This window comes from Streptomyces sp. V4I2 (genome assembly GCF_030817655.1).
GTDB classification, from domain to species: Bacteria; Actinomycetota; Actinomycetes; order Streptomycetales; family Streptomycetaceae; genus Streptomyces; species Streptomyces plumbiresistens.
Genome location: NZ_JAUSZM010000003.1, coordinates 4,003,896 through 4,118,312, shown reverse-complemented (window position 1 = coordinate 4,118,312; position 114,417 = coordinate 4,003,896). Strand labels below are relative to the sequence as shown.

Annotated in this window: 96 protein-coding genes, 1 tRNA gene and 4 pseudogenes (2 of these 101 running past the window's edge); 50 read left to right on the top strand and 51 right to left on the bottom strand. The window is 71.1% G+C overall.

What is annotated here, in order from left to right:
* Nucleotides 1-848, top strand: partial view of a DMT family transporter gene (locus QFZ76_RS19480; RefSeq protein ID WP_307674936.1) — the 3' portion only. The gene continues 175 nt to the left of window position 1, outside the view; only the last 848 of its 1,023 coding nucleotides appear in the window; the start codon falls outside the window, past its left edge; it ends in the stop codon at nucleotides 846-848.
* 23 nt (nucleotides 849-871) lie between these two features.
* The gene (locus QFZ76_RS19475; RefSeq protein ID WP_307674935.1) at nucleotides 872-1,246 is read left to right on the top strand and encodes a hypothetical protein; all 375 of its coding nucleotides are present in this window, start codon (nucleotides 872-874) and stop codon (nucleotides 1,244-1,246) included.
* On the opposite strand, the gene QFZ76_RS19470 is transcribed toward QFZ76_RS19475, so the two are convergent.
* Nucleotides 1,176-2,363: a sulfite oxidase gene (locus QFZ76_RS19470; RefSeq protein ID WP_307674934.1), complete on the bottom strand. Its 1,188-nt coding sequence runs from the start codon at nucleotides 2,361-2,363 to the stop codon at nucleotides 1,176-1,178. The two genes, QFZ76_RS19475 and QFZ76_RS19470, sit on opposite strands and share 71 nt — an antisense overlap.
* A gap of 181 nt (nucleotides 2,364-2,544) precedes the next feature.
* Here QFZ76_RS19470 and QFZ76_RS19465 point away from each other — a divergent pair, with 181 nt between their 5' ends.
* Complete coding sequence (locus QFZ76_RS19465; RefSeq protein WP_307674933.1) at nucleotides 2,545-2,952, top strand: pyridoxamine 5'-phosphate oxidase family protein; 408 nt, start codon at nucleotides 2,545-2,547, stop codon at nucleotides 2,950-2,952.
* A gap of 19 nt (nucleotides 2,953-2,971) precedes the next feature.
* On the opposite strand, the gene QFZ76_RS19460 is transcribed toward QFZ76_RS19465, so the two are convergent.
* The 4 genes from QFZ76_RS19460 to QFZ76_RS19445 all read right to left on the bottom strand — a co-directional run bounded on the left by QFZ76_RS19460 (nucleotide 2,972) and on the right by QFZ76_RS19445 (nucleotide 9,051).
* On the bottom strand, nucleotides 2,972-4,384 hold the full coding sequence (locus QFZ76_RS19460) for a Cys-Gln thioester bond-forming surface protein (protein ID WP_307674932.1): 1,413 nt from the start codon (nucleotides 4,382-4,384) through the stop codon (nucleotides 2,972-2,974).
* 271 nt (nucleotides 4,385-4,655) lie between these two features.
* Nucleotides 4,656-5,120, bottom strand: a complete 465-nt coding sequence (locus QFZ76_RS19455; RefSeq protein WP_307674931.1) for a single-stranded DNA-binding protein — start codon at nucleotides 5,118-5,120, stop codon at nucleotides 4,656-4,658.
* A 256-nt stretch (nucleotides 5,121-5,376) separates the two neighbouring features.
* Nucleotides 5,377-7,440 carry a YfjP family GTPase gene (locus QFZ76_RS19450; protein ID WP_307674930.1) on the bottom strand — a complete coding sequence of 688 codons (2,064 nt, stop codon included), beginning with the start codon at nucleotides 7,438-7,440 and terminating at the stop codon, nucleotides 5,377-5,379.
* Between the two features lie 3 nt (nucleotides 7,441-7,443).
* Complete coding sequence (locus QFZ76_RS19445) at nucleotides 7,444-9,051, bottom strand: dynamin family protein (RefSeq protein ID WP_307674929.1); 1,608 nt, start codon at nucleotides 9,049-9,051, stop codon at nucleotides 7,444-7,446.
* Nucleotides 9,052-9,375: 324 nt separating this feature from the next.
* On the opposite strand from QFZ76_RS19445, the gene QFZ76_RS19440 reads away from it, so the two are divergent.
* The 4 genes from QFZ76_RS19440 (at nucleotide 9,376) to QFZ76_RS19425 (ending at nucleotide 12,740) form a co-directional block, all read left to right on the top strand.
* Nucleotides 9,376-9,451 (top strand) — tRNA-Arg (locus QFZ76_RS19440).
* Between the two features lie 472 nt (nucleotides 9,452-9,923).
* Nucleotides 9,924-11,588, top strand: coding sequence for an energy-dependent translational throttle protein EttA (ettA, locus tag QFZ76_RS19435; protein WP_307674928.1), 1,665 nt, complete (start codon nucleotides 9,924-9,926; stop codon nucleotides 11,586-11,588).
* A gap of 4 nt (nucleotides 11,589-11,592) precedes the next feature.
* Entirely contained in the window at nucleotides 11,593-12,042 is a 450-nt protein-coding gene (locus QFZ76_RS19430; protein ID WP_307674927.1) for a thioesterase family protein, read from the top strand.
* Entirely contained in the window at nucleotides 12,039-12,740 is a 702-nt protein-coding gene (locus QFZ76_RS19425; protein ID WP_307674926.1) for a hypothetical protein, read from the top strand. Before QFZ76_RS19430 ends, QFZ76_RS19425 begins: the two co-directional genes overlap by 4 nt.
* 24 nt (nucleotides 12,741-12,764) lie before the next feature.
* Here QFZ76_RS19425 and QFZ76_RS19420 read toward each other — a convergent pair whose 3' ends face one another.
* From QFZ76_RS19420 to QFZ76_RS19375, 10 genes and pseudogenes are all read right to left on the bottom strand, one after another.
* Nucleotides 12,765-14,234 carry an SLC13 family permease gene (locus QFZ76_RS19420; RefSeq protein WP_307674925.1) on the bottom strand — a complete coding sequence of 490 codons (1,470 nt, stop codon included), beginning with the start codon at nucleotides 14,232-14,234 and terminating at the stop codon, nucleotides 12,765-12,767.
* Nucleotides 14,231-15,157, bottom strand: coding sequence for an NAD(P)-dependent oxidoreductase (locus tag QFZ76_RS19415; RefSeq protein ID WP_307674924.1), 927 nt, complete (start codon nucleotides 15,155-15,157; stop codon nucleotides 14,231-14,233). Before QFZ76_RS19415 ends, QFZ76_RS19420 begins: the two co-directional genes overlap by 4 nt.
* 149 nt (nucleotides 15,158-15,306) lie before the next feature.
* Nucleotides 15,307-16,245 carry a class II fructose-bisphosphate aldolase gene (locus QFZ76_RS19410; protein ID WP_307680070.1) on the bottom strand — a complete coding sequence of 313 codons (939 nt, stop codon included), beginning with the start codon at nucleotides 16,243-16,245 and terminating at the stop codon, nucleotides 15,307-15,309.
* Nucleotides 16,245-17,009, bottom strand: coding sequence for a nucleotide-binding domain containing protein (locus QFZ76_RS19405; RefSeq protein WP_307680069.1), 765 nt, complete (start codon nucleotides 17,007-17,009; stop codon nucleotides 16,245-16,247). The genes QFZ76_RS19410 and QFZ76_RS19405 overlap by 1 nt, the downstream gene beginning before the upstream one ends.
* A pseudogene (locus QFZ76_RS19400) lies at nucleotides 16,912-17,685 on the bottom strand (four-carbon acid sugar kinase family protein); the annotation flags it as partial. The gene QFZ76_RS19405 and the pseudogene QFZ76_RS19400, both read right to left, overlap by 98 nt.
* 150 nt (nucleotides 17,686-17,835) lie before the next feature.
* Nucleotides 17,836-18,531, bottom strand: coding sequence for a FadR/GntR family transcriptional regulator (locus QFZ76_RS19395; protein WP_307674923.1), 696 nt, complete (start codon nucleotides 18,529-18,531; stop codon nucleotides 17,836-17,838).
* A gap of 206 nt (nucleotides 18,532-18,737) precedes the next feature.
* A complete protein-coding gene (locus QFZ76_RS19390; RefSeq protein WP_307674922.1) occupies nucleotides 18,738-19,706 on the bottom strand; it encodes an ABC transporter ATP-binding protein in 969 nt (322 codons plus the stop codon).
* Nucleotides 19,707-20,008: 302 nt separating this feature from the next.
* Nucleotides 20,009-22,798: an ABC transporter permease gene (locus tag QFZ76_RS19385; RefSeq protein ID WP_307674921.1), complete on the bottom strand. Its 2,790-nt coding sequence runs from the start codon at nucleotides 22,796-22,798 to the stop codon at nucleotides 20,009-20,011.
* 13 nt (nucleotides 22,799-22,811) lie between these two features.
* A complete protein-coding gene (locus QFZ76_RS19380; protein WP_307674920.1) occupies nucleotides 22,812-26,060 on the bottom strand; it encodes an FtsX-like permease family protein in 3,249 nt (1,082 codons plus the stop codon).
* 192 nt (nucleotides 26,061-26,252) lie between these two features.
* A complete protein-coding gene (locus QFZ76_RS19375; RefSeq protein ID WP_266439440.1) occupies nucleotides 26,253-26,666 on the bottom strand; it encodes a globin in 414 nt (137 codons plus the stop codon).
* A 97-nt stretch (nucleotides 26,667-26,763) separates the two neighbouring features.
* Here QFZ76_RS19375 and QFZ76_RS19370 point away from each other — a divergent pair, with 97 nt between their 5' ends.
* A complete protein-coding gene (locus QFZ76_RS19370; RefSeq protein WP_307674919.1) occupies nucleotides 26,764-27,753 on the top strand; it encodes a methyltransferase domain-containing protein in 990 nt (329 codons plus the stop codon).
* Here the strand turns inward: QFZ76_RS19370 and QFZ76_RS19365 are convergent, their stop codons facing one another.
* The 14 genes from QFZ76_RS19365 to QFZ76_RS19300 form a co-directional block, all read right to left on the bottom strand.
* Nucleotides 27,754-29,358, bottom strand: coding sequence for an FHA domain-containing protein (locus QFZ76_RS19365; protein WP_307674918.1), 1,605 nt, complete (start codon nucleotides 29,356-29,358; stop codon nucleotides 27,754-27,756).
* Nucleotides 29,359-29,418: 60 nt separating this feature from the next.
* Complete coding sequence (locus QFZ76_RS19360; protein WP_266439445.1) at nucleotides 29,419-30,768, bottom strand: VWA domain-containing protein; 1,350 nt, start codon at nucleotides 30,766-30,768, stop codon at nucleotides 29,419-29,421.
* A gap of 100 nt (nucleotides 30,769-30,868) precedes the next feature.
* Complete coding sequence (locus QFZ76_RS19355; RefSeq protein ID WP_307674917.1) at nucleotides 30,869-32,170, bottom strand: PP2C family serine/threonine-protein phosphatase; 1,302 nt, start codon at nucleotides 32,168-32,170, stop codon at nucleotides 30,869-30,871.
* Nucleotides 32,171-34,747 carry a serine/threonine-protein kinase gene (locus tag QFZ76_RS19350; RefSeq protein ID WP_307674916.1) on the bottom strand — a complete coding sequence of 859 codons (2,577 nt, stop codon included), beginning with the start codon at nucleotides 34,745-34,747 and terminating at the stop codon, nucleotides 32,171-32,173.
* Between the two features lie 25 nt (nucleotides 34,748-34,772).
* Complete coding sequence (locus QFZ76_RS19345) at nucleotides 34,773-36,107, bottom strand: hypothetical protein (RefSeq protein WP_307674915.1); 1,335 nt, start codon at nucleotides 36,105-36,107, stop codon at nucleotides 34,773-34,775.
* A 67-nt stretch (nucleotides 36,108-36,174) separates the two neighbouring features.
* The gene (locus tag QFZ76_RS19340; protein ID WP_307674914.1) at nucleotides 36,175-37,236 is read right to left on the bottom strand and encodes a glutamate ABC transporter substrate-binding protein; all 1,062 of its coding nucleotides are present in this window, start codon (nucleotides 37,234-37,236) and stop codon (nucleotides 36,175-36,177) included.
* A 26-nt stretch (nucleotides 37,237-37,262) separates the two neighbouring features.
* Nucleotides 37,263-38,699, bottom strand: a complete 1,437-nt coding sequence (locus QFZ76_RS19335) for a hypothetical protein (protein WP_307674913.1) — start codon at nucleotides 38,697-38,699, stop codon at nucleotides 37,263-37,265.
* Between the two features lie 368 nt (nucleotides 38,700-39,067).
* Entirely contained in the window at nucleotides 39,068-40,039 is a 972-nt protein-coding gene (locus QFZ76_RS19330) for an N-acetylglucosamine kinase (protein WP_307674912.1), read from the bottom strand.
* Complete coding sequence (locus QFZ76_RS19325; RefSeq protein WP_307674911.1) at nucleotides 40,030-41,295, bottom strand: 6-phospho-beta-glucosidase; 1,266 nt, start codon at nucleotides 41,293-41,295, stop codon at nucleotides 40,030-40,032. The genes QFZ76_RS19330 and QFZ76_RS19325 overlap by 10 nt, the downstream gene beginning before the upstream one ends.
* Before the next feature lie 7 nt (nucleotides 41,296-41,302).
* On the bottom strand, nucleotides 41,303-42,196 hold the full coding sequence (locus QFZ76_RS19320; protein WP_307674910.1) for a carbohydrate ABC transporter permease: 894 nt from the start codon (nucleotides 42,194-42,196) through the stop codon (nucleotides 41,303-41,305).
* A 2-nt stretch (nucleotides 42,197-42,198) separates the two neighbouring features.
* Nucleotides 42,199-43,140, bottom strand: a complete 942-nt coding sequence (locus tag QFZ76_RS19315) for a carbohydrate ABC transporter permease (protein ID WP_307674909.1) — start codon at nucleotides 43,138-43,140, stop codon at nucleotides 42,199-42,201.
* Entirely contained in the window at nucleotides 43,140-44,471 is a 1,332-nt protein-coding gene (locus tag QFZ76_RS19310) for an ABC transporter substrate-binding protein (RefSeq protein WP_307674908.1), read from the bottom strand. Before QFZ76_RS19310 ends, QFZ76_RS19315 begins: the two co-directional genes overlap by 1 nt.
* 93 nt (nucleotides 44,472-44,564) lie before the next feature.
* Complete coding sequence (locus QFZ76_RS19305) at nucleotides 44,565-45,776, bottom strand: ROK family transcriptional regulator (RefSeq protein ID WP_307674907.1); 1,212 nt, start codon at nucleotides 45,774-45,776, stop codon at nucleotides 44,565-44,567.
* Between the two features lie 206 nt (nucleotides 45,777-45,982).
* Nucleotides 45,983-47,080, bottom strand: coding sequence for a mechanosensitive ion channel family protein (locus QFZ76_RS19300; protein WP_307674906.1), 1,098 nt, complete (start codon nucleotides 47,078-47,080; stop codon nucleotides 45,983-45,985).
* 351 nt (nucleotides 47,081-47,431) lie between these two features.
* Between QFZ76_RS19300 and QFZ76_RS19295 the strand changes: the two genes are divergently transcribed.
* A complete protein-coding gene (locus tag QFZ76_RS19295) occupies nucleotides 47,432-47,968 on the top strand; it encodes an HNH endonuclease (RefSeq protein ID WP_266439462.1) in 537 nt (178 codons plus the stop codon).
* Between the two features lie 110 nt (nucleotides 47,969-48,078).
* Here the strand turns inward: QFZ76_RS19295 and QFZ76_RS19290 are convergent, their stop codons facing one another.
* Genes QFZ76_RS19290 through QFZ76_RS19280 form a run of 3 tightly spaced genes read right to left on the bottom strand, consistent with a single transcriptional unit; the run spans nucleotide 48,079 to nucleotide 50,704 of the window.
* On the bottom strand, nucleotides 48,079-49,458 hold the full coding sequence (locus QFZ76_RS19290; RefSeq protein ID WP_307680067.1) for an FtsX-like permease family protein: 1,380 nt from the start codon (nucleotides 49,456-49,458) through the stop codon (nucleotides 48,079-48,081).
* A gap of 29 nt (nucleotides 49,459-49,487) precedes the next feature.
* Nucleotides 49,488-50,174 carry an ABC transporter ATP-binding protein gene (locus tag QFZ76_RS19285; RefSeq protein WP_307674905.1) on the bottom strand — a complete coding sequence of 229 codons (687 nt, stop codon included), beginning with the start codon at nucleotides 50,172-50,174 and terminating at the stop codon, nucleotides 49,488-49,490.
* Nucleotides 50,171-50,704, bottom strand: a complete 534-nt coding sequence (locus tag QFZ76_RS19280) for a PadR family transcriptional regulator (protein ID WP_307674904.1) — start codon at nucleotides 50,702-50,704, stop codon at nucleotides 50,171-50,173. Before QFZ76_RS19280 ends, QFZ76_RS19285 begins: the two co-directional genes overlap by 4 nt.
* A gap of 162 nt (nucleotides 50,705-50,866) precedes the next feature.
* Between QFZ76_RS19280 and QFZ76_RS19275 the strand changes: the two genes are divergently transcribed.
* The 3 genes from QFZ76_RS19275 to QFZ76_RS19265 all read left to right on the top strand — a co-directional run bounded on the left by QFZ76_RS19275 (nucleotide 50,867) and on the right by QFZ76_RS19265 (nucleotide 53,556).
* Entirely contained in the window at nucleotides 50,867-51,112 is a 246-nt protein-coding gene (locus QFZ76_RS19275; protein ID WP_307674903.1) for a hypothetical protein, read from the top strand.
* The gene (malQ, locus tag QFZ76_RS19270) at nucleotides 51,113-53,206 is read left to right on the top strand and encodes a 4-alpha-glucanotransferase (RefSeq protein WP_307674902.1); all 2,094 of its coding nucleotides are present in this window, start codon (nucleotides 51,113-51,115) and stop codon (nucleotides 53,204-53,206) included.
* Nucleotides 53,207-53,322: 116 nt separating this feature from the next.
* Nucleotides 53,323-53,556: a hypothetical protein gene (locus QFZ76_RS19265; protein ID WP_307680066.1), complete on the top strand. Its 234-nt coding sequence runs from the start codon at nucleotides 53,323-53,325 to the stop codon at nucleotides 53,554-53,556.
* Between the two features lie 37 nt (nucleotides 53,557-53,593).
* On the opposite strand, the gene QFZ76_RS19260 is transcribed toward QFZ76_RS19265, so the two are convergent.
* Nucleotides 53,594-54,100, bottom strand: coding sequence for a MarR family winged helix-turn-helix transcriptional regulator (locus QFZ76_RS19260; RefSeq protein ID WP_307674901.1), 507 nt, complete (start codon nucleotides 54,098-54,100; stop codon nucleotides 53,594-53,596).
* 110 nt (nucleotides 54,101-54,210) lie between these two features.
* On the opposite strand from QFZ76_RS19260, the gene QFZ76_RS19255 reads away from it, so the two are divergent.
* A complete protein-coding gene (locus QFZ76_RS19255; RefSeq protein WP_307674900.1) occupies nucleotides 54,211-55,140 on the top strand; it encodes an EamA family transporter in 930 nt (309 codons plus the stop codon).
* 69 nt (nucleotides 55,141-55,209) lie between these two features.
* Here QFZ76_RS19255 and pepN (QFZ76_RS19250) read toward each other — a convergent pair whose 3' ends face one another.
* Entirely contained in the window at nucleotides 55,210-57,789 is a 2,580-nt protein-coding gene (gene pepN / locus QFZ76_RS19250; RefSeq protein WP_307674899.1) for an aminopeptidase N, read from the bottom strand.
* A 111-nt stretch (nucleotides 57,790-57,900) separates the two neighbouring features.
* Here pepN (QFZ76_RS19250) and QFZ76_RS19245 point away from each other — a divergent pair, with 111 nt between their 5' ends.
* Together QFZ76_RS19245 and QFZ76_RS19240 are read left to right on the top strand one after the other, a co-directional pair.
* Complete coding sequence (locus QFZ76_RS19245; RefSeq protein WP_307674898.1) at nucleotides 57,901-58,401, top strand: DUF1203 domain-containing protein; 501 nt, start codon at nucleotides 57,901-57,903, stop codon at nucleotides 58,399-58,401.
* Nucleotides 58,402-58,550: 149 nt separating this feature from the next.
* A complete protein-coding gene (locus tag QFZ76_RS19240; RefSeq protein WP_307674897.1) occupies nucleotides 58,551-59,381 on the top strand; it encodes a hypothetical protein in 831 nt (276 codons plus the stop codon).
* 90 nt (nucleotides 59,382-59,471) lie between these two features.
* Here QFZ76_RS19240 and QFZ76_RS19235 read toward each other — a convergent pair whose 3' ends face one another.
* Entirely contained in the window at nucleotides 59,472-60,485 is a 1,014-nt protein-coding gene (locus tag QFZ76_RS19235) for an aspartate-semialdehyde dehydrogenase (RefSeq protein ID WP_307674896.1), read from the bottom strand.
* Nucleotides 60,486-60,800: 315 nt separating this feature from the next.
* On the opposite strand from QFZ76_RS19235, the gene QFZ76_RS19230 reads away from it, so the two are divergent.
* Both QFZ76_RS19230 and QFZ76_RS19225 read left to right on the top strand, forming a co-directional pair.
* Entirely contained in the window at nucleotides 60,801-61,334 is a 534-nt protein-coding gene (locus tag QFZ76_RS19230; RefSeq protein WP_307680065.1) for a sigma-70 family RNA polymerase sigma factor, read from the top strand.
* Nucleotide 61,335: 1 nt separating this feature from the next.
* Nucleotides 61,336-62,085, top strand: a complete 750-nt coding sequence (locus tag QFZ76_RS19225; RefSeq protein ID WP_307674895.1) for a hypothetical protein — start codon at nucleotides 61,336-61,338, stop codon at nucleotides 62,083-62,085.
* 78 nt (nucleotides 62,086-62,163) lie between these two features.
* On the opposite strand, the gene QFZ76_RS19220 is transcribed toward QFZ76_RS19225, so the two are convergent.
* Complete coding sequence (locus QFZ76_RS19220) at nucleotides 62,164-65,472, bottom strand: S8 family serine peptidase (protein ID WP_307674894.1); 3,309 nt, start codon at nucleotides 65,470-65,472, stop codon at nucleotides 62,164-62,166.
* 261 nt (nucleotides 65,473-65,733) lie between these two features.
* Between QFZ76_RS19220 and QFZ76_RS19215 the strand changes: the two genes are divergently transcribed.
* Nucleotides 65,734-66,216 (top strand): NUDIX hydrolase, encoded by a 483-nt coding sequence (locus QFZ76_RS19215; RefSeq protein WP_307674893.1) that lies wholly within the window; start codon nucleotides 65,734-65,736, stop codon nucleotides 66,214-66,216.
* Between the two features lie 210 nt (nucleotides 66,217-66,426).
* The gene (locus QFZ76_RS19210; RefSeq protein ID WP_307674892.1) at nucleotides 66,427-68,226 is read left to right on the top strand and encodes a TIGR03767 family metallophosphoesterase; all 1,800 of its coding nucleotides are present in this window, start codon (nucleotides 66,427-66,429) and stop codon (nucleotides 68,224-68,226) included.
* 109 nt (nucleotides 68,227-68,335) lie between these two features.
* On the opposite strand, the gene QFZ76_RS19205 is transcribed toward QFZ76_RS19210, so the two are convergent.
* Together QFZ76_RS19205 and pepN (QFZ76_RS19200) are read right to left on the bottom strand one after the other, a co-directional pair.
* On the bottom strand, nucleotides 68,336-69,394 hold the full coding sequence (locus QFZ76_RS19205; protein WP_307674891.1) for a hypothetical protein: 1,059 nt from the start codon (nucleotides 69,392-69,394) through the stop codon (nucleotides 68,336-68,338).
* Nucleotides 69,395-69,603: 209 nt separating this feature from the next.
* The gene (gene pepN / locus QFZ76_RS19200) at nucleotides 69,604-72,183 is read right to left on the bottom strand and encodes an aminopeptidase N (RefSeq protein WP_307674890.1); all 2,580 of its coding nucleotides are present in this window, start codon (nucleotides 72,181-72,183) and stop codon (nucleotides 69,604-69,606) included.
* 136 nt (nucleotides 72,184-72,319) lie between these two features.
* On the opposite strand from pepN (QFZ76_RS19200), the gene QFZ76_RS19195 reads away from it, so the two are divergent.
* Nucleotides 72,320-72,982 (top strand): DsbA family protein, encoded by a 663-nt coding sequence (locus QFZ76_RS19195; RefSeq protein ID WP_307674889.1) that lies wholly within the window; start codon nucleotides 72,320-72,322, stop codon nucleotides 72,980-72,982.
* 16 nt (nucleotides 72,983-72,998) lie between these two features.
* Here the strand turns inward: QFZ76_RS19195 and QFZ76_RS19190 are convergent, their stop codons facing one another.
* Nucleotides 72,999-73,232: a hypothetical protein gene (locus QFZ76_RS19190; protein ID WP_307674888.1), complete on the bottom strand. Its 234-nt coding sequence runs from the start codon at nucleotides 73,230-73,232 to the stop codon at nucleotides 72,999-73,001.
* A 143-nt stretch (nucleotides 73,233-73,375) separates the two neighbouring features.
* On the opposite strand from QFZ76_RS19190, the gene QFZ76_RS19185 reads away from it, so the two are divergent.
* Nucleotides 73,376-74,149, top strand: a complete 774-nt coding sequence (locus QFZ76_RS19185; protein WP_307674887.1) for an SAM-dependent methyltransferase — start codon at nucleotides 73,376-73,378, stop codon at nucleotides 74,147-74,149.
* Nucleotides 74,150-74,228: 79 nt separating this feature from the next.
* On the opposite strand, the pseudogene QFZ76_RS19180 reads toward QFZ76_RS19185, so the two are convergent.
* The 7 genes and pseudogenes from QFZ76_RS19180 to QFZ76_RS19150 all read right to left on the bottom strand — a co-directional run.
* A pseudogene (locus QFZ76_RS19180) lies at nucleotides 74,229-74,324 on the bottom strand (superoxide dismutase); the annotation flags it as partial.
* A 69-nt stretch (nucleotides 74,325-74,393) separates the two neighbouring features.
* Nucleotides 74,394-75,290, bottom strand: coding sequence for a TauD/TfdA family dioxygenase (locus QFZ76_RS19175; protein WP_307674886.1), 897 nt, complete (start codon nucleotides 75,288-75,290; stop codon nucleotides 74,394-74,396).
* Between the two features lie 15 nt (nucleotides 75,291-75,305).
* Nucleotides 75,306-76,649 (bottom strand): LLM class flavin-dependent oxidoreductase, encoded by a 1,344-nt coding sequence (locus QFZ76_RS19170; RefSeq protein ID WP_307674885.1) that lies wholly within the window; start codon nucleotides 76,647-76,649, stop codon nucleotides 75,306-75,308.
* A complete protein-coding gene (locus QFZ76_RS19165) occupies nucleotides 76,646-77,380 on the bottom strand; it encodes an ABC transporter ATP-binding protein (RefSeq protein ID WP_307674884.1) in 735 nt (244 codons plus the stop codon). The genes QFZ76_RS19170 and QFZ76_RS19165 overlap by 4 nt, the downstream gene beginning before the upstream one ends.
* Complete coding sequence (locus QFZ76_RS19160; RefSeq protein WP_373464322.1) at nucleotides 77,356-78,204, bottom strand: ABC transporter permease; 849 nt, start codon at nucleotides 78,202-78,204, stop codon at nucleotides 77,356-77,358. Before QFZ76_RS19160 ends, QFZ76_RS19165 begins: the two co-directional genes overlap by 25 nt.
* The gene (locus QFZ76_RS19155) at nucleotides 78,201-79,265 is read right to left on the bottom strand and encodes an ABC transporter substrate-binding protein (protein ID WP_307674882.1); all 1,065 of its coding nucleotides are present in this window, start codon (nucleotides 79,263-79,265) and stop codon (nucleotides 78,201-78,203) included. The genes QFZ76_RS19160 and QFZ76_RS19155 overlap by 4 nt, the downstream gene beginning before the upstream one ends.
* 222 nt (nucleotides 79,266-79,487) lie before the next feature.
* Nucleotides 79,488-80,711: an ROK family transcriptional regulator gene (locus tag QFZ76_RS19150; RefSeq protein ID WP_307674881.1), complete on the bottom strand. Its 1,224-nt coding sequence runs from the start codon at nucleotides 80,709-80,711 to the stop codon at nucleotides 79,488-79,490.
* Between the two features lie 478 nt (nucleotides 80,712-81,189).
* Here QFZ76_RS19150 and QFZ76_RS19145 point away from each other — a divergent pair, with 478 nt between their 5' ends.
* Nucleotides 81,190-81,768 carry a biotin transporter BioY gene (locus QFZ76_RS19145; protein ID WP_307674880.1) on the top strand — a complete coding sequence of 193 codons (579 nt, stop codon included), beginning with the start codon at nucleotides 81,190-81,192 and terminating at the stop codon, nucleotides 81,766-81,768.
* Here the strand turns inward: QFZ76_RS19145 and QFZ76_RS19140 are convergent.
* A complete protein-coding gene (locus QFZ76_RS19140) occupies nucleotides 81,758-83,098 on the bottom strand; it encodes an FAD-binding oxidoreductase (RefSeq protein ID WP_307674879.1) in 1,341 nt (446 codons plus the stop codon). The genes QFZ76_RS19145 and QFZ76_RS19140 overlap by 11 nt on opposite strands.
* A gap of 70 nt (nucleotides 83,099-83,168) precedes the next feature.
* Nucleotides 83,169-83,891 (bottom strand): LPXTG cell wall anchor domain-containing protein, encoded by a 723-nt coding sequence (locus QFZ76_RS19135; protein ID WP_307674878.1) that lies wholly within the window; start codon nucleotides 83,889-83,891, stop codon nucleotides 83,169-83,171.
* 293 nt (nucleotides 83,892-84,184) lie between these two features.
* Here QFZ76_RS19135 and QFZ76_RS19130 point away from each other — a divergent pair, with 293 nt between their 5' ends.
* Complete coding sequence (locus QFZ76_RS19130; RefSeq protein ID WP_307680064.1) at nucleotides 84,185-86,251, top strand: serine/threonine-protein kinase; 2,067 nt, start codon at nucleotides 84,185-84,187, stop codon at nucleotides 86,249-86,251.
* Nucleotides 86,252-86,311: 60 nt separating this feature from the next.
* Here QFZ76_RS19130 and QFZ76_RS19125 read toward each other — a convergent pair whose 3' ends face one another.
* Nucleotides 86,312-87,760, bottom strand: a complete 1,449-nt coding sequence (locus QFZ76_RS19125) for an amino acid permease (protein WP_307674877.1) — start codon at nucleotides 87,758-87,760, stop codon at nucleotides 86,312-86,314.
* A gap of 229 nt (nucleotides 87,761-87,989) precedes the next feature.
* On the opposite strand from QFZ76_RS19125, the gene QFZ76_RS19120 reads away from it, so the two are divergent.
* Both QFZ76_RS19120 and QFZ76_RS19115 read left to right on the top strand, forming a co-directional pair.
* Nucleotides 87,990-88,475: a ribose-5-phosphate isomerase gene (locus QFZ76_RS19120; RefSeq protein WP_307674876.1), complete on the top strand. Its 486-nt coding sequence runs from the start codon at nucleotides 87,990-87,992 to the stop codon at nucleotides 88,473-88,475.
* 124 nt (nucleotides 88,476-88,599) lie between these two features.
* Nucleotides 88,600-89,409 carry an Fpg/Nei family DNA glycosylase gene (locus QFZ76_RS19115; RefSeq protein ID WP_307674874.1) on the top strand — a complete coding sequence of 270 codons (810 nt, stop codon included), beginning with the start codon at nucleotides 88,600-88,602 and terminating at the stop codon, nucleotides 89,407-89,409.
* An 18-nt stretch (nucleotides 89,410-89,427) separates the two neighbouring features.
* Here QFZ76_RS19115 and QFZ76_RS19110 read toward each other — a convergent pair whose 3' ends face one another.
* Complete coding sequence (locus tag QFZ76_RS19110; RefSeq protein ID WP_307674873.1) at nucleotides 89,428-90,657, bottom strand: GNAT family N-acetyltransferase; 1,230 nt, start codon at nucleotides 90,655-90,657, stop codon at nucleotides 89,428-89,430.
* Nucleotides 90,658-90,819: 162 nt separating this feature from the next.
* On the opposite strand from QFZ76_RS19110, the gene QFZ76_RS19105 reads away from it, so the two are divergent.
* The 9 genes from QFZ76_RS19105 to QFZ76_RS19065 all read left to right on the top strand — a co-directional run bounded on the left by QFZ76_RS19105 (nucleotide 90,820) and on the right by QFZ76_RS19065 (nucleotide 98,633).
* Nucleotides 90,820-92,007 carry a PP2C family protein-serine/threonine phosphatase gene (locus QFZ76_RS19105; protein WP_307674872.1) on the top strand — a complete coding sequence of 396 codons (1,188 nt, stop codon included), beginning with the start codon at nucleotides 90,820-90,822 and terminating at the stop codon, nucleotides 92,005-92,007.
* Nucleotides 92,008-92,157: 150 nt separating this feature from the next.
* A complete protein-coding gene (locus QFZ76_RS19100; RefSeq protein WP_307674871.1) occupies nucleotides 92,158-92,484 on the top strand; it encodes a hypothetical protein in 327 nt (108 codons plus the stop codon).
* Between the two features lie 80 nt (nucleotides 92,485-92,564).
* A complete protein-coding gene (locus QFZ76_RS19095) occupies nucleotides 92,565-92,879 on the top strand; it encodes a pore-forming ESAT-6 family protein (RefSeq protein ID WP_266439510.1) in 315 nt (104 codons plus the stop codon).
* Nucleotides 92,880-92,920: 41 nt separating this feature from the next.
* Nucleotides 92,921-93,313: a DUF6507 family protein gene (locus tag QFZ76_RS19090; protein WP_307674870.1), complete on the top strand. Its 393-nt coding sequence runs from the start codon at nucleotides 92,921-92,923 to the stop codon at nucleotides 93,311-93,313.
* Nucleotides 93,310-95,832, top strand: coding sequence for a hypothetical protein (locus QFZ76_RS19085; RefSeq protein WP_307674869.1), 2,523 nt, complete (start codon nucleotides 93,310-93,312; stop codon nucleotides 95,830-95,832). Before QFZ76_RS19090 ends, QFZ76_RS19085 begins: the two co-directional genes overlap by 4 nt.
* A 19-nt stretch (nucleotides 95,833-95,851) precedes the next feature.
* Nucleotides 95,852-96,616: a hypothetical protein gene (locus QFZ76_RS19080; RefSeq protein ID WP_307674868.1), complete on the top strand. Its 765-nt coding sequence runs from the start codon at nucleotides 95,852-95,854 to the stop codon at nucleotides 96,614-96,616.
* Between the two features lie 856 nt (nucleotides 96,617-97,472).
* Nucleotides 97,473-97,760, top strand: a complete 288-nt coding sequence (locus QFZ76_RS19075; RefSeq protein WP_307674867.1) for a hypothetical protein — start codon at nucleotides 97,473-97,475, stop codon at nucleotides 97,758-97,760.
* Between the two features lie 20 nt (nucleotides 97,761-97,780).
* Nucleotides 97,781-98,143, top strand: coding sequence for a toxin-antitoxin system YwqK family antitoxin (locus tag QFZ76_RS19070; RefSeq protein WP_307674866.1), 363 nt, complete (start codon nucleotides 97,781-97,783; stop codon nucleotides 98,141-98,143).
* A gap of 106 nt (nucleotides 98,144-98,249) precedes the next feature.
* Nucleotides 98,250-98,633, top strand: a complete 384-nt coding sequence (locus QFZ76_RS19065; RefSeq protein WP_307674865.1) for a hypothetical protein — start codon at nucleotides 98,250-98,252, stop codon at nucleotides 98,631-98,633.
* Nucleotides 98,634-98,859: 226 nt separating this feature from the next.
* On the opposite strand, the pseudogene QFZ76_RS19060 reads toward QFZ76_RS19065, so the two are convergent.
* A pseudogene (locus QFZ76_RS19060) lies at nucleotides 98,860-99,155 on the bottom strand (ATP-binding protein); the annotation flags it as partial.
* On the opposite strand from QFZ76_RS19060, the pseudogene QFZ76_RS19055 reads away from it, so the two are divergent.
* The 16 genes and pseudogenes from QFZ76_RS19055 to eccCa form a co-directional block, all read left to right on the top strand.
* A pseudogene (locus QFZ76_RS19055) lies at nucleotides 99,144-99,323 on the top strand (transcriptional regulator); the annotation flags it as partial. The pseudogenes QFZ76_RS19060 and QFZ76_RS19055 sit on opposite strands and share 12 nt — an antisense overlap.
* An 8-nt stretch (nucleotides 99,324-99,331) precedes the next feature.
* Complete coding sequence (locus QFZ76_RS19050) at nucleotides 99,332-99,526, top strand: DUF397 domain-containing protein (protein ID WP_307674864.1); 195 nt, start codon at nucleotides 99,332-99,334, stop codon at nucleotides 99,524-99,526.
* A 108-nt stretch (nucleotides 99,527-99,634) separates the two neighbouring features.
* Nucleotides 99,635-99,988 carry a toxin-antitoxin system YwqK family antitoxin gene (locus QFZ76_RS19045; protein ID WP_307674863.1) on the top strand — a complete coding sequence of 118 codons (354 nt, stop codon included), beginning with the start codon at nucleotides 99,635-99,637 and terminating at the stop codon, nucleotides 99,986-99,988.
* Nucleotides 99,989-100,342: 354 nt separating this feature from the next.
* Complete coding sequence (locus QFZ76_RS19040) at nucleotides 100,343-102,727, top strand: hypothetical protein (RefSeq protein ID WP_307674862.1); 2,385 nt, start codon at nucleotides 100,343-100,345, stop codon at nucleotides 102,725-102,727.
* A 50-nt stretch (nucleotides 102,728-102,777) separates the two neighbouring features.
* Nucleotides 102,778-103,491, top strand: coding sequence for a hypothetical protein (locus QFZ76_RS19035; protein WP_307674861.1), 714 nt, complete (start codon nucleotides 102,778-102,780; stop codon nucleotides 103,489-103,491).
* 184 nt (nucleotides 103,492-103,675) lie between these two features.
* Nucleotides 103,676-104,002 (top strand): hypothetical protein, encoded by a 327-nt coding sequence (locus QFZ76_RS19030; RefSeq protein WP_307674860.1) that lies wholly within the window; start codon nucleotides 103,676-103,678, stop codon nucleotides 104,000-104,002.
* 82 nt (nucleotides 104,003-104,084) lie between these two features.
* Nucleotides 104,085-104,399: a pore-forming ESAT-6 family protein gene (locus QFZ76_RS19025; protein WP_266439510.1), complete on the top strand. Its 315-nt coding sequence runs from the start codon at nucleotides 104,085-104,087 to the stop codon at nucleotides 104,397-104,399.
* A 40-nt stretch (nucleotides 104,400-104,439) separates the two neighbouring features.
* Nucleotides 104,440-104,832 carry a DUF6507 family protein gene (locus tag QFZ76_RS19020; RefSeq protein ID WP_307674859.1) on the top strand — a complete coding sequence of 131 codons (393 nt, stop codon included), beginning with the start codon at nucleotides 104,440-104,442 and terminating at the stop codon, nucleotides 104,830-104,832.
* On the top strand, nucleotides 104,829-107,549 hold the full coding sequence (locus QFZ76_RS19015) for an ADP-ribosyltransferase (protein WP_307674858.1): 2,721 nt from the start codon (nucleotides 104,829-104,831) through the stop codon (nucleotides 107,547-107,549). Before QFZ76_RS19020 ends, QFZ76_RS19015 begins: the two co-directional genes overlap by 4 nt.
* Before the next feature lie 72 nt (nucleotides 107,550-107,621).
* Nucleotides 107,622-108,020 (top strand): hypothetical protein, encoded by a 399-nt coding sequence (locus tag QFZ76_RS19010; RefSeq protein WP_307674857.1) that lies wholly within the window; start codon nucleotides 107,622-107,624, stop codon nucleotides 108,018-108,020.
* Between the two features lie 86 nt (nucleotides 108,021-108,106).
* The gene (locus QFZ76_RS19005; protein ID WP_307674856.1) at nucleotides 108,107-109,282 is read left to right on the top strand and encodes a DUF6508 domain-containing protein; all 1,176 of its coding nucleotides are present in this window, start codon (nucleotides 108,107-108,109) and stop codon (nucleotides 109,280-109,282) included.
* A 97-nt stretch (nucleotides 109,283-109,379) separates the two neighbouring features.
* A complete protein-coding gene (locus QFZ76_RS19000) occupies nucleotides 109,380-109,823 on the top strand; it encodes a phosphohydrolase (protein WP_373464321.1) in 444 nt (147 codons plus the stop codon).
* 51 nt (nucleotides 109,824-109,874) lie between these two features.
* The gene (locus QFZ76_RS18995) at nucleotides 109,875-110,186 is read left to right on the top strand and encodes a hypothetical protein (protein ID WP_307674854.1); all 312 of its coding nucleotides are present in this window, start codon (nucleotides 109,875-109,877) and stop codon (nucleotides 110,184-110,186) included.
* A gap of 110 nt (nucleotides 110,187-110,296) precedes the next feature.
* On the top strand, nucleotides 110,297-111,652 hold the full coding sequence (gene eccD / locus QFZ76_RS18990; protein WP_307674853.1) for a type VII secretion integral membrane protein EccD: 1,356 nt from the start codon (nucleotides 110,297-110,299) through the stop codon (nucleotides 111,650-111,652).
* A 79-nt stretch (nucleotides 111,653-111,731) separates the two neighbouring features.
* A complete protein-coding gene (locus QFZ76_RS18985) occupies nucleotides 111,732-113,165 on the top strand; it encodes a hypothetical protein (protein WP_307674852.1) in 1,434 nt (477 codons plus the stop codon).
* Nucleotides 113,166-113,213: 48 nt separating this feature from the next.
* A protein-coding gene (eccCa, locus tag QFZ76_RS18980) for a type VII secretion protein EccCa (protein ID WP_307674851.1) crosses the window boundary here: on the top strand, nucleotides 113,214-114,417 show its 5' end (the start). The gene runs 2,771 nt beyond the window's last position; only the first 1,204 of its 3,975 coding nucleotides appear in the window; its start codon is at nucleotides 113,214-113,216; its stop codon lies off the right edge, out of view.

Sequence of the window (114,417 nt, the reverse complement as noted above, 5' to 3'; positions counted from 1 at the left end):
TGCACGTGGTCGCCCTGCGGTACGGGCCGCTGACCCTGGTGCAGCCGCTCGGTGCGCTGAGTCTCGTGGTGGCGGTGCCCCTGGGGGCGCTGATCGCCCGCCGCCAGACCTCGGGCACGCAGTGGCGCGGCATGGCCCTCACCCTCGCCGGGCTGATCACCCTGCTGACCGTCACCGCCTCCGGTGGCGCGCCGGACGACTCGCTGCGGACCGGCCAGGTTCTCGTGGTCGCGGTCGCCGCCGTCGGCGTCATCGCGGTGCTGGTCTCCTTCGCCACGGGCCGCACCGCCCGGGCCGGTCTCGCGTTCGCGGCGGCCTCCGGCATCGCCTCCGGGGCCGGGTCCACGCTGGCACAGAAGCTGGCGGTCGGGGCGACGCCGTCCTGGAGTGCGGCGCTGGTGGTGGTCCTGACCGCCGGGTTCGCCGTCGCCGGCGTGCTGCTCGCCCAGAAGGCGTACCGCAGCGGCCTCGGCGGCCCGCTCGCGCTGCTCACCCTCGTCAACCCCCTCACCGCGTCCGCCGTCGGCATCGGCCTGCTCGGCGAAGGTTTCCAGTACGGCGGGACCGGCATCCTGCTCGCTCTCGCCGGTGCCGCGGCGGCCGGCCGTGGCGTGATCCTGCTGAGCCGCCCCCAGTCCGGTCAGGACGCTCTTCCCGCCCACCTCAAGGGTGGCGTCGACCGGCCGCGCGCTCCTCGCCGGACGACAGTCCGGGCCGTCGCGCCTGGCCTGCGGCCCGCCCGCCTGTTCCGTTCCACGCTGCCGTCCGCGCTGCCGTCCGCGCTGGCGTCCCCCGGACGGATGGGCGCGGTCACCACCGACATCACCGGCATGAGCCGGGCACTCTGAGAAACGAGACGGAGACCATGACCATGACCACTGCGGCTGTGACCACTCTTGAAGGCGCCCTTCGGACGAGCGTGCGCGCGGCGGGACTGGTGGATGTGCCCGCCGTGGTGCGCCTGTTCGTCCCGCCCCCGCCCCCGCCTCTGCCCTCGGTCCCGGGCAACTCCGCGATGGACTGGGAGCAGGCGCAGCGTGCGATGCGGCTGATGCTGGCCCACTACGCGCTCGAAGAGGGCCAGGTGTGGGTGGCCGAGCGTGCGGACGGCCGGCTTCTCGCGGCCGGCATCTGGCTGCCGCCGGACACCGAGACCGAGCCCCCCGACACGCGGTTCAGCGGCCTTCTCTCCCGTGAGCTCGCCAACGGCCCGCAGGACCGCCCCGTCCTTCGCAGAGCACCGTGACGCGCTGGACCGCGTTGTTGCCGAAGCCGCCGCGGTTCCAGGGCTGGGTGACCGGCTGGGTGTCGCCCGCGGCATCCGTGGCGCGGGCGGTCAGGACGTGGGTGCCGGGGACGGCCGTCCAGGGCGTGCGCCAGTGGCGCCAGGACCAGGAGTGGCGGTCCGCCGGGGCGAGTTCCGCCTCGTGCCAGGTGTGGCCGTCGTCCGTGCTGACCTCGACCTTCGTCACGGGAGCGCGGCCCGACCAGGCGCGGCCCTCCAGATGCAGCGGGCCGGGGCGTACGACCCTGGTGCGGGACATGAAGTCCGGGAAGCCGGGCGGGATCATCAGCGCCCGGGGCGCGATCCGGGTGACCGGGGTGCCCATCTCGTCGGGGGACTGGCGGTAGCGGTACGCCACCGTCTGCTGGAAGCCGGTGAACGGCGTGTCGGTGAGGGTGATGTCGCGCAGCCACTTCACATGGGCCATGCCGTACCAACCGGGGACCACCAGACGCACGGGGTGCCCATGCTGCGGGGGGAGCGGGGCGCCGTTCATCTCGTACGCGACCAGTACTTCCGGGTCGGTGGCCATGGCGTCGGTGAGGGGCAGGCTGCGCTCGTAGTCCTGCTCCACGCCGCGCTCCACGCCGTGGTCGGCTCCCGTGAAGACCGCTTCTACAGCGTCCGTTTCCACGCCGGCCTCGGTGAGCAGGGTCCGCAGCGGTACGCCGGTCCAGTCGGCGGTGCCGACCGCCTCGACCAGCCAGGGCTGGCTCACGGGGCGCGGGGTGAGCCGGGCCCGGCCGTTGCCCGCGCACTCCATGGTCACCCGGTGGGTGACGGCCGGGAAGGAGCGGAGGGCCGCAAGGTCCAGGGCTAGGGGCACACGGATCCGGCCGCGTACGGTCAGCGTCCACGCGGAGGCGTCGAGGACCGGCATGTCGTAGTGGGTCAGGATGTAGTGCAGCCCGGGGGGTGTGACGTCGTAGCGCAGGGCCTCCAGGGGAAGGCCGTGGTTGCGGGCCGCGAGGGCGAGTTCCTCGTGGCTGATGCCCTCGTCGGGGTGGGCGACGCGCCCCGGCGTGCTGATGTCATCCAGTGATCGGGGTGGATCCACCTGCTCCGTGCGACTGTCCATGGCTCCATCGTGCTCCCGGCAGCCGACCAGGACACCCCCTCAGCCGCCGGGGCGGCTTGCCACATCGGCGCCGCACCTCAATGCGCACCTTTGCTCTCGCTTCATCGTCACCGTGTGCCGTGTGCCGTGTGCCGTGTGCCGTGATGACTGTGACAAGCCTGATTGGGCTCATGATGCGGGCATGACTGATCCCGAGCTCCTTCCGGAAGCCGCCGTCCTCGGCCGTCTGGGCCACGAGAAGAACGTCTGGCTGTGCACCGTCCGCCCGAACGGCTCTCCTCATGTGACGCCGGTCTGGTTCGTCTTTCTTCAGGGCAGCTGGTGGATCGGTGCGGACAGCGGTTCGATCAAGGTCCGTAACGTCGAGAAGTGTCCGCGGGTCTCCCTGGCGTTGGAGGACGGTCGATTTCCCGTCGTGGCCGAAGGAAACGCGGTGCTGCATCGTGGGCCGTACCCGGAGGAGATCACGGACGCCTTCGCCCTGAAGTACGACGGATGGGATGTCTCCGCCCCGCACAGGCCGGGCGGAGACCGTGTTCTCGTCGAGGTTGCCGTACAGCGCTGGCTGCTGACCGGTACGGCTCAGTGATCGTCGGTGCCCGACAGACCTAGTCCTGGGTCGGCTTCTTCCTGCCCACCAGCAGCAGGGCCGCACCGCCGATCACCACGAGGGCGATGGCTGTGCCGGCGATCATCGGGGTGGCGTTGGAGCTGCCGGTCTCGGCGAGGTTCACATCGCCGGCGGTGCCGCCGACCGTCGCCGGGCTCGGCTCGCTCAGGGTCTGGGTCGCGTCACCGCCGGCCTCGCTGCCCTCGGTCCGGCAGTCCAGGACGCCGTTGAAGCGCTGCGCGAGGCCGCCCGGGCCCGTGATCGTGAAGTCGTACGCCTGGTCCTCCTGGAGCGAGATCGTCACCGTCCGGGACTCGCCCGCCGGGATGCCGTGCTCGATGCCCATGAGCTCGAAGGTGAACGCCGCGTCGCCCACGTTGGCCGCGGTGATGTCCAGGCCGCCGCCCTCGGCGCAGTTCTTCGCCGAGGACAGTGCGGGTATGGCGCCCTGCTCCGCCCAATTCGTGCTCGCCGTCGCCGAGACCGTCGACTCGCTGGAGCCCGCCAGGATCTGTGTCTGGCTGCGGCTCTCGGAGGTGAAGGCGCTGCCGACGGGCACGGTGGTCGACGCCTGCACGGTCAGTTCGGCCGAGCCGTCCGCCGCGTCCTCGGGAACGTCGATGAACAGCTGGCTGCCGTTCACCGCGGAGTTGATGACCTTGCCGTCCTTGCCGACGATCCGCACCCCGCTGGTGGCGGCGTCCGCCGGTGGCGTCACCGTCACGCCGGCCGCGTTGGTGTGCACCGTGACCGGGCCGAGCAGCTCACCGGGGTGACCGGAGACCGCGGGCGGGTCGAGCGTCAGGGACGCCGCCGGCTCCGCCACGTTCCGGGCGCTCTTCTCCAGGTGGTCCGCGAGCCTCTCGGCCTGCGGGTCGACGGCGTCGACGGCAACGTCGTCCGAGTAGCGCCAGATGGCCACCTGGGTGCCGGCCGCCGCGTCCTCCTCGCTGAGGCCGCCTCGTACCCCTGCCGCCGCCGCGAGCGCCGCGAGGTCGTTGACCTGCGGATAGGAGTTCTGCAGGATCCAACGGATCTTGCCGGCGTTCTTGTTGGCGCCGAGTGAGGTGCCGCTCCACGGGGTCTCGTGGTACTTGGCGTCCCGCTGCGTGGGGTTGTGCAGGTCGACGCAGTAGGTCTGCAGGGTGCCGCCGCCCTCGACGGACATCTCGAACAGGCCCGCCGACACCGTCAGGTCCCCGGCGGCGTCGTGTATGACGGCGTCGCCGTACGTCTTCAGGCCACCTATGGTGGCGGTCGCCCCGCTCTGGTTCTGCGACGTCTCGTCGGCGGACGCCGGGCCCGCGCCGGTCAGCACACCGGCGGCGAGGAGCCCGGACACCAACGTGGCGGCGGCGAGGCGGGCCACGCCTCGCCCGCGCACCGACAGCGCGGAGAACGAAGAAAACACAGAATTCCCCTTCGAGCAGGACCCGTTGACGTGGGGGCGCGGTCCCACCAGCAGAAACAGAAACCCCGAGAGCTACGCTCGGCATCCTAGGTACCTGGCGCACCGCGCTTCCCGGGGATGCTGTCGGTCAATCGATCCGACTCGGAATCGTTATCGCCAAGACCTCTTCCGAGCAGGGCTTATCGACAAATCCACAGGGATCGTTCGGTGCGCATTCGCCGATAAGCCGCAGTTCGGTCAGACTTCGGCGGGTGACCGCGGATGGCTGACGTCACGTCACCGCGGCTGGTTCCGGCTGCCGTTGGGTGTCCGGCTCCGCGGGCGGTGTCTCCCAGCTGGGCTCGGGCTGCGCCGGGGCGCCGACGGCCCCCGTCTCCGGCTTGGACGTGCGCCGGAAGGCCGCGGTGCCGCGCGCGAGATCGTGGCCGATGGCCAGCGCGTCGATGTCGGCCGACGTCCAGCTCTGCCCCTCGCGTACGTCCGAGCGGACCTTCAGCCTGCCCTGCACGACGACGGGGTCGCCCACGTCGAGCGACGCCGTCACATTGGTGGCGAGCTGCCGGTTGGCCCACACCGTGAAGAAGTTGGTGTGGCCGTCGGTCCACACACTCTTCTCGCGGTCCCAGTACCGCGAGGTCACCGCCAGCCGGAAGCGCGCCGACGCCCCCGACGCCAGCTCCCGGAACACCGGCCGCGTCGCCACGTTGCCCACCGCGCAGATGACCGTCTCGTTCATCTCGAACCCCTCCCTCACCCGGCTGTTCACGCCGGTCGGATACGCCTACGGGCCCGTCCCGTACGGCTGCGTCTGCCGCGGCGACCGCGTCCGTCGCGATCGCCGTGCAGCCAGACTGCCTCTGTCGGGCCGAGCCCGCTGAGCGCTGTGGACCATCCTCAGGCTGTGGAAAACTCCGCCACCCGAACGAGGGACCCGCCGCCCGAGATGCCCCGGACACCCCGAACTCCCCCGGGATCAGGCACCCGAGCCGGGGTCACCGTGCCGCGGCCACCCCCATCACCCGCCCGTACTGCTCCCGAACCTCCCGGTACCGCAGCAGTTCCGCGGCCACCGGATCCAGCACCCGTGCCCGCCCGCACCCGGCGGACGCCTCTCTGAGCCGCCGCTCCGCCTCCAGGCCGTACCGCCGCGCGGGCCCCCGTGCCGCCATCCGGCAGCTCCACTCGACCAACGGGCCGCCGACGATGCCCGCCACCATCAGCAGCACCGGCACGCCCAGGTTCGGCGACATGAACCCGATGATCTGCCCCAACAGCCACAGCCCGCCGATGACCTGAAGGATCGTCATGGACGCCTGGGCGAACACGGCCGCCGGCCACCAGCCCGGCCGCGGCGGCCGCCCCGGCGGCAGTCCCGTCCGCGCCGCCAGCTCGTCCAGCGCCTCGGGCAGCCCCTGCGCACCGCGTACGGCGGCCTCGCGCACCGCCTGCCCCCAGGGCGCGGGCAGCCCGGCCGACGCCCGGTCGGCCAGCGTCCGTACGGCCTGCTCGACCCGCTGGCGGGCCGTGGCCTCCTCGTCGGCCTGGGCGAGCAACGGCAGCCGCCCCGTGGACGGTTCGAACCGGTCCTGGTACCACCGCCACAGCCGCAGCCAGGGCGTCCCGCACGCGCGGTTGGCGTTGCGCAGCCACGCGCGCTCGGCCGCCTCCCCCGCCGCGGTGGCGCCCACCGCCTCCGCGAGCCGGGCGGCGAACTCGTCGCGCGCCTGCTCGCTCAGCCCGGTCCGCCGTCCGGTCACGTAGACGGGCCGTAGGTGCCATCCGGCGGCGTCCACGTCGGCCGCGATGCGCCGGGCCGCGGCCCCCCGCTCCGTCACGAACTGACCGAGGGCCTCCCGCAGTTCACCGATGCCCTCCCCGGTGAGCGCGGACAGCGCGAGCACGGTCGCGCCGGGTTCGCCGTACTCGCCGAGCGCGATCCCGTCCTCGTCGAGCAGCCGCCGCAGATCGTCCAAGACCTGCTCGGTGGCCTCCCCGGGCAGCCGGTCGATCTGGTTGAGGACGACGAACATGACCTCCGCGTGCCCCGCCATGGGCCGCAGATAGCGCTCATGAAGGATGGCGTCGGCGTACTTCTCCGGATCGACGACCCAGATCACCGCGTCGACGAGCGCCAGCACCCGGTCCACCTGCTCGCGGTGCTGTACGGCGGCCGAGTCGTGATCGGGCAGGTCGACCAGGACGAGCCCGCGCAGCTGCGCCTCCGCCTCGGCGCTCTGCACCGGGCGCCGCCGCAGCCGTCCCGGGATGCCGAGCCGGTCGATGAGGGTGGCCGCGCCGTCGCTCCAACTGCACGCGATGGGCGAGGCGGTGGTGGGCCGCCGTACGCCCGTCTCCGAGATGGTCACTCCGGCGAGCGCGTTGAACAACTGCGACTTGCCGCTGCCGGTCGCGCCCGCGATGGCGACGACGGTGTGCTGCCCTGACAGCCGCCGCCGCGCGGCCGCCTCGTCGAGGACCCGGCCGGCCTCCGCGAGGGTTCTGCTGTCGAGCCGCGTGCGGGAGAGCCCGACCAGTTCACGCAGCGCTTCGAGCCGCGAGCGCAGCGCTCCGTCGTACGCCAGCTGGGGCACGGGCTGCGGAGTGGACGGCCGGGTCTCCACGACGGAGACGTACTGCGCGGCGGTCTCCTCGGTGACCCTTCGCGCGATGAGTCCGTCGTCCCAGGGCCTGTCGGAGTCCGTACGACCGGACGCGCCCGTACGGCTTGAGGAGTCGTCGTCGTCCTTCACGCGTGCGTGCCGGTCGCCGGAGGGGCCTCCCTCGGGCTCCTCGGGTTGGCTGGATTCCTCTGGCGCCGCTTGGTCGGCGGGCTCGTCCTCCGTGGCCCCGCCGTCCGAATCGGCCTCTTCAGGGCGTTCGTTCGCGGAGGCGCCCTCTTCGGAGACGGTATTTTCCGGACGCTCCTCCTGAGAACCCGCGCCGCCCGCGTCACCCGCATCGTCCGCATGCTCGGTGTGGTCAGCGTGATCCAAGTGGTTGGTGTGTTCTGTGTGCTCGGTGTGATCCGTGTGGTCCTGGTCTGTGACGGCGGTCACCGGTCACCTCTCCTTCTGCAGTACCGACAGCGCGGCGATGAGTTCGGCCTGCGGTTCGGGGTGGACGTCGAGGGCGTCGAGCGGGGCGAGGCGGCGCTCGCGTTCGGTGTGCATGATGCGGTCGAGGTGGTCGGTGAGCAGCCGGCCGCCGCGGTCGCGCAGCCGCAGCGCGCCGTGCGCGCCGATCCGCTCGGCGAGTCCCTCGCCCGCCGACCGTGCCCGGCGGCCGCCCAGCAGCACGGTGGCGACGAGGGCCGCGACGACCTCGGGGTCGGGCGCCACGCTCCGGTCGAGAGCGGTCACCTCCTCCTCGGCGTACTCCTCGAGCTCCCGCCGCCACCGCCGTACGGCCAGTCCGATGCGGTGCTTGGCGCTCTCCGAGGAAGGGCCACGGTCGGTCAGCTCCGGGGCCCCGGCGGCCGGTTCGCGCCGCCAGGCGTCGTCGACACGTTCGTCGGCGGCGGTGACGGCGCACAGCAGGAGGGCGCCCAGGCTCTCCACGAGGGCGTCGAGGAGCTCCTCGGCGGTGCAGTCGAGCGGGAAGGCCCGCCAGCGCTTCAGGGCGTCGCCGGCGAGCACGGCACCCGCCTGCAGCCGGCCTCGTACGCGCGCGTGCTCGCTGTCGTACGCCCCGTCGACGGCGGCGGTGAGCCGCAGTGCGGCCGCGTACTGCGCGGCGGCGGCGCTCGCCAGTTCGGGCATCCGGGCCTTGAGCGAGTCGAGGACGCCGTACGCGGTACGGGCCAGCGTGTGCTGCCGGGCGGCCTGGTCCTGCGCCTGATGCAGGAGCCAGGTCCGCAGCGGCGCCACGGCGGTGCCCGGCAGGAGCCCGCCGCCCCACGCCGACTCGGGCAGCTCCGGCACGGTGAAGCGGGGTACGTCGCCCAGTCCGGCCTTGGTGAGCAGCGCCCCGTACTGGCGCGAGACCTCGGAGACGACCTGGTGGGGCACCCGGTCGAGGACGGTGACCAGGGTGGCGTTGTACTCCTTGGCGGTGCGCAGCAGGTGCCAGGGCACGGCGTCGGCGTACCGGGCCGCCGTCGTGACCATGACCCAGATGTCGGCCGCGCAGATCAGTTCGGAGGCGAGGACGCGGTTGTCGGCGACGAGGGAGTCGACGTCGGGCGCGTCCAGGAGGGCGAGGCCGGGCGGGAGGGTGTCGGCGGTCTCGATGCGCAGCACGCGCGCGGGGTTCTCGCCGGGCAACAGGAGTTCGTCCGCCGGTTCCTGGTGGGGTACCCATACGCGCGTGAGGTCGGGCAGCACCCGCATCCCGCTGAACCAGTGATGATCCTCCGGATGGCAGACCAGCACGGGCGTCCGGGTGGTCGGCCGCAGGACGCCCGCCTCGCTGACCCGTCGCCCCACGAGCGAGTTGACGAGTGTCGACTTCCCGGCCCCCGTGGAGCCCCCGATGACGGCCAGCAGGGGTGCTTCGGGTTCCCTCAACCGGGGCACCAGATAGTCGTCGAGCTGGGCGAGCAGTTCGTCGCGGTTGGCACGCGCGCGTGGAGCCCCCGCCAGGGGCAGCGGGAAGCGTGCGGCGGCGACACGGTCGCGCAGGGCGGAGAGTGCGTCGAGCAGCTGAGGCCGTACGTCCAAGGTCACCACATGCGAAGAATGCCCAATTTTAGGGGAATTCTGAAGCATATGAGCATGTCTGCGCGCCGACAGAACACAAGGGATGGAAGGGACGACTGGGACGCGGTCACAGTCCAGGCATAACGAGTGCACAACACCCGATGCGCAAGTAGCCAAAAGCGATGCACGATTCGTACCTGCCTGCGATTATCAGGACCGCTTCACCGAACCTCCACATCGAGCCACGGAGGCGAAGCAACAGGGACGAGGACGCGGGAGCCCTATCCTTGTCCCCGGCAACGTCACGGCACGGCCCACACCCGGGCACACCCACGACAGAGGCCACCACACCCGGCCCCCGTAGCTCAGTGGATAGAGCAGGCGCCTTCTAAGCGCTTGGCCGCAGGTTCGAGTCCTGCCGGGGGCGCCAAGTGTTCGCCCTCCTTCGGGAGGGTATTTCTGTAGCTGCATTTCTGGGCCCCCTATGGCCCGATCCCTGCCGTGGAGTGGACGACGCTGGTCGGGACGGGACTTGGGGCTGTACTGGGACGGACGAAGATCATGCGAGTCCGCAGGCCAGGGCGGCCAAGATCCGGCAGCTGTTCCAGGCGTCGGGATGTGATGAGGCACGTGAACGGCTGATCCTCACGATGGAGACGCGACCCGGGCTGCCCGTGTGGTGCTTCGGCGAGAACTGAGCGCACTGGACGTGTGGCGTGGTGTCCCGCAGCGGCCGGTGACGACGACCAGTGACAGGCCGGCTACAGGCCGGCTACTCGTGCGGCCGGTGAACGTGCAGGTCACGGGTGCCCGACCGAACGCGTTTCCTTCGAGGGGTAGCCGTCAGGCAAGATGGGGTGTATCTGCCCACTGCCAGAATTCAAGCTGCCGGACGGTTTCTCTTGGCTGAGTACATCTACACCATGCGCAAGACGCGCAAGGCGCACGGCGACAAGGTGATCCTTGACGACGTGACGCTGAGCTTCCTGCCCGGCGCGAAGATCGGTGTGGTCGGTCCGAACGGTGCCGGTAAGTCCACCGTTCTCAAGATCATGGCCGGGCTGGAGCAGCCGTCCAACGGTGACGCGTTCCTGTCCCCCGGCTACTCCGTCGGCATGCTGCTCCAGGAGCCGCCGCTCGACGAGTCCAAGACGGTCCTGGAGAACGTGCAGGACGGCGCCGCCGAGATCATGGGCAAGCTCAAGCGCTTCAACGAGGTCGCCGAGCTCATGGCCACCGACTACTCGGACGCGCTCATGGAGGAGATGGGCAAGCTCCAGGACGACCTGGACCACGCCAACGCGTGGGACCTGGACGCCCAGCTGGAGCAGGCCATGGACGCGCTGGGCTGCCCGCCCGGCGACTGGCCGGTCACCAACCTCTCCGGTGGCGAGAAGCGCCGCGTCGCGCTCTGCAAGCTGCTGATCGAGGCTCCCGACCTGCTCCTCCTCGACGAGCCCACCAACCACCTGGACGCCGAGTCCGTGCAGTGGCTGGAGCAGCACCTCGCGAAGTACGCCGGCACCGTCGTCGCCGTGACCCACGACAGGTACTTCCTCGACAACGTCGCCGAGTGGATCCTCGAGCTGGACCGCGGCCGCGCCCACCCCTACGAGGGCAACTACTCCACGTACCTCGACAAGAAGGCCTCCCGCCTCAAGGTCGAGGGCCAGAAGGACGCCAAGCGCGCGAAGCGGCTCAAGGAAGAGCTCGAGTGGGTGCGGTCCAACGCCAAGGGGCGTCAGGCCAAGTCCAAGGCGCGACTGTCCCGTTACGAGGAGATGGCCGCCGAGGCGGACAAGATGCGGAAGCTGGACTTCGAGGAGATCCAGATCCCGCCGGGCCCGCGTCTGGGCAGTGTGGTCGTCGAGGTCAACAACCTCAGCAAGGCGTTCGGCGAGAAGGTCCTCATCGACGACCTCAGCTTTACGCTGCCGCGCAACGGGATCGTCGGGGTCATCGGTCCGAACGGCGCCGGCAAGACCACCCTCTTCAAGATGATCCAGGGTCTGGAGACGCCGGACTCCGGTTCGATCAAGGTCGGCGACACCGTCAAGATCTCGTACGTCGACCAGAGCCGCGAGAACATCGACCCGAAGAAGTCGCTGTGGGCCGTCGTCAGCGATGAGCTGGACTACATCAATGTGGGCCAGGTCGAGATGCCCTCGCGGGCGTACGTCTCCGCCTTCGGGTTCAAGGGTCCGGACCAGCAGAAGCCGGCCGGCGTCCTCTCCGGCGGTGAGCGCAACCGTCTCAACCTCGCGCTCACCCTCAAGCAGGGCGGCAACCTGCTGCTCCTCGACGAGCCGACCAACGACCTCGACGTGGAGACACTGGGCTCCCTCGAGAACGCGCTGCTCGAGTTCCCGGGCGCGGCCGTGGTCGTCTCCCACGACCGGTGGTTCCTGGACCGGGTGGCCACGCACATCCTCGCCTACGAGGGTGACTCCAAGTGGTTCTGGTTCGAGGGCAACTTCGAGTCGTACGAGAAGAACAAGATCGAGCGGCTCGGACCGGACGCGGCTCGTCCGCACCGCGCCACCTACAAGAAGCTGACCCGGGGCTGATCTCTTGCGGCACATCTACCGCTGCCCGCTGCGCTGGGCGGACATGGACGCGTACGGCCACGTCAACAACGTGGTCTTCCTTCGCTACCTGGAGGAAGCCCGTATCGACTTCCTGTTCCGCCCGGAGAAGGACTTCAAGCAGGGGTCCGTGGTGGCACGCCATGAGATCGACTACAAGCGGCAGCTGGTCCACCGGCACACACCGGTGGACATCGAGCTGTGGGTCACGGAGATAAGGGCGGCGTCCTTCACGATCATGTACGAGGTCAAGGACCCGGACCAGGTCTATGTCCGGGCCTCGACGGTGATCGTGCCGTTCGACTTCCAGGCGCAGCGGCCACGGCGGCTCACCGCGGAGGAACGGGAGTTCCTGGAGGAGTACCGGGACGACCGGGGCGACGCCTCCGAGGCCTCCGAGGAGGACGAGGACGAGGGGGAGGCCGTCGCCGCATGACGGTGCTCCACCTCGCCGACGAAAGGGAGGCGGCGGATCTCGCGGCCTTCCTCTCCCGGCTGCTCCACTACGACCGTGGAGCCGCGGTACGCCTCCAAGGAGCCGGCACCGCACTCGCCGTCTTCGGACGGCCACCGTCCTTCGAGGTGCTCGCGATCCGCGCGGTGCGGCTCGGCAAGCCGTACGAGGACGGACTCGACGTGACACTGGACGTGACCGTGTCCGCGGGTGAGCTCCTGGAGTCCATCGACGAGGCCGCGGTCACCGCGGGCGTTCCGGCGGCGGTGACCGGGCCGCCGTGGGCCGGGGTGCTGCCACCGCGCGGTGGCTGGCGGGTGGAGCCGGGGCTGCCGGCGCCGGACGCGTTGCGGGCCATGGTCGCCGCCGTGATCGCCGAATTCCGGTCCCGTACCGACGAGTTGGAGCCCGAGGCGCGTACGAGGGCCGAACTCGACCGGATCGGGCGGGAGATCTGGTCCCGGACGGTCGGGGACACCGGGTTGCCGGTGCGGGCCGTGCACGCGGCCCAGTCGCTGGGATTCCTGCGTCCGGCCGTGCCCGCCGCCGACCTGAGTGCGCCCGATGAGACGCCGCTGGGGCTGTTCTCGTCGGGCGCATGGCTCAGGCTGCGCACGCCGTACGGGTCGATCGCCGTACGCAGGGCGGGACTCGGGGCGCTGGACGTCAGCGTCCGCTGACCCCGGCCCCACCGGCGGCCACCACTACACCAGCGGCCACAGGGCGGCGGTCAGGCCGAAGCCGAGGACGCCCATGACGGTCGTCAGGACCGTCCACGTGCGCAGGCCCGAGGCCACGTCCAGGCCGGCCAGCTTGGTGAACATCCAGTAGCCCGCGTCGTTGATGTGCGAGACGGCGAGACCGCCCCCGCCCATCGCCAGGGCGATCAGGGAGAGTTGGCCGGTGGACAGGTCGGCGCGCTGCAGGAGCGGGGCGAGGATGCCCGCCGTGGTGATCAGCGCCACCGTGGCCGAGCCCTGGGCGGCACGCAGGACCAGCGCCGTCAGGAAGGCGAGGACGAGCGCGGGCAGGCCGCTGCGGTCCAGTACGTCGGCGATCGCGTCGCCGATACCGCTCGCCACCAGCACCTTGCCGAAGACCCCGCCCGCGCCCGCCACCAGGATCACCATCGCCACCGGCGGCAGGGCCGACGTCATCACGCTCGCGATGTGGGCGCGGTCCCAGCCGCGGCGGGCGCCGAGGATGTACGCGCACAGCGCCACGTCGATCAGCAGGGCCACCATGGGGGCGCCGAGGACGGTGAGGACGGCGCGCGGTGCGGAGCCGTCGGCGAGGAGGTTCTGGCCGAGGGTACCGGCGAGGATCAACAGGATCGGGGTGACGATCAGGGTGAGGACCGTGCCGAAGGAGGGCGGGCGGACGGCCGGGGTGGTGGTCGTCGGGGCCGGCTTGGTGAGGACGGTGGTGCCGTGGCCGTCGTCGGCCTGGGGAGTGGAACCTCCAGGCGTTCCGGGGGTACCGGGTGCTTCGGCTGCTTCGGCTGCTTCGAGAGTGGTCTCCTCGCCGTAGATCTCCGCGTGCAGGTCCGGGTCCATCGGGTATTCGCGGCGGGTCATGCGGCGGGAGATCAGGTAGCCCAGCAGGATCACGACCGCGGTGACCGGGATGCCCATGAGCAGGACCAGGCCCTGGTCGGCGCCGATGGCCTGGGCGACGGCGACCGCGCCGGGGTGCGGGGGCAGGAAGGCGTGCACCGTCAGCATCGCGGCGCCCATCGGGAGGGCGTAGACGAGGAGAGGCTTGCGGGAGGCGCGGGCGACGCCGTACGCGATCGGCATCAGGATGATCAGGCCGACCTCGAAGAAGACCGGGATGCCGAGGACGAAACCGGCGACGGTGAGCGCGAGCGGGGTGCGCTTGGAGCCGAAGCGGTCGATGAGGGAGTGGGCGAACGCGGCGGCGCCGCCGGAGAGTTCGACGATCCGGCCGATCATCGCGCCCAGGGCGATGATCGTGGCGATGTGGCCGAGCGTGGAGCCCATGCCGTCCTCGATGGTCTTCACCAGGTCGGCGGCCGGGACGCCCGCGGTGAGGGCCACGCCGATGGAGACGACGACCAGGGCGACGAACGGCTGGACCTTGGCGCGGAGGATCAGCAGCAGGAGGGTGGCGACGCCGGCGGCGGCGATCAGGAGGAGGGTGGTGTGACTCATCGTCCCTCTCCTTTCTGGGCTGGGGAGGCGGCGGACTTCGGGGACAGGAGGGTGACGACGGAGGAGTCGTCGTGGGCGGCGAGACCGGCGCGCTCGCCGAGGAGGTAGAGCTGCTGGGCGGCCGAGGCGAGCGGGACCGGGACGTGGGCGTCCTTCGCGATGCCGGTGACGATGCCCATGTCCTTCACGAAGATGTCGAGGCGGGACTTCACCTCGGGGGCGGTCTCGTTCTCGTACGTCTCGACCATGCGAGGACCGCGGTCGGCGAACATGAACGAACCGGCCGCGCCGTGCCGCAGGCTCTCCACCACGGTTGCCGGGTCGAGGCCGAGGCCGCGGGCCAGCGCGATCGCCTCCGCGGCGGCGGCGATGTGCACGCCGGCGAGGAGCTGGTTGATCGCCTTGAGGGACTGGCCGTCGCCCGGGCGGGGGCCGACGACCGTGAGGGTGGAGGCGAGCAGGTCGAGGACCGGGCGGGCGAGGGCGAGGGCCTTGTCCTCGGCGCCGACGACGATGAGGAGATCGCCGTTCCCAGCACGGACCGGGCCGCCGCTGACCGGGGCGTCGACCGTGAGGACGCCGTGTTCCGCGAGGCGGGCGGCCGTGGTGCGGGCGGCGTCCGGGCCGACCGTGCTGGTGAGGATGACGGTGGTGCCGGGGCGGAGGGTTTCGGCCGCGCCGTGCTCGCCGAAGAGGGCGTTGTCGACCTGCTGTTGGTCGCGTACGGCGAGCAGGACGAGGTCGGCGTGGCGGGCCGCGTCGGCGGGGGTGGGGGCGGTTGTTCCGTCGGCCTCGGTGAGCTGGGCGAGGCGGGGTGCGGATATGTCGTACGCCGTTACGGGGAGGTGGGCGGCGAGGTGGGTGGCCATGGGGAGGCCCATGGCGCCCAGGCCGATTACTGCGGTGTGGGGACGGGGGGTCATTGGTGGGTGCCTTTCTTTCGAGAGCGGGGGGATGGGTGTGGGGCTGGGGCGGCGAGCGGGTGCGGGTGTGTGGGGGCTGGGCTCCTGGGGGTTCGCCCCCTCCGCCCCTTCCCGTCCCGAACCTGGGGCTCCGCCCCAGACCCCGCTCCTCAAACGCCGGAGGGGCTGGATATGCAGACGCTGGAGGGGCTGGATATGCAGACGTCGGAGGGGCTGGATTTGGCGGAGGGGCTGGGTTGCGTGAGCTGGGTGATGATGCGGGTTGCCGTTTCCGCTACCGCGTCTCGGGCTGCCGACCAGAGGCTCACCACGTCGGAACCCGGTAGTGCTGTGGGGAGTTGGGTGCTTACTGCCTGGAGGTAGGCGCGGCGGAGTTCGGCGTTGACGTTGATCTTGGCGACGCCTAGGGGCAGGGCGGCCAGGAGTTGGTCCTCGGGGAGGCCGCTGGCGCCGTGGAGGACCAGGGGGACCGGGACGGTGGAGTGGATCGCGGCCAGGCGGTCCAGGTCGAGGCGTACGGGGTGGGTGGTGAAGCCGTGGACGTTGCCGACCGCCACCGCCAGCGCGTCCACGCCGGTCTCGGCCACGAACTCGGCTGCCTGGGCGGGGTCCGTCATGGCGGTGGGGGCCGCGGTGGCGTTCGTGGAGACGTCCTCGTCGCCCGCCAGGGCGCCCAGTTCGGCTTCGACCCAGGCGCCGTGGTCGCGGGCGCGGCGGACCGCCTCGCGGGTCAGGGCGATGTTCTCGGCGAAGGGGAGGTGGGAGCCGTCGATCATCACGGAGGTGTAGCCGGCCCGGAGGCAGGCGGTGATCTCGTCGAGGTCGCGGCTGTGGTCCAGGTGGACGCCGAGCGGGGCGGGGGAGGCGGCGGCCGCGTCGAGCGCGAGGCGCATCAGGGCGTCGCGGCCCGCGTGCTTGAAGGCGCTCGAGCCTGCCTGGATCAGAGCCGGGTACTTGGGGTCGGCTTCTGCCGCGGCGACTATGCCCTGGACCGTCTCCAGGTTGTACGCGACGAAGCCGGGCAGAGCGCGGCCGGTCTCGTACGCGGTGGTCAGGGCCTTGAGGCCCTCGGGGCCGGTCAGCAGCATCAGGCGGCGCTCCTCAGCAGGGCGAGGGCGTCGGCGAGGGCGTCGTCGCCGCCGACGTTCCCGGCGAACACGATGTAGGGGATGCCGGCGGCGGGGCCGTCGACGGGCTGCCACAGCGAGACGATGCCGGGCAGCAGGGTGCCGCGGGCCCAGGCGCGGCGGATCTCCAGGCCGTGGGTCGCGGTGTCGCTGGAGGTGATGCCGCCCTTGGCGACGACGAAGGCGGGACGGCGGGCGGCGGTGATCAGGCGGACCGTCTCGACGAGGGCGGCGGAGACGTTGCGGGAGATGGCGAGGCTCTCGTCGGGGTCGGCCGCCGTGATCACCGTACGGCTGGTGCGGATGACCGTGTCGTCCGTGTTCAGTGCGGTCGCCGCGGCCGTGGCGATCTCGTGGATGTGCGGGTCTCGGCGGGCCGGGTCGAGGAGTTGGGCCACGTCGAGTTCGTATTCGGTGAGGTCGTCCGTCTGTTCGCGCAGCCGGTTCAGCTGGCGGGTGGTGAGGGAGACGTGGGAGCCGACGACGATCAGGCCGTGCGGCGACGGTGTGCGCAGTGCGGCGAGTTCGGGTGGCGGTGAGCGGGGGGTGGGCGGACTGGCCCGCCCGGGCGCGGACGAAGGAGGGGCCGACCCGGTAGAGGAGGCGGGTGCCCGTCTCCTCCGCCTCGGCGGCGGCGAGGGCGAGGACCCGGAGGTCGTCGTCGCAGACCGCGTCCACCACGGCGGTGGCGCCGTCGCGGAGGGTGCGGAGCCGCTCGCTGACATGGGCGGGGCCGCCGGTGCGCAGGTCGGTGAGGGTGATACGGAGGACCTTGTCGGCGGGGATGCGGCCCTTCGTCTTCTCCTCGACCCACTCAGGGAGGGCGGAGGAGGTGTACCCGAAGGTGGCGTCCTTCGCGAACTCGCTCTCGCCCACCGGGAGAAGGCCGTCCGCAGTGCGCATCCAGTGGACCGAGTCGACGGTGAGGCGGCCGGCCTCGATGTAGGCGGGGACGAGGACGACGCCGTCGGGGGCGGCGCCGGCACGCGTCAACTCCTCGGTGAGGACGTCGGTTTCGAGAGGAAAGTGGCCGCGCAGGGTGGAGTCGCCGCGGGAGGCGATGACGTACGGGATGTTCTCGGCCCGGGAAGCTTCGTTCAGGGCGCGGACGATGGCGCGGTTGCGACCGGCCGCGTCGTCGGGGGAGAGGCTGCGGGTGTTGGTGAGGACGAAGAAGGCGGGGCTGTTCTGGCGCAGGGCCCAGCGGAGGTCCTCGACCGTCCAGGTCGTGAGGACGGGGATGTCCTTGACGGTCTGGGTGCCGGTGGGGTCGTCGTCCAGGACGACGAGGCGGGGAGCCTTCGCCGTCCGGGCCGCGACTTCGGCGGGGGCGACTGCTCTGACGGGCGGGAGACCGGCGAGGACCTCGGGCTCCGGGAGGGCATGACGGGGTAGGGACATGGCGGTTCCTGGGACGTGGGTAGGTGAAGACGTGGCCGTATAGAGACGTGGCTGTACGTGGCTGTACGTGGCTGTGTGAAGGGGGGCGGGGCGGGTGACCGTCGGGTGGGTGTGCCCGCCCGCGGGCCGCGTACGGCCGGTTCGGCTCTGTTACTCGCCGGACTTCAGGACGTGGGTGCGGTAGTCGTGCGCCGTCTGGTTCATGTGGGCGCTCATCGCCTCGCGGGCCTTGTCCGGGTCGCCGGACTCGAGGGCCTGGAGGACCGCCTCGTGGTGGGCGATCGCGTTGACGCGGATCTGGGGGATCGCTGAGGTCTCGCGGCGGCCCTCGGTGAGGAGTGCGCCGAAGGGCTCGAAGAGGAGCGGGACGAAGAGGTTGTTCGTCGCCCGCATCACCGTGGCGTGGAAGTCGATGTCCGCCTGCACGAACTTCTCCGTGTCGGCCTCGTCGGCGGCCTCCCGCATCGTGGCGAGGTGCTCGCGCAGCTCCGCGAGGTGGGTCTCGTCGCGGCGCAGCGCGGCCAGTTCCGTCGCGCCGTTCTCGATGAGGCGGCGGGCCTCGATGAGGCGCTCCGAGAGCGAGGTGTGCGAGGTGTGGGACGCGGCACGGATCACTGCTGCCATGGCCGTCCAGCGGTCCGGGGCGTTCACGTAGGTGCCGCGGCCGCGGACCACGCGTACGACGTTCTGTGCGCGCAGCTGCTTCACCGCCTCGCGTACGGTCAGCCTGCTCACGGAGGACTGCTCGGCGAGCTCCGCCTCCGGGGGGAGAGCGGCGTCCGGCGGGTAGGTGCCGTCGATGATCGCGCTGAGCAGGCGCTCGGCGAGGTCTTCGGAGAGCGACATCGTTGGGCCTCCGGGCGGGCGTGGCGGGCGAGATCGGGGTCCTGGAGCCACCGTACGGGTTGGGTTCGGCGGCGGCGTCGAGGGGATCAGGCGTCTGACGTCAGACATCTGATGTCTCGATGCCGGTAACCATGACAGCGGGTAGGGGGCGCGTCAATACCCGTGCCGTATTTCTGTTCGGTTACGGTGCGTGCTCGTGCTCGTGCTCAGTCGCGCTCGCTGTCGTCCGGCCATACGCCGATGTGGTCCGGCTCCAGTTCGAGGGCCACGCGGTCGCGCATGCCGAGGGCGCGGGTGTAGTCGGCGGGGAGCTGGAGGCGGCCGGCGCGGTCGAGCATGGCGTACTCGCGGGCGACCACCGTCTCGTGGCCGGTCGTCGCGTCGACCTCGCTGCGGCGCAGGACCTCCGTGGAGGTACGGCCGTCCCGGATGGCGACCGTGCGGCGGACCTCGCCGGCCACTGCCTGGTCGTGGGTGACGATGACGATGGTGGTGCCCAGCTGTTCGTTCGCGGTGCGGAAGGCGGCGAAGACCTGTTCCGCGGTGTGGGAGTCGAGCTCGCCGGTGGGTTCGTCGGCGAGCAGGACCGCGGGGTTGTTGGCGAGGGCCACGGCGATGGCGGCGCGTTGCTGCTGGCCGCCGGACATCTGATGCGGGCGGCGGTCGCGGCAGTCGGCGATCTCGAGCAGGTCCAGGAGTTCCAGGGCGCGGTCGGTGTGCGCGCGGCGGGACCTGGGGGTGCGGGTGCGGCCGGCCAGTTGCATCGGCAGGGCGGCGTTCTGGGCGGCGGTCAGGTAGGGGAGGAGGTTGCGGGAGGTCTGCTGCCAGACGAAGCCGACGACTTCCCTGCGGTAGGCGAGGCGGTCCTTCGCGGTCATCGTGAGGAGGTCGCGGTCGGCGACGCGGGCGGCGCCGGCGGTGGGGGTGTCCAGGCCGGCGAGGATGTTCATGAGAGTGGACTTGCCGCTGCCGGACGCGCCGACCAGGGCCATGAGTTCGCCCTCCCGGACCAGGAGGTCGAGTCCCTGGAGGGCTTGGACCTCTATGCCGTCCGTGGTGAAGATGCGGACGAGGCGGTCGCAGGTGATCAGGGCGTCGTGGCCGTAGGTGGGGCGGTTGCGGTGCGCTGTGGCTCGGTCGGCGAGGTCGGTGAGCGTGGGGTTGGTGGCTGTCATTGGCGGCCTCCTGAGCCGGTGCCCGGGGTGGTTGCGGAGGGGCGGGAGCTGGGCGGGAGTGGGTTGCGCAGCCCGGCGCTGCGGGGTGCCGCTCTCTGCGGGTCGGGAGCCTCCCCAGCGGCACGATTGCCCGCAGCTGGGGTGGGTGTGGGTGCCACGGTGGCTGCGCCAGTTGCGCGGGCTGCACCGGCCATGCGCGCTGCGCCAGTCACGCGCGCCGCGCCGGCCACGCGCCCTGCGCCACCGACCGCAGCCGCGCCCGCCGCGCTCACCCAAGCCGTGACAGCCGCTGCCGCTGGCGTTCATCGCGCATCCCCCGCTCTCAACTCCCGTACCGATCCCCGCCGTCCCGACCACCACGCCTGGCCCGCCGCCACGCCCACCGCCAGTACGAGCACCGAGATCGCCGGCACTGTCAGTGACAGGGCGTCCGTGTGGAGTTCGGCCCTGGTCGGGGCGGTCTGTGTCGAGGCGAGGGCGATGGTCGTCAGGTCGATGCCGGGGGAGAGGAGGCGGATGGCGGCCCAGCCTGTCAGGGTCCCGCCGAGGGCTGCCAGGACGGCCTGGGGGAGGGACTCCAGGATGAGGAGGCGGCGGCCTTGGGCGCGGGTGAGGCCCATGGTGCGGAGGCGGGCCAGCAGGGCGGTGCGTTCGGGGGCGGCGCGCAGGAGGGCGAGGAGCAGGGCCAGGACGGCGTAGCCCGCGCCGGCCGCGACCGCGGTGGCGTAGATGCGCTCGGCGCCGGACTGGAGGGGTGAGTCGACGAACCGCGCGCGTTCCTCGGCCCGCAGCTGGATGCCCGCGGAGTCGCCCGCAGCCCGGCGCAGCGCTCCGGCGTCTATGTGGTCGCCGGTCAGCAGCAGTGCCGTCGGACGGGCCGCGGTGCCGCTCAGCCCGGCGCGGTCCACGACCAGGAAGTGGGCGCCGGAGATCGCCGGCGTGCGGTCCCGGACGAGGACGATCCGCACGGTGATCGTGCTCCCGTCCTCCAGGCCCACCGGGAACGGGCGGGTGCCGTACGTCGCCGCGGTGGCCGGGGAGGCCAGCGCGGGCAGAGCGGCCGAGGCATCGGCGGCACCGCCGTCCCCCGACCCCGACTCGCCCTCGCCGGAATCCGCCCCAGCCGCCGCCCCCAACTCCCCTCCCCCGAACCCCCCGACCCCCACCCGCCCTGCCAACGCCGCGTACTCCCCGGGATCCACCCCCACCAGCGCCACCGTCTCCCGCCCCTCCTCCGGCCTCGCCTGATACACGATGCTCGCCTCCGCCACCCCGTCCACGCCCGGCACACGGCGGATCCGGTCGGGCAGGGCGGTCGGCAGGGGGCCGGTCGTCTCGATGCGGGCGTCGGCGCCGACCGTGAGCAGGGCCGCGTGGTCGCGGGCCTCGCGCACCCCGGCGAGGACCGAGCCGCCGAAGGCCGCGGTGGTGAGGGCGGTCAGCAGGGCGAGGAGGGGCAGCGTCGCCGGGACGGAGGTACGGCCCGCGCGGGCCAGCGAGAGATGGCCCACCGCGCCCCGCAGCCGGCCGGCCGGGCGGGCCAGCGCCCGCAACGGGAGCGGGTACAGCCGGACCAGGACCAGCGCCGCGATCACGCCGATCAACACCGGGGCCAGCGACACCAGTTGGTCCCCGGCGGAACCCGACGTGCCGCGTCGGCGCAGGGTCTCGACCGCGCCGGCCGCAAGGACCACCAGCGTGAGCTCCGCGACCGTACGGCGGCGGGACGGACGCATGGACGTCACGTCCTCGCGGCCCCCGTGGACGTGGACCGCCCGGTGCGCGGCGGCGGCCCGCAGGGGCAGGGCGCAGCAGGCGAGGGCCGTGACCGCCGCGGCCGTCAGGACGGCGGGCAGCGCGCGGGGGGCCGGCAGGGAGAGCAGCGCGGCCGTGAGGCCGAGGGCGCCCGCGGGGAGGGCGATGACCGTGGTCTCGGCGAGCAGGCGGCCCGTCACGCCCCGCAGGGAGGCGCCGCGGGCGCGCAGGAGGGCGAGTTCGGTGCGGCGGCGGTCGGCGGCGAGGCCGCCCGCCATCAGCAGGACGACGGCGGCGACCGTGCCGGTGCCGAACGCGGCGACGGAGACGAGCGGGTCGACGCCCTCGTGCAGCCGGGCGTAGGAGGCGAGCACGTCGTCGAGGTCGGTGTTCACGTCGGTGACGCCGGCGGTGTACTCGTCCGCGAGGTCGCCGATCGCGGTGCGCACCTTCTGCAGTGCCGGGCCGGATTCCAGGGAGGCGATCGCGGAGCGCAGCCGGTCCGTGTCGTGGGCGTGCAGGGCGTCGGTGGCGGGGGTCAACTGCCAGTACCGCTCGGGGTTTCCGGGCGTGCCCAGGATCGCGGGGGCCGCGTCGGGGGCGAGGAGGAGGGCGCCGAGCCAGTACCGGTCGGCGTCCGAGGAGGGGCCGGGCAGGCGGACGAGGGTGGGGGTGCGCAGGAGGGGCCGCACCGACCAGTAGGCGCCGTCCGGGTCGCGCGGGGCGACGATGGCGGTGACGCGGACGGCGAGGGGCTCGCGTTCCATGCCGGGTACGTGGATCACCGAACCGGCCTTGATGTGCAGGCCCTTGGCGGTCTCGACGGTGACCGCGGCCTCCACCTCGGCCGCCCGGGAGGTCACCTGGCCGGTCGCGCGCGGAAGGCGTCCGGTCCGCAGGTCCGCGTGCTCGGCGAGGCCCGCCTGGGCGACGAGGGACACCTGCGCGGGCAGACCGGTCGGCCTCGGCAGCCAGGGGTCCGGCGCCACCAGGTCCATGGTGGTGCTGACGCCGTACGTCGACTGGCCGCCGTCGACGGTGAGCGGCTCGGGTACGAGGGCGCGGACGTCGGCGTACTGCCGGGACAGGGCCTTGGGACGCAGGGCGTCCTCCCGCTGTGTCTGTGGCAGCAGCGGGCTCGGTATCGGGGCGGCGCCCCGCACACCGCTCCGCTCGGGCCCGGCCTGCGCGACGGCCCGGTGCAGACCGGCGTCCCCGTACCGGTCGACGGCGCGGGGGAACGCGGCGGCCAGACACGCGGTCAGCGCCACCAGCAACGCGAGCGCGCAGGCGGCCCCGGGGGCGGTCCGCAGCCTGGTCCGCACCCATGGCGTCATGACCGAACTCACCTCACTCACCGCCCTGTTCGCGCAACGACGTCACCGGATTCGCCCGCCGCAGCGCCAGCACCGCCGTGACCAGGACCGGAGGCAGCGCCACCGCCGTCAGCAGTACGGCGACCCCCGCGACCGGCAGTTCGACGAGCACATGGGGCACCGGCCGGGCGGCCTCGGAGGTCAGGACGATCAGCGGGACCACGGCCCGGGTCAGCACCGTGCCCAGGGCTGCGCCCACCAGCAGCGCCAGCGCCACCAGCACCCCCTGTTCGACGGCGATGGTGCGGGCCAGCCGTCGGCGCGGGGCGCCCAGCGCGCGCAGTACGGCGAACTCGGCGCCCCGCTCGCGCAGCGAACCCGTCGCGCTCACCGCGAACCCGACCGCGGCCAGCGCCGCCGCCACCCCGGCCGCCGCGGCGAACGCCGCCTCGGGGCCCGCGCCGAACGGGTCGTCGCGCAGCTGCTCGGCGATCTCCTCCCGCACCACCACCTGCGCCGGATCCAGGTCGGGCCGCGCCCGCAGCGCCGCGGCGACGTCGGCCGCCGCGCCGGGCCGGGTCCGCAGCCACCACTCGGTGGGCGTGATGCCCTCCGCGTGCCGCGCCGCCAACAGCCGGTTCACGGAGCGCAGATCGACCAGCAGCGCCCCGCCGGTGGCCTCCTCGGTGGTCGGCAGGGACCGTACCGAGTGCGTGATCCGCACGGGCAGGGTCGCGCCGCCGAACGCCACGTCCACGCGCTGCCCGGTGCGGGCGCCCGCGGAGTCGAGGAAGCGGTCGGTGGCGACGGCCGTGACGGCGGGCGCCGGGGGCTGGACGACCTGGAGCCGCAGGGTCAACGCCGAGAGAATCCAGTTGTATTCGGAGGGGACGTACCCCGTGCTGTAGGCGACCGTCGGCCGCCCCGATGGCGTGCTCAGGCGCGGCTCGGTCGGCTTCGTGTCCTCGTCCGGCCCCGAGTTCTCCGCCTCGCTCGCCGCCCCCGCCTTCCAGCCGGTGGGCAGCGGCAGCGGCCGTACCGCCCCGTCGGGATCCACGGCGGTCAACTCGTCCAGCACGAACCGGTGTTGCTCGGCGCGGTCGGCCGGCTGGGTGATGACCCAGTCCATGCCGGTGAGGGTGAGTGGACCCGGCGGGACGTCCATGTCCAGGGTGTGGCGGCGGCCGTCGACGGGGAGTTCGCCGGCCGGGACCTGGTACGGGGTGCCGTAGCGGTCCTGGAGGGTGACGGTGACGTCCGCCGTCGCGCCCGCGCCCGCGGAGCTGCGCAGGGTCGCCGTCAGCCGCAGCCGGTCGGTGCCCGCGGGGACCCGCGCGCCCGCCGACGTCCCCTTCGGGCCCAGCCCGGCCAGCAGCGGCCGGACCGGCTCGGACGCCAGGTCGGGGCGCATCAGCAGGGCGTCCGCCGCGTGCGCGGTGTCCAGGGCCAGCACGGTCGCGGTCCGGTTGCCGGACAGCGGCAGCTCCGTGCGTACGGCGGGGGCGGCCTCGCGTACCTGCGGTACGGCCGCGTACTCGTCGGTGCGGCCGAGCCCGCCGTCCCCGGCGGCCAGGACCCGAACCGGCACCCCGGCCCGGAAGTCGGCCTGGTCGTCCTGCGAGCGGTCCCAGGAGGCGCCCTGGCCGATCGCCAGCATGCCCAGCGCGACGGCGAGGACCAGCAGCAGCACCGGGCCCGCCCCGCGCATCGGGCGCCGCGCGATCTGCCAGCCCGCCAGCGCCGCGGTCAGTCCGCGCCCGCCGGCCGCCCGGCGTTCGGCGAGCCGCGCCACCGGCGGCAGCAGCCGCAGCGTCAGGACGGTTCCGGCCAGCAGCGCGAGCGCGGGCGCCGCCACCAGCAGCGGATCGACGCCGAGGGCGCCGGTGGTGTCGCCGGTCACGGCGCCGGAGGTCTGGCGGCTCAGCTGCCAGTACGCGACCGAGGCCATCGCCAGCAGCCCGAGGTCCGCACCCGCGCGGATCGCGGAGGGCAGCGCACGCGCCCGCCCGGAGCCGAAGGACGAGGTCAGCGCGGGCAGCGTCACCGCGAGCGCACAGCCCAGCGCCACCCCGGCCGCCACCAGCCACACCCCCGCGCGCCCGCCCGCCGACACGTCCAGGTGCAGCCCGATCCGGGCCAGCGGCCCCCGCCCGGCCAGCAGCCGGGTCAGCGGCCCCGCGAGCAGCGGCGCGCAGACCACCGAGGGGACGGCCAGCAGCAGCGACTCCAGGGCGGCGAGGCCCGCGATCCGGCGGCGGGAGGCGCCGCGGGCCAGCAACAGCCGGGTCTCGCCGGTGCGTTCGGTACTCAGCAGCCGCGCGACCAGCAGCAGGGCACAGGCCGCCAGCAGCACCAGTTGGAGAGCGACGATCAGGAGCGTGGAGCGGGAGACGAGCAGCGAGCGGTCGACACGGTCGAGGACGTCGGGCAGGTCGGTGGCGGCGGCGGTACTGCCGCTGAGCACCGGCTGCCCCCGCAGGGCCGAGTTCCCGGCGCGGGCCGCCGCCCGCAGGTCGTCGATCCGCCCGGTCGTCAGCGTCGAGAAGTCAGCCGAGGCCAGCCAGGCCGACGGCCCGGCGCTCACCGCGTCGCCGGCCGCCACACCCGGATCGGCGAGCAGCGGACCGTACGTCGTGAAGTCGACCTGCTTGACCCCGCGGCCGCCCAGGTCGTCCAGCGTCCAGTACGGCGCGTCCGCCCGGGCCGGCCGGTAGAGGCCGGTGACCGTGACGCGTACCTTCGGGCCGCCGAGCCGGTCGGTGACGGTGAGGCGGTCACCGGGCTCGAGGCCGAGGAGCCGGGCGGCGGTCTGCGGAAGGGCCACCTCGACGCCGTCGTCGCTCCGGCCGGGCAGCCGTCCGGCGACGAGCCGCACCTGCGTGCGGTCCAGGGCCGCGAAGAAGGTCAGATCCGGGTCCCCGGACCGCTCGGCGGGCGGCTGCAGGGAGCGGGGCAGGGCGTACGGGCCCGACCGGTGCATGGTCCGCACGGTCACCGGCAGCCCGTCGAAGGTCTTGCGGGCCGCGTCCCGTACGGCGGCGTCGGCGGCCGTGCGCCGACCGGCCGGCACGTCGGCCTTGACGATCAGCGCGGTGTCGACGGCGTTGCGGGGGTCCCGTAAGGAATGGCGCAGGGCCGCGTCGCCGATCGCGCCCGAGTAGGCGGCGAGGGTCGCCAGGACGGCCGTGGTGAGCAGGACGGTCAGCAGGGCGGCGGCGAGCAGCAGCCGGTGCGCCCGGGCACGCAGGAGGACGAACCTCGCGGCCCCACCCCACCCCGTCACCCGGCCCCCCGCCGTGCTCCGTCGTTCCCCCGCCGTTGTCCGGATCTCCGGGCGATGTTGTCAGAGGGGACGGGCCGGGGGTAAGCGCTTCAGGGCCGGGCTTGACCGGATCGTGACCGGAATCCGGGGTCGCGCGACCGGAATCCGAGCCTCGACGGTCGTGCTCAGTCGGTATCGCTCAGTCGGTCGTGCTCAGTCGGGAGTGTTCACCATCGAGGCCGCCGCGTACGTCAGGTAGTTCCACAGCGTGTGCTCGTGCTCCTCGGACAGGCCGAGCTCGTCGACGGCGTCCCGCATGTGCTTCAGCCAGGCGTCGTGCGCCGCCCGGTCGACGGTGAAGGGGGCGTGGCGCATCCGCAGGCGCGGGTGGCCGCGGTTGTCGCTGTACGTCGTCGGGCCGCCCCAGTACTGGATCAGGAACAGCACGAGGCGCTCCTCGGCCGGGCCGAGGTCCTCCTCCGGGTACATGGGCCGCAGGATCGGGTCCTCGGCGACTCCCTCGTAGAAACGGTGGACGAGGCGGCGGAAGGTCTCCTCCCCGCCGACCTGCTCGTAGAAGGTCTGCTCCTGAAGCGTGCCGCGCCGAATCTCTGTCACGTCACCCATGGTCTCAGACGGGGAGACCCAGGACTCAAGGCCTAGGACTGGCCTAGGACCGACGCAACGGCTCGCTTCCGGGCGGCTGCCGCAGGACAGTGGACCCATGGGCGCGCACGATCTCGACCGGGACCACAAACACCTCACCGACCTCGCAGCCGCCGCGCGGGCCGCGCTGGTACGGGCGATCGACGCGAGCGGGGCGTGGGCCGCCGACCCGGTGTGGCGGGAGGTGTTCCTGGCGGTGCCGCGGCACCTGTTCGTGCCGTACTACTACGTCGGCGTCGTGGGCGGCTACGAGCGGCGCTGGGGCGAGAGCCCCGACCCGCGCAACCGCGAGCGCTGGCTGCGTGGCGCCTACGCCGACGCCCCGCTGGCCACCCGGCTGCGCGACGGCGAGCTGGTCTCCTCCAGCAGCCAGCCCTCACTGATGGCGATGATGCTGGCCGAACTGCGGGTGCGGGACGGCGACCGGGTCCTGGAGATCGGCGCGGGTACGGGGTACAACGCGGCGCTGCTCGCCCACCGGCTCGGCGACGACGGCCTCGTCACCACCGTCGACCTGGAACCCGAGATCACCGAGGCTGCCCGGCAGCATCTGGCGGCCGCCGGGTACCACCCGGTCGTCGTCACCGGCGACGGAGCGCGCGGGGTACCCGAACGAGCCCCCTTCGACCGGATCATCGCGACCTGCACACTGCCGTCGATCCCGCCCGCCTGGCTCTTCCAGTGCCGCCCCGGCGCCCGCATCCTGACCCCGCTCGCCACCGGCCTGGTCGCGCTGACGGTGACGGACGCCGGGCAGGCCGAGGGACATTTCCTGCACACGCCCGCCTACTTCGTGCCGCTGCGCGGCGGCGGGCCGGAGCCGGAGCAGGCCCCGCTGGGCGGCGTGCCGCGCCGGGCCAGGGACCACGAGCTGTTCCGCTTCCTGCTCGCCCTGACCCGCGGCAGCCTGGACCCGCAGGAGGCGTACGCACTGTGGGAGCGCGAGGGGCAGCCGCAGCGCGAGCGCTACGGCCTGACGGTCAGCGGCGAACGCGAGTGGGCGTGGCTGGACGACCCGGAGGGGCCGTATGCATGGCCCCTCCGTTGATCAGCCGCGGTGGATGGTGATCGTCGTCCAGGCGCCCACGTGCACCCGGTCCCCGTCCTGCAGCGGCACCGGCACGAAGGGCTGGATCGGCTCCTCCGAGCCGTTGACCGTCGTGCCGTTCGTCGAGTTCTGGTCGACGACCGCCCAGGAGCCGTCCGGCTGCTGGACCAGCACCGCGTGCTGGTGCGAGACGCCCGGGTCCTCCGGCGGCACCGCCAGGTCGATGTCGGGGGTGTCGCCGGTGGAGTGCCGGCGACGGCCGATGGTGATCTGGTTGCCGGTGAGGGCGCGCTGCTGCTCGGGCGAGTACGCGGGCAGGTTGAGACCCGCGGCCTCGGGCCCCGAGCGCTGCATCATCGCCATGAAGTAGTCACGGTCCGGGCCGATGGTCGCCGACCAGGTCGACGGCTGCTGCGGGTAGCCGGGGCCGGGAGGGGCGGGCGGGGCCTGGGTCGCGCCGGGCTGCGGATAGCCGTACCCGCCGCCGGGGCCCTGACCGCCGGGGCCCTGGCCGGGGCCGCCGGGTGCCGTGGAGGACGGCGGGGGGAGTTCCCAGTCGCCGCCACCGCCGCCGAAGGACGGACCGCCCTGCTGCTGCCGGTTCGGGTCCTGCGGGTAGCCGGGCGGGCCGCCGGGACCGGGCTGCTGGAACGCCTGGGGAGCCTGGGGTGCGCCGGGGCCCTGACCGGGACCGCCGGGGCCGCCAGGACCGCCGTGCGGGGTCGGGCCGGGCGGCGGCGGAACCGGCCGCGACGGGTCGCCACCGAAAGGCCCGGGACCGCCGGGGCCACCGGGACCGCCGGGACCCTGAGGACCGCCCGGGCCACCGGGACCGCCGGGCTGCGGATAGCCGTAGCCACCGGGAGCACCCGGACCGCCGGGACCACCAGGACCGCTCGGGCCACCAGGTCCGCCGGGTTGCGGATAGCCGTAGCCACCGGGAGCGCCCGGACCACCGGGACCCCCTTGTCCACCCGGACCGCCGGGGCCCTGACCGGGACCGTTCGGACCACCGGGACCGCCGTAGCCGCCGGGAGCACCCGGACCACCGGGACCGCCGTAGCCGCCGGGAGCACCCGGACCGCCGGGGCCCTGGCCCTGGCCCGGACCCGGACCCTGACCGGGGCGGGGACCACCCGGCCCCGACGGCCCGTTGCCGAACGGCGGGCCTGGCGGGATCGGTTCGGCCGGGCGGTTCATCTGCGAGGGGCGCGAGCCCTGGTAGTCGTAGCCGTCACCGCCGCCGTACGACGGCCCCGGAGGCTGCTGCTGGAAGCGCGCGGCCGGGTTGGGGCCGGGCGCCTGCGGCGGTGCGGCCGGGGTGTACGACGTGGCCGTGTTGGTCAGGAAGTTCCACCGGCACTCCTCGCAGAACGGCGCACCGCCCTCACGGGGCGTACGGCACTGCGGGCACAGTTCCGGCTCGGGCGCACGGCCGCCGGGCGGGCCGGGCTGCGTGCCCGGGCCCTGCGGTGGCGGGAAGCCGTAGCCTCCGCCCGGGGGCGGCGGCGGAGGGGGCGGAGGCACGGCACCCGCCATGCGGTGACCGCAGACCTCGCACCAGTCGTCGGAACCCGACTGGTGTCCGTTCGGGCAGGTCGGCATGTCGGCGCGTCCCCCTCTCCTTCTGTGTCCTGTCTAGGGTCCTACTAGGGTCCTGCTAGGTCACTTCTTTACACGAACAGTCTTTGTCGACCGGGTCTCGAGAGTCATCTCGTCGGCCTCCGCGACCTTCGCCTTCAGTCGCACAGTACCTGTCGCCGCATCGACGACGTCGACCACCTTCGCAAGCAGTTTCGCAGTATCCGCGTTCCCGGAGGCACTCGCGAGCTGAACGGCCCTGCCCAGTTTGGCCGTTGCTCCGTCGAAGTCTCCCGATTTGCGCAGATCGAGCCCTTGTTGGATGGCTTGTGCCAGTTCTGCCTGGCCCGTGTAGTGGGCGACCTGAGGGTTGATCGACGTGGAGGCGACCATGTCGTCGGTCCACACGGCCCGTACGAGACCCTGCGCGCCGGCCAGTGCCTGCGTGCTGCCGTCGGGCTGCGGGACGACCAGGGAGATCCGGGCGGCCAGCATCTCCTGGCCGATGTTCGCGACCGGGACCTCGACGCAGACGTGGTAGTCACGGGACTCGTCTCCCCAGGAGCCGGTGGGGTAGTCCCCCGCTCGCGGGCCGGACTCGGTGCGGCGGTCGGTCAGTTGCTCGACGGTGGGCGCGACCTGCTTGACGAACTTCACCGTGGTGCCCACCGGCGTCCACAGCCGCAGGGCGACGTCCGCGACCTCCTTGCCCATCGCCGTCTCCATCATCTGCGTGAAGTCGGCGGCCAGGCCCGCCGGGTCGGCGACGATGTCGGCGGTGCCGAGCAGTGCGGAGGCGATTCCTGTGACTTCTTTCACTTCCCAGTCGGTGCCCACGCCGCGCGCGTCACAGGTGAAGCGCCCGGCGCAGGCGTCCAGGGAGGCCTTCAGGTCCTCGTGCGACTCGTGTTCGTTGCGGCCGTCGGTGAGCAGGATGCCGTGGCGGATGGCCACGTCCGCGGAGGACAGCAGCCGGTCGGCGAGCCGCAGCCAGGTGCCGATGGCCGTACCGCCGCCCGCGCTGAGCTTGCGCAGGGCCTGTTTGGCCTGGTCACGGGTGGTGGCGTCGGCGACCGCGAGCCGGCCGTTTCCCGGGTAGACCTCCTTGGCCACGTGCGTGCCGCCGATCACCGCGAAGTGCACGCCGTCGCGCAGGGTGTCGATGGCGGCGGCCGTGGCGTCCCGCGCGTTGCGCATCTTGGTCGGCGGGTAGTCCATCGAGCCCGAACAGTCGACCATGATCGCCACGGCTGCGGACGGGCCCTGACCGGCCGAGTAGAGGTGGGGCGACGCGACCGCGCTTCCGATCGTGCCGCCGCCGGTCGCGGTCACCGTGACGATCGCGTTGACCTCGCGGCCGCCCTCCGGCAGGAACTCGTTCTGGTACACGTCCACCGAGAACTGCGGCACGCTGGACTTCGAGAAATTGGCCATACCTACTCAAATCCCCCTCGAACTCCCCGCCTCGGGCGGGGCGGCGACTGTGGACGGACCGGTCCCCTCCGGTCCGTCGAGACTTCCCCGTGTGCGCCCCTCAGGCCGATCCTGCCCCCTGCGGCGGGGCCGGGAACGGCACGACCGCCACTGTTACGTTGTCGTGGCCCCCGCCGTCCAGGGCGTGACCGACCAGGACGCGGGCGCTGTGCAGGGGGCGCACCGAGGCGTCCGGCGGCAGGACCTCGGCCATCTCCTCGGCCGCCTCCGCGTAGTTCCACAGGCCGTCGGTGCACACCACCACCACACCAGGCCGGTCCGGCTTGAAGGAAGCGGTGTGCGGCTCCAGTTCGTAGGCGTCCGCGCCGAGCCAGCCGGTGATCGCGTGGGCCCGCTCGTCGGCGTACGCCTCCGCCTCGTTCATCAGGCCCGCGGCGACCATCTGCGCGGCCCACGAGTCGTCCTCGGTGAGCCGGGCCGGGGGAGTGCTGCGGTCCACCGGGACCCAGTAGGCGCGGCTGTCGCCGACCCAGCCGACGACCAGCAGCCCGGACGTCACCACCGCGCCGACGAGGGTGCAGGCGGGGGCGTTCTGGTGCGGGGCGTGCTCGCGGGCCGTGGCGGGCTCCTCGGCCAGCGCGTTGACCGCGTGCGAGGCGGCGACGATCGCCTCGTGCATCGCCTGCTGCGGGTGCGTGCCGTGGGGGAGCGCGGCGAGCAGCGACTCGCTCGCCGCGCGGGAGGCGGCCAGCGAGGCGTCGTCGGGGCGGGTCGCCGAGGACACGCCGTCGCAGACGATCGCCACGACCGCGGCCGAGCCGTCGGGCAGCGCGGCGCAGCCGAGGCCGAACGCGTCCTCGTTGCGGTGGTGCCGCAGACCGCGGTCACTCACGGCGGCCACCGGGCCGATGTCCTGCTCCATGTGGTCGCGCTCCCGTGGCTGGGCGTGCCCGCAGTTCTCGCAGTAGCCGTCGCTGTCGACCCGGCCGGCCCGGCAGGCCACGCACACCTTGATGCCGTCGGGCGGGGTCGGGACGTCGGTGGCCACGCGCGGATCGGGGGCCTGGAGGGGGTACTCGTCGGGCTCCGGCGACCGGTCGAACCGTACGCCCGAGGCGGGGGACACCGGTGAGCCCGTGAACGGCGGCTGCGGTGAGCCCGCGTACGGCGGCTGGGGCTGCGGCTGGGGCTGCTGCGGTGCGGCCGGTGGCATGCCGGGCGTGCCGTCCGGCGGGAGCGGCACGCCGCCGTTCATGGCGATCGTCGGGTGGTCGCCCGGCGGCGCGGGTACGGCGGACAGGTCGTATCCGCACGCACCGCAGAAACGGTCACCCGACTCGAGGGGTTCCTCGCAGCTCGGACACCTCGACAGGGCGGTCTGCTGGGGCATCTGCGACATCAACTACACCCATGTCCGGGGGCGGTAACGGTTGGCACGTTCCACCAGGTCGATCCTCTCTTCGCCGCCCGACGCCAGCCGGGCCAGCGTGCGGTACGAACGCTCCAGTCCGAAGCGCAGGCCCCGCTCGTCCAGGCCGCTGCCGAGCAGCACCCGCCCCCCGGCGGCCGACGGAGGCGCGGAACCCTGGCCACCGGAGAGTATCCAGTCCAGCGCGCTGCCGAGGACTTCCGCGGACAACTGCTCACGCCGGGCCGGGTCCAGACCGTACGCCTCCAGGGCCTCGACCTGGCCGGCGGCCGCCGTCAGATCGTCCAGGAAGGGTACGTCGCCGGCCACCGCCGTGCGCTGCCGCAGCCGCGCCCGGACGGCCGCCACGCGCGCGGCCGTGTAGTGGATGGACGACTCCGGCACCGACTCCAGCGTCCGTACGGCGCCCCGCCGGTCGCCGGTGGCGAGCTGGACGCGGGCCAGGCCGAACGCGGCGCTGACATAGCTGGGGTCGGTCGACCAGACGAGGCGGTAGTACTCGGCGGCGTTGTCGAGCTGCCCGAGAACCTCCGCGCACAGGCCGAGGGCCAGCTTGGGGGCGATCTCGCCGGGGAAGGCGTCGTAGATCGCGTCGAAGCCGAGCGCGGCGGCCTCGTGGTCGCCGGTGACGAGCGCCGCGACACCCCGGTACCAGACGACCCGCCAGTCGTCGGGCCGCTCCTCCTCCAGCTTCAGCAGGGCCTGGTGGGCGGTGTCCGTGTCGCCGTTCTCCAGCCAGGCCCGGATCTGCCGCAGCCGCGTCTCGGTCGACGGGGTCGGCGCGGCGGCGATCGCCCCCAGCAGCTCGGCGGACGCGGTGGCCATCAGACCGGCGAGGAACCCGGCGTTGGGATCGGACGCGTCCACGTGCGGCACCGGCAGGGCGAGCGCGGCGACGGCGGCGTCGGCGGGCTTGACCAGGCCGGGAGCGGTGGCGGCCGCGTTGGTGCCGACCGCGTTGGTGACGGCTCCGTCGCCGGCCGGAAGAGCAGGGGCCGCGGCGGGCAGGAGGGAACCGGCCGGGGAACGCCGCCGGACGGGCACCGTCCGCGCCCCCAGCCTCGACACCTCTCCGTCCAGCTTCGGGAACAACACCGTGTCGGTGACCCGCACTTCGGGCCCGAACAGCGTCGACAGCGCAGGGCGGGCACGCCCCGACTGGAGCGACACGACCTCCCGCAGCACGCCCGTCAGCTGCTCCGCCATCTCCTGGGCGGACGCGAACCGGCGGGCCGGGTCCGGGTCGGTGGCGCGGACCAGCAGCCGGTAGAACGACTCGTACTGGCGGAAGACCTCGATGTTGTCGGGGTCGGGCAGGGAGTCCACGAAGACGTTCGTGTAGCCCTGGAAGTCGAAGGCGAGGACGGCGAGGGTGCGGGCGACCGTGTACAGGTCGGAGGCGACCGACGGGCCGACCTCGGCGACCTCGGGCGCCTGGTAGCCCACCGTGCCGTAGATGGCCGACTCGTCGTCGTCCATCCTGCGCACCGCGCCCATGTCGATCAGCTTGAGCTGGTCCTCGGTCTGGATCGCGTTGTCGACCTTGAAGTCGCAGTACAGCAGGTTGCGGCTGTGCAGATGCCCGAGGGCCTCGAGCGCCTCGATGCCGTACGCGCACGCCTGCTCCACCGGCAGCGGGTCCCGCTTGCCCTGCGGGCCGCGGCGGCCGTTGGCGATCTCCTTGAGGGACTTGCCGCCGACGTACTCCATGACGATGTACCCGTCCAGCGAACCCGTCCGCTGGTCGAGGTGCTCGACGAAGTTGTAGATCCGCACGATGTTGGCGTGCTCGATCTCCGCGAGGAACCGCCGCTCGGAGATCGCGGCCTCCATCGCGTCCTGGTCGCCGGTGTCGAGCAGGCCCTTGAGCACCACCCAGCGGTCCGACACCGCGCGGTCCACGGCGAGATAGACCCAGCCCAGGCCGCCGTGCGCCAGACAGCCCGCGACCTCGTACTGGCCGTGCACGACGTCGCCGGACTTCAGCTTCGGGACGAAGGAGTACGGGTGGCCGCACTTCGTGCAGAACCCCTCCGTGCGCCCCGGCAGCTCGCCGCGCGAACGCCCCACCGGCGCCCCGCAGTCGGAGCGCGAGCAGAACCGCTTGCGCTCCGGCACCTCCGGGTTCTCCAGGACCATCGCGCGCGGGTCCGGACGCGGCACGCCCGGCACCTCGACCAGGCCCGCGCCCAGCCGGCCCCGGGAGGACGACCCGGCGCCCGCGCCGGAGCTGCGCACCGAGAGCGAGCGGCCCGTGGACCGGCCCGACACCGAGCGCGACAGCCGTCCCGACACCGAGCGCCGCGACTTCGACGACTGCGACGACGTACGCGAACTGCTGCGGCTGCTGGCGCGCGAACCGGCGCTGCCGGACGAACTCCGGGAGCCGCGGCCGCCGGCCGTGATCCCGGTGGGCGGTGAGCCGACCATGCCGGTCGTGGAGACGACCGGGGCGAGACCGCACGTGTCGCAGTACAGCTCGCCGCCGCCCACGTCCTCGTACGCCCCCTCGCAGCCGGGCCGCTGGCAGGGCTGTTGTGCCTGACTCATGACGACGCAGTCCCCCTTCTGTCGCTCATGCTCCGGGCCCCCTACGGTCCTCGGGCCCGCCCTGCTGCTCCGGCACCCGAGGGGCGGCGAGCAGTTCGGCGGCCGCGTGCTGGTAGCGCAGCACGGCCTGTTCGGCGACGCGCAGGTCGCAGGGTGCGCTCCACAGCATCCGCCGCGCCGCGTCGTAACGCTCCACCAGGAACGGGTCCTCCGCGAGGCCGTGCCGGGAGACCTTCGCCTTGTACGCGTCGAGGCGGCCGCGCAGCTCCGCGCGGACCGCCAGGGGCTGGGTGACCGCGGTCAACGACTCGCGGGCGCGCAGCAGTTCGTCCTCCGCCTTCTGCTCCAGGGACTCCAGGAGCGGGGAGAGGCGGTGCCACTGGGCGTGTCTGCGGTACTCGGCGGCCGTCGCCAGCTGCTCCTGCAGCACGGTCGGCGGGCCGCTGACCACCGGCACCTCCGTGGCCGCGATCTTCGCGAGGACCTCGCCGCGCGCGATGCGTGCCTCGGCGAGGGTGCGGTCCGCGCGGGACAGCACGTCCCGCAGCTTCACCAGCCGGGCCTCCGCGTCCTGCCGGACCGTCAGCACGGCGTCGATCTCCCGGCGCACGTCCTCCAGGGCGCGCGCCTCACGGTCGTACACCGTGGTGTCGGGCTTGCCGCCGCCGGGTGCCGAACTCCCCGGCGTCGGGACCCAGAACGCCAGCGGGTCGGACACCACCTGCTCGCGCAGGTTCGTCAGGGTGCGCGTGATGCGCTCCAGGTCGTCGCCCGCCGGGTGCTCCCCGGGGCGTACGCCGACGGAGTGCGCCAGCCGGCGGGTGCGCTGGAGCTCCGCGGCCAGTAAATCGATACGGGCGGGCAGCGCCGACCACACGGCGTCGGCGGCGACGACCATGTCCAGTGAGCTCGCGTACAGCTCGTTCATCCGGTCCACGAGCGTGACCAGCGAGAACCGCTCGCTGAGCTTGCCCGAACCACCGTGCAGCGTCGGCGCGTTGGCCGTCGCCGAGGCGGATCCGGCGACCGTGACGGACTCGCCGCGCAGCAGCTCCGTCAGCTCCACCAGGTCCTCGCGGCTGGACCAGCGGCGGCGGGCGCGGATGCCACGGGCGGAGCGCAGCGCGCCGGCGTAGGCGTCGAAGTACGCCCACAGCAGGCTGATCGACGCCTCCGCCGCCTGCCAGCGCTCCTTGGTGACGCCGGTGAGCTCGGCGCCTTCGAGGAGTCTGCGGCCCGCGTGGTCCTGGAGGGCGAACAGCGAGGTCTCGATGGCCTCGTGCTCCGCGCCGAGCCGCGCCAGCGCACGGTCCACCTCGTCCCGGTCCATCACCGGCCCGGCGGGGTCCGTGACGCCCATCGATCACCTCTCGCTGCGTTGTGTGTTGATGGGGTGTGTGTTGATGGGTTCATGGGTTGATGGTCTGTCAGCTCTTGCGCGAGTACTCCGCCGGCGTGGGCGGTTCCGATGTCTTCGGATCCTTGCCCAGTGTCGCCGAAAGCCACCTGCCGTACGACGCCTGCCAGCCGTTCGCCGTGTCCTGGCGGTAGTCCACCAGAACCTGGTTGACCCGGCGTACCAGATCGTCGGCGTCCTTCTTCATCGCCACGCCGTAGTACTCGGCGGTGAAGGGTTCGCCCTTCAGCTCGACCGTCGGGTCCTGGGCGGCCTGGCTCGCGGCGAGCGCGCCGTCGGTCACCACGGCGTCCACCTCGCCGAGTTGGAGGCGCACCAGGCAGTCGAGCTGGTTGGGGACGGTGGTGCTCAGGTCGGCGGACGAGACGAGCTTGCCCGACTTCTGGCCCTCGACCAGCGTGGTGTTGGCGGTGGAGCCCTTCGCCGTACAGATCCGTTGCTTCGCGAGCGAGCCGTCGTACCCCGTGATCGCCGACGACTTGGGCGCCAGGACCTGCTGGCCGGTCTTGAAGTAGGGCGCGGAGAAGGCGACATCGCCCAGGCGCGTGCAGTTGATCGTCATCGTACGGACGACCATGTCGACCCGGCCGTCCTTGATCGCCGGGATGCGCTGGTCGGTGGGGATCGCCTTGAACTGGACCGCGTTCGGGTCGCCGAGTATGTCCTCGGCGATGCGGTGGACCAGGTCGATGTCGAAGCCTTCGAGCGCCGCGTCCTGGCCGCTGTTCGGATCGCGGTAGCCCCAGCGGTAGCTGTTCTGGTCGACGCCGACGATCAGCTTGCGCTTCTCGCCCTCGCGGTTCTTGATCGCCTCGATGGTCGGGCCGTCCGCGCCGGACGGGGACAGCGTCTGCTTCTCGGGTGCCTTCGCCATCTCGTCCGTGCAGCCCCCTTCGGCACGGGCCCGGCTGCCGTACGCGAGGCCCGGGCCGCTCGTGCCCGTGCTGCCGTCGCCGCCCGACGGGATCAGCGGCAGCAGCAGCGCGAACGTCAACGCCAGGGCGCAGACGACCGCCATCGCGCCCACACCGCCCCAGCCCTTCAGCCCGGCCCGCAGACCTCGCCCTCGCATCCACCGCCGCATCGTCACGCCCCCTCTCACCGGTACTCCGACAGCCTGCGGCCGATACCCAGGACGGCGCCGGCCGCGCCCAGGACCGCGAGGACGGCCGCGCCCACCGTGAGCCCCGTCATCGCGTCCAGGCCGTTGCCGGCCGCCTGCTCGAACTCGGCGTTCTCGTGCGTGATCGCTGTGGCGAGGTTCGCGTCGACGCTGTCGAAGCACTCGCCGGTCGCGCCCTTGGGGCCGATCACCCTGTCCAGCGCCGCCTGGTAGTTGCCGTTCTCGTCCTGGTCGCGGGCCGCGGCGTGACGCTTCTTCCACTCGGCCATGTTGCCGACGGCCGCGGTGACCGGCTGCTCGCCCGTCTTGTCGTCGGCGAGCTTCTCCGCCTCGGCCAGGCCCTTGCCGAGGGTGTCCATCTCCTCGCCGAAGTCGTGGTCGTAGGCGTCGTACGTCGTGCCGTTCACCTCTACGGTCTCGGCGCCGCGGGCCACCAGGGTCAGGTTCTCGCTGCCGCGCGCCTTCAGGGAGGCGATGCGGGCGTCGTGCAGGACGTTCAGTGAGCGGACGCCGTGGTCGTAGGAGTCGTCGAGGGCCGCGCGCGCCACGCTGTGGCCGACGACCAGCCAGAGCAGCACCACCGTGGCGGTCGCGGTGGCCGCGACCAGGCCGTGGTTCAGGACGCGGTTCGTACGCCGGTAGTTGCGGTGCTGGGCCCAGGCGAGCGCGGCCAGCGCGAGGACGCCGAGGCCGATCGCCGCCCACGGGTAGGGCGTGGCGTCGCCGTAGTCGGCGCGCAGGCGCTGGTTCTCCTTCTTGTAGAGATCCTCGGCCGCCGGGAGCATCTCCTTCTGCATCTTCTCGTTGGCGTACCGCAGATAGGCGCCGCCGACCGGGAAGCCCTGGCGGTTGTACGTCCGTGCCCGCTCGACCAGGCCCTTGTACTCCGGCAGCAGCTTGTTCAGCCTGGCCACGGTTTCCGCGGCCGGCGAGTCCGGGTCGGAGTTGGCCGCCGCCTGGACCAGGCCCTCGGCGGCGGCGTCGATGTCCTTCTCGTACCGGTCGCGGGAGGCGGCCGTCTCCTGGCCGCCGGCCAGGAAGCCGCTGGAGGCGGCGGTGTTGGCGTCGGCGAGCGAGCGGTAGATGTCGGCCGCGGCGGAGCTCAGCGGCTGGCTGTTGTTCAGCACGTCGTCGGCGGCGGTCGACCGGTCGGCCATCTGCCAGGCGGTGACGGTACCGAACGCGACGACGAGCAGGGCGAGGACGGCGCCGATGATGCGCAGCCGGCCGGGCTCGGTGGTGGCGGCGGTGCGCAGTCGGTCGACGCCCTCGGCGAAGGCGGTGCGGCGGTGCGGCTCGGGCGGGGTGGGGGGAGCAGGGGACGTGCGGGGAGTGGGGTTGTTGTGCTGCACCGGCGGCACTGGGCCGCTCGGGTGTGGCTGTGGTTGCGGCTGTGGTGGTACCGCGGGCATCGTGGGCACACCGGAGCCTGGTGGTGGTGCCGCGCTGCTTTTCGGCGGGTGTGTCACTTGACCTCCCCCATGGTCATCCGTCGCCGCAAGTATCGCTGCCGGGACTGACATCCGCACCGGCCTTGGCTGGATCTTGATCGGATCGCAGTGTGCTCTTGCGGTGGTACGGCCGCGGCCCCGCACCACCCCCTGCCCATTCATACGCCGGTGGAATCGGTTCGGTTCCATCCGGGGGCCGCGGGGCCTCCAGGGCGACGGTCACTTCTTGAGCGACCGAGTCGGGTGGTGGGTGGGCATAGGCCGGGGGTCTGGGGGCGGAGCCCCCAGGGGCGTCCGCACCAGCGCCGGGTGCCATGACGAAACCCGGCTCAGTGCTCGAAGTACGCCCGCACCCTCTCCTGTACCTCTCCGGACGCGCCCACCCGGTCCAGCCCCAGCAGCGCCGCGCCGAGTACTGGACTCGCGGTCACCACCTGCGGTACGGCCTTGGGAGCCCGGGACGCCAGCAAGTCACGTACACCGTCGTCCAGTCGGGGATGCCGGGCCGCCAGCACCCCGCCTCCCAACAGCACCGGCGTCTCCTCCTCCAACAGATCCAGCCGCGTCAGCGCCACCGTCGCCATGGTCACCACCTCGTCGGCCAGGCGGTCGACGAGGCCGCTGGCCACCGCGTCACCGGCGACGGCCGTCGCGAAGAGCACCGGCGTCAGCTCGTGGCGGCGGGCCGTGCCGATGTGCTCCAGATGCAGGGCTTCGACGAGGGCGTACATGGAGGGCAGCCCGAAGTGGGCCGGGAGGGTGCGCGCAAGGGCCGTAGCAGGTCCGCGGCCGTCCTCCGCGCGCGACGCGTGCCACAGGGCCTCCTCGGCGAGGCCCCAGCCGCCGCCCCAGTCGCCGGAGATACGGCCCAGCGCGGGGAAGCGGGCGGTGCGGCCGTCGGGACGCATGCCGACGCAGTTGATGCCGGCGCCGCAGACGACGGCGACCCCGCGCGGCTCGGTGACGCCGGCCCGCAGTACCGCGAACGTGTCGTTGCGGACCTGCGTACTCGCCCCCCACGCGCGCGCGTGCAGCGCGGCCGCCAACTGTTCCTCCTCGACGGGGAAGTCGGCGTTGGCGAGGCAGGCGGAGACGTGGTCGACCGACTCGACCCCGGCCGCGGCGAAGGCCTGTTCCACGGCCTGCGCCACCTTGTCCACCGCCGCCTCCACGCCCACCACGGGCGGTCGGAACCCGCCGCCGCGGGCCGTGGCGAGGACGGTTCCGTCGGCAGCCACGACCGCGACGTCGGTCTTGCTGTTGCCCGCGTCGACGGCGAGGACACTTGCGGTCAGGCCCACGCGAGATGCTCCCGGTTGTGTGCGATCAGCTGGTCGGTGAGGGTGTCGGCGTACTCGAACTGGCCGATGAGCGGGTGGGCGAGCAGCGTCCGGAACACCCGGTCGCGGCCGCCCCGCAGCGCGGCGTCCAGCGCCAGCTCCTCGTACGCCGTCACCTGCGCCATCAGGCCCGCGTACAGCGGGTCCACGGTCGGCACGGACAGCGGCGTCGCCCCCTTCTGCCCCACGGCCGCCTGCACCTCGATCACCGCGTCGGGAGGGAGGAAGGGCAGGGTGCCGCGGTTGTGGGTGTTGACCACCTGGTAGGGGCTGCCGCCTCCGCCGAGCAGCCCGGCCGCCAGGTCGACCGCCGCCTCCGAGTAGTAGGCGCCGCCCCGCTTGGCGAGGAGTTCCGGCTTCTCGTCCAGGGCCGGGTCGGCGTACATCTCCAGCAGTTGTCGTTCCATGGCCGCTACTTCGGCCGCCCTGGACGGCTTCGTTCTCAGTTCCCGTACGACCTCGTCGTGCGCGTAGTAGTAGCGCAGGTAGTACGACGGGACCACGCCGAGGCGGTCCAAGAGCGGGCGGGGCAGGTGCAGGTCGGCGGCGATCGTGTCGCCGTACTGCGACAGGAGCTCGGGCAGGACGTCCTCGCCCTCCGGGCCGCCGAGGCGTACGGCCGTCTCCCAGGTGAGGTGGTTGAGGCCGACGTGATCCAGGTGGACCTCGCCGGGTGTGACGCCGAGCATTCCCGCGAACTTCCGCTGGAAGCCGATCGCCACGTTGCACAGGCCGACCGCCTTGTGGCCGGCCTCAAGCAGGGCGCGGGTGACGATGCCGACCGGGTTGGTGAAGTCGATGATCCAGGCGTCGGGGTTCGTACGACGGACCCGTTCCGCGATGTCGAGGACCACCGGGACCGTGCGCAGCGCCTTGGCGAGGCCGCCCGCGCCGGTCGTCTCCTGGCCTACGCAGCCGCAGTCCAGGGGCCAGGTCTCGTCCTGCTCGCGAGCGGCCTGGCCGCCGACGCGGAGTTGCAGCAGGACCGCGTCGGCGCCCTCGATGCCCTCCTCCAGCACAGACGTGGTCACGATCCGGCCCGGGTGGTCCTGCCGGGCGAAGATACGGCGGGCCAGGCCGCCCACCAGGTCCAGGCGGTCCGCCGCCGGGTCCACGAGGACCAGTTCCTCGACGGGCAGAGTGTCCCGCAGACGGGCGAAGCCGTCGACGAGTTCGGGTGTGTAGGTCGATCCTCCGCCGACCACGGTGAGTTTCATAGGTGGTTCAACCCTTTACTCCGGTGAGCGTGACGCCCTCGACGAACGCCTTCTGGGCGAAGAAGAACACGAGGATCACGGGGGCCATGACCAGTACGGTCGCGGCCATGGTGAGGTTCCAGTCGGTGTGGTGCGCTCCCTTGAACGACTCCAGTCCGTAACTCAGTGTCCAGGCGCCGGGGTTCTCGGAGGCGTAGATCTGGGGGCCGAAGTAGTCGTTCCACGCGTAGAAGAACTGGAAGAGGGCGACCGCTGCGATGCCCGGCTTGGCCATCGGCAGGACGACCCTCAGCAGGGTGCGCAGCTCGCCGCAGCCGTCCACCCGCGCCGCGTCGAGGTACTCGTTCGGGATCGTCGTCAGGAACTGCCGCAGCAGGAAGATGGAGAACGCGTCGCCGAACGCCATCGGGATGATCAGCGGCCACAGCGTGCCGGACAGGTCCAGCTGCTTCGCCCAGAACAGGTACATCGGGATGACGACCACCTGCGGCGGCAGCATCATCATCGAGATCACCAGCATCAGGGACAGATTGCGGCCCCGGAAGCGGAACTTGGCGAGCGCGTACGCCACGGGGATCGAGGACACGACGGTGAGGACGGTGCCTGCACCGGCGTAGAGGAGCGTGTTCTTCCACCAGGTCAGGAAGCCGGGCGTGTCGAAGACCTTGGCGTAGTTGCCCCACTCCCAGGTGTGCGGGATCAGATCGCGGCTGAGGGCCTGGGAGTCGCTCATGAGGGACGTCAGGAAGACGAACACGAACGGGAGGGTGAAGAAGAGGGCCACCGCGACCCCGAGGGAGTGGATGGCGATCCATTCGAGGAACGCCCTGCGGCGGGCCGTGCGTTCGGCCGGGGAGACGGGCGCCGGCAACTCCACCGGCCTGTCCAGTACTTGGGTCATGGTCAGTCACCTGCCTGGATGAGACCGCCCCGGCGCCGCATCAGCAACGCGGTGAACGCCATCGACAGGGCGAAGAGGACGAGGGCGACGACACACGCGGAGCCGTAGTCGAAGCGCTGGAAGCCGAGGTTGTAGACGAGCTGGGGGAGGGTGAGGGTCGACTTGTCGGGATAGCCGGGCTCGAACTGGGTGCCCGCGCCCTGGATCACGCCCGAGGCGACCTTCCCGGCGATCAGTGGCTGGGCGTAGTACTGCATGGTCTGGATCACGCCGGTGACCACGGCGAACATCACGATCGGCGAGATGTTCGGCAGGGTGACGAACCGGAAGCGCTGCCAGGCCGAGGCGCCGTCCAGCTCGGCCGCCTCGTACTGCTCCCGGGGTACGTCGAGCAGCGCGGCCATGAAGATGACCATCAGGTCGCCGATGCCCCACAGGGCGAGCAGGGTGAGGGCCGGCTTGGACCAGGAGGGGTCGTTGAACCAGCCGGGGGCCGGGATGCCGATGCCTTCGAGGATCGAGTTGACCGGTCCGGTACCGGGGTTGAGCAGGAAGGCGAAGGCCATGGTGGCCGCCACCGGCGGGGCCAGGTAGGGCAGGTAGAACAGGGTGCGGAAGACACCCGTGCCCGTCCTGATCTTCGTGATGAGCAGGCCGACGCCGAGTCCGAAGGCGACCCGGAGCGTGACCGTGATCAGGACCAGCCACAGGGTGTTGCGCAGGGCGGGCCAGAAGTAGGGGTAGTGCTCGAAGACGTACGTCCAGTTCTTCGTTCCGCTCCACGTCGGCGGCTTGAAGCCGTCGTACTGCATGAACGAGAAGTAGACCGTCGAGATCATCGGGTACGCGAAGAAGACCGCGAAACCGATCAGCCAGGGCGACATGAAGGCGGCGGTTCGAAGCGCCGACCGGCGGCGCTTCGACGCGAGAGTGATCGTGCTCATTACTTGGCCTGTGCGATGTCCGTGTCGATCTGCTTGGCGGTCCTCGCGAGGCCCGCCTTCAGGTCCTTGGCCTTGCCGCTCTCGTACTCGTACCCGAAGTTCTGGATCGTCGCGAGGTACACACCGCCGTTGACGGAGGCCGGAGACGTCGTGGAGTTCGGGTTCGCGGCGATGTCCAGGAAGGTCTTGAAGCGCGGGTCGTACTTCAGGTCCGGCGACTTGAGGGCGGCCAGCGTGGACGGCACGTTGTGGATGGCGTTGGAGAAGGCGACGACCGCGGCCGTGTCGGTCGTCATGTACTTCACCAGCTCCCAGGCCGCGTTCTGCTTCTTGCTGGTCGCGGCGATGCCGGCGATGGTGCCGGTGATGTAGCCCTTGCCGTACTGGTCGGCCTGGTCGTCGGGGACGGGCAGGGGGGCCACGCCGATCTCGAAGTCCGGCTTGGCGTCCAGGGCCATGCCCAGGCGCCACTCGCCGTCGAGCTGCATGGCGACCTGGCCGGTCTGGAAGGGGTGCTTGGGACCCCACTCGTCGCCGAGTGTGGAGCGGTACTTCTCCAGCCGCTGGTAGCCGCCGAGTTCGTCGACGAGCTTCTTCTGGAGGGTGAAACCGGCCTCGACGGCCGGGTCCGTGGCGATGGTCGACTTGCCGCTGGAGTCGAAGTACGTGGGGGAGAACTGCCCGAGGTAGTGCTCGGTCGTGGTCTCCCAGCCGTGGTAGTTCGGCATGAAGCCGAGTTGCTTGTAGCTGTCCCCGTCGGAGATCGTCAGCTTCTTGGCGTCGGCCTCGAACTCGGACCAGGTCTTCGGCGGGGTCGTGATGTCGGCCTTCTCGAAGGCGGTCTTGTTGTAGTAGAGGCCGTAGGCGTCGCCCAGCAGCGGGACACTGCACCGGTTCCCGTCGAACTCGGTGTACTCGCTCATCGCCTTCGGGAAGGTCTTGGCCGGGTCGATCCCCGACTTCTCGAAGAGGGGATTGAGGTCGACCAGCGCGCCCGACGAACAGAACTTGCCCACGTTGTTCGTGGTGAACGACGAGATCACGTCCGGCGCCTTGTCACCGCCCGTCCTGAGCGCCTGGTTCATCTTGTCGTCGGTCATGTTGCCGACGACGTTGACGTGGATGGTGGGGTGCGCCTTCTCGAAACCGGCGACCAGCGACTTCACGGCCTTCACCTCGGCGGGCGCGCTCCAGGCGTGCCAGAAGTTGAGGGTCGTGTCCTCGGAGGGGTCGTCGCTCGCGCCGGAGCCGGACTGGCCGGTGCAGGCGGTGGCGAGGAGGGCGACGGAGGCGGCGGCAGCGAGCGCGACTTTCCTGGATATTCCGGGCATGACGAGGTCTCCCAAGGGCAGGGCGGGGCTGAGGGTGATGGGTGTGCGCGAGGGGGGTGTGTCGGGTGTGTCGGTGAGAGGGGACTGGAGGGGTCAGCGCGAGGTGTCGAAGACCTCGTCGCGGGTGGCCGCGAGCGCGCTCTCCAGCGCGCCGCGCAGCACCGGGTGGTCACGGACGTCGCCGACGACGAGCCGCGGCCGGGGTGCGGCCAGCTCCTCCAGTTCGGCCTGGACGAGGGCGCGCAGCGGTTCCCCGCCACAGGTGAGCGAGGCGCCGCTGAGGACCACGAGTTCGGGGTCGAGGACGGAGACGAGGGAGGCGAGACCGGTGGCGAGGTGGGTCGCGTACGCCTCCAGCAGGCGCCGGTGGGGGCCGTCGTCGGCCTCCGCGGCACGCGCGACGAGGGCGGCGGCGACCTCGGCGTACGGGCCCGACGGGATGTCCTCGACGCCGAGGTCCCGGGCCAGCTTGGGAATCGCCTGCGAGCCGGCCAGCTCCTGGTAGCCGCCGCTGCCCGCCTTGCTGACCTGCCGGACCAGGGGGGTGCCCGGCACCGGCAGGAAGCCGACCTCGCCGGCGCCGCCGGTCCAGCCGCGGTGCAGCCGGCCGCCGAGGACCAGGGCGGCACCGAGGCCGCCCTCGTTCCACAGCAGAACGAAGTCGCCGTGCCCGCGGGCCGCGCCGAGCCGCTGCTCGGCCACGGCGACGAGGTTGACGTCGTTCTCGTACTCGACCGGCATCGGCAGGGCGGCGGCGAGTTCGTCCAGGAGGGTCGGGGAGTGCCAGCCGGGCAGGTGGGAGGCGTAGCGCAGTCGGCCGGTGTTGGGGTCGAAGGCGCCCGGGGTGCCGATGACGAGCCGGTGGACCTCGTCACGGGCGAGCCCGGCCGCCTTGACCGCGCCGTCCAGGGCGTCGGTGACCTGTCGGACGACGGGGTGGGCGGGGCGTCTGCCAGGGGTGGGCAGCTCGTACGAGCCCACCGTGCGGCCGGTGATGTCGGCGACGGCGGCACGGACCCGCTCGGGGGTGACGTCGAGCCCGGCGGCGTACGCGGCGGCCGGGTTGACCTCGTACAACTGGGCGTTGGGCCCCGGGCGGCCCTCGCTGGTGCCGGTCGCGAGGACCAGCCCCGATGCCTCCAGGCGGGCCAGCAGCTGGGACGCGGTCGGCTTCGAGAGGCCGGTGAGCTTGCCGATCCGCGTACGGGACAGCGGCCCGTGCTCCAGGAGGAGGTCCAGGGCGGCGCGGTCGTTCATGGCGCGCAGGACGCTCGGGGTGCCCGGCGTACCGGCGGTTCCTGCCATGGGGTCGACACCTGCCTCTCGGCTGTCCAGGTTCCCAGTGATCAGGGCGGGGAGTCCATCCGGCGGTGACCGGAGCCCGCGACTGTTAGGAAGGTTTCCTGTCTGGTGGTCTGGACCATAGGACCGGTGTGAAGGCGTCGTCAATAGGCCGCCCCCGAGGCAACACAGTCGTTACCTGCGGGGGCGGTCGAGGGCTCGCGGTGTCGTTACTTGGCCACACTCGGCGGCGTCAGCGGCGTGGCCGCCTGCGCCTGCGGGGACCCCGTGTTGCTGTACGCCGACGGGGGCGCCATGCCGGCCGTCGGGTCCGCGTCCGGCTCGGCGTCCGCGGGGAGGGCGGGGCCGCCGACGATCGGGATGTCCGCCGCGTCGAAGGCGTGCTTGACGCGCCAGCGCAGTTCGCGTTCGACGGTGAGGGCCTTGCCGGGCGCGGTCTTCGCCGAGACGCGGACGACCATCGAGTCCAGGAGGACACTGTCGAGGCCCAGGACTTCGACCGGGCCCCACAGGAGCTCGTTCCAGGGCTCTTCCTTGCTCATCTTCTCGCCGACCTCGTTCAGGGTCCGCTTCACCTTGTCGAGGTTCTCGTCCGAGCGGACGGTGACGTCGACGCCGGCCGTGGCCCAGCCCTGGGAGAGGTTGCCGATGCGCTTGACCTCGCCGTTGCGGGCGTACCAGATCTCGCCGTTGTCGCCGCGGAGCTTCGTGACGCGCAGGCCCACCTCGATGACCTCGCCCGAGGCCACGCCCGCGTCGATGGTGTCGCCGACGCCGTACTGGTCCTCCAGGATCATGAAGACGCCGGAGAGGAAGTCCGTCACGAGGTTGCGCGCACCGAAACCGATCGCCACACCCGCGACACCGGCGGACGCCAGCAGCGGGGCGAGGTTGATCTCGAAGGTGCCGAGGATCATCAGGGCCGCGGTGCCGAGGATCAGGAAGCTCGCGACCGAACGGAGCACCGAGCCGATCGCCTGGGAGCGCTGGCGGCGGCGCTCCACGTTCACCAGCAGGCCGCCGAGCGCCGTGCCGTCGACCGCCTGCACCGAGCGGTTCATGCGGTCTATCAGCTTGGTGATCGCCCGCCGCACCGCGACTCTCAGCACCGCCGCGATCACGACGATCAGCAGGACCCTCAGGCCGATCGCCAGCCAGGTGGACCAGTTCTGCTCGATCCAGCCGGCGGCGCTCGTCGCGCTCTCCTGGGCATCCTCGAGCGACGGCACCGCCGGAGTGGTCGGCGTCTCGGAGGGAGACGGCGACGGCGACGAACCGGCGGCGAGTAGGACGGCGGACAAGGACACGGCAGGTACCTCCACGGTGCAGCGGTCCGCCCCTCCGGCAGTGGTCAAGGTCATCTGTCGTGTTTCAAGGTCACGAAAAGGTCACCGGTGGGGCAGGTCCACCACACTATCGGGGCAACGTGTATGGATCGGCGCAATGTTCGAGGGAGAGACAACGCTCACCTGGGGATGAACCTGGGGATGAACAGGTGGGATGAACAGCGCGCGGTCCTGGGAATGCTCCCGATGTGGTCGAAAACACTCTCAGCCCGTTACCGGCACATGGTGGCGTTTCCACCAGGCATGAGGAGACACTGACTACGAATCGTCCCGGCGCGAGCCACGCGCCGCCGGCGTCCAAGGAGGCCATCCGTGCCGCATGTCCTGGTCCTGAACGCGTCGTACGAGCCGCTCGGCGTCGTACCGCTCCGCCGCGCGCTCATCCTCGTCCTCGAGAACAAGGCCGTGTGCCTCGAGGAGTCCGGCGCCTTCATGCACAGCGCGACCGTCACAGTCCCCGCACCCAGCGTGGTCCGGCTCAAGCGATTCGTCCGGGTTCCCTATCGGGGGCCCGTTCCTCTGACCCGCCGGGCGCTGTTCGCCCGTGACGGGGGCCGGTGCATGTACTGCGGTGGCGTCGCAACCAGCGTCGACCACGTCATCCCGCGCAGCCGCGGGGGCAAGCACGCCTGGGACAACGTGGTGGCGTCCTGCCGCCGCTGCAATCACACCAAGGCCGACCGCCATCTCGTCGAGATCGGCTGGCGGTTGCGCCACAAACCCGCCCCGCCCACCGGCCTGGCCTGGCGCATCATCGGGACCGGCCACAGGGACCCGCGCTGGATGCCGTACTTGCAGCCGTACGGCGCGGACGACGCCCTGGCCCGGATCGAGGGCATTTCAGCCTGAGGATCCGGGCTTTTCTGTTGCCGGCCACGGCCTGTCCGGCGCCGCGGCGCCGGACAGGCCGTGGCCGGCCCCGGGGGTCCCCCGTACCCCCGGGGCCGGCGGTCATGGGGTCACGCGTAGCGCAGCTCCGCCGGGTGCAGCGAGCGGCGCAGCAGGGGCAGTGACGTGGCCGCGGCCAGCAGACAGGCCGCGTACACGGCGAGCGGGACCAGGAGAGCCGCGTACGGCACGGACGGGGTGGTGTACTCCGTGGTGATCGCGGCGTACCAGACGCCGATCGCCATACCGCCGGTGCCGGCCAGCGCGACCGCGGGGAGCAGCGGCAGCGCGGTCTCCAGCAGCAGCGCCCGGCCCAGCACCGTGCGCGGGACCCCGGCCGCGGTCAGCGCGGCCAGGCCTCGGCGCCGGGTGGCCAGGGCCTCGGCGGTGCCGACGGCGAGAGCGGACAGGACGATCGCGAGGGCCACGAGGATCGCGGCGGCCGTCAGATCGAGCCCCGTCGTGTAGTAGCCCATGTCCATGCCGAGATGGCCATCGCGGCGCATGCCGTGCAGATCGGCGAGCATCACCTGCCGTACGCCCACGAAGCCCGTGCCCACGACCGTCACCAGCAGGACGGCCGCGTGGGTGCGGGCCGCCGCCCACGGGTCGTCGCGCAGCCGTTCCGCCGCGATCAGCGTCGACGCCGTCCGGGCCCGGCGCGCGAGCAGCCGCCCGACGCCCCTGGCCGTGGCACCCGCGAGCCACACCGCGCCCGCGCCGACCGCGACGACGAGGCCTGACACCATCAGCGGCGTCTTCCCGTACCCCCGGCCGGTCGTGCCCGTGGAGGTGTGGGTGACCGTGGCGAGAGCCACCGCCCCCGTCAGGAGGAACGCCCCCAGGAACAGCAGGCCCGGACCCCGGCCCGTGCGCGGCCGCAGCCGGCGTACCCAGCCCAGCGGCGAGGCCACCACGCGGCGCAGCGCCACGGCGCTCGCCGCAGCGCCCAGCACCGGGACACCGACGGCGACCAGCGCCACGCCGGTCCAGGCGAGGGCGGTCGGCTCGTCCCACAGCCGCAGCAGGGCCACCACCGAGACGACGGTTGCGGACACCGAGCCGAGCAGACAGGCCGGCCCGGTCTCCAGCGCGGCGATCCGGCGCACCTGCCAGGGAGTGGCCCCGGCCAGCCGCAGCGCGGCCAGCCGCCGGTCGCGGTGCACGGCGCCGATACGGGCGCACTGCCCGAGGAAGCCGAGCACGGGTATCAGCAGGAGCAGCAGGGCGAGGATCACTCCGGCGCGCGTACCGGGCTCGTCCAGCAGTTCGTTCCCGACAGGCACCCGGTGACTGCCCCGGAGCGAGCCCAGCGTGACGGCCGCGAGGGCGATGCCGGTCGCGAGCGCGGCGCCCAGCGCCGTGAGCGTCATGCGCCACCACTCCTGCCGGTCGGAACCCCGGGTGAGCCGCCAGGCCATGCGCAGGTCGGTCCGTAGGGAGCGCAGCATGCCCGTGGAGCTCACGGAGCCTATGGAGCTCACGCGGTCACCTCCAGCGCCGACACGGTCCCGTCGCTCAGCCGCACCTCGCGGTCCGCGTACGCCGCCACCTGGGCGTCGTGCGTGATCAGCAGGACCGCCGTGCCGGACTCGCGGGCCGTGTGCACCAGGGCCGTCATCACCTGTTCGCTCGCCAGGGAGTCCAGCGCGCCCGTCGGCTCGTCCGCGAAGACGACCTTCGGCCCGGTCACCAGCGCCCGGGCCAGCGAGGTCCGCTGGGCCTGGCCGCCGCTCATCCCGCCGGGCCGCAGTTCCGCCTGCCCCCGCACCCCCAGCCGCTCCAGCCACTCGCCGGCCCGCCCGTGGGCGTCCTCGCGGGAGGTGCCGGCCAGCAGCAGCGGCAGCGCCACGTTGTCCAGGGCGGTCAGCTCGGGGATCAGCTGCCCGAACTGGAAGACCACGCCGAACTCGGTACGGCGCAGTTCGCTCAGCCGCTTCTCGGGGAGCCGGTCGAGCCGCTCCCCGCCGTACGTCACCGAGCCGGCGTCCGGGCGGACGATCCCGGCCAGGCAGTGCAGCAGCGTCGACTTCCCGCTGCCGCTGGCACCGGTGACGGCGAGGATCTCGCCGGCGCGCAGTTCGACCGAGGCGCCGCGCAGGGCCTCGGTGCTGCCGTGCGCCTTGACGAGGTCACGGGCCGCCAGGAGCGGCACTGGGTTGCTCATGCTGAGTCGACCTCCGCGGTCAGGGTGGTGAGCCGGGCCGCCGTGGTGGTCATCCAGCGGAGCTCGGCGTCGAGGTGGTTGAGGGCGTAGTCGGCCGAGAGCACGGTCGCGAGGTCGGCCCCCGTGGCGGTCTTGACCGCCGTGAGCTCCCGCATCCGCTCCATGTGGGCGGCGCGCTGCTCCCGGAGGTAGGCGGCCGGGTCGCCGCCGGCCAGGATCGAGACGACGACCTTGGCGAAGATCTCATTCGTCACGAAGGGCGCGGGCGGGGCGATGCGCCCGGCCCACTCGGCCAGTTCACGCGCTCCCTCCTCCGTGGAGTGGTACGTCGTCCGTTCCGGACCGCCGTCCGAGTCGGTGCCCTCGACCTCCGCGAGGCCGTCCCGGACCAGGCGTTGCAGGGTCGTGTAGACCTGCCCGTAGGCCAGCGGGCGGGCCTGGGGGAAACGTTCGTCGTGGCGTCGCTTGAGGTCGTAGCCATGGCTCGGCCCTCCGGCGAGCAGCCCCAGCAGGATGTGGCGGGTGCTCATGGGCAGCATTATGTACTGGATATATGTACTGAGTGAATAGTGTGGGGAGGGGAGCTTGGAAGGTTGTGATGAGAGGCACGTTGTTCCCTCTTGTACGTCTGCCGCCGCGGCCACTGGGTAGAGCTGCGATGACCGATCGTCGCCCTCGACAAGGAGGCCCCCGTGGCCGCATCGGCATACCTTCTGCTCCCCGCCCCCTCCAAACCCGAGGCGGAGCCGTCCGCCCTGTCCGCCCTGTCCGCCCTGTCCGAGGGGCACTTCTGCGTGTTCAGCGCGGAGGGAGCCTGCGCCGAGACCCCCCTCACCAGCGAACCGCCCCTGCCGGACGCCGAACCCCTCACCAGCGAGCCGCCGCTCGCCGACGCCGCCCCCCTGACCAGCGAGTCCGACGTGCACGCGGAGCCCTAGATGACAGCACCCCGGTCGGTCGAGCCGCCCACCGAGGACCTGTCCCGGCTCGCGGCGCTGCACGGCGTCGCGACCTCGTACAGCCCCTCCCCGGACCGTACGGTCGCGGCCTCGGCCGCCGCCGTCACCCGGGTCCTGGCCGCCCTCGGCGTCGACGCGGGCACCCCCGCGGCGGTGCGGGGCGCACTCGCCGCCCGTGAACGGGAACTGCGCGAGCGGCTGCTGCCGCCGACGGTGGTGTGCTGGAGCGGCGGCACCTGCGCCGCCCTCGACGCCCTCCCGGCCGGCACCCGCCTGCGCATCGAGACCGAGCAGGGCGAGACCCGCGCCGCCGCCGACCAACTCCCGCCCGGCGTCCACCGGGTGACCGCCACCGCGACCGACGGCCGCACCGCCCGCGCCCACCTGATCGTGGCCCCGCCCCGGCTGCCCGCGCCGCCGGGACGCTCGTACGGCCTCCTCGTGCAGCTCTACTCCCTGCTCTCCCGACGCTCCTGGGGCATGGGCGACCTCGGCGACCTCGCCGAACTCACCGCCTGGGCCGGCCGCGCGCTCGGCGCCGGCTTCGTTCAGGTCAACCCCCTGCACGCGGCCGTGCCCGGCGCCCCCACCGACCCGTCCCCCTACCGCCCCTCCTCACGCCGCTTCCCCGACCCGGTGCATCTGCGGGTCGCGGACATTCCCGAGTACGCCCAGGTCACGGACCGCGAGCGGCTGAGCGGCCTGCTGGAGCGGGCGGAGCGGCTGCGCGCGTCGGTGCTGGAGAAGGGCGCGTTGATCGACCGGGACGCCGTGTGGGAGCTCAAGCTGGAGGCGCTGGAGCTGGTCCGGGAGGTGCCGCTCGGGCCGGGCCGGCGCGCCGCCTACGTCGACTACCTCGCCGAGCAGGGCGAGGCCCTGGAGGACCACGCCACCTGGTGCGCCCTCGCCGAGGTGCACGGCTCCGACTGGCACGGCTGGCCGGCCAGCCTGCGCGACCCCCGCTCGGCCGAAACCGCCCGCGCCCGCGGCGAGTTGATGGACCGCGTCGACTTCCACACCTACCTCGCCTGGCTCACCGACACCCAGCTCACCGCCGCCCAGCGCGCGGCCCACGAGGCGGGCATGCCGGTGGGCGTGGTCCACGACCTCGCGGTCGGGGTCCATCCCGAGGGCGCCGACACCTGGGCGCAGCAGGAGTACTTCGCGGCGGGCATGTCGGTGGGCGCACCCCCGGACGCCTTCAACGCGCGCGGCCAGGACTGGGGCCTGCCGCCCTGGCGGCCGGACCGCCTGGCCGAGTCGGGCTACGAGCCCTTCCGGTCCCTGCTGCAGGCCTTGTTCCGCTACGCCGGCGCCCTGCGCATCGACCACGTCATGGGCCTGTTCCGGCTGTGGTGGGTGCCGCTCGGCGAACCGCCCACCGAGGGCACGTACGTCCGCTACGACGCCGAGGCCATGCTCGCCGTACTGCTCCTGGAGGCCTCGCGCGCCGGGGTCGTGGTGATCGGCGAGGACCTGGGCACCGTGGAGCCGGGTGTGCGCGAGACGCTGCGCGAGCGGGGAGTGCTCGGCACGTCGGTGCTGTGGTTCGAGCGCGACTGGGACGGCGACGGCCGCCCCCTGCCCCCCGACCACTGGCGCGCCGACTGCCTGGCCACCGCCACCACCCACGACCTCCCGCCCACCGCGTCCCGTCTCACCGGCGAACACGTCGAACTCCGCGACCACCTCGGCCTGTTGACCCGCCCCCTGGACGAGGAACGGGCGGAGGCGTCGGCCGACACCGCGGAGTGGCTGGCCCTGCTCGCCCGCCTCGGCCTCCTGCAGGGCACCGGCGGCGGCATCGACCCGTCCTCGGAGGAGGCCGAGATCCAGGCCGTCCACCGTTACCTCCTGCACACCCCCGCCCGCATGGTCGGCATCTGGCTCCCCGACACCGTCGGCGACCGCCGCCCCCAGAACCTGCCGGGCACCTGGGACCAGTACCCGAACTGGCGGCTCCCGATCGCGGACACGGAGGGGCGGCCGGTGACGCTGGAGGAGCTGGCGGGGTCGCCGCGGCTGCATGCGCTGCTGGACGTTTTCCGGCACACCACGGGTGGCGCTTCGTGAGCGCCGCCCGCCTCATACGGCACCCCGGACGCGCGTCCCTTCCGGCCGTTCGCTACGTTGGCCCTGTGAAGAAGAACGCCCTGCGCGCCGGCGCCCTGGCTGCCGGTACGACGCTGATGATGCTGCTCATGTCGTCCCCCGCGCTCGCGCTGACCCGCGACGACGGTGACGACCCCGGCACCGGCCTGAGGGTCATCGAGACGCTGGGTCTCTTCGTCGTGGCCCCCATCGCCCTGTTCGCGGTCATCGCGGGCCTGGTGATGGTCCTGGACAAGTCGCACGAGGCGCACCGGGTGACGACCCGCAACATCAAGACCAGGCCCAAGGCCGAGGCCGGCTCGAAGGCCTGACCGGGGCGGTTTCCCCCGAGCCCGGACCGGCTCGCTGCTAGGACCCCTCGGTCCCGATGAGCAACTCTCGCAACAGGTCGGCCAATCGGCCGGCCTGTTCCTCGTCCAGGGCGCCCTTCAGGGCGTCCGTCTGGACCGCGAGGCCCGCGCCCACCGCCTCGTCGACGAGCGCCAGCCCCTTCTCCGTCAGCGTCACCTGCAGGCCCCGGCGGTCGTGCGGGTCGGGGGAGCGGCGCAGCAGGCCCGCCCGCTCCAGTTTGTCGAGGCGGCCGGTCATGCCGCCGGTGGTGAGCATCAGCGTCCCGGAGAGCTGGCGGGGGGAGAGGGTGTACGGCTCTCCGGACCGGCGCAGGGTCGCCAGGACGTCGAACTCGCCGCGGGAGATCCCGAGGTTCGCGTACGCCTTCTCCATGCGGTCGCCCATCGCGCGCGAGAGCCGGTAGATCCGGCCGAAGACCTCCATGGCGGCCGTGTCGAGGTCGGGCCGCACGTCGGCCCACTGCTCGATGATCGCGTCGACGGCGTCCTTGCGCTCTGCACTCATGGGGCGAGTATCCGCCCGGTTCCGATCACCTGCAAGAAAGTGGCTTGACTGCAAGTAGCTTAAAGCTAAGCTACTTTTCATCAAGCTACCTTCGGAGAAGGGTGCCGGTCATGAAACGGCCAGCGACCGTCCTGCTCACCGCCCTCGCCCCCGTCTCCTGGGGCACCACGTACGCCGTCACCACCGAGTTCCTGCCGGCCGACCGCCCCCTGTTCACCGGCCTCATGCGCGCCCTGCCCGCCGGCCTCGTCCTGCTGGCCCTGGCCCGGGTGCTGCCGCGCGGCGCCTGGTGGGGGAAGGCGGCGGTGCTCGGGGCGCTGAACATCGGCGCCTTCTTCCCGCTGCTGTTCCTGTCGGCGTACCGGATGCCTGGCGGGATGGCGGCGGTCGTCGGCTCGATCGGGCCGCTGTTCGTCGTGGGTCTGTCGGCGCTGCTGCTGGGGCAGCGGCCGACGGCCCGCAGTGTGATCACCGGGTTCGTCGCCGCGTCCGGGGTGAGCCTGGTCGTCCTGAAGGCGGCCGGGGCGCTCGACACCGTGGGCGTCCTCGCGGCCCTCGCCTCGACCGCCTCGATGTCCGCCGGCACCGTACTGACCAAGCGCTGGGGCCGCCCGGACGGTGTGGGCCCCCTCGCGCTCACCGCCTGGCAGCTGACCGCGGGCGGCCTGCTCATCGCCCCCCTCGCCCTCCTCGTCGAGGGCGCCCCGCCCGCGCTGGACGGCCGGGCGGTCGGCGGCTACGTCTACCTGGCGCTGGCCAACACGGCGGTCGCGTACTGGCTGTGGTTCCGCGGCATCGGCCGCCTCACCGCCACCCAGGTCACCTTCCTCGGCCCGCTCTCGCCGCTGACCGCCGCGGTGGTCGGCTGGGCGGCGCTCGGGCAGGCACTCGCGCCGGTGCAACTGGTGGGGATGGGGCTGGCGTTCGGGGCGACGGTGGCGGGCCAGCTGCAGCCGGTCCGTACGCCCGCCCGAACGATCAGTTCTCCTGAAAGGAACGCTCGGGAAGATTCCCCGGCGGCACGCGTGCCCGCAGCCTGACGGCGGTCGCACGCGAACGGGGGCGCCCGGTTTCCCCACCGGGCGCCCCCGTCGTCGTACGAACGGCGCCTACTGCTGCGCGGCCGCCGCGTCCGCCGCCTGCGCCTTCAGCGCTCGCTCCACGCCCGCACGGGACTCGGAGACGAGTCGGCGCAGGGCCGCGTTGGGCTCCGCCGAGGCCAGCCACTCGTCCGTCTTGCTCAGCGTGGCCTCGGAGACCTGGATCGTCGGGTAGAGGCCGACCGCGATCTGCTGGGCCATCTCGTGGGAGCGGGACTCCCAGATGTCCTTCAGGACCTCGAAGTACTTGTCCGTGTACGGGGCCAGGAGCTCGCGCTGCCCCGTCTGGACGAAGCCGCCGATGACGGCCTCCTGGACGGCGTTCGGGAGCTTGTCGGACTCGATGACCGACGCCCAGGCCTCCGCCTTGGCCTCCGGCGTCGGGCGGGCGGCCCGGGCGGTGGCCGCGTGGCGCTCGCCGGCCGCCGTCTTGTCGCGCTCGTACTCGCCCGCGATCTCCGCCTCGTCGAAGCGGCCCACCGCGGCCAGCCGCTGCACCAGCGCCCAGCGCAGCTCCGTGTCGACGGCCAGGCCCTCGATCGTCTGCGTGCCCTCCAGCAGGGCGTCGAGCAGGTCCAGCTGCTCCGGTGTACGGGCCGTCGCCGCGAACGCGCGCGCCCACGCCAGCTGGTGGTCGCTGCCCGGCGCAGCCGCCCGCAGGTGCGCGAGCGTGGCGTCCGTCCAGCGGGTCAGCAGGGCCTCGCGGGCGGTCGGGTCGGCGTACAGCTCGATCGCCAGCTTCACCTGGCGCTGCAGCGACTGCACCAGGCCGATGTCGGACTCCTTGCCGATGCCCGACAGGACCAGGGACAGGTAGTCGCGGGTCGCGAGCTCGGCGTCCCGGGTCATGTCCCACGCCGACGCCCAGCACAGGGCGCGGGGGAGGGACGACTCGAAGTCGCCGAGGTGCTCGGTGACGAAGGCGAGGGACTGCTCGTCGAGGCGGACCTTCGCGTACGACAGGTCGTCGTCGTTCAGGAGGACCACCGCGGGGCGGCGCCTGCCCACCAGCTGCGGTACGGCGGTCAGTTCGCCGTCGACGTCCAGCTCGATGCGCTCGTCGCGCACCAGCTTGCCGCTGTCGTCGTCGAGGTCGTACAGGCCGACCGCGATGCGGTGCGGGCGCAGGGTCGGCTCGCCCTTCGCGCCGGCGGGCAGCGCGGGGGCCTCCTGGCGGATCGCGAAGGACGTGATGACACCGTTCGCGTCCGTCTCGATCTGCGGGCGCAGGATGTTGATGCCGGCGGTCTGGAGCCACTTCTCCGACCAGGTCCCCAGGTCACGGCCGGAGGTCTCCTCCAGCGCGCCGAGCAGGTCGGACAGGCGCGTGTTGCCGAACGCGTGCGCCTTGAAGTACGCCTGCACACCCGCGAAGAACTCGTCCATGCCGACGTACGCGACGAGCTGTTTCAGTACGGAGGCACCCTTGGCGTACGTGATGCCGTCGAAGTTGACGAGCACGTCGTCCAGGTCGCGGATCTCGGCCATGATCGGGTGCGTGGAGGGCAGCTGGTCCTGCCGGTACGCCCACGTCTTCATGGAGTTGGCGAAGGTGGTCCAGGAGTGCGGCCAGCGGCTGTCCGGCGCGTGCGCCTGGCAGGCGATGGAGGTGTAGGTGGCGAACGACTCGTTCAGCCACAGGTCGTTCCACCACTCCATGGTGACCAGGTCGCCGAACCACATGTGGGCCAGCTCGTGCAGGATCGTCTCGGCGCGCGTCTCGTACGCGGCGTCCGTCACCTTCGACCGGAACACGTACTGGTCGCGGATGGTCACCGCGCCCGCGTTCTCCATCGCGCCCGCGTTGAACTCCGGCACGAACAGCTGGTCGTACTTCTTGAACGGGTACTGGTAGTCGAACTTCTCCTGGAACCAGTCGAAGCCCTGCCGGGTCACCTCGAAGATGGCGTCCGAGTCGAGGTGCTCGGCGAGCGAGGGGCGGCAGTAGATGCCGAGCGGGACGGTCTGGCCGTCCTTCTCGTACACGCTGTGCACCGAGTGGTACGGGCCGACGATCAGTGCGGTGATGTACGTCGAGATGCGCGGCGTCGGCTCGAAGATCCAGACGCTGTCCTTCGGCTCCGGGGTGGGCGAGTTGGAGATGACCGTCCAGCCCTCCGGCGCCCGCACGGTGAACTGGAAGGTGGCCTTGAGGTCGGGCTGCTCGAAGGACGCGAACACCCTGCGGGCGTCCGGCACCTCGAACTGGGTGTAGAGGTAGGCCTGGTTGTCGACGGGGTCGACGAACCGGTGCAGCCCCTCACCGGTGTTGGTGTACGCGCAGTCGGCCGCGACCCGGAGGACGTTGCGGCCCTCCAGCAGCCCGGGCAGCGCGATCCGGGAGTCCGCGAAGAGCTCGTCGGGGTCGAGTTGGTCGCCGTTGAGGGTGACCTCGTGGACGGTCGGGGCGACCAGGTCGATGAAGGACTCCGTGCCGCCCTCGGCGACATCGAAGCGCACCGTGGTCACGGACCTGTAGGTGCCGCCCTCCTGCGCGCCGGAGAGGTCGAGATCGATCTCGTACGAGTCAACGGTGAGCAGCTTCGCCCGCTGCTGCGCCTCTTCGCGAGTCAGGTTTGTGCCAGGCACGCGGTCATCTCCTCGTGATGTGTGGGTTTGGCCATCCTTCCACGGGCCTGCACGGAACGCGATGTCCGTTTCCCGCCGGTGGGCAGGGCGGATGCGCGCGAGTCTGAGGACATGACGACGTACATCGCACGCCCTGTTCTTCCGACGGTCCTGAAGGAGCTGCGCTCTGCTGACGACTCGGGACGCGAGATGGTTCCCGTGACCGACGAGGAGGGCGGCGCCCCGCTCCGCTGCTGCCTGCGCCGCAGCGAGCGGGGGGAGCGAATCGCCCTCGTCTCGTACGCCCCGCTGCGCCGCTGGGCGGCTCAGACGGGGGCCGATCCGGGGGCGTACGACGAGCAGGGCCCGGTCTTCGTCCACACGGAGGAGTGCGCGGGGCCGGACCTCGCCGACCACCCCTTCGTCCGGCCGGGAGTCCTGCGTGTCGTCCGCCGCTACTCCGCCGACGGACACATCCTCGGCGGGCGCCTTCTGGAGATCCCGGGGGCGGAGACGGCCAGTGAGGCGCTGGACGCGGCCCTCGCGGAGGCCTTCGCCGATCCCGAGGTGGCGTTGGTGCATGTCAGGGCCGTCGAGTACGGCTGTTTCCTCTACGAGGTACGCCGCCCCTGACCTTCGCCCGCCGACCAGCGCGGAAGGCCGGGGAGTGGCACGAAGAGGACGGGGAACCCGGTTCGGGTCAAGTCACCCATCTATGAACCGAGTTGGGGAGGAAAGTTCCTATGACGGGTAAAAGTGTCTTAGGAGCCGCCACAGCGCTCGTGCTCACCGTGGGACTGGCCGGCTGTTCCGACGGCGACGACAAGAAGGAGGGACAGCCGAAGGACGGGCGTGACAAGGCGTCCGAGTCCCAGACCGTGCGAGCCGCGTACCGCAGGACGGCCGAGGCCGACACCGCGAGGATGACCCTGACCACCCAGGCCGCCGCGGCCGGGGAGTCCGTGACGGCGCGCGGCGACGGTGTGATGGACCTCGAAGAGGGCGACAGCCGCATGACGCTGACCGCCCAGGGCCAGAAGATCGAGCAGCGGGCCCTCGACGGTGTCGTCTACCAGAAGGCGCCCGCCGAGCAGCGGAGCCAGCTCCGGCTGCCGCCCGACAAGACCTGGATGAAGATCGACCTGGCCCGGCTGGACAGCTCCGGCTCCGGCGGCGCGGACGGGCAGGTCAGCGACCCGGCCGAGTCGTTCGGGTACGCCAGGGGCGTGACCGACCGCGACGTCACCAGGGTCGGGACGGACACGATCGACGGGGCGCGCACCACGCACTACCGGGTCAAGGCCGACGTGGAGGCCCTGGCCGAGGGTGATCCGGCCAGGGCGAAGGCGCTGCGCGAGCAGCTGGGCACGTCGTCGCTCCCGCTCGACATGTGGCTCGACGACCAGGGCCGCCTGCGGCAGCAGACCGTCCGGCTGAGCCTGCGCCCCGATTCCGGGGACGCGCCGAAGCAGAGCCGGACGGTCACCAGCACCACCACGCTGAAGTTCAGCGATTTCGGTACCGAGGCCGACGTCGAGGCGCCGGCCGCCGAGGACACCGTGGACGTGACGGGCAAGGTCGCCCAGGCCACGAAGTCCCCGGGTGCCGCCTGATCCACCTGACCGATCAGGTGCCTGATCGGCTCGGGCGCGCCGTTTCCCGCACCGCCCGCCCGCCGGCGGGACTCCCGAGCCGGGCGCCGCTCAGCTGAGTTCCGCCGCCACCAGCTCCGCGATCTGGACCGCGTTCAGGGCCGCGCCCTTGCGGAGGTTGTCGTTGGAGATGAAGAGGGCGATGCCGTGTTCCACGGTCTCGTCGGTGCGGATGCGGCCGACGAACGACGGGTCCTGGCCGGCGGCCTGGAGAGGGGTCGGAATCTCGGAAAGAGCGACCCCGGGGGCGCCGGCCAGCAGCTCCGTCGCGCGCTCCGCGCTCAGCGGACGCGCGAAACGGGCGTTGACCTGGAGCGAGTGGCCCGAGAAGACCGGGACGCGCACGCAGGTGCCGGAGACCTTGAGGGCCGGGATCTCCAGGATCTTGCGGGACTCGTTGCGGAGCTTCTGCTCCTCGTCGGTCTCGTTCAGGCCGTCGTCGACGATGGAGCCGGCCAGCGGGAGCACATTGAAGGCGATGGGCCGCTTGTAGACCTGCGGCTCGGGGAAGTCGACCGCCGAACCGTCGTGGGTCAGCTTGTCCGCGTCGGCGACGACCTTCTGTGCCTGGCCGTGCAGCTCGGCGACACCGGCCAGACCCGAGCCGGAGACCGCCTGGTAGGTGGCGACGACGAGCGCCTCGAGGCCGGCCTCCTCGTGGAGCGGCTTCAGTACCGGCATCGCGGCCATCGTGGTGCAGTTCGGGTTGGCGATGATGCCCTTGGGCCGGTCCACGATCGTGTGCGGGTTGACCTCGGCGACGACCAGCGGCACCTCGGGGTCCCTGCGCCAGGCCGAGGAGTTGTCGATCACGACCGCGCCCTGGGAGGCGACCTTCTCGGCGAGGGCCTTGGAGGTGGCGCCGCCCGCGGAGAACAGGACGATGTCGAGGCCGGAGTAGTCGGCCGTGGAGGCGTCCTCCACCGTCACACCGTCGACGACCGTCCCGGCCGAGCGGGCCGAGGCGAACAGACGCAGCTCGGTGACCGGGAAGTCCCGCTCGACCAGCATCCTGCGCATGACCGTGCCGACCTGACCAGTGGCTCCGACGATTCCGACCCTCACGGTGACTCCCTCTGTCTGTCTTTACGTGCGTGTTGCCTGGCCGAGACTTTTCCATGATGCGGCCGACATGGGCCTACCTGTCCAATTCTTTGGTCACCATGCCCGCGGACTGGGACACACCAGGGCGGCCGACACCTGCGGAACTCCTGCCCACACCTCGCCTGAGCCGCAGGAATTCGCCCGGTGACCGTTCCGCGCCGCAAGCTGTGCGGCCTGCCGCGCCGGTGTGACGTACGCCTCCGAAGAACTTCCCACCCTTCCGCCGAACGTTTCCGCCCGCTGCGGCGTCGTAGAGGTGACGCGGTGAGGGGAGGGGTGTCTGTGCTGCGCAGAAAGGCCCGCCGCGGCCAGGGGGACGTACTCGACGATCCGCTGGACGCGGCCCAGGAACGCCGGGTGCGAGCCGTGCTCGCCCTGGGCGGGGTACCGCAGGCGGACCTGCCGGACGGGGTGCAGCAGGTCCGCCTGCGGTTGCTGGAGCGCGCGGCGCGGGGGGACGAGGCGCCGCGCGACGTGTCCGCGTGGGCGGCGGTCGTCGCCTCCAACCTGGCGATGGACTGGCACCGGGCCAAGCGCCGCCAGGAGCGCGTCGGGGAACGCCTGGCCTCCCTGCGCCAGGCCGACCAGACCTCCGGCGAGGACACCAGCCTGCTCTCCCTCGCCGTCGCCCAGGGACTGGACGAGCTGCCCGACGCCCAGCGTCAGGTCCTCGTCCTGCGGTTCTACGCCGACCTTCCGGTGCGCGGGATCGCCGAGGAGCTCGGCATCCCCGAGGGCACGGTGAAGAGCCGGCTGCACACGGCGGTACGGGCCCTGCGCGCCCGCCTGCACGAGGACGAGGTGGTGTGACATGACCGCCGAACACGACGGACGCGCCGAACACGCCGGCATGGACGCGCTGATGGCCGCCATCACCGACGAACCCCTGTCGGACGCCGTCCGCGCGGATGCCGCCTTCATGGCCGAACACCGTTCCGCCGAGGCCGATCTCGCACTGCTGCGCGAGCAGTTGGGCATCATCGGACGGACACTCGCCGACCCCCCCACGCCCGCCGAGGCTCCCGAGCCCGTTCCCGTACGACGGTCCCGCCCCCGGCGCCGTACGACGCTCAACCTCGCTTTCGGCGGCCTCGCGGTGGCGTGCGCCGCGGCTCTGCTGTCGGGCATGGCGTGGCTGCTGGCGCAGCCCGGGGATGGCATGGACGCCGGGGCGAGCAGCGACAGCGCGGCCTCCAAGGAGGATTCCGACGCCGGCTCCGTCTTCGGCGGCCCGCACTACTTCGCCTGCTCCCGCCTGATCGCCGAGGGCAGGGCCACGAGCGTGGAGCGGCTCCCCGGTACCGAGTTCTTCCGCGTCACCATCGACGTGACGCGCTACTACAAGCCGGAGAAGCCGGGCGCGGACGACAAGAAGGAGCTCACCTACGTGATCGACGGGAACGTCGTCCCCGGTCTCCGCGAGGGCGACCAGGTGCTCTTCGCCGTCCCGAACGGCGAGCGCCAACCCGAGTACTGGCTCGTCGGCGAGAAGCAGATCGCCCGCGACCGGGCCCGGCTCACCGTCTCGGCGGCCGAGTCGCGCGGGCTGCCCTGCGCATGACGAAGGGCGGGCGCCCGTCGGTACTCCGACGAACGCCCGCCCCGACAGCCGAAACGACTACGGCGTGAGCCGCACCGACTACGGCGTCACCTTCTCGATCTTCACACTGCCGGTGCCCGCGACCGTGCCGCGCGCGTTGAGCAGCTGGACCTGGCCGAAGAACTCCCGGCCCTCCGGGGCGGCCGCGGCGGCGGTGACGCTGCCGGAGACCGTGGTGGAGGCGCCCGTGGCGAGCTTCACCGGCGTCGAGTCGTCGACGGTGACGCTGCCGAGGGCGGCGGAGAAGAACACGTCCTGGTAGTCGTACGCCGTGGAACCGGCCGGGACCGCGTAGCCGATGACCTCGATGGTGTACGTGCCGGCGGCCGGGGAGGCCACGGACACGGACTCCTCCGAGTCACCGTCGGCCGAGCTGCCCGCCTCCTCGCCCGCCGCGTCGTACACGACGAGGTCCAGATCGGCGGCGGCGTCGGAGACGTTGCCGATGGCGACGTCCAGGGACTTGGCGCCCGCGGGCACCGTGACCGTGGTGGTGTGCGTCTCGCCCTCGGCGATCGTCGGGCGGGCCGACTTGGCCGATCCGAGCGGACCGCCGGCCAGCTTGCCGTCGACGGCGGCGAGGTTGTTCGTCACCTTCCAGGAGGCGGTGGCCGGGGTGCCGACCTTGGCCTCGGGCACGGTCACGGTCTCCGGGTCGAAGACCGCGCCGAGGACGGCGACGTCGAGCTTGTACGGGTTGTCGAGCAGCGGCGACGTACGGCGCGACTCGACCTCGATCTCCCAGACGCCCGGAACCGGGTCGGCGTACGAACGCACGTCGGGCCTGCAGCCGTTGCCGTCGAGGTAGTTGTTGTAGCAGTTCGGGGTGCTGGTGGTGTCGACCGGAACGCCGTACGGGTGGATGGCGATGAACCGGGTCTGGCTCTTGTCCTTCAGCCCGCCGATGGCGACCTCGAGGGACTTGGCGCCCTCAGGCACGGTCACGAAGTAGGACTGGGTGCTGTTGCGCTGGACCGTGCTCGACGCCGAGTAGGTGTACTTGAGCGGCGCGGAGACCACGGCCGCCGTCATGACCTGCTTGTCGATGCCTTCGGTCTTCGGGTCGTCGACCTCGAGGATCGCGCTCTTGAGACCCGCGGACTGCGGCGCGGCCTGGACCTTGACGGTCACCGGCTGGTTCAGCGGCAGCTTCACCTCGTCGGAGCCGACGATCCTGAAGGTGCTCGCCGCGTTGTTCTCGAAGTGCAGCTCGTGGCGGATCGCCTTGTCGGCGCCGGACGTACGGGTGATCGTGACGTCGTACGTCTTCTTCTGACCGGCCTTGAGGCCGCCCTCACGGTCGTACAGACCCGTGCCGAAGCCCGGGGTCTTCAGGAACTGGTCGATCGCGGTGTCGACCGGGGCCTTCACTGTGTAGTCGTGCGCGGTGGCGCCGTCGAGGATCGAGTCCCAGGCGTCCGGGATGTTGATGAGGCCTGCCCCCTCCACGTACGCCTGCACACCACTGATGTGGTCGGCGGTCGAGGTGAGCGCGGTGCGCAGGGTGGCCGGGGTGAGGTCGATCTTCTTCGCCTTGGCGGCGCTCAGCAGCAGCGCGGACGCGCCCGCGGCCTGCGGGGACGCCATCGAGGTGCCCTGGAGCATGCCGTAACCGGCCGGCAGGGTGTAGCCCGCCTCGGCGACCGGGGCGCCCGGCAGCCAGGTCTGGATGGTGTTGATCGCGGCACCCGGGGCGACCAGGGTGGGCGTGAACCCGCCGTCCTCACGCGGACCGCGCGAGGAGAACGGCATCATCGCGTACTTCTTCTCCACGACCGAGCCGTAGTTGGCGGCCCAGGTCTGCTTGGAGATGGACGCACCGACCGAGATGACCTTGTCGGCCAGGCCGGGGTCGCCGATCGTGTTGGCACCGGGGCCGGAGTTGCCGGCCGAGATGACCAGCTGGACGCCGTAGGTGTCGATGAGGCGCGTGTACAGCTCGGCGCGCGCGTTGTTGCCGTCGTTCAGCGCCGGCAGACCGCCGATCGACATGTTGACGATGTCGACACCGCGGTTGACGACCAGGTCGATCATGCCCTCGGTGAGCGCGACGTTGGTGCATCCGGGACCGAACTCGCAGGCACGCGAGGAGACGATCTTCGCGCCCGGCGCGGCACCGTTCATCTTGCCGCCGAACAGGCCGTTCGCGGCGGTGATACCCGCCACGTGCGTGCCGTGCTCGCTGGAGATCATGCCCATGTTGACGTAGTCGGCCTTGGCGCCGGCGGCGTTGTAGACGACGTCCTTGCGGATCTCGACGACGAACGGGATGCGCTCGGCGACCTCGGTCGCCGGGTTGTCCGTGCCGAAGTAGCCGATCTGGTAGCCGTCCTTGTACGGCTTCATCGGCTCTTCGTCACCGAAGTCGTGGTCGTCGTCGAGGTCGACGCGCACCGTGCCGGCCGCGGCGTCGTACAGCACGCCCCAGGCGTCGGTGGTGTCGCCGTCGCGGTTGACGTCACCGAGCTGGTCGCCGCCGGCGGTCGCGGACTCGTAGAAGTAGTTGAACTTGTACGAGCCGGCCGGCGCCGTGAACGCCTCGGCGGCGCCGCCGGCGGGGGCCGCGGAGAACGCCGGGCCGGCCACCGAGGTGAGCATCCGGCGCCACGAGAGGTCGCCGTCGGAGACCGGGTCGGTCGACGTCACCCAGTCGACGATCTTCCGCTCTCCGGTGGTGGTCTTCTGCATCGCCGGGTGGGCGAGGTCCACACCCGAGTCGAGGATGCCGATGGTGACGCCGCGGCCGTCCGCCTTCGGGTGGTCCTCCACGAAGTCGACGGCGCCCGTCTCGAAGGACGGGTTGTACGGGTTCTCGGCGGGGGTCCCCTTGTTCGGCGCGGGGTAGGCGGCCGTGCCGCCCGTGCTCGCAGCGCCCTTCGCGGCGTCCGCGGCCGGCGTCGGGTCGTCGAGCGGGATGTCCTGCCGCAGGTCGATGCCGTGCACGGAGGTCAGCTTCGCGGCGGCGGCGATGGCCGAGTCCGCCTTGCCGGTGGGGACCGTCGCGCGGACGTAGCCGAGCTTGTCGTAGGTACGGCCGACCAGGCCGCCCTGGACCGCGTCCAGCTGCTCGGCGACCTTCTCGGTCTGCCCGGGAGCGGTCGCGACCATCATCGTGACGGTCTTGTCGCCGTCGGCCTTGGCCTCGGCGAGCAGGTCGGCGTCGTCGGAGCCGAGCTTGTCGTGGGCGGACTTCACGCCCGGGTCGGCCGCGACGGGGGCCTCGGCGTCGGCGAGGGCCATGGGTATCGGCCCCGCCGCGGAGAGCGCGGCCACCAGACCGGCGGCCACGGCAATCCGGGCCACGCGTCTCGCGCCGGGTATCGGTTCACGCTGGGGGGTGAGGGTCATCGGCATCCCTTGTAGGTAAAGGAACGAGCGGGTGGCGGCCGGGACCGATCGGTCCTGGTCGCGGTGGGTCCGGAATGCGATCCCGGACGATCGCACAGCTTTACGCATGGGAAGGATGTTTAGGGAGAGTTGACCGAATCGATATGGGCGGATGGGGAAAACCCCCGGTGCCCTTTGGGGAGATGAGCCGCAAACAGGGCAAGTCGCCCAGGGGTGCACTTCAGGGCGCAAGCGGTTCCCGACCCGGGTTAACGTCCTTCGATGCGACGGAAGTTGAGGGTGGCGGCCTACGCCCTGTGCGTCCGGGACGGACAACTCCTGCTCTCCCGCTCCCCGGCACCGGACGGCGGCCCGCCCGAGTGGGTCCTGCCCGGCGGCGGTATGGAGCACGGCGAGGATCCGCACGACACCGTCCTGCGGGAGGTGACCGAGGAGACCGGGTACCGCATCGAGGTCACCGGCCTGCTCGGCGTGCACTCGTCCCGCCGTACCCTCCGGCGCCGCTTCGGCCGGACCGTCGACCACCACGGCGTGCGGCTCCTGTACGAGGCCCGGGTCACCGGCGGCGAGCTGCGCTACGAGATCGGCGGCTCCACGGACATGGCCGCCTGGCATGACCTCGACGCCGTACCGGAACTGAACCGGGTGGGGCTGGTCGACATCGGGCTGCGGCTGCTGGCCGAAACGGTCGCGCAAACGCCCCCGGGAACACCTCCCCTACCCGGAAAGATGAACACGGAGTAACCGCCTCCGGGCCGTCCGGAGAGCGCTCGCGGACGCGCAGGGTAGTCCAAGATCCACGTACGGTGATCGGCGTTGCGCGTTGCCGCCTCGTTCACGCGCAGGTCATCCCCGGTGCCAACGATCCAGTGAGAGCGGGAAGTTCGCGGCAGTCACGGCCGGCGATCGCCCGCGACCACTGCCGACGCAGTTCGCACTCGGGGAGATCGCGCCATGCCGCGCACACGCTCTGTCGCCAGCTCCGCGCTGGGGGTCAACCGCCGTACCGTCCTCGCCGCCACCGCGGCCGTGTCCGTCTCCGCGGGCGTCGGCTACGCCCTGCGGCCCACCGACAGCCGGGCAGCCACCTCCGCCTCGGGCGCCGAAGCCGCGGGGGCGCCCGTGGCCCAGTCCCTCCCCCAGTCTCGACTTCGCTCGACCGGGGGGACCCCCATCGCGCCGGCCGCGCCCCTCGCGCCGTACACCCGTGGCACCACCCTCGCCACCGTCGCGGCCCCGCGGACGAGCTCCGGCTTCCGGCGCCTCGGCAACGGCCCCGGCTGGCGACGGGGGGTCCGCAGCGAGCTCGCCGCCGCCAAGACCGGCCGAGCCGGACGCCGGACCACGCTCGCCGCGTTCGTGCAGCTCACCGATCTGCACCTGACCGACGCCCAGCATCCGATGCGCCTGGAGTTCTTGCGCTCCACGGACATCCACGCCTGGCGGCCGCAGGAGGCGCTGACCGTGCACGGCGCGGTCTCGCTCGTCGAGCGGGTGAACGCGCTGCGGGGCGCCCCCGTCACCGGCGCCCCGCTGCACTTCGCGATGACGACCGGCGACAACACGGACAACAACGCGAGGAACGAGCTGGAGTGGTACCTGACCGTGATGAGCGGCGGCCGGATCACTCCCGACTCCGGTGACCCGCGCCGCTACGAGGGCGTCCAGAACAGCGGCCTCAAGCAGTACTGGCAGCCCGACACGACCTCACGCGACACCGACAAGCAGTTCGGCTTCCCGCAGCTGGAGGGCTTCCTGGCCGCCGCCGTACGGGAGTTGAACAGCCCCGGCCTCAACCTGCCCTGGTACTCCACCGTCGGCAACCACGACGCCATGCCGCTCGGCTGCTTCGGCCTGGGCGACTCCTGGCTCGCCGAGTACGCCATCGGCGGCAAGAAGCTGATGAGCCTGTCCGCGTCCGAGGCGAAGAAGCTCCAGGACTCCCTCAGGAACGGCAAGGACCCCATGGGGACCGCCTTCCGCGACCTCCTCAAGGCGCACGTCCGTGACATGCGCTCGGTCACGCCGGACGAGAAGCGCGCCCCGTACACCGCCGCCGACTACCTCAAGGCCCACCTCGACCCGGCCTACCGCGGTGTGGGCCCCGTCGGCCACGGCTACTCCTCCGCCAACGTCGACGCGGGCACCCAGTACTACAGCTTCCGCATCGCCGACGACGTCATCGGCATCAGCCTCGACACCACCGACCCCGGCGGCCACTACAACGGCTCCATCGGGGCGGCCCAGTTGAAGTGGCTGGACAAGACCCTGCGCGACAACAAGGACTCGTACGCGGTCGTCTTCAGCCACCACACCAGCACGTCGATGACCAACACCCGCCCCGACCCGGCCCGTCCGGGCGAGAAGCGGCACAACGGCCAGGAGGTCGTCGCCCTCCTCGGCAGTCACGCCAACGTCCTGGCCTGGGTGAACGGCCACATCCACCGCAACGCCATCACCCCGCACTCCGCCCCGAACGGCCGCTCCTTCTGGGAGATCTCCACCGCCTCCCACGTCGACTATCCCCAGCTCGCCCGCGTCATCGAGCTGGCCGACAACAAGGACGGCACCGTCTCGATCTTCACCACCTGCATCGAGTCCTCGGCCCCCCACCGCACCGACTTCAGCGACCTCTCCCAGACCGGCCTGGCCGCCCTCTACCGCGAGCTCTCCTACAACGCGCCGGGCGCCCGCACGGACCTGGGCGGGGAGGCCAAGGACCGGAACACGGAACTGCTGCTGAAGAAGGGCTGAGACCGGCCCGCGGCGGCAGCGGAGTACTGCGGCACGCGACGAGGAGAGGCCGCCGGGTGCGAACCCCGCGGTCCCTCCTCTCCCCTCCTGGTCCCGCCCCGGTTCGCCACTAACGGGGCAGCACCACGACATACGCGGCCGGCTCGCGGTCGCCGGACGCCATGAGTGCCGTGCGGACCACTGTCGCCTGCTGCTCCAGCGCGTCCCTGAGCTTCTTCGGGGTGATGTGGACGACCGTGATGCCGAGGCGCTCCAGGTGCTCGCGCTTGCGGGCGTATTCGGACGAGAGGGCGTCGTCGTCCTGCCGATGGCCTTGGCGGGGGGCGCGGGTGTCGAGTTCCACCGCGACCGCCTGCTCGGGCCAGTACGCGTCGAGGCCGCCGAGGTGCGGGCCGCCGGGGAGGCGCAGGTCCACGTTCCAGACCGGGTCCGGGAGGTCGTACGCACTCACCATCCTGTACAGGCGGTACTCCGCGATCGCCCGGCTCTCCGCCAACAGCGAGTCCACCGCGTCGACCACGTGCGGGCTTCTCAGCAGCTTCGCGTTGCTCAACTCCCGTACCACCGCGGCGGGTTCGCAGTGTCCGGCGCGTACCGCCTCGGTCAGCAGCCGGCATACGGCGCCCCCGTCCGTCAGTTCGGTCACCGCGTCGGCGAGGGCGCGCGGGACGGGGGCGACCGGGACGCCGGTGACCTGCTGCGGGGTGGGCATGGATGCCGTACGGACGATGCGGGCGCAGCCCGTCGAGCGGAGCCGGCGCAGGCGGGGGACCAGGACGTCGATGCGGTCCAGGGCCGTCAGCGGGGGTGTGGCGGAGAAGCCGTGGAGGGTGAGGGCCGCAAGGCCCGTGATCATCGCCTCCGCGTACCTGGGGCGGTGCGGTTCCTCCGCGCCCGGCTGGGCGGGGACGCCTGCCGTCCGCTCCTTCGCCGCGTACATCAGCACCGCGTGCAGCCGCTCCTCGCTGGTCGGCGGGCCGGGGTGGAGCAGGAAGACGCCGGGGAGCAGTTGCTGCCAGGGGCCGCCGGGGCGGCACTGCTCGTTCGTCTCGGCCGGGGTGACGCCGTGCGAGCGGAGGGCCGCGGCCGTCACGACGCGGCGGTGCACCTCGGCGAGGTGGTGCAGGGGGCGGGGGGAGAGCGGCGGGACCGGGGTGTTGTGGTTCATGGCGTGGAGATTGCCGCGGTCCGCCGGCCTTCTAACCGCTGTTACACACCCGTCGACAAATCCCGACAAGGCAGAACTAAAGGACAGGTGTTCGGATGCCGAGGAGGTACCGAAAACCCCTGGTCCGTTCGGGTGGGACCAGGGGTTACGGCTCCTCTTGCCTGAATTCCGTAACGGTCACGGACCGCCCGATCGCAGGCCAAAGATCGTCAGCCGGCCGTCCCCGCGTCGCACGCCTGTCCGCGCAGCCCCCGCGCCAGGTCGTCCCGCGCCTCCAGCACCAGCCTCCGCAGCGCCGGAGCCGCGTCCTCGTGGGCCGCCAGCCACGCGTCCGTCGCGTCCAGCGTCGCCCGCGAGTGCTGGAGGGACGGGAACAGGCCCTCGACCACGTGCATCGCGATCTGGATCGACCGCTCCCGCCACACCCGCTCGATCGCCGCGAAGTACTTCTCCGCGTACGGCGCGAGCAGCTCCCGCTGGGAGGGCTGGGCGAAACCCGCGAGGGTGGCCTCGACCAGGGCGTTGGACAGCGCGTCGGACTCCACGAGCTGCGCCCACGCCTGCGCCTTGACCGCCGCCGACGGGCGGGCGGCGAGGCAGCGGACCTGGTGACGCTTGCCGGACGCGGTGTTGTCGCGGGCCAGTTCGGCGGCCAGCATCCCCTCGTCCGCGACCCCGTGGGCCGTCAGCGGCTGGAGGAACGCCCAGCGCAGCTCCTGGTCCACGTCCAGCCCGTCGATCTTCGCCGTGCCGTCCAGCAGGCCCCGCAGCAACCCCAGCTCCTCCGCACCGGACGCCACGGTCGCGAGGAACCGCGCCCACGCCAGCTGGCGCTCGCTGCCCGGCTCGGCGGACCGCAGCTCGCGCAGCGCACCCTCGGCCAGCAGGCGCTCACCGACCGGCCGCCACTCGGGCGCCACGTAGTTGACCAGCGCCGAGTTGGCCCACGCGTGCAGCATCTGCAGGACGCCGATGCCGGACTCGCGCCCCGCGAACCGCAGCACCAGGTCCACGAAGTCCCGCGCCGGCAGCAGCGCGTCCCGGGTCATGTTCCACAGCGCGGACCAGCACAGGGCCCGGGCCAGCGGGTCGGTGAGGTCACCCAGCCCGCCCCGCAGCGTCTCCAGTGACGTCTCGTCGAAGCGGATCTTGCAGTACGTCAGGTCGTCGTCGTTGACCAGCACCAGCTCGGGTGCCTCGGCACCGGCCAGCTCCGCCACGACCGTACGCGGGCCGTCCACGTCCACGTCGGCGCGGGCGTACCGGACCAGGGAACCGTCCGCAGAACGCCGGTACAGGCCCACCGCCACCCGGTGCGGCCGCAGTTCGGGATGGGACTCGGCCGCCTCCTGTACGACCGCCAGCTCGTCGACCCGGCCGTCCGCCGCCAGCAGCACCTGCGGGGTCAGCGAGTTGACCCCGGCCGTCTGCAGCCACGCCCGCGACCAGGTGGCCATGTCCCGCCCGCTGGTCTCCTCCAGCACGGACAGCAGGTCACCGAGGCGCGTGTTGCCGTACGCGTTCCGCTTGAAGTAGCGCCGTGCGCCCTCCAGGAACGCGTCCTGGCCGACGTACGCCACCAGTTGCTTCAGTACGGAAGCCCCCTTGGCGTACGTGATGCCGTCGAAGTTCAGCTTCGCGTCCTGGAGGTCGCGGATGTCGGCGGTGATCGGGTGGGTGGAGGGGAGCTGGTCGGCGCGGTAGGCCCATGCCTTGCGGCGGTTGGCGAAGGTGATCCAGCCGTCCTTGAAGCGGGTCGCGCCGACCAGGGCGAAGGCGCCCATGAAGTCGGCGAAGGACTCCTTGAGCCACAGGTCGTCCCACCACTCCATGGTGACCAGGTCGCCGAACCACATGTGCGCCATCTCGTGCAGGATCACGTTGGCCCGGCCCTCGTAGGACGCCTGCGTGACCTTGCCCCGGAAGATGAACTCCTCGCGGAAGGTCACCAGGCCCGGGTTCTCCATCGCGCCGAGGTTGTACTCGGGGACGAAGGCCTGGTCGTACTTCCCGAAGGGATACGGGTAGTCGAAGTGGTCGTGGAAGAAGTCCAGGCCCTGCTTGGTGACGAGGAAGACGTCGTCGGAGTCGAAGTGGGGGGCCAGGCCCTTGCGGCACATGGCGCCGAGGGGGATGTCCAGCGTCGTGCCGTCGGCCAGGACGCGGGAGTAGGAGTCCGTCACGTAGTGGTACGGGCCCGCCACCACACACGTGATGTACGTCGAGATCGGCTTCGTCTCCGCGAACCGCCAACGGCCGTCGGCCAGTTCACCGGCACCGTTGCTCCACACCGTCCACCCCTCGGGCGCCCGTACCTCGAAGCGGAACGGGGCCTTGAGGTCGGGCTGCTCGAAGTTCGCGAAGACGCGGCGGGAGTCGGCCGGCTCGTACTGGGTGTAGAGGTAGACCTCGCCGTCCTCCGGGTCGACGAAGCGGTGCAGCCCCTCGCCGGTACGGGAGTACGCGCACTGCGCGTCGACCACCAGCTCGTTCTCGGCGGCCAGGTCGTCGAGGGCGATCCGGCAGCCGTCGAAGACCTCGCCCGGGTCGAGGTCCCGGCCGTTGAGGGAGACGGCGGTCACACTCGGCGCGATCAGGTCCGCGAAGCTCGACGCGCCGGGCTCGGCGCAGCGGAAGCGGATCGTGGTGACCGAGCGGAAGGTCTTCGGTCCGTCCGTGGTGTCGTCGCCGACGGCGGAGCGGACGTCGAGGGACACGTCGTAGCCGTCCACGGACAGGAGGGCGGCCCGCTCCCGGGCCTCGTCGCGGGACAGGTTCTCACCGGGCACGGGCGGTACTCCCTGGGCTGGTGTTCAGTATGCGGACAGGCTGATCCTGCCATGGGCCCCCGGCGCCCGGCAGCAGGGAATGGGCGGGGGCCGGTCACTGTTGCAGTTGGGAAAGACCCGCATTGTGAGGAGACTCATGTCCGAGACCGCGACCGCCTCCGGCAAGACCCCCGTCGACTTCTGGTTCGACCCGCTGTGCCCCTGGGCGTGGATGACCTCCCGGTGGGTCCTGGAAGTGGAGAAGGTCCGCGACATCGAGGTGCGCTGGCACATCATGAGCCTCGCGGTGCTGAACGAGGACAGGATCGACGAACTGCCCGAGGAGTACCGGGAGATGCTCGCGACCAAGGCATGGAAGCCGGTGCGGGTGGCGACCGCCGCCTGGCAGAAGCACGGCGCCGATGTCCTCGGCCCCCTCTACACCGCCCTCGGCACCCGCTTCCACAACCAGGGCGAGGGCCCCACCGAAGAGGCGATCGCGGCGGCCCTGGCGGACGCGGGCCTGCCCGCCGACCTGATCGAGTACGCCGACCAGAAGGACTTCGAGTTCGAAGCCGAGCTGCGCGCCTCCCACAAGGAGGGCATCGACAAGGTCGGCCAGGAAGTCGGTACCCCGGTCATCGCCGTCCCCGGCCCCGACGGCGAGCAGATCGCCTTCTTCGGCCCGGTCGTCACCCCGGCACCCAAGGGCGAGGAGGCCGCCAGGCTGTGGGACGGCACGCTCGCCGTGGCCTCGATCCCCGGTTTCTACGAGATCAAGCGCACCCGGACCAAGGGCCCGGACTTCAGCAACCTGTGAGCGGCCCCGCAGGGGCTCACTCCGGCTCGGGCATCTTCTCCGGAGGGTCGAGCGGTTTGACGTTCCACCGGTGGCGGATGTTGCGGCAGTCCCGTTCGTCGCTGACGCAGATCCAGTAGTCCTCGACGTACGTGGTGGGCTTCAGCTGTCTCAGCGTGCGGATGACCTGCCGCTCCCGGTCGTCCTTCGGCTGCCGGTGCGGCTGGTAGGTCCCGCAGGTGTGGCAGGCGAGCATCTTCTCCTTGGGCATCCCGCCACGATCGCGCGAAACCTCGCATTCCGCTGCCCCCGTGAGCCGCGTGTTCACGGGGGCAGCGAAGTCCGACGGTTTTGCCGCACTTCTCTCACTCGATTAGCCGTGCGAACCCGGACGCGCCGTAGCACCATGGGCGCATGACGGAGATCGACACGTCGGTGCCGCATTCGGCCCGGATCTGGAATTACTGGCTCGGCGGCAAGGACAACTACCCCGTCGACGAGTTGGCCGGCGACGCGTACACCGCTGTCTTCCCCGGCATCGTGACCATCGCCCGCAGCAGCCGCGCCTTTCTCGGCCGCAGCATCCGGTACCTGGTGCAGGAGGCGGGCGTACGCCAGTTCCTCGACGTCGGCACCGGCCTGCCCACCGTCGACAACACCCACGAGGTCGCACAGCGCCTCGCCCCCGAGTCGAGGATCGTCTACGTCGACAACGACCCGTTGGTCCTCGCCCACGCCCGCGCCCTGCTCACGTCCACGCCGCAGGGCGCGACGGCGTACGAGGACATCAGTCTCTTCGAGCCGGAGCAGATCCTGCGGGCCGCCGCGAAGACCCTCGACCCCACCCGGCCCACCGCGCTGATCCTCAGCGGCATCCTCGGCCACGTCGCCGACTACGACGCGGCCCGCGACATTGTCCGCCGCCTCCTTGCGGGCCTCCCCTCCGGCAGCTACCTCTCCGTAAACGACGGCTCCCGCGGCACCGACCCCGACTACGAGCAGGCCCAGGACGCCTACAACGAGACCGGTGCGGTCCCCTACTTCCTGCGCCCGGTCGACCAGATCGCCGCCTTCTTCGAGGGCCTGGATCTGGTGGACCCGGGTGTCGTGTCGGTGCCCCTGTGGCGTCCCGAGGGAACCGCCCCCGACCCGATCGGCCAGCACGGCGGCCTGGCCCGCAAGCCCTGAGCGGCATCCGCCGTCGAGCTGAGGAAGCCCTCGCGAGTCACGTCCTCGCGGGGGCTTCCTTTCTTTCCGCCGCGGGGCGTCAGGGCGCCATCAGCAGCACGTCCGGGCGGGACTTCGCGGCCTCGTAACGCCGGCCCACGTCCTGCCAGTTGACGACCTGCCACATCGCCTCGACGATGCCCTGGTACCAACAAGAAGGCCCCCACGTGTCGCACGTGGGGGCCTTCTGCCGGCGCGGGGGCGGTCAGGCCGCCACGGAGGTGTAGTGCGAGGCGTCTCCCTCGATCACATAGCTCTCCTTGCCCTCCACGCCCACCGGCACGTCACCGGCGACGGTCACCCGGTGCAGGCGGCGCGGCAGGCCGTCGTAGTTGTCGATGGCGTAGTGCTGGGTGATGCGGTTGTCGAAGAGGACCAGCTGGTTCTCCGACCAGCGGTGGCGCAGGATGTTCTCCGGCCGGGTGACGTACGACTGGAGCAGGTCGAGGATCTTGCGGGACTCGCCCACCGACAGTCCCACCAGACGCTGCGCGAACCCGCCGATGAACAGGCCGCGTTCGCCGGTCAGCGGGTGGACCCGGACCACCGGGTGGGCCGTGCGGTACTTGATCGAGGTGAACTGGGCGCGGGCGGCGGCCTGTGCCTCGTCGACCGTCTCCTCCGGTACGGCGTAGTCGTAGTCGTTGGTGTGCTCGGCCCACAGGGTGTCGGCCAGCAGTCGCAGCGGCTGCGGCAGGTCGCGGTAGGCGGCCGCGGAGCTGGCGATCAGGGTCTCGCCGCCGTACGGCGGGATCGTGATGCTGCGCAGGGTGCTGGCCTGGGGCGGGTTGAGGACGAAGGTGACGTCCGTGTGCCAGTTGTTGGCGGCGCGGCCCCGCTCGCTGTCGACGGGCAGGACGTTCGGTACGCCCTCGACGGACGGCACGGTCGGGTGGGCGGTGGTGATGTCCCCGAAGTGCCGGACGAAGGCCTGCTGGCCCTCGTCGTCGAGGTTCACGTCGTCGAAGACCAGGGCCTTGTGGGTGTTCAGCGCGTCGCGGAGGGTGACGACCGTCTCCTCGTCGAGGGGCTTGGCGAGGTCGACGCCGGAGATACGGGCGCCGATGTTGGCGGTGACCTTGCTGATGTGGATGTCGGTCATGGGGAGTCGGTCCTTTCAGACTCGGGCGAGTGCGGGCGTGACGTACTGGTTGGCGGGGCGCGGAAGGCCGTACCGCTCCCGCAGGGTCCGGCGCGGGCCGTATTCCGTGCGGAGCAGGCCGCGGGTGCGCAGGATCGGGACGACGTGGTCGACGAAGGTGTCGAGGCCGGAGGGCAGGACCGCGGGCATGATGTTGAAGCCGTCGGCGGCGCCGTGCGTGAACCACGTCTCGATCGCGTCGGCGACCTGCTCGGGCGTGCCCGCGAAGGTGAGGTGCCCGCGGCCGCCGCCGAGCCGCCCGACCAGCTGCCGCACGGTGAGGCGTTCGCGTCGGCCGAGCTCGACGATGAGCGTGTAGCGGCTCTTGGCGCCCTCGATGGCACTCTCCGGCGGCAGGTCGGCAGGGAGTTGGGCGTCCAACTCCAGTGTCCCCGGCTCCAGTTGCAGCAGGCCCTCCAGCCGGGCCACGCCGTGCGTGTACACGATGTGGTCTTCGAGGAGCCGCTCCTTGGCACGGGCCTCGGCCTCCGTCGACCCGATCACCGGGACGATGCCGGGCAGCACCTTGAGGTGGTCGGGGTCGCGACCGGCCGCCGCCGTGCGGGACTTGAGGTCGGCGTAGAAGGCCTGCGCGTCCTCGATGGTCTGCTGGGCGGTGAACACCGCCTCCGCGTACCGCGCAGCGAAGCGCTTCCCGTCCTCGCTCGACCCCGCCTGCACGAGCAACGGGTAACCCTGCGGGGTGCGCGGCACGTTGAGGGCGCCCTCGACGCTGAAGTACGACCCCTGGTGCCGGGGCGGATGGATCTTCGTGTCGTCGCCCCAGACGCCGGACGCCTTGTCGGCGACGATCGCGTCGTCCTCCCAGCTGTCCCAGAGCTTGAGGGCCACGTCGAGGAACTCGGCGGCGCGGGCGTACCGCTCGGCGTGCGCGGGCTCCGCGGCGAGACCGAAGTTGCGGGCGGCCTCGGCACCCGCCGTGGTGACGATGTTCCAGCCCGCCCGGCCGCCGCTGACGATGTCGAGCGAGGCGAACCTGCGGGCCAGGTTGTAGGGGGAGTTGTAGGAGGTGGAGGCGGTGGCGATCAGGCCGATGTGCTCCGTGGCCGTGGCCAGCGCGGTCAGCAGGGTGAGCGGCTCCAGGGCGCCGGCGGGGCGCTGGGCCACGCTTCCCCAGAGCTGCGGGCCGTCGGCGAGGAACAGCGAGTCGAAGGTGCCGCGTTCGGCGGCCCGGGCGAGACGGACGTAGTGCGCGAGGTCCACATGTGCGTACGGGTCGCTCTCCGGCAGCCGCCACGACGCCTCGTGGTGGCCGGTGGTCATCAGGAACGCGTTCAGGTGCAGCTGTCTCGTGGTCACTTGTGGTCCTCCGTTACGCCGAGTGCGGCCAGCAGCCGCTCCCGGTACTCGCCGAGCAGCGGATCGCGGTACGAGCGCGGATGCGGGCGGTCGATGGTCAGGTCGAGGCCGATACGGCCCTGGTCGAGGACGAGGACCCGGTCGGCGAGCACGATCGCCTCGTCCACGTCGTGGGTGACGAGCAGGACGGAGGGCCGGTGGCGTTCCCACAGCTGCCTCAGCAGGACGTGCATCCGGATCCGGGTGAGCGCGTCGAGGGCGCCGAACGGCTCGTCGGCCAGCAGGAGTTCCGGCTCGCGGACGAGCGAGCGGGCCAGGGCGGCGCGCTGGGCCTCGCCGCCGGACAGCTCGTTCGGCCAGGCCCGTTCGCGGCCCTTCAGGCCCACCTCGGCGAGGGCCTCGCGGCCCTTGCGGTCCGCCTCCTTGCCGTCGAGGCCGAGGAGGACGTTGTCGAGGACGCGCTGCCAGGGCAGCAGCCGGGAGTCCTGGAAGACGACCGACACCCTTTCCGGTGCGGTCAGGCGGCCACTCCCCGCCACCTCGTGGTCGAGTCCGGCGACCGCCCGCAGCAGGGTGCTCTTGCCGGAGCCGCTGTGCCCGAGCAGGGCGGTGAACTGTCCGGCGGGGAGGTCGAGGTCGATGCCGTCGAGGACCGTGCGGCCTTCGAAAGACCTGGTCAGGCCCCGGAGCTGGACGGCAGGGCGGGTCAGCTGCTCAGCGTGCGGCGCCATGACAGCACCCTCCGTTCGATCAGACGGACCGCGCTGTCGGAGATCAGGCCGAAGATGCCGTAGACGACCAGGCCGACGAGGATGACGTCCGTCTGGCCGTAGTTCTGGGCCTGGAACATCATGTAGCCGAGTCCGCTGGTGGCGTTGATCTGCTCCAGCACGACCAGGCCCAGCCAGGATCCGGTCACGCCGAGCCGCAGTCCGACGAAGAAGCCGGGCAGGGCGCCGGGGATGACGATCCGCCGGATGAAGGCGTACCGCGACAGGCCCTGGACCTCGGCGAGTTCGACGAACCGGTGGTCGATGCCGGACAGCGCGGAGTGCGTGTTCAGGTAGATCGGGATGTAGACGACGATCGCGATGATCGCGACCTTGAAGGTCTCGCCGATGCCCAGCCAGAGGATGAACAGCGGGATCAGACCGAGCGTCGGGATCGCCCGGTTGAGCTGCACGGACCCGTCGATCAGCGCCTCGCCGGTCCGGCTGAGCCCGGCGGCCAGGGCGAGGGCGATGCCCGCGGTCAGGCCGATCGCGAAGCCCGATCCGGCGCGTTGCAGCGAGGTCAGGATGTCGTTGGGCAGGGTGCCGTCGGTCCACAGGTGGACGCCGGTCTCCAGCACCGTCCAGGGCGCCGGGATCGCACCCGGGTCGAGCTGTCCGGCGGCGGAGGCGGCAGCCCACAGGGCGAGGATGAGGGCGGGGCCGAGCAGGCGGGTGGCGGGCAGCCGGCGGCCGGGGGAGAGGCGGCGGCGTCGGCGGACCTGAGGACTGGCCTCGGTCGGCGTGACGGGTGCGGTGGCGGTCGTGGTCACGGTGGCGCTCACCTCCGGTACTCCGCCGGTACGGACTTCGCCGCGATGCCCTCGAAGCGCCGGTCGAAGAGCGAGTCGACCTTGAAGCCCTTCACGAAGCCGCCCTCCGCCAGCAGATCGGCGGTTTCCTGCTCCCACCGCACGGCCTCGTCCCAACTGGGCGGGAACAGGGGCTTGTTGGCGAGCTCGGTGATCGACCGCGCCTGCGCGAGGCTCAGGTTCTGCGTCTTGACGTAGAACTCCCTGTTCCAGACGTCCGGGTGCTCGTACTGCCAGACCTGGCCCTTCGCCCAGTACGGGATGTACGCGGCGACCGCGGCGGCCTTCGCGGAGTCGGACAGCACGGACGTCGGCGCCCACAGCAGGTTGAGCAGGTCCACGACGTCGGTCGTGATGGCGTGGGCGCCCTTGGACTCGTACTGCTGGAGATAGGCGGGCGCCTGCTGGTTGGCGAGCGGCGCGATGTCCACCTGGCCCGACTGCAGCGCCGTGAGGAACTGGTTGCTGGTCAGCGGCACGAGCTTCACGTCGTCGTACGCGAGCCCCGCCTTCTTCAACGCCCGCAGGAGTACGACGCCTTGCGCCTGGCCCTGCGAGAAGGCCAGCTTCTTCCCCGCGAAGTCCGCGACCGAGCGGATGTCGCTGCCGGGCTTGGTGGCGAAGAGATAGTTCGGTTTGCGGGTGACGTTGATGGCGACGATCTTCGCGTCGTAGCCCTGGAACTGCGCCTGGATCGGCGGAATGCCCGCGTTGTTGGCGACGTCCAGGGATCCCGAACGGAATGCGTTGATGACGTCGGGGCCGGCGCCGATGTTCGCCCAGCTGCTCACCTTGAAAGGCAGCTCGCCGAACTTCGCGAGCCTGAACTGGAGTTGCTGGACGTTCTGGTACGAGGCGATCTTCAAGCTGGTGCCGGCGGGGACCGTCTTCGCCAGCGGCTCGGAGAGGGACGACTTCGAGGCCGCGGCGCTGCTGTCCGCGCAGCCGCTGAGCCCGGCCGCGGCGGCCGAGACGCCGAGCAGGGAGGTGAGGAAGAGCCGTCGGTCGATTCCGGGCAGGGGTGGGGAAGGCATGGGAGATCTCCGTAAGCCGAGAAGTGAAGCGAGAGGTGAAGGGAAACGCGCGCGCGATTCCGGGCAGAGGAAAGCCCGGAGCCCGACAAGGGAATTCACGCAGGAAGAGAGGTGGGCGCGCGCTTCAAGCGCGGCAACGCGTCAGCAACAGAGGGTGCGACAGCTCATGACCAGGATGTTCCTTCCCTCGGGCCGGGCCTGTCAATATTCCGCATTTCTGAATTAATTCGCCTCAGGTGAGGCGCCCAACGGATCCCGGTACAGCACGTCGAGAGCCACCGATCCGCCCGCCACGGCAAGCACGGAATCCGCGAAACTCGTCGGCATCACGGCCGCCGCCCGCTCCGCCCCGACCGCCTCCCGCAGCGCGGAGAGGCAGTCCTCCCGGTGCAGGACACCGATCTCGGTGACGACGACGATCTCCGGGTTGAGCACGTCGAGCAGCAGCCCGACCGCCCGCCCGACCCGATGCCCACGGTCCACCAACAGCCGTACGGCGGCCCGGTCGCCGCCGGCCGCCGCGGCGACCACGTGCATCGGGTTCACGCCGTCGGTGACACCTGCCTCCCGCGCCTGCCGGCACAGGGTGCGCTCACTCAACTCGGCCTGGAGGCAGCCGGTACGCCCGCACGCGCACGCCTCCGTGCCGCCCGGCACGGGCAGATGGGCGATGGCACCCGCCTGGCTGCGCGGACCGTGGTGCACCTCGTCGTGGGTGGCGAACGCCGCGTCGACGACGTTGCCGACGAACAGGTGCAGCATGCTCCCGCTGCCACGGGCCCGCCCGAACAGCCGCTCCGCGTTGACCAAGGCCCGCGCATGTCCGTCCACATGGACCGGCAGCCCGGTGTGTGCGGCGACCACATCCCGCACCGGCACATCCCGCCAGCCCAGCAGCGGGTGCGCCACCACGGTCCCGGAGTCCCGGTCCACCCAGCCGCCGACCGCCACACCGACACCCAGCGGCCGGCGCTCCGGAGCCCGCGCGAGCAGCGCGGCCAGCCCGTCGGCGGCCCGCGCCAGCACCTGCCGGGACTCGACAGCCCCGGCCGGGTGCTTCAGACGCCGCTCGGCGACCACCCGGCCGCGCAGATCCAGCAGCGCGACCGTGGTGTAGGGCACGGCCACATGGAGGCCGCCCACCACGAACCGCGAGTCGTCCAGGTCGACGGGCACATGGGGTCGGCCCACACCCTTGGACTGCCGGGGCGCGGCGGCCTCACGGATCAGCCCGGCCCGCGTGAACCGCGCGCAGTAGTCGGTCACCGAGGCCGGGGACAGCCCGGTCAGCCGGGCGATGGTGCTGCGCGCGACCGGCCCGTGCTCCAGCACGGAACGCAGCACGACGCTGGCGCTGGTCCGGCGCCGGTCGGGATCGGCGGCGCGCGGAAGGGAAGAAGGCGGAGACGGGGAGGCAGGAGGGTGTGCTGTCGCGGTACGGGGCATGAAGATCATCCTCAGGAACGGGTCCGACAGTGCGCCGACTCATGAGTCGAGGCGCACCGGATCCGCTCCGCCCGCCCCGACCTACCGGAGGCGACAGACGGCCGTGCCCACGCGTCGCAGATCGACGTGGCGACGCGAGGAGAAGTTCCGGGCCTGGGCAACCATGCGCCCGAAGCTAGCAAAACGGTCCCGCGCTGCCCAGACGGCGACCGACGGGCGAGACGGCGGGTGTCCACGCGGCGATCCGCGCGGCGAGCCCCTTGGCGGGATCCGACAGATCCAGCCCGCCGCCCCTCCGTATCCCACGCCACGTCACCTCAGTGACCAGCATCACCCCGAACACCGTGTAACTCCCACCCTTTGTCCGGAGCCCACCAAGCCCGCGCTCCACCCTTTGTCGAGCGCTGACGGTGATCGGCGCGAGGGCGCTGGGATAGCGTCGCCGTGTCCCCCGTGCCCTTCACCCCGCGGAGTCCCCATGAGCACCGCTGCCGTCGCCCCCGCTCGCCCGGGGCAGGTCCTCGCCGACCTGCTCCCCGCCTCCCGTGTCCGGGACGTGGCCCTCGTGGTCGGCGGCGCCGCGCTCACCGGCCTCGCCGCCCAGATCGCGGTGCCCGTGCCGGGCTCCCCGGTGCCGGTGACCGGCCAGACCTTCGCCGCGCTGCTGGTCGGCACGACGCTCGGCGCGAGCCGCGGCCTCTTGGCGCTCGTCGTCTACGCGCTGGCCGGTCTCGCCGGTGTGCCGTGGTTCGCGAACGGCACTTCAGGAGTCTCCGTCTCCTTCGGCTACATCCTCGGCATGCTGCTCGCGTCCGCCGCCGTGGGCGCCCTGGCCCGCCGCGGCGCCGACCGCTCGATGCTCCGCATGGCGGGCACGATGCTGGTGGGCGAGGCGATCATCTACGCCGTCGGCGTCCCGTACCTCGCCTACGCGGCCGGCCTCTCGGCGTCCGCCGCGATCGCGGCCGGCCTCACCCCGTTCCTGATCGGCGACGCCGTGAAGGCGGCCTTGGCGATGGGCCTGCTGCCCTCCGCCTGGAAGCTCGTCAAGCGCTGACCCGGTAACTGTTCCGGAAGAGGTTCGCCGGGTCGTACTGCGACTTCACTCCGGCGAGCCTCTTCCGCGTCTCCGCCTCGTACAGCCCCTCGGCCCGGTCGCCCGCCCCGAACGTGAAGTTGACCGCCCGCCCGAGCGTGACGGGCGCGAGCAGCGCGAAGGCGGGGTCCAGGATCCGGCGGGCCGCCTCCCGATCGCCCATGGTCAACAACCGCAGCAGGAAACGCCCTTCGCGATACGGCACCGAGTTGGGCGCCGGCCGCGCGAGTGCCCCGCCCAGGTGATTGACCTGGACGACGCACATGGCGCCCGCGTCCGGCCCGGTGCGCGCGAGCAGCTCGGCGGCCCTGTCGGCGTCGAGCCTGCTCAGCACCGCGCTGTCCCCGTAGTAGGCGTGCGGGAAGTCCGGGTCGCTGTGGATGGTGTGGCTCTCGGCGTACGGCATCTCGCGCAGCGAGTCGGCGAGCACCGGCCCGATCTTCCGCAGCGGGGCGACGAGTTGATCGCCGTCACTGCCGGTGTGGGCGACCCGTACTGAGACGACGTACCGCCCACGCAGGTGCGGCGGCAATGCCGGCAGGTCCGGATACGGTACGGCGGCGAAGGACGAGGTCAGCCCGTCGGGCACGGTCCGCGTCCACTCCTCGTACGCCCGCAGCACGACCGCCGGACCGACCTCGCGGCCGTCGAAGGCGAGCGAGCCGCCGTAGAGCGTGCGGACGGGGACGAGGCCGATCTCCAGCTCCGTGACGATGCCGATGCCGAGGGCGGCTCCGCCGCCGAGCAGCGCCCAGTACAGGTCGGGGTCGGACGCGCGGGTCACGTGCCGCAGCTCGCCGTCGCCGGTGACGACGTCCAGCGCGCGCACATGGTCGGCCGCGTAACCGAACTCGCGGGCCAGGATGCCCAGTCCGCCGCCCAGCGTGGAGGAGACGGCACCGACGGACGGCGCGGAGCCGTTGAGCGGCGCGAGTCTGTACGGCTCGGCGGCCTCGACGACCCGGCCCCAACGGACGCCGGCCTGGAGGCGGGCCGTGCGCGCTTCGGGGTCGATACGAACCGCGTCCATGCGTGCGGTCGTGACGAGGACGCCACCCTCCGAGGGGCCCGGGATGCCGTGCCCGGCGGCCTGGACGCCGACCGGCAGCTTCCGGTCGGCCGCGTACCGGACGGCGGCGACCACGTCACCGGGGGAGCGGGCGGCGACCACGAGGGCGGGGCGTTGCACGAACCCGGTCTGGAAGCCGGCGAGTTCGGCGTCGTAGCCGGGGTCGCCGGGGCGCAGGACGGGCAGAGCGTGCGGGTCTGTCGTGTAGGTCAGGTGATTCATACGGCCGATGGTGGAGGCATAACCTGACAGGTGCCGTCAGGTTATGCCTCGTCCCCGAGAATCCGCGGGATCAGTTCTCCTGTTGCTCCGGCCGCCGCTGCGACCACCACAGCCCGGCCGCGCCAACGGCCAGCAGCGCCGTGCCCGCCGCCCCCAGCGGCAGGACGGCACGCTCGAAACCGGTGTTCGGCAGCTCGTCGCCGCCCGGCCCGACCGGCTTGTTGTCGGTGCCGAGCAGCAGCGGGGTGGCCGGGGCGTTCGGCGACGGGTTCGTCGTACCGAACGGAACCGGGCCCTGCTGCCAGAACGTCTTCTTCCCGTCGCTGGTCTGCACCGGCAGACAGATCTTTCCGGTCTTGCCGAGATCGAATGTCGCGTCGACGGCGTACGACTCCGACTTACCGGCCGCCAGATTGTCGATGGGGCAGCTGAAACCGCTGCTCGAGCCTTCCGGAAGGTCTTTTCCGTCAATCGGAGAGCAGCCTTGAACGTTTTTGACCGTGAGTCCGTCGAAACCGACGACCAAAAGCCTGATCTTGCCGCTGTCCTTGGTCCCCTCGTTCTTCACCGTGGCGGTGATGTCCGTTTCCTGCGAGCTGTTGTCGACCGAGATCTTCTCTGGCAGCAGCGTGGTCAGCTGCACGCCCGCCGGCGCCTCGTCAACGGCCTTTCCCCCCTTGCTGCTCCCGGGCCCCTGGTCATCCGCACCGGCGGTTCCGGAAAGGATCAACACGGCCGAGAAAGATGCCGTGACCAGCGATCCCGCGATGGTCGTCGCACGACGAGAACTCATGTTCGTCCCCCTTGGCTGCGCCTGAATTCGCAGTACTTGAAGAGGTACCACAAGATTTCTCCGCACTATGCTGGTACGGCGCGAAGTGTGACCATTGTGTTCCGGTCGGGAACGTCCGAAGGCATGTGAGGTCCGAAGGCATGTGAGGGGGGTGCAGCGGATTGCCGGGGAATACGGGAAATACGGGGAATACGGGGAATACGGGGAATACGGGGAATACGAGGAGCGGTGGAGTTCCAGGGCTTCTGGTGACAGGGCGCTATCGCCTGGTCGAAAGTATCGGCCAGGGGGGAATGGGGCGGGTGTGGCGAGCCGCCGACGAAATACTCGACCGGCAGGTCGCCGTCAAGGAGATGCGTATAGACGGTCTCGACGCCGAGGACGCCCGCACCCGCCGAGAACGGACCCTGCGCGAGGCCCGGGCCACCGCGAGGATCGACCACCCCAACGTCGTTCGCGTGTATGACGTGGTCGACGAGGGCGAACGCCTGTGGATCGTCATGGAGTTGGTCGCCGGCCGCTCCCTCGAACGCATCATGGCCGAGGACGGCCCGCTCGGCCCGCGCGAGACGGCACGGCTCGGACTCGGCCTGGTGGAGGCGCTGCGCCAGGTGCACGACCGGGGCGTCCTGCACCGGGACATCAAACCCGGCAACGTCCTGGTGGAGAACCGCGCAGGGCGCATCGTGCTCACGGACTTCGGCATCGCCGCGATCCAGGACGCCAAGGCGCTCACCATGGTCGGCATGCTGGTCGGCTCGCCCGACTACATGGCCCCCGAGCGGGTCTCCGGCCGCCCGCAGGGCCCGCCGTCCGACGTGTGGTCCCTCGGCGCGACCCTGTGCGCGGCCATGGGCGGCCGCTCCCCCTTCTCCCGCGACACGACACTGGCGACGCTGCACGCCGTCCTGTACGAGGAGCCCGAACTCCCCGCCGCGCAAGGCCCGCTGCGGGACATCCTGGCCGCCCTGCTGGAGAAGGAGCCGACGGTACGGCCGGGGCTGGAGGAACTGGAGGCGTCCCTACGGTCGCTCGCGTATCCGGCGGCGCCGACGATGCCGACCGTGCCGGTGGGCGGGGGAGAGGCGGGGGGCGCGTCTCGGGAGGGGGCGGCTCCAGCGGCTCCGGCGCCCCCGGAAGCTCCGGCGCCTCCGGAAGAAGCCTTGGCCGAGGAACGGCCGGTTGAGGACCGGCCGGTCCAGGGCAGGGACGAGGAGCCGGAACCAGAACTCGAACCACTACCCGAACCGGAGGCCGAACCGGAGGCGCCGGACATCCAGGACGCGACGCCACCCCTCCCCTCGGCACCCGAGGAGTCGCCCACGCCGCCGTTCGTGAACACCCGGCATCTGCGCACGCTGCGCGACCCCAGGACACCGGCACCGATGCCGGAGGCCACACCCGTATCGCGGTCGGGACCGGCGCCCACACCCGAATCCACTCCCGATTCCACCCCTGTCCCCGCTCCCCGACCGGCCAGCGCCTCCACCGAAGCCGCGTCCGAGCTGCGTTCGGAGACCCGCTCCCGGACCCCGTCCGGCAACTCCGTGGGCACCGCAGCAGCCGGAGGGGCCGCCCCCACCGTCACCGGCGTCTCACTCCTCCGCGCCCAGGCGCAGACAGAACGCCGCCCCGCACCCGCCTCCCCCGCCCCGCTCCCCATGCCGCCGGGCGAACTCCCCGGCCCCGCCATCCCGGCGGACCCCCGGCGCAGGCGGCGCGCGGGACGTCGTACGGGCCTGGTCGCCGCCGTGGGCGTGGTCACCGCCGGTGCGGTCGTCGCGATCGTCCTGGCGGCGACGAGCGGCTCGCCGGACGACAACCGGGCTGGAGGGTCCCCGTCGGCCTCCTCCTCACCGGCCCCGTCACAGGCCCCGTCCACCACCCCGAGCGACAGCCCGTCGCCCACCGTCGAGGGCACGTCGAGGCCGCAGAGCCTGCCGCCGGGGGTGCGCCGGGAGGCGGGCGGGTTCGCGTGGGCGACGCCGGCCGGCTGGCGGCGGGACATCAAGACGGGCGCCGAGGTGCACTACACGTCCCCGGACGGCAAGCAGGAGCTGGCCGCCAAGTCATCCCTCGCCCGCGGCGACCTGATGGAGAGCTGGCGGACATCCGAACAGAACGCCCGCAAGGGCAGGGACTACCAGAAGATCCGCCTGGAGGAGACGACGTTCCGCGGCAACCCCGCGGTCGTCTGGGAGTACACCTTCACCCTGGAGGGCGTCCCCTGGCACGCCCAGCTGCTGGGCTTCAACGAGAACGGGAAGTCGTACCAGATCAACACCTGGTACCAGCCGGACATCGAGGCGCAAGCCCTCGAGACGTACGGCAAGGTGAGGGACAGCTTCACGGTGCTGTGAGGGGGACGCCGAAGGGGGCGTACGGCACGTGCCGTACGCCCCCTCTCACGTGCGTGGCGATCAGACCTTCGTGACCGCGCGCCCGCCCTTGACCTTCTCCTTCACGAAGGCGATGACGATCACGCCCGCCGCGACGAGCAGCGACAGCAGCACGGTGTCGCGGCCGTCGTGCTCGGTGTCGGTCAGCATGTAGCCGAGGACGAAGACGATCAGCGCGGCCGTCGCCCAGGTCAGGTACGGGTACAGCCACATCTTCACGACGAGCTTCTCCGGCGCCTCGGCCTGGATGATCTTCCGCATCCGCAGCTGCGAGAAACAGATCACCAGCCACACGAACAGGGCGACGGCACCACTGGAGTTGACCAGGAAGAGGAAGACGGAGTCGGGGAACTTGTAGTTGAAGAACACGGCGACGAACCCGAACACGACGGACGCCACGATCGCCGCGAGCGGCACACCACGGCTCGTCGTCCGCGCGAACGCCTTCGGCGCGTCACCGCGCTGGCCGAGCGAGAAGGCCATGCGGGAGGCCGTGTAGAGCCCGGAGTTGAGACAGGACAGCACCGAGGTCAGCACGATGAAGTTCATGATCTGACCGGCGTGCGCGATACCCAGGGAGTCGAGGGCGGCGACGTAGGAACCGTCGTCCTGGATGGACTGGGCGTCCCAGGGCAGCAGCGTCACGACGACGAAGATCGAGCCGAGGTAGAAGACGCCGATACGCCAGATGATGCTGTTGGTCGACTTCGTCACGGCCCGCTGCGGGTCCTCGGACTCGCCGGCCGCGAGGGTGGCGATCTCGCTGCCCATGAAGGAGAAGACGACGAGCAGCACACCGGTGAGGATCGCGCCGGGCCCGTTGGGCAGGAAGCCGCCGTGCTCGGTGAGGTTGCCGAGCCCGGCCTGGTCGCTGTCGGCGCCGGGTAGCACGCCGAAGACGGCAAGCCCGCCGATGACGATGAACGCACCGATCGCCACGACCTTGATCCCGGCGAACCAGAACTCGAACTCGCCGTAGGAGCCGACGGAGACGAGGTTGGTGGCGGTGAGGACCACCATCACGATGAGGGCCCACCCCCACTGCGGTACGGCGGGTATCCACCCTTCGAGGATCTTGGCACCGGCGGTGGCCTCCACCGCGAGGACGACGACCCAGAAGAACCAGTACAGCCAGCCGATGGAGAATCCGGCCCACGGCCCGAGCGCCCGGTCGGCGTGCGCGGAGAACGAACCCGAGGTCGGGTTGGCGGCGGACATCTCGCCGAGCATCCGCATCACCAGCACCACGAGCGTGCCGACGAGCGCGTACGACAGGAGGATGCCGGGGCCCGCGGTGGCGATACCGGAGCTGGACCCGACGAACAGTCCGGCCCCGATGACACCGCCGATGGCGATCATCGAGAGATGACGGTTCTTGAGTCCCGCCTGGAGGCCGTTGCCGGGTTCGCCGGGTCGGCCTGAGGCTCCGGGGTCTTGTCCGGCCTTGGGAAGGGTCGGCTGCGAAGTCATAGGAGGGGGTTCCTTTGCGCCGGGTGAGCTCATCCCGCACGGGGGGAGGTGCGGGTTCCCGTACGAGCGGCGTACGGGTTGGTCCAGTGAATCGGAGGCAAAGGGATTGGTGAACCTTTGATTCCGGATCGTTACTTGAGCTTTTCCTGAGGTTCTGTAGTGTTGCCCACAGTTTTCTGGATTGGCCCCCCGAGCTGCTGCCCTGAAACGCCCGTGTCACACTCGTCCCATGCGCGTGTATCTCGGCTCCGACCATGCCGGCTTCGAACTCAAGAACCACCTCGTCGAGTGGCTCAGGGCAGCGGGCCACGACCCGGTCGACTGTGGTCCCCACATCTACGACGCCCAGGACGACTACCCGCCGTTCTGCCTCCGCGCCGCCGAGCGGACGGCCGCGGACCCCGAGGCCCTCGGCGTCGTGATCGGCGGCTCCGGCAACGGCGAGCAGATCGCCGCGAACAAGGTGAAGGGCGTGCGCTCGGCCCTCGCCTGGAGCGAGGAGACGGCGTCCCTCGGCCGCCAGCACAACAACGCGAACGTCGTCGCGGTGGGCGCGCGTATGCACACCGAGGAGGAGGCGACCAAGTTCGTCGAGACCTTCCTGAACACGCCGTTCTCCGGTGATGAGCGTCACATCCGCCGCATCGAGATGCTGGCCGACTACGAGACGACGGGCGACCTGCCGCCGATCCCGGCACACCACCCGCAGCAGTAGTCACTGCGGTTCCTCTTGACCCACCGAGACGGGCGGTGGGTGGGCATAGGTAAGGGGGTCCAGGGGGCGGAGCCCCTGGCGGGGTCTGGGGCGGAGCCCCAGGGGCAGGGAAAGGAACCGCACCGTGCCGGAAGGGCACACGATCCACCGGCTGGCCCAGGACTACGCCGCGGCCTTCAAAAACACCGCACCGCAGGTGACCAGCCCCCAGGGCAAGTTCACCGACTCCGCCGCCCTCCTCACCGGCACGGAACTCACCGCCACCGAGGCCCACGGCAAGCACCTCTTCCTGGGCTTCCGCGACAGTGAGTGGATCCACATCCACCTGGGCCTCTTCGGCAAGGTCACCTTCGGCCCGGCCCCCGCACCCCCGCCCACGGACACCGTCCGCCTCCGGCTCGCGAACAGCACGTCGTACGTCGATCTCCGCGGCCCCACGACCTGCGCCCTGATCACGGACACCGAGAAGGACGCGATACACGACCGCCTCGGCCCCGACCCCCTCCGCGAGGACGCCGACCCGGACACCGCGTACCGACGGATCTCCCGCAGCCGTACGACGATCGCCGCCCTGCTCATGGACCAGAAGGTCGTCGCCGGCGTCGGCAACGTCTACCGCGCCGAGGTCCTCTTCCGGCACCGCGTCGACCCGTACCGCACCGGCCAGAGCCTCACCCCCGCCGAGTGGGACGCGATCTGGCACGACCTCGTCGACCTCATGCGCGAGGGCGTCCGCAACAACCGCATCGACACCGTCCGCCCCGAACACACCCCGGAGGCGATGGGCCGCCCGCCGCGCGTCGACGACCACGGCGGCGAGGTCTACGTGTACCGCAGGGCCAACCTGCCCTGCCACATCTGTGGCGGCGAGATCCGCACCGCCGATCTCGCCGCCCGCAACCTCTTCTGGTGCCCGACCTGCCAGAAGCCCTGAGGCAGGTCCGGAACCGGTCTAGAACCCGTGGGGCAGCCAGGGCGCGACCGTCGACCCGAACCCCACGGCCGCCTCCGCCAGCGCCCCCTGCCGCAGCTCCCGCACCCGACCGGCCGCGCCCAGCGAGACCAGGCTCACACCGCCGAGGTACGCGGCCCCCAACTCCCGTACCGACAGGGCAAGATCAGCCGCATCCGTCGTACGAGCGCACGACGCGCCCTTCGCGTCCCCGGCGAGCCGCCAACGCCCCGCGTTCCAGGGGCAGAAGTCGTCCTCGACCTCGAACACCACGTCCACCGGCGCCTGATAGGTCCGCGCCTCCAGCGCGGCGCCGACCTCCACCAGCCGGACGTACAGGGAGTCCCGCACCCGCAACCCGCACCGCCGGATGTCGGACACCATGGACAGCCACGGCTCGTCCGACGGCCGTCCCGGCGCGGTGAGCTTCGACGTCAGGTCGATCTCGAACAGGAACCGCCACAGCGCGGCATGCGCCGCCGCGTCCAGTGCCTCCGTGTCGCGCAGGACCACCACGCCCTTGGGCCCGGCGGCGTCCCACTCCGGCTTGATCCGGAAGCGCGCGTACCCCACGACCTCGCCGCCCCGCTCGGCCACCACGCACTGCAGGGGCGACGCCCCGTCCCGGCCGCTCTCCGGATCGAGCAACCCGAGGCGCTCCCACCCGGGCAGCCGCGCCAACATCCCCGGCCGGCCGGGCGCCTTGCGCGCGTACACCGCCTCGCACGCGTCGAGGACGTCGGCCGGCGCGGCGTACCGCAGGCGTACGTCATCGGTGCCGGGCGGCACGGACAGCCGTACGCGCGTCGTGTCGACCTCGACGTTCACGCAGTGCGTCGCCGCGGCGTACCCGAACCGCCCGTAGATCGGGGGCTCCGAGGCCGTCAGCACGGCGAGCGGCCAGCCCCATTCCCGTACGTCGTCCAGTTGCCGCCGCATCATGGAGCGCAACACCCCGCGCCGCCGGTGCGTGGCGGCCACGCTGACCATGGTCACGCCGGCGGCCGGCACCGCGGCGCCGCCCGGCACGGTCAGCCGGAAGCTGAACGCCCCCGCCGTGCCCACGCACACGTCACCGTCCCAGACCCCGATGGAACGGTCGGTCTCGGTGAGCGAGCTCCACAGCTCCCGCTCCTCGGACGACTCCGGAACCCCGCCGAAGGCGCGGAGCAGGTTGTCGTACCACTGGTCCCAGTCGTCCCGCTGCAGTACCCGCACGTCAGTCCCCATGAACCATGCCTACCAGGGCATTGCAGGACGGGCCAGGGAATTTCGCCTTGATGGCGCCACGATGGCTATCTGTGAAGTTCACTGTGAAGTTGAGCCTCGGACGGGGGACAAGTGGGACCTCCCGTGCCAAGCACCTGGTCCGATGGATAGGGTCCCGAACTAATGGCAGCAGGACGAGAGCGGCGCGCGGAAGCCGAGACGTTCACGGCCCGGTGGAAGATGCAGTGGCACCGGGCCCGCGTCGGCATGCGCAGAAGCGCCGTCGACTACTTCCGCGGCGACGGCTCGGACTGGGTCGCGATGGTCGGCCTGCTGATCACCGTCCCGCTGATCGCGGCCACGACACTGGCCAACTCGGTGTGGTGCTCCCCGGCCGCGCTGGTCCTGCCGATCGTCGCGGGCGGCCTGCTGCTGCGCCCGGCGAGCCTGCTCGGCCTGTACGCGGCGGCGGCGACCGCGCTGATCGTGGAGTCGGTGCAGCTGGGCCCGTACACGGAGGGCCCGTCCAGGGTCACCCCGGGCGTGGTCCTGGTGGTCGCCGCCTGCGGCTTCTTCGGTCTCCTCATCGCCCAGTTCCGCAGCCGGGTCGGCGTGCCCTGGCGGCGCGGCGGCACGATGCTCTTCGACCTGCGCGAACGCATCCGCGTGCAGAGCAAGCTGCCGCAGCTGCCGCAGGGCTGGCACCGGGAGATGGCGCTGCGCCCGGCGGGCGGTCAGTCGTTCTCCGGTGACTTCGTTGTCGCGGCCCGCACGAACGGCGGCCGCACGATGGAGGTCGTCCTGACGGACGTGTCGGGCAAGGGCATGGACGCGGGTTCGCGCGCCCTGCTCCTGTCGGGCGCCTTCGGCGGCCTGCTCGGCTCGCTCCCCCCACACGCGTTCCTGCCGGCCGCCAACGGCTACCTGCTCCGCCAGGACTGGGACGAGGGCTTCGCGACCTCGATCCACCTGGTCCTGGACCTGGACTCGGGGGACTACGAGCTGTACTCCGCGGGCCACCCGCCGGGGCTCCAGCTCAGTGCGGGCAGCGGCCGCTGGGAGGAGAAGGCCGCGGAGGGCCCGCTGCTCGGTGTGTACGACGGCGCGCAGTTCGACCCCGTGAAGGGCTCGCTGCGCCCGGGCGACGTGTTGATGCTGTTCACGGACGGTCTGGTGGAAACGTCCGAACGCGACATCGTCGAGGGCATCGACCGCCTCACCGGCGAGGCCGACCGCTATGTGGCCGGCGGCTTCCACGGAGCGGCGTGGCACCTGATCGAGGCGGTGGCGAAGGACGTCAACGACGACCGGGCACTGCTGCTGATCTGCCGCGAGGGGCCGACGGCGGCGGCCGCGTCGTCCACCCAGTGAGTGTTTGTCCGCATACGCACCCATGCTTCGGTCATGGGTTTGTGCTGCCTCTGTAACTACCGCCGGTACCCGATTGCATGGGCAATCAGGGAGTTGGTAGAGATGTAATGCACACGATGTGGTGGTCAGGACCCAATGGGGGAGGGCGTAATGAAGTTCGACATGGGTGCGCAGACGCTGTCGCAGCTCCAGCGTGATTCGCGGGGCTCGAGCGATGACCTCGGCGCGCTGATCGGGCAGTTGGTGCAGGCGGCGGCGCCGCTGGAGGGCAAGTTCAACGGTGCGGGTCGTGTGATGTTCGACGACTTCAAGAACCGTGCGGACGGGATCGCCAAGGAGCTCAACGCCTCGCTGGCGGCCATCCTCGGCGGTCAGTCGGGGATGGACTCGGCGTTCAGCTCCGGTGACCAGGAGCAGGGCGACAACGCGAAGCAGCAGATGGGTGCCGCGAACTTCGACGCGGCGCGCTTCCGCTGAGCCCTCGGGCTTCGTTCTGCCGTTCTGTAGTTCGTCGGCCCTTGGTGGGCTTTCTTTCAACTCTCGGGGAGTGGTGTGTGATGGCGCCTTCAGGTGCGGATCGTCGGTCGTACGACACGGGTGCGTCCGCGGACGCGCAGTCCAACATCCAGGCGGTGATCGGTCGCCTCGAAACGGTGATCGCCAACCGTGACAGCCAGGTGAAGGCTGCGATGGCCGACTTCACGGCGGACGGTGTGTCGGACGAGTATCACGGCAAGGAGCAGCGGTGGAACAACGCCTCCAACGAGGTGAAGAGCATCATCGCGCTGCTGAAGTCGACGCTGGAAAAGAACGACAGCACGGCGCAGTCGACGGCTCAGCGGGCGAAGGCCGCGGTCGACAACATCGGCTGAGTCTGTAGGGCAGTGGGAACTTCGGGGATACGGGGGCTGTTGTGCCGGGCTGGGATCTGAAGCCGCAAGGTATTTCAGGGGTGTTGAAGACGACGGGGGAGACCGCGTCGGACCTGGAGAAGTACGCGAAGGCGTTCGGCGAGCACCTGACGTCGGCGGCTACCAGTGCCGGCACGATCTCCGCCGAGGGCGGCGGTGGCGGCGAGGGTGGCGAGAAGGCCGCGGGTGGTCTGGTGGCCCTGGCGTTGTCGCAGTACGCGGAGCGTGCGTCGAAGGATCTTCAGTACGTCGCTGCCCGGGCCGGCAAGTCGTTGCAGGGTGCGGTGGACGCCACGACGGCCTACCTCAACGGTGATCAGGAGATGGCGACGGAGGCGCAGCGCGCTGCGTTGTCCGAGCCGAAGCTGGATATGCCGGGGGCGGGCAAGGCATGATCCAGCCGGACCAGATTCCCCAGTACACCGGTGACCTGGCCCAGCTGGAGATCGACCACGCGGACCTGAAGAAGGACGCGGGGCATGTCCGTACGACCGGCGGGGACGTTCATTCGCAGTTCCAGGGCCTGTCGGCGTATTACACGGCTCCGGAGGCGGAGCAGCTCTTCGCGACGACGAAGCCGGTCAAGGAGCGCGCGGACACGTTCGCGGACGACCTCGAAACCGTGTCGTCCGCCCTGTCGTCGTACGCGACGGAGATCCGCCCCCTCGTCGACAAGCTGAAGCAGCTGAAGACGGACGCGACGACGTTTGTCTCGTCGGTCAAGGACGACGACGAGTGGGAGTACGACGGCGACAAGGTCGAGGAGCACAACCAGATCCGGGACGACATCACCGCGACGGTGGCGGCGTTCTGGGCTGCGGAGCGGACGGCTCACAACAAGATCACGGCGTTGTGGGGCGGCACGCAGATGGTCGCCGGGGACGGCTCCGAGCGTAAGGACCAGTACGGCTTCTCCGCGGACGACATGAAGAACGCGAAGCTTCCCTGGGGTGACCCGGTGGAGGAGAAGCATCACTGGTACGAGGTCGGCCACTGGGTGAAGTCGTTCGTGTGGGACGGCCTGATCGTGGACGGCATCTGGGGCACGATCAAGGGCCTGGGCATGCTGGTGGGCTTCGGCGGCTGGGACGCGATGGGCCAGGCCTGGAAGGGCCTTGCCCAGCTGGCGACCGGCCTGACGCTCAGCATGATGCCGGGTGCGCAGGTGCTGTTCTGGGCGCTACCGGACGACAAACTCCCCTCCTGGATCCGTGATTCGCGCACCGCGATGAAGGAGACGGGCAAGGCGCTGGTGGCGTGGGACGAGTGGGGGAAGAACCCCGGTCGTGCGGCGGGCGCGGTCACCTTCAACGTGGTGACCACCGTGTTCACGGGTGGTGCGGGCGCCGGCGTCGCGGGCGCGGGCAAGGCCGGTGCGGTGGCGAAGGTCCTGTCGGCGGCGGGCAAGGCGGGCCGGGTCCTCGACCCGATGACGTACATCGCCAAGGGCGCGGGCGCCGGCCTGTCGAAGATCGGCGACATCAGTGCGGCGTTGAAGGGTGTCGGCAACATCGACATCCCCGCCCTCCCGGAGAACGCCTTCACTCTCCCCGAAGGCGCGGTCAAGCTCCCCGACGGCACGGTGAACCTGCCCGAGGGCGCCACGATCCCGGACGGCGCGACCCGGCTGCCCGACGGCAACATCAAACTCCCGGACGACACCCCGGTCCTTCCCGCGGGCACGACGAAACTGCCGAGCGTGGACGGCTCCCCGGCCCAGTACATGGACCCGAACGGCAACCTCCTCGACAACCAGGGCAACATGGTCGACAACGTCGACAACGCGCCCACGGACGTGGTGGACAGGCCGACGTCGGGCAACCCGGCCGATGGCGCGGGCGGGCCGCGAGTGGACTCCGCGGTGAAGGAACCGGCGCTGGTGGGCGCGGGCGCTCGTACCGCCGAGCAGCCTGTCCACCTCGGTAGCAGCGTAGGTCACGACCTGGGTGACGTGGGTCGTACCACCCGTGACGACCTCCCCGTACAAGCGGGCCATGACATTCCGACAGCTCAGGCCGGCCACGACCTCTCGGTCGGCGGCGCGGGTGAGAAACTTCCTGGTGGCCCGGCCGACGACCTCGGCACCGGGCACACGGCAGGCCCAGAAGCACCGGGCGGCTCACCCGAAACCACCGGCACGTCGGCGGGTGCCCATCAGCACACCACTCAGGCTGGGCACGGCTCTAGCCATGACACCCCCTCAGGCGGCAACGCTGACGATGGAGCTTCCGGCGGTGGGCACGCGGATGCCGACGATGCGTCCACTGCGCACAGCCAAGACGGCCGAGGAGAGGGCGCAGGCGTTGGGGGTAACGACGACGGGACTCCGCCGCCCCATGACAGCAACCCGGGCCCAGAGGAGAAAAAGCCTGGCCTCATTCGGCAGGATGACAACTTCACCTCGGAGCACAATGCCAAGGGACAACGCAAGTCGCACTTGAATGCGGACGGTGATCTCGTACCTGCGAATCCCGACGGCCGGGCAAGCGTCGTCGACCACATCGTGGGACGGGACCCGGCCAAGTCCGACAGCCCGTTCACCTCGCTGAGCTCTGAGGGGGCCAACGCCAAGGCCTTTGGGTCAAACCGCATTCGTGTGGATCTGGACCGACTGGAGCGCGACATCGCCGCCGGGCGTGTCAGTGATGTGGAGGTCTATCCGCCGGAGCGGGTTCAGGGCCATATCCAAGAAACGGCGGACAAGATCGCGGGGCGGCCTGTGGATCTGACCGTACCGCCGGGCACCACCAAGTCTCAGGCGGAGGAACTTGCGCGGTCGATGGGCCTGAGCAACACGAAGGCCAAGCGCATCGCCCAGCGTATGATCGACATGATGAACACCCGACGGGACCAGGAATGGCTGATCAAGGGCGTCGTCCCGCGGGAATACATCGAGGGTCCGTTCGGTGGCTGAGATTGTGAAGGAGTCCACCGTGAGCCGGTTCGACGCATTGTTGGGTACGGATTTCGACGGGCAGCCGGTGTCGGATGTCGAGGACGTCATCTATGAGGCGCTCGACGATCCCCGGCACCGCGAACGCGTTCCGGGTCTGGTTGACCTCTTGAACGATCAGTCGGCCGTGGAGCGGGAGCGGTTTCTGGCGTGCGTGGCGCTGACGACCTGGGCGGAGCCGGCGGGGTTCGACGCAGTGATCGACGCCGCCCGTGATCCCGAGCGGGCGCCCTGGTACGACATCCTGATCGACCGCAAGTTCTCTGTTGACAACACCTTTGCTCAGCTATCGCTCGCCGTCTCCGACAGCGATGTGCTGGCGCGAGAGAAGGAGACGCGGCTGTCTCGCACTGAGGCGTTCCGATCCTTGGTGCAGATCGCGGACAGGGAGTACTTCGACGAGAAGCTCGGAGATCTGCTCGACGAGCGGACTGTTGCGGATGTACTTCCTGACATCCGGGAGGTTGTGACCCGAGGGACCACGAAGCTTGCCGCCCGCCGGCCGCAGAGGTTCGACCTGGCGACCCAACTCGTCGACCTGGCCGCGGCAGTGGCGCCAGTGGACGCGGCAACAGCCGTGAGTCTCGCGCAGGATGTGCTGAGCCACGATGCCAGTCACCGTGCGCTCGTCCACGCGGTGACGATCGTGCAGCGGGCGAAGACGCCCGAGACTCGCCAGTTCGCCGACTACTTGATCACTGTTGGCGACGACGACGTACGCGCCCAGGTCAAACAGGCTCTTTGATCCAGGTCCGAGCCAACTGGCTTGTGCCGCGAGAAGTTCGCCGGTGCCGCGAGCACTATGACGTGCGCGGGAGGCGCTGAGCCAAGCTGGGCACCGTGGTGGGCGATGCACCCCATGGTGCGGCCATGGTCGACTTTGAAAGGACCGTCGAAGCGGCCCGGTTCATCGAGTCGGCCATCACGAAACTCACGCTACGCGCTGAACGGAGCCCGGGTTGCCACGCATCGATCTGGATGATCCCGAGGCAAACCTCGACTATGCCCAGCGACTACCTGTATCGGGGTGAACTCTTCACCGGGAGGTCGAGGAGTACCTTGCAGGCGCCGTGTGACATTTGGGGTCCGTTCGACTTCCGTGGCGTTTCCAGACTGAGGGGACCGGTTCAGGTGCCGAAGACCTACGACAATGGATATTGGCGAACCTATTTCCCGCTCAGTCATTAAGATAGGTGCACACCGTGAAGATCGCAGGGTTCTTCCAGGAGCTGTGGACTCCGGCTTTCGGAACTCCTGTCGGAAGTATTCGTGACTTCCTTGCGCCCACTCCTTGTCATGACGAGATTGAGATTACCGAATATCTTCGTGCTGGTCATGAAATCTTCACTGTCATGGGCGCTGCCGTTGATGTGCTCGATCCTGAACAGCAGTTCCTGAGTGGCGACCCTTCTCGGCCCCGAAGGTCGCAAGCGCTTCAGCGGGTTCTATCGAAACCCGGCGGATCTGAACGAGTTCCTGCCTGTCGACTTCGCGGGCGGCACTATTCGTCCCGTTTGTCGCATGGAGGACGGTGACTGGAAGCTCATTACCATGTATGCCAACCCTGCAACGGGCCGTCATCCGTAATCGAGGTTGAAGTCGTGAATAGGGAACTTGAGAAGTTCATCAAGGTATATCTTGGTTTGGAGCAGGCTTACGAAACCACGGGCCACCTGCGTCCGACCTTGCATGCGTTCAAGGAAGAATACGTCAATGCGGTCCGAGTGGGCCTGGAGTCGGTGTTGCGCACGGGAGAGCTTTCCGTCGGTGATTACGAACGCCTGACGGATATCGAGTTCGATGGTGATGAGGCTCTGTACGAATACTTGGGCAGTTTGTATCGATATCTCTTCGAAGGGCAGGAAAAGCAGCCTGCTCCGCCAAATTAACGGCTGAATTACCTGCCCTGGTGGTGAGTGTGAAGCGCAGCCGTCTCGGTGACCTCAAGGTGGACCTCGACTATGCCCAGCGACTCCTGTATCGGGGTGAACTCCTCACAGGGGAGGTCGAGGAGTACCCCGCAGGGCATCGTGTGAGTCTCGTGGCCTACACGGATGGTTACCGGGACGGGCCGTTCCGTGAGTGGTTCAAGAGCGGAGTCCTTCGTGCGGAGGGATCGATGCGGACGGGCAGCTTGTCCGGTGAGTACAAGAGCTGGCACGAGAACGGCGTTCTTGCCACGAAGGAGCTTCACGGCTCTGACGGCGGGACCCCGCTCTCCCACTATGAGTGGGATGAGGCGGGAGCCAGACCTGGGCCTGGGAAAACGTGACTCTGCAGGGGTGACATGACACCTTTTCCTTGCTCAAGCGGACGTGCCGGGCCGCAGTACGTATGGGCGGCGCTGGGGCAGCCCCGAGCGGAGGGTATTACCTTTCATGAAGATCGCTGATCACTTCCGAGAGCTGTGGTCGCCTGCTTTTGGGGCGCCGAGAGGGAGTATGCGGGATTTCCTCGCTGACTCCGCATATGACGATGAGCGAGAGATCATCCAGTACTTGCTGGCCGGGCATGACCTTTTCAGCGTCATGGGTTCCTCGGAAGATGTTCTGGGTTCTGGCCGAACCATCATGGGCGGCGACTCCATCTACTCGGACGGAGAGTGGGTATGGCGAGGAGATCTCTGGTTCTACGTGAGAACGCATCACGTCGCTCTGCCGGCCGAATTCCTGGAGTGGATCAGGGATTTCGACTACGTCATGCCGACTGAGGTCCCGTCGAGCCTCATGGAAGTCGCCAAGGAAATCCGAGCTCGACTGTGAAACGCAGCGACCTCGATGCCTGAGGTGGACCTGGGTCGCGGCCACTGGCTCCTGTACGAGGGTGGCCGCTCACCGAAGAGGTCGACGGACGGGTTCCGGGTGGCGGGCTCCTGCGGAGCCGAGTGAGCTCATGAGCGCAACGGGGTCCTGGTCGACGCCAACGGTCGGTTCTTCCACCTTCACCCCACCGGCGGGTACTACTTGGAGGCGAGGACTACTCCTCCTTCTAGGCCGCCTTCAGCTCGCACCACACGTACTTGCCCCGGTTGCCGTGTCTGCTCAGCGGTTGCCACCCCCATGTGTCGGCGCACGCCCGGACGAGTGCCAGTCCACGTCCGTCCTCGTTGTCGGCGACCCGGTTCAACGGCCGCGGCGGTTCCGGTGGTTCGGGGTCCGCGTCCCATCCCCCGATCCGCAGTACACCCGCCGACCAGCGCACGCGCAGGGCAGCGGGCCCTTGGTGTGGCGTACGGCGTTGGAGACCAGCTCGGCCGCGAGGAGCTCCGCGACGTCGGAGGCGCGGTGCCCAAGCTGGACACCGTGGTGCGCGACGCACCCCACGGTGCCGCCTTGGTCGACTTCGAAGCCCAACTGGAGGCCTTTCGAACGCTCTTCCGTAAAGTGGAGGCCGCGTCGCTCGACCCCGTTAGGTCGCGTGACTTCATCCACAGGCTGATGAAAGAGCTGTGAGGCGCTCCATGGAGACCCCCGACAACTGGCGGAAGTCGTCCTACTCAGGCCCTGGCGACGGTGACTCCTGCGTCGAAATCGCGGATAACCTCACCCGAGTGGCGATACGAGACTCCAAGGACCCTTCCCACGCCACCCTCCTCTTCCCGACCGAAGCCTTCGCCACCTTCGTCGAGGCCCTCAAGCCCAGCTCTGCCGTGTGATCGCCAGTACCAACGTCGCCCGTTGGACCTGGGGCAACACGCGCTGGGCGTCTCCGTCACGGAGGCAGGCGGCAAACCGCAGAAACACCTTTTCGAAAGGGCTGGGGCGTGACGAGCGCACTTCGTATTGACATTGACGGCCCCGACGTCGACTTCGATCTGGGTGCACGCCTGCTGTACCGCGGAGAGCTGTTCACCGGCGAGGTCGAGGAACGGCTCGGTGGCGATGTCGTGAGCCTGCAGTCGTACGTGGACGGGCTGCCGCATGGACCGTCCTGGGAGTGGTATCGCGACGGCACGCTCGAGGCCGAGGGGACGGTGTACCGGTCGCGTCCTGTCGGTGTCTGGAGGCGATGGCATCCGAACGGCGTGCTGGCCCACGAGAAGACGTTCAGCGAGGACGGGCAGGCCGTCCTGTCGCACCGGGCGTGGGACGAGAGCGGGCGGCCGACGGGGGAGTGAGTGAGACCAGCCCGTGTTTCAGGTCGTTGCGCACCCACCCCCGGATGCGCGAACGGGCGTCCTGCTCGAAGGTGACGGTGACACAACTCACCTGCTCAGCAACGATATTCGGCCGAGTCATGGTGCTTCTGTGCGTGCTGGGGACCTTGATTGCACAGACAACTATCGGGTTGATAGAGATAGGGCGAGTGATGGGGTGGGTCGGGGATGGACCCGGCGTTCGGCTCGGGTGACCAGGAGCAGGATGACAACGCGAAGCAGTAGATGTGTGCCGGGCGATGAGGCGACAGCCACGAGGGCGCAGCGCACCGCGTTGTCTGCGTCGGCGGTGGATCTGCCGGGAGTGGGCAAAGCGTGCTGAAGCCGGATCAGATACCCCAGTTCACGGGTGACTTAGCGCAGCTGGAGACGGATCACGCGGATCTGACGAAGGACGCGGGCAACGTCCGTGAGGCCGGCGGAGGCGTGCATTCGCAGTTCCAGGGGCTGTCGGCGTACTACACCGCGCCCGAGGCGGAGCAGCTGTTCGCGACGACGAAGCCGGTGCAGGAGCGGGCGGACACCTTCGCCGACGGCTTGGAGACGGTGTCCGGCGCGCTGTCGTCGTACGCGACGGAGATTCGTCCCCTCGTCGACAAGCTGAAGCAGCTGAAGGCGGACGCGACGGCGTTCCTCGCGGCGGCCGCGGAAGACGACGAGTGGCAGTACGACGGCGACAAGGTCGACGAGCACAACCAGATCCGGGACGACATCACCGCGACGGTGGCGGCGTTCTGGGCGGCCGAGCGGACGGCCCACAACAAGATCACCGCCCTGTGGGGCGGCACGCAGATGGTCGCCGGTGACGGTTCGGAGCGTGAGGACCAGTACGGGTTCAACGCCGAGGACATGAAGGACGCGCAGCTTCCCTGGGGTGACCCGGTGGAGGAGAAGCATCACTGGTGGGAGATCGGCTACTGGCTGAAGTCGTTCTTCTGGGACGGCCTGATCGTCGACGGCATCTGGGGCACGATCAAGGGCATCGGCACACTGCTCGGGTTCAACGGCCTGGAGGCGATGGGCCAGGCATGGAAGGGCCTTGGGCAGCTGGTCACGGGTCTGGTGGTCTCCGTCATTCCCGGTGCGGGCGCGCTGTTCTGGACGCTGCCGGACGACAAGTTGCCGTCGTGGCTGCGTGATTCGCGTACGGCGATGAAGGAGACCGGCAAGGCGCTGGTGGCATGGGACCAGTGGGGCGAGAACCCTGCCCGTGCGGCCGGCCTGGTCACCTTCAACGTGCTCACCACCGTCTTCACCGGCGGTGCGGGTGCCGCCGCAGCGGGCGTGACCAGGGCCGGCGCGGTGGCGAAGGTGCTGTCGGTGGCTGGCAGGGCGGGCCGGATCATCGACCCGATGACCTACATCGCCAAGGGCGCGGGCGCGGGTCTGTCGAAGATCGGCGACATCATCAGGGGTCTCCGGGGCGTAGGCCACGTCGACATCCCCACCCTTCCGGACAACGCTGTCACCCTGCCGGAGGGCTCGGTGACGCTCCCGGACGGCACGGTGCGGCTTCCGGAGGGCGCGGCCGTCCCGGAGGGAGCCACCAGACTCCCTGACGGGAGCGTGCGGCTGCCGGAGCAGACGGTGGCGCTGCCGGAGGGCACGATCGACCTGGGGACGCCCGAAGGCGCTCCCGCCCAGTACCTGGACGGTGACGGCAACCTCCTGGACAGCCAGGGCAGCGTTGTCCAGCATGCCGACGAGGCGCCGACGGAGACGGTCGTCAACACGGCCGACGACACCACGCCGACGGCAGATGCCGGGGTGTCGCAGGTCGACGCCCCGCTCAAGGAACCAGCTCTGGTCGGCGCCGGCGCCGGCGACAACGCGGCGAGCAGCGCGGGACACTCCGCCGGCAGCGAGGGCGTACCGTCGCAGGCCGGCGACAGCCCGCACGGTGGCTCACACGCCGGGGACCCGCCGGCCGGCGGACACGGTGACGATCTGCCCCCGCGCGGTGATGACGCATCCCCACGTGGCGATGACGCACCCCCGCACGGTGACGGCGCGGACAATCCCACCGAACCCCATGCCGACGACGGCGCGGACAATCCCACCGAACCCAATGCCGACGACGGCGTGGCCCCGGCCACGGACGAGGCTCCGCCCAAGGCCCCGGGCGAAGACGAACCCCCCATCATCCGGCAGGACGACGACTTCAGCGCCACCCACAACCAGTACGGCTTGCGCAAGTCGCGGTTCGATCCGGACACCGGCATCGTGCCGGCCGATCCGAACGGAAAGATCACGCCCCTCGAGCACGTGCTGGGCGGCGCGAACCCCAAGGCCAAGGAATCGAGCCAGTTCACCTCCTTCGCTCCGAAGGACGGCACCGGAAAGGTCTACGGCGCCCAGGAAGTCAGCATCGACTACCGGCGGCTGCAGGCGGACATCGACGCCGGCAAGGTCCAGAACGTGGAGATCCTGCGGCCCGAGCAGATCCAGCAGAGCATCAGCGACGACATCACCAAGACCGCGGGCAAGGACGTGGAGGTGCCGCCGACACTCAAGCCGACGGACACCGACGCGGTGACCAAGTTCGTCAACGACCTCGGTCTGAGCAAGAGCAAGACCAGCAAGGTGCACCGAAGGGTCATGGCGCTGCTCAACACCCGACGCGACGGCGAATGGTTGATCAGTGGGGTCGTCCCGAAGGACTACGTGGCGGGGCCCTACCCGACGACCAAGACGCCGTGACGAGCCGGATAACGTGATCCAGCGAGCCGACCTGAGCACAGGAGTACCGAGTGTCCGACAGCCATGGTGCGTGGGAGCCGAGCGCCAGAGTCGCCGAACTGCTCTTCACGGACTTCGACGGCACGGCTGCCGCCGATCCCGATGACGTCATCAGCGAGGGGCTCGACGGCGGCTATCGGGAGCGTTCCGAGGCACTGAAAGAAGTCCTGCGGGATCCGGACGAGGATCCGGCAGGGCGCTTCCTGGCCTGTGTCGCGCTCACCCGGTGGGCAGACACGGTCGGGTACGAAGCGGTGGTCCGGGCAGCGCGGTCGCCGGAATCCGCCGTATGGCGTGGAGCCTCGTACGACCGGCTGCACGGCCAGGACGACACCTTCGGGGTGCTCGCCGACGCCGTGGGGGACAGCGCCGACATGGTCGAGGAGCGCGGCACGGCGACCGGGCGACTGCAGGCGGCCGAGGCCCTGCTGAACGTCGCGGACCAGGTGCAGTTCGACCGGCACATCAGTGCGCTGCTGCGTCGGGAACTCGTCGCCGTACTGCTGCCTTCCCTCACAGCCGGGGTGGAGCGCGGCATCGCGAGGCTCGCCGAGGACCAACCGTCGTACGACCTCGGCCTGCAACTGGCGCTGATGACCGCGGCGGCCCATCGCGTCGACGCGACATGGGCCCTGGCTGCCGCCCGCCGCCTCATCGCCGTCAAGCCCGGTGAACGCGCCGTGACGGAGCTGCACGATGCGATTCCGGAGACCAGGGAGGCGTAGCCCTTCTCCCGGCCCGACGCGAGCCGGTTCGGGTAACGACATCCCGGCCGACTTGTGGTGCTTCTGTGCGTGCTGGGGACCTCGATTGCACAGGCGAGCAGCGGGTTGATAGAGATTGAGGAGAGACAGAGGTATGAGGTGGATCGGGCACGGTCCGCCGTAGCAGCCCGACGGGGGAGGCCTAATGAAGTTCGACATGGGTGCGCAGACGCTGTCGCAGCTCCAGCGTGATTCGCGGGGGTCGAGTGACGATCTCGGTTCGCTGATCGGGCAGTTGGTGCAGGCGGCGGCGCCGCTGGAGGGCAAGTTCAACGGTGCGGGTCGTGTGATGTTCGACGACTTCAAGAACCGTGCGGACGGGATCGCCAAGGAGCTCAACGGCTCGCTGGCGGCGATCCTGGGTGGCCAGTCGGGGATGGACTCGGCGTTCAGCTCGGGTGACCAGGAGCAGGGTGACAACGCGAAGCAGCAGATGGGTGCCGCGAACTTCGACGCGGCGCGCTTCCGCTGAGTAGTGCTTGCAGGGGTTTCGATGCCCCGGTTTCATCGTTTTTCTCCAACAGTCTGCTTGGTTTCTCGGGGAGTTGTGTGTGATGGCGCCTTCAGGTGCGGATCGTCGGTCGTACGACACGGGTGCGTCCGCGGATGCCCAGTCCAACATTCAGGCGGTGATCGGTCGCCTCGAGACGGTGATCGCCAACCGTGACAGCCAGGTGAAGGCTGCGATGGCCGACTTCACGGCGGACGGTGTGTCGGACGAGTACCACGGCAAGGAGCAGCGTTGGAACAACGCCTCCAATGAGGTGAAGAGCATCATCGCGCTGCTGAAGTCGACGCTGGAGAAGAACGACAGCACGGCGCAGTCGACGGCTCAGCGGGCGAAGGCCGCGGTCGACAACATCGGCTGAGTCTGTAGGACAGAGGGAACTTCGGGATACGGGGGCTGTTGTGCCGGGCTGGGATCTGAAGCCGCAAGGTATTTCAGGGGTGTTGAAGACGACGGGGGAGACCGCGTCGGACCTGGAGAAGTACGCGAAGGCGTTCGGCGAACACCTGACGTCGGCGGCTACCAGTGCCGGCACGATCTCCGCCGAGGGTGGTGGTGGCGGCGAGGGTGGCGAGAAGGCCGCGGGCGGTCTGGTGGCCCTGGCGTTGTCGCAGTACGCGGAGCGTGCGTCGAAGGATCTTCAGTACGTTGCTGCCCGGGCCGGCAAGTCGTTGCAGGGTGCGGTGGACGCGACCACGGCGTATCTCAACGGTGATCAGGAGATGGCGGCGGAGGCGCAGCGCGCTGCGTTGTCCGAGCCGAAGCTGGATATGCCGGGGGCGGGCAAGGCATGATCCAGCCGGACCAGATTCCCCAGTACACGGGCGACTTGGCGCAGTTGGAGACGGACTACGCGGACCTGAAGAAGGACGCGGGCCATGTCCGTACGACAGGCGGGGACGTTCATTCGCAGTTCCAGGGCCTGTCGGCCTATTACACGGCTCCGGAGGCGGAGCAGCTCTTCGCGACGACGAAGCCGGTCAAGGAGCGCGCGGACACGTTCGGGGACGATCTGGAGACCGTTTCCGGTGCGTTGTCGTCGTACGCCACCGAGATCCGGCCTCTCGTCGACAAGTTGAAGGAACTGAAGACCAAGGCCACGACGTTCGTCGACTCCGTCAAGGATGACGACGAGTGGGAGTACGACGGCGACAAGGTCGAGGAGCACAACCAGATCCGGGACGACATCACCGCGACGGTGGCGGCGTTCTGGGCTGCTGAGCGGACGGCCCACAACAAGATCACGGCGTTGTGGGGCGGCACGCAGATGGTCGCCGGGGACGGCTCCGAGCGTAAGGACCAGTACGGCTTCTCCGCGGACGACATGAAGAACGCGAAGCTTCCCTGGGGTGACCCGGTGGAGGAGAAGCATCACTGGTACGAGGTCGGCCACTGGGTGAAGTCGTTCGTGTGGGACGGCCTGATCGTGGACGGCATCTGGGGCACGATCAAGGGCCTCGGTATGTTGGTGGGCTTCGGCGGCTGGGACGCGATGGGCCAGGCCTGGAAGGGGCTCGCGCAACTCGCGACCGGCCTGACGCTAAGCATGATGCCAGGTGCGCAGGTGGCGTTCTGGGCGCTACCGGACGACAAGTTGCCGTCGTGGATCCGTGATTCGCGCACCGCGATGAAGGAGACGGGCAAGGCACTGGTGGCGTGGGACGAGTGGGGGAAGAACCCCGGTCGTGCGGCCGGTGCGGTCACCTTCAACGTGGTGACCACCGTGTTCACGGGCGGCGCCGGTGCTGGTGTGGCGGGTGCGGGCAAGGCGGGCGCGGTCGCCAAGGTCCTGTCCGTGGCGGGCAAGGCGGGCCGGGTCATCGACCCGATGACGTACATCGCCAAGGGCGCGGGTGCGGGTCTGTCGAAGATCGGGGACATCGCCACGAGCCTGAAGGGTGTCGGCAACATCGACATCCCCACCCTCCCCGACGGCGCCATCAGCCTGCCCGACGGCCGCCTCATGGACCCGAACGGCAACCTCATCTCGCCGAACGGCACCATCGACACGACGCCGGTCCACTACGAGACGAACGCCCCGACAGTTCCTCATGGGACGGCGCCCACGCTGCCGGCCCACTGGACGGTCCAGGGTGCCCAGCCGCCGGTGTCCGCCGGGGTTCACACGGGCACCGACGCGGCCGCACACACCGTCGACAACGCCGGGCAGTACAACGTGCCCAATGCCGGGCACTACAACACGCCCACGCCGGTCACTGGCGCGAGCCACACGCCGGGCGGCGCCTTCGACACGACGCCGTCGCCGACGTCGTACGACCATGCGCCGTCGCCGAGTTCGTACGGTCAGGCCCCGTCGGGATCCCCGTACGACCACGCGCCTTCGCCCTCCGCGTACGACCAGACGCCGGGGACGAACCCCTACGCCCAGACCCCGTCGGGGGCGCCGTACGGTCATGCGCCGTCGCCGTCCGGGTTCGACTACGGGCCGAACCCGTCCGCGTACGACCAGACGTCGACGACGACTCCGCACACGGGCGGTAACGACGTTCCCGGCGGCGTAGCCCACCCCGGCGCCACGACCCCGTGGTACCACCAGGGCGCGGCGACCCCCGCGCACGACGTCCCGACCACCACGCCGCACCCCGGCGGTCCCGACGTCCCCGCCACCCCGCACGGCACGGGTCACGACGTTCCCGGCGCCGGCCATGTCGACGACGCCTCGCACGGTGCCGGACACGGCGACGACGGCGTCGGTCACGCTGACGACGCCGCGCACGCCGCCGACCATGTGGACGCCGGGGACGCCGCCGTGCACCACGGGACGGATGGTCCGGTCGCTCCGGGGCATCAGGGCGCGGATGTGCCGGGGCACCCCGGGGCCGGGGAGCCGTTCGAGTACAAGCCGATCATGTCGGCGGACGACTTCGACAACCTGGCCACCGATGCGGAGCGGCACGCGGTGGCCACGGCGGAGCTGGAGCGGGGGACGAACCCCTACCCCAGCACCAGCGACGCGGCGGGCAAGGCGTACGGCGACGCGTACTGGAACGACTTCCTGGACAACCTCGACCCCAAGGCGAAGGGCGCGCTGGAGAGGTACAGCAGCTTCTACTATCAGCACATCAACGGCCAGCTGCGGAACACCGCGGTGCCCTTGGAGCGTCCTGTCCAGGACCTCGTCGACAACATGGACCGGGTCATGGGCAGCCGAGCCGTGCCGGAAGACATCATGGTCGTCCGAGGCACCGCCTACGACCATCTCCTCGACGACGTGGACACGTTGTTCGACCTCCAAGGCAGGACTGTCAAGGACGAAGGGTTCACCTCTACGTCGCTCGGCAAGACCGCAGCTTTCGACTACAAGCCGATGATCATGCACATGCGGGTACCGAAGGGCACACCCGCACTCTGGATCGACCACATCTCCGTGAACAAGGGGGAGCGGGAACTCCTGCTCGCTCGCGGTACGGACATCAAGGTGACGCGCGTCTTCCAGGACACAGCCGGCAAGTGGCACCTCTACGGAGAGGTTTTGCCGAGGCTGCCGTAGCAGACGGCCCCCGGGAGGCGCGGGACCGGGCCGTCATCGCGCATCAGGCGGACATAGAGAAACATGGACTTCATGAGCAGCGAACAACCATTGCCCTCGCGTTTCGAGGAAGACTGGCAATTCAAGCAGGTGGCAGGCCCGGCGAGGTACAACCGTCAGACCGATGGGCCGGTCGCGTACCTGCAAGTCGCCGACCGCGTCGGCACCGTCATCGGGTACATGTGGGCGAACGACAAGGACGGTGCGGCCGGTTTTGTGGTGCCGCCGGGGCTTCCGCCCAACGCTGTCAACGCCGGTGCCAGGTGGGTGCGGGCTCTGCGCGACGGCAAGGCCCGGGAGCTTGCCCCCACGGCCCTGCTCGCAGAGCTCGCGCAAGGCGCGAACGACAACGATGTGAGCCACGTCGTTCCGGGCTCTCTCACCGAGGCCCCGACCCTTGCCTCACTCAGGGAACTGGTCGCCGGAGGCTGAATCCACGCCGGTCCCCGCCCAAGACGATCGGCGCACCGCTGATCAACCGAGTACGCAGGAGGAACAGGCCCCAAGGCCTGACCAGCATGACCAGCCCCGTGCACTACGTCACCGTCACCGCCCCCGACGGCGAGGTCGTCGGATACGCCTGGGGCGATGCCACCGAGGTCGAGTGGATGCACCGGAAGGCCAGCAGCCCCAGTGCCTACAAGGCGGGGTTGGAGTGGTACACCAAGGTCCGTGAGGCTCACGAACGTGGCCTCACCCCCCTCGGCGTCCTCGGCCTGCTCAGCCACGAACCCGGTGTCGGTCCGGTCACCGAGGCGCCCGATGTCGCCGCGCTCGAAGAACTGGCCCGTGTCGTCACCCCGGCCGACGACCGGCGCCTGCTCGCGCAGCTCGACCGTGACGACGCGGAGGCGTGGCAGGAGCTCGCCGACGCCTTCGACGCGCTCACGGACGAGGACCGGGACGTGCAGTGGGGCGGGGGGACCAAGTCGCCGAGTGGTGCCATTCAGGTGCCGTTCCCTCTCTACAGCGAGGCGATCCAGCGTGCTGTTCGCGCCCTGCGCGGCGTCGGTGCCGTAACTCCCGAGTACCGGTGGAGGCACAGTCCGTTGCCCCAGGCTCCGCCGGAAGGAGGGCTACGGCCCGCCGACGCCATGCGCGCCGCCACCGCGGTCCTGAGCGCGGAGCGCATGAGCGACGGGGAGATCGCGGAGGCCCTGAAGAACGGCCTCCTGGACGCCGTAGCCACCTCGCTCCGCGCCTGGTACGCCGATCCGCCCGCAGAGGAGCAGCCCCAGACCGATCCGGGCCCCTCCACCGCCACGCGCCCTCAACCCGCTACGCACCCTCAACCCCCCGCCCCACCCATGTGCAGATTCTGCGGAGGTTCCCCCGCAGCAGACGTAACCTTCCGCGCCCACCGAGGCCTCGTCATCCTCATGGGCTTCAGGAAGACGGACGGCCCGATGTGCATGACCTGCGGGCTGGCCGTGCACCGGGCGTTGACGGCCCACACGCTCGCCTGGGGCTGGTGGAGCCCTCTCTCCCTGTTCGTCTTCGCCCCGTTGACGCTGGTCCGGAACCTCCTCGCCGTACGCAAGGTGAACAAGCTCCCAGCTCCGGGGCCGGGGACGCTCGGGCCGCGGTACGACCCCGGCCTGCCTGTTCACCGCCGCCCACGCGCTTACGTCGCGCTCGTCCCCGTCCTCTGGGTGCTCTTCATGATCGTGACGGGATTGTCGGGAGGGATGTGACAGAGCCCGGGAGACGGCCGTACCCCGGCTGTACGCGTGGCGCGTCCATGTCTTATGTTGCGGAAGCGAAGTAGGGGGGATCCGCATGCCGCAGGAGATGAGTCTCAGCGAGGTCGAGGCCGTGGCCCGTGCCGCGCACGCCGGGCAGACGGACAAGGCCGGACGGCCTTACGCCGAGCATCTGTCGGCCGTCGCGGAGGGCGTGCGTGCCCGGGGCGGCGGCGACGAACTCGTGGCCGCCGCCTGGCTGCACGACGCCCTGGAGGACGGCGTGCTCAGCGAGGAGTGGCTCGACGCCGCCGCGGTCCCGCAGCGCACCAAGGACGTCGTACGGGCCGTGACCAAGCGGCCGGACGAGGAGCCGGACGGGTACGCGCAACGGATCCTGGCCACCCCCGGCGCCCGGCTCGTCAAGGCGGCCGACCTCGCGCACAACGCCGACCCGGTCCGTCTCGCCGTACTCGACGAGCACACCGCCCGGCGGCTCACACAGAAGTACGCCGCCATGCGGCACCGCCTCGGCCTCGCCCCGGGCGACTGACCCCTCACGTACACACGTACATCACGTACACCCCCTACACAGGACGACTGAATGGCACGGGACTACGACAGCCAGCTGCTGGAGTCGGTGGCGGTGCGCCGGCGCCGGATGCGCGACGCGCTGCTGTTCGGCGCGCAGCGCGCCCGGCGGACGGTGGACGAGCGGTTCGGCAAGATGTTCGCGGGCATCGCGATCGCGGCCGTGCTGTGCGCCGGATGCATCGGCTGGTCCTTCCTCCAGGCCACCTTGGCGAAGCAGAAGGCCGAGGAGGACAAGCAGCAACAGGAGCAACAGCAGTTGTACGACCCGACCCCCAGCGCCTCGCCCAGCGGCGCCGACGGCCAGGGCGCGGAGAAGCAGTGAGCGCGGAAAAGCAGGAACGCGGAGAAGCAGTGAACACGGTGTGCATGGCCAGGCGTGCTCATGTCAGCGAACGCCGATGGCCGAAACGACGCGATGATAGGTTCCGGTGAGTGGTGAGCACAGCAACGACGTTCCGGACCCAGCTGAGCAGGGTCACTCTGATCGGTGAGCGGCGACGCGCCGACATCGTGCTGCCGTCGGACACTCCGATCGGCCAACTGCTCCCCGACATACTGCAGTTGCTCGACGACCGGGCCGCGTCCCGGCCGACCACCCGGCAGCTGATCACCTCCGACGGCTCCGCGCTGCCGCACGACGCGACCCTGTCGTCGGCGGAGGTCCCCGACGGCGCCGTACTGCGTCTCGTCCGCGCCCACGCCGCACCGCCGGCGCCGGTCGTGCACGACGTCACCGACCAGGTCGCCGACGACCTCGACCTGCGCGCCTGGCGCTGGCGTCCGGCCGTACGCCGTACCGCCGCCGGTGTGGCCACCATCGTGTTCGCCGTGACCGCGGCGCTGCTGGCCCGGCGCGAGTTCGCGCTGGAGTCGGTCGCCGCCGGACTCGCGGCCGTCACCGCGGTGTTCCTGGTCGCCGGTGCGGCGATCGCGAAGATCGGCGAGGGCAACCGGGCTCTGGCCACCGCGCTGTTGCTCGCCTCCGGCGGGCTCGGCCTGCTCACCGCGACGACCGCCGCCGACGCCTACGACTGGTCCGGGACGGCCCGGCTGGCCGGTGTCGCCGCCGCGCTGGTGCTCACGCTCGTGCTGCTCGCCTACTGTTCGCCGCTCGGCCGCGGCGGGCTGATCGGGGCCGGGGCGGTCGTCGGTGTGGCCGCCATGTGGGAGGCCGTCGCCCTCGTACAGGACCGGGCGGACCGGATCGGCGCCGTGATGGCCGTGGTCTCCGTCATCCTGCTCGGGCTGCTGCCGCGGTTCGCGCTGATGGCCTCGGGACTCACCGCGCTCGACGACAGGCGTTCCTCGGGCACCTCGGTGAGCCGGCACGAGGTCGCCAACGCCCTCGCCGCCACCCACCGCGGGCTGGCCCTCGCCACCGTCGTCACCGCCGCGTCGGCCGCCGCGGGCGGCTGGCTGCTGACCACCGCGAAGGAGCCGACCGTCTGGACGGTGTCCCTCGCCTCGCTCACCGCCGTCGTCCTGCTGTCGCGGGCGCGGGCCTTCCCGCTGGTCGCCGAGGTCGTGGCGCTGTTCGGGGCGGCCGCGCTGCTGGTCGTACGGCTCGCGGTGCTGTGGCTGGACCACGCGGGGGGTGCCGGCGCGCTCGTGCTGCTGGCCGCGGCGGCACTGCTGCCGTTGCTGGTTCTCGCCGTCGAGCCGCCGGAACACGTCCAGGTACGGCTGCGGCGGTTTGCCGACCTGATCGAGTCCCTCGGGGTGATCGGGCTGTTCCCGCTCGCCATCGGGGCGTTCGGCATCTACGGGCAACTGCTCAACAAGTTCTGAGGCTTCGAAGACCAGACGCCGCCGCGCCGTCGCTCCGGGCGGGCGACGAGGCGGCGGCGTAGCAGGAGAGAAGGGCGACATGCCGAGCGGGGACAACTGGCAGAGCGACGTGCTGCGCGACCTGAAGGGCGGCGCGGCCCAGCAGCGTGCCCCACAACCCGGCGCGCAGCCACAGCAGGCGGCGGGCCAGCAGCCGGAAGGGCAGCCGGGCGCGCAGAACATCCCGCCGCAGGGCCAGGGCCAGGGCCAGGCTCAGTCCCAGCCGCATGCTCAGTCCCAGCCGCAGGCCCAGCCTCAGCCGCAGGCCCAGCCTCAGCCGCAGGCGTACGGCTATCCGCAGCAGGCCGACCCCGCCGCCCAGCCCCGGCAGCCCTACGGCTACCCGCAGCAGGCAGCCCCTGCCCAGCCGCAGCAGCCGTACCGCTACCCGCAGCAGGGACACGGCGACCAGGCCGCCGCGTATCCGCAGCCGGGCTACCCCGCCCAGCCGCAGCAACCGCAGCAGGCGTACTCCCAGCCGCAGCCCCAGCAGGCTCACCCCCAGCCGCAGCCCCAGCAGGCCCCCGCCCCCCGCGCCCGCTCCCCCCGCGCCACCCCCGACTCCCGCCCGGTCGTGGACAAGAAGCTCGCCGCCGCCGGTCGCGGGCCGCGCCGCGGGGAACCGTTCAGCGCCCGCGCCCTGCGGGCCGTACGCCGTACCGTGTCCTCCTCGGCCGCGCGCGAGGTCGCCGAGACCACCGCCACCGCCGAGATACTGCAGCAGCCGGTCACCACCGGCCGGCAGATCGCGGTGACCTCCATCCGCGGCGGCTCCGGCAAGACGACGATCGCCGCCCTGCTCGGCACCACGTACGCCCACTACCGCCAGGACCCGACCCTCGTCATCGAGGCCGATCCGGCGCTCGGCTCGCTGCCGCTCAGGCTCGGCGCGGAGACGCTGCGCTGGACCACCGGCGACCTCGCCGACGTCGTCCAGCCACAGATGTCGCTCCTGGAGATCACCGGCTACCTGGTCCAACTGCCCGACAACGCCTGGCTGTTGCCCGGCAGTCAGGGGCAGGTCGGGGCCATGCTCGACACCAAGGCGTACGAGCGGGTCATGGTGTCGATGCGCCGCTACTTCGGGGTGACCGTCGTCGACTGCGAGACCATGCCCGCCGAGGTCGCCCGCACCGCGCTCTCCGCCGCCCAGGCCCGCATCCTCACCGTGCCCGCCACGCTGGAGGGCGTCGCCAGCACGCACGCCGTCCTGCAGTGGATGCGCGGGCTGCCCCGGGACATCACCACCTCGACCGTCGTCGTGCTCACCGAGACCGTCCCGCACACCGGCGTCGACGTAGAGAAGGCCGCCGAGCAGCTGAAGACGACCGGGGCGAGCGTGCGGATCCTGCCGTACGACCGGCATCTGGCGGCCGGCGGCACCATCCGCACCGACCTGCTCGCGCGGGACACCCGGGAGGCCGCCACGCGACTGGCCGCGGAGGTCTTCCAGCTCTCCCAGAAGAGCCGCTGAACCGTCCCCTGCACGAAGGGAACCTGCGGACAACCGAGGACAAGGACGATGAGCACCCGACTGATCCACCGGCCGGCCCGCACCACCCGGCCCCCGGCCTCCCCGGAGTCGCGCACCATAGAGGCGCCGCCCAACCTGCCCGACGGCAAGTCGGGTTCGATCGCGACCTCGCTGCTGCCCGTCGCCGGTGTGATGTCGTCGGTCGTGATGATGACCGTCGTGCGCAACAGCCAGTTCGCCGGGCTGGGCGCGATCATCCTCGTCGTCACGATCGTCGGCTCGATGGTCCTGCTCTTCTCCCAGCGGGGGAAGGCCCAGCGCACCCGCCGCACCCAGCGCGAGGCCTACCTCTCCTACCTGGAGGACACCCGCGAGGAGCTCTCCAAGGAGGAGCGGGAGCGGCGCGAGAGCACGGGGGTCCTCAACCCGCCGCCGGACGCGTTGTACGACATCGTGCGCGACCCCGCCCGGCTGTGGGAGCGGCGCCGGACGGACGCCGACTTCCTGCGGGTCCGAGTCGGCACCGGTGAGATGCCGGTGCGCGACCTGAAGGTGGGTCAGCAGACGTCCAACGTGCTGACCCCGCCCGACCAGTTCATGCTGAACGAGGCGTCCGCGCTGGTGTCCCGCTTCAGCATCGGCACCGAACTCCCGCTGACCGTCCCGCTCGACCGGGTCGGCAACATCACCGTCATCGGCAGCCGCGAGGACACCCTCCGCGTCGCCCGCGCGCTCATCGTGCAGGCCGCCGCCACCCACGCGCCCGACGACGTGGCCATGGCGCTCGCCGCGCCCGGCGACCGGATCGCCGACTGGGAGTGGGCCAAGTGGCTGCCGCACCTGCTCGACAGCGAGCAGTTCGACGGCCCCGTGGCCGCCCGCCGCATCGCGCCCTCGCTGCCCCAACTGGCCCGCCAGATCGGCCCCGAGCTGCGCCGCCGCGCCTCCTACGCGGCCGAGGTGCGCCGCGGTCTGTCCGGCAAGGACGCCCTCGGCATGACCTCCCGGCTGCTGGTCGTCGCCGACGGACACGGCGAGGACGCCGTCGACCTGCCGCGCCCCGACGACGCGGTCGGCCTGCGCGACATGAGCGTCACCGTCCTGCACCTGCTGGACCAGCGGATCCAGGAACCCGGCAGCGTGGGCGTGCGCATCACCGTCGACGGCGAGCGGGTCGTCATCGAGGACCTGCGCATGCCGGAGCCGATCAGCGCCCACGGCACCGTCGACGAGATCGGCATCCCCTTCGCCG

Bases quoted from the DNA above. Each gene is read 5' to 3' on its own strand.
- QFZ76_RS19365 (WP_307674918.1), bottom strand. From the start codon at position 29,358: ATGCCGACCTGCCCGAACGGACACCAGTCGGGTTCCGACGACTGGTGC.
- QFZ76_RS19210 (WP_307674892.1), top strand. From the start codon at position 66,427: ATGCCGCGCACACGCTCTGTCGCCAGCTCCGCGCTGGGGGTCAACCGC.
- QFZ76_RS19165 (WP_307674884.1), bottom strand. From the start codon at position 77,380: ATGGCGCCGCACGCTGAGCAGCTGACCCGCCCTGCCGTCCAGCTCCGG.
- QFZ76_RS19145 (WP_307674880.1), top strand. From the start codon at position 81,190: ATGAGCACCGCTGCCGTCGCCCCCGCTCGCCCGGGGCAGGTCCTCGCC.
- QFZ76_RS19195 (WP_307674889.1), top strand. From the start codon at position 72,320: ATGTCCGAGACCGCGACCGCCTCCGGCAAGACCCCCGTCGACTTCTGG.
- QFZ76_RS19095 (WP_266439510.1), top strand. From the start codon at position 92,565: ATGGCGCCTTCAGGTGCGGATCGTCGGTCGTACGACACGGGTGCGTCC.
- QFZ76_RS19155 (WP_307674882.1), bottom strand. From the start codon at position 79,265: ATGCCTTCCCCACCCCTGCCCGGAATCGACCGACGGCTCTTCCTCACC.
- QFZ76_RS19405 (WP_307680069.1), bottom strand. From the start codon at position 17,009: ATGTCAGCGAGCGGCTCCGCACCCTCCGCGACGGCGCCACCGCCGTGG.
- QFZ76_RS18995 (WP_307674854.1), top strand. From the start codon at position 109,875: ATGGCACGGGACTACGACAGCCAGCTGCTGGAGTCGGTGGCGGTGCGC.
- QFZ76_RS19215 (WP_307674893.1), top strand. From the start codon at position 65,734: ATGCGACGGAAGTTGAGGGTGGCGGCCTACGCCCTGTGCGTCCGGGAC.
- QFZ76_RS19455 (WP_307674931.1), bottom strand. From the start codon at position 5,120: ATGAACGAGACGGTCATCTGCGCGGTGGGCAACGTGGCGACGCGGCCG.
- QFZ76_RS19255 (WP_307674900.1), top strand. From the start codon at position 54,211: ATGAAACGGCCAGCGACCGTCCTGCTCACCGCCCTCGCCCCCGTCTCC.
- QFZ76_RS19310 (WP_307674908.1), bottom strand. From the start codon at position 44,471: ATGCCCGGAATATCCAGGAAAGTCGCGCTCGCTGCCGCCGCCTCCGTC.
- QFZ76_RS19345 (WP_307674915.1), bottom strand. From the start codon at position 36,107: ATGGGCGTCACGGACCCCGCCGGGCCGGTGATGGACCGGGACGAGGTG.
- QFZ76_RS19335 (WP_307674913.1), bottom strand. From the start codon at position 38,699: ATGCCCGCGGTACCACCACAGCCGCAACCACAGCCACACCCGAGCGGC.
- QFZ76_RS19010 (WP_307674857.1), top strand. From the start codon at position 107,622: ATGAGCAGCGAACAACCATTGCCCTCGCGTTTCGAGGAAGACTGGCAA.
- QFZ76_RS19285 (WP_307674905.1), bottom strand. From the start codon at position 50,174: ATGAGCAACCCAGTGCCGCTCCTGGCGGCCCGTGACCTCGTCAAGGCG.
- QFZ76_RS19120 (WP_307674876.1), top strand. From the start codon at position 87,990: ATGCGCGTGTATCTCGGCTCCGACCATGCCGGCTTCGAACTCAAGAAC.
- QFZ76_RS19375 (WP_266439440.1), bottom strand. From the start codon at position 26,666: ATGGGTGACGTGACAGAGATTCGGCGCGGCACGCTTCAGGAGCAGACC.
- QFZ76_RS19110 (WP_307674873.1), bottom strand. From the start codon at position 90,657: ATGGGGACTGACGTGCGGGTACTGCAGCGGGACGACTGGGACCAGTGG.
- QFZ76_RS19425 (WP_307674926.1), top strand. From the start codon at position 12,039: ATGACGGTGCTCCACCTCGCCGACGAAAGGGAGGCGGCGGATCTCGCG.
- QFZ76_RS19030 (WP_307674860.1), top strand. From the start codon at position 103,676: ATGAAGTTCGACATGGGTGCGCAGACGCTGTCGCAGCTCCAGCGTGAT.
- QFZ76_RS19305 (WP_307674907.1), bottom strand. From the start codon at position 45,776: ATGGCAGGAACCGCCGGTACGCCGGGCACCCCGAGCGTCCTGCGCGCC.
- QFZ76_RS19050 (WP_307674864.1), top strand. From the start codon at position 99,332: ATGGAGACCCCCGACAACTGGCGGAAGTCGTCCTACTCAGGCCCTGGC.
- QFZ76_RS19410 (WP_307680070.1), bottom strand. From the start codon at position 16,245: ATGCTGCTGACCGGCCCCGAGGGCCTCAAGGCCCTGACCACCGCGTAC.
- QFZ76_RS19190 (WP_307674888.1), bottom strand. From the start codon at position 73,232: ATGCCCAAGGAGAAGATGCTCGCCTGCCACACCTGCGGGACCTACCAG.
- QFZ76_RS19470 (WP_307674934.1), bottom strand. From the start codon at position 2,363: ATGGACAGTCGCACGGAGCAGGTGGATCCACCCCGATCACTGGATGAC.
- QFZ76_RS19370 (WP_307674919.1), top strand. From the start codon at position 26,764: ATGGGCGCGCACGATCTCGACCGGGACCACAAACACCTCACCGACCTC.
- QFZ76_RS19475 (WP_307674935.1), top strand. From the start codon at position 872: ATGACCACTGCGGCTGTGACCACTCTTGAAGGCGCCCTTCGGACGAGC.
- QFZ76_RS19415 (WP_307674924.1), bottom strand. From the start codon at position 15,157: ATGACCCCCCGTCCCCACACCGCAGTAATCGGCCTGGGCGCCATGGGC.
- QFZ76_RS19395 (WP_307674923.1), bottom strand. From the start codon at position 18,531: ATGTCGCTCTCCGAAGACCTCGCCGAGCGCCTGCTCAGCGCGATCATC.
- QFZ76_RS19390 (WP_307674922.1), bottom strand. From the start codon at position 19,706: ATGACAGCCACCAACCCCACGCTCACCGACCTCGCCGACCGAGCCACA.
- QFZ76_RS19280 (WP_307674904.1), bottom strand. From the start codon at position 50,704: ATGAGCACCCGCCACATCCTGCTGGGGCTGCTCGCCGGAGGGCCGAGC.
- malQ (WP_307674902.1), top strand. From the start codon at position 51,113: ATGACAGCACCCCGGTCGGTCGAGCCGCCCACCGAGGACCTGTCCCGG.
- QFZ76_RS19350 (WP_307674916.1), bottom strand. From the start codon at position 34,747: ATGAGTCAGGCACAACAGCCCTGCCAGCGGCCCGGCTGCGAGGGGGCG.
- QFZ76_RS19175 (WP_307674886.1), bottom strand. From the start codon at position 75,290: ATGACCGACATCCACATCAGCAAGGTCACCGCCAACATCGGCGCCCGT.
- QFZ76_RS19205 (WP_307674891.1), bottom strand. From the start codon at position 69,394: ATGAACCACAACACCCCGGTCCCGCCGCTCTCCCCCCGCCCCCTGCAC.
- QFZ76_RS19465 (WP_307674933.1), top strand. From the start codon at position 2,545: ATGACTGATCCCGAGCTCCTTCCGGAAGCCGCCGTCCTCGGCCGTCTG.
- QFZ76_RS19015 (WP_307674858.1), top strand. From the start codon at position 104,829: ATGATCCAGCCGGACCAGATTCCCCAGTACACGGGCGACTTGGCGCAG.
- QFZ76_RS19260 (WP_307674901.1), bottom strand. From the start codon at position 54,100: ATGAGTGCAGAGCGCAAGGACGCCGTCGACGCGATCATCGAGCAGTGG.
- QFZ76_RS19005 (WP_307674856.1), top strand. From the start codon at position 108,107: ATGACCAGCCCCGTGCACTACGTCACCGTCACCGCCCCCGACGGCGAG.
- QFZ76_RS19320 (WP_307674910.1), bottom strand. From the start codon at position 42,196: ATGACCCAAGTACTGGACAGGCCGGTGGAGTTGCCGGCGCCCGTCTCC.
- QFZ76_RS19000 (WP_373464321.1), top strand. From the start codon at position 109,380: ATGAGTCTCAGCGAGGTCGAGGCCGTGGCCCGTGCCGCGCACGCCGGG.
- QFZ76_RS19105 (WP_307674872.1), top strand. From the start codon at position 90,820: ATGGCAGCAGGACGAGAGCGGCGCGCGGAAGCCGAGACGTTCACGGCC.
- QFZ76_RS18985 (WP_307674852.1), top strand. From the start codon at position 111,732: ATGCCGAGCGGGGACAACTGGCAGAGCGACGTGCTGCGCGACCTGAAG.
- QFZ76_RS19100 (WP_307674871.1), top strand. From the start codon at position 92,158: ATGAAGTTCGACATGGGTGCGCAGACGCTGTCGCAGCTCCAGCGTGAT.
- QFZ76_RS19025 (WP_266439510.1), top strand. From the start codon at position 104,085: ATGGCGCCTTCAGGTGCGGATCGTCGGTCGTACGACACGGGTGCGTCC.
- QFZ76_RS19360 (WP_266439445.1), bottom strand. From the start codon at position 30,768: ATGGCCAATTTCTCGAAGTCCAGCGTGCCGCAGTTCTCGGTGGACGTG.
- QFZ76_RS19140 (WP_307674879.1), bottom strand. From the start codon at position 83,098: ATGAATCACCTGACCTACACGACAGACCCGCACGCTCTGCCCGTCCTG.
- QFZ76_RS19125 (WP_307674877.1), bottom strand. From the start codon at position 87,760: ATGACTTCGCAGCCGACCCTTCCCAAGGCCGGACAAGACCCCGGAGCC.
- QFZ76_RS19150 (WP_307674881.1), bottom strand. From the start codon at position 80,711: ATGCCCCGTACCGCGACAGCACACCCTCCTGCCTCCCCGTCTCCGCCT.
- QFZ76_RS19325 (WP_307674911.1), bottom strand. From the start codon at position 41,295: ATGAAACTCACCGTGGTCGGCGGAGGATCGACCTACACACCCGAACTC.
- QFZ76_RS19130 (WP_307680064.1), top strand. From the start codon at position 84,185: ATGGGGCGGGTGTGGCGAGCCGCCGACGAAATACTCGACCGGCAGGTC.
- QFZ76_RS19420 (WP_307674925.1), bottom strand. From the start codon at position 14,234: ATGAGTCACACCACCCTCCTCCTGATCGCCGCCGCCGGCGTCGCCACC.
- QFZ76_RS19220 (WP_307674894.1), bottom strand. From the start codon at position 65,472: ATGACCCTCACCCCCCAGCGTGAACCGATACCCGGCGCGAGACGCGTG.
- QFZ76_RS19185 (WP_307674887.1), top strand. From the start codon at position 73,376: ATGACGGAGATCGACACGTCGGTGCCGCATTCGGCCCGGATCTGGAAT.
- QFZ76_RS19385 (WP_307674921.1), bottom strand. From the start codon at position 22,798: ATGACGCCATGGGTGCGGACCAGGCTGCGGACCGCCCCCGGGGCCGCC.
- QFZ76_RS19265 (WP_307680066.1), top strand. From the start codon at position 53,323: ATGATGCTGCTCATGTCGTCCCCCGCGCTCGCGCTGACCCGCGACGAC.
- QFZ76_RS19065 (WP_307674865.1), top strand. From the start codon at position 98,250: ATGAAGATCGCTGATCACTTCCGAGAGCTGTGGTCGCCTGCTTTTGGG.
- QFZ76_RS19290 (WP_307680067.1), bottom strand. From the start codon at position 49,458: ATGCTGCGCTCCCTACGGACCGACCTGCGCATGGCCTGGCGGCTCACC.
- QFZ76_RS19225 (WP_307674895.1), top strand. From the start codon at position 61,336: ATGACCGCCGAACACGACGGACGCGCCGAACACGCCGGCATGGACGCG.
- QFZ76_RS19135 (WP_307674878.1), bottom strand. From the start codon at position 83,891: ATGAGTTCTCGTCGTGCGACGACCATCGCGGGATCGCTGGTCACGGCA.
- QFZ76_RS19340 (WP_307674914.1), bottom strand. From the start codon at position 37,236: ATGCGAGGGCGAGGTCTGCGGGCCGGGCTGAAGGGCTGGGGCGGTGTG.
- QFZ76_RS19315 (WP_307674909.1), bottom strand. From the start codon at position 43,140: ATGAGCACGATCACTCTCGCGTCGAAGCGCCGCCGGTCGGCGCTTCGA.
- QFZ76_RS19245 (WP_307674898.1), top strand. From the start codon at position 57,901: ATGACGACGTACATCGCACGCCCTGTTCTTCCGACGGTCCTGAAGGAG.
- QFZ76_RS19085 (WP_307674869.1), top strand. From the start codon at position 93,310: ATGATCCAGCCGGACCAGATTCCCCAGTACACCGGTGACCTGGCCCAG.